Source organism: Cellulophaga sp. RHA19, assembly GCF_002813425.1.
Lineage (GTDB): Bacteria > Bacteroidota > Bacteroidia > Flavobacteriales > Flavobacteriaceae > Cellulophaga.
In genome coordinates, this window is the sequence record NZ_PHUL01000001.1 from 1,510,685 (window position 1) to 1,626,027 (window position 115,343).

Sequence of the window (115,343 nt, forward strand, 5' to 3'; positions counted from 1 at the left end):
AGCCCAAAGAATACATTTTGTCGCCAATGGCAACAACATCTTTATCCCAAGGAGATTTAATGTCTTTAATGCTTTTAGTAGGGTAGTTGTCTATAATTAATTTTACAGTCCCAGCATTGTAAAGGTTTATATAATAAGCTAATTTTTGGTTTTTAGACCAATTTTTAGCAGGAGCATTTTTTTGCAATAGTGTTAGGTAGGCTTCTAGTTCTTTTTTATCATTTACAAAAGTCTTGTAATTAACATCGCCATTAGAGTTTACATTTTTTTGTAATAATGTATTCCATTTTTGGTGACTAGGTACCTCGCTAAAATTTTCTTCTATTATTTTAGGTGTAGACCCAAAATAAAAGAACCCTATTATTGATAAAAATGCAGCTACCGCAGATATTTTATAAACCATTTTCAAAATGTATTTTTATAGTTTGTCCTTTTTAAGCTTTAAAACTTACAGAGTTTTAATTAGCTCTTTAAAAAGTTTAATCATTTTTGGTTCTGTTTCTCCTGCTATTTTAATTATTTCTTTAATGTCTGCAGTTGCTAAATTATCTGGGTCACACTCATCTGTTAGTACAGAAACGGCAATTATAGGTAATTTTAAATGGTTTGCTACAATTACTTCTGGTACGGTACTCATACCTACGGCATCTGCTCCAATAATTTTTAACATTCTATATTCTGCCTTTGTCTCTAGTTGAGGTCCAAGTACAGCAGCATAAACACCAGAGTGTAATGTAATACCTTCTTTTTTAGCAATGTTTTTTAAGGTATTAGTCATTTCTGTATCGTAAGGGTTACCCATATCTACAAAACGTTCTCCAAACTGTGAAACTCCTTTAAAAGCAAGTGGAGAGCCTCCTAAAAGATTAATGTGATCTTCTAGCAACATCATATCGCCCTTTTTAAAATCTAGATTTATTGCACCAGCAGCATTAGATATAAAAAGCTTTTTAATCCCAAGTTTATGCATAACGCGTATTGGGTAGGTAACGTCTTGCAAGTCGTACCCTTCATACATATGAAAACGTCCTTGCATAACAACAACAGTTTTACCTTGTAATGTGCCGTAAATAAGCTTACCAGAATGAAACTCTACTGTTGCTAATGGGAAAAAAGGAATATGGTTATAATGAGCCTCAATAGGATTTTCTATTTCGTTAGCTAAGTTGCCTAAGCCAGTACCTAAAACTATTCCAATTTCTGGGGCATTAAATCCTTTGTTTTGTAAATATGCTACAGAATCTTCAATCTCTTGTTTAATCATTTTATATATTTTTTAAAAAAGGTTTAAAAGCATCAATGTCTTTTATATCTTCATAGTAATCAACATCGTTTTTAGCTTCTAATAAAATTGTTTTTTCGTCTTTTAAATTATTTAATGTGTCTTTTAAAACAGTGTCAGTACCCCATTTTTTGTTTTTAAAAATAGCTGAATTAAGTTTTTTCATTCCTAATAAATAGTAGCCGCCATCTGTTGCGGGACCAATAACAAAGTTATTTTTATTTAACTGATTAAAAGCATTTTCTAGATCTGCTTTTGTAATATCATACATATCACTACCAATAATTATTATGTTTTGGTAACCATCTGCAAACCCCTGCTTAAAAGCATTTTCCATACGTATACCAAGATCGTCGCCATTTTGTAATTTTTTATTATAAATGCTGGCGTCCCAGATATCGTTTTCTCTTATGGCAACAGAATAATGAACCTGCTTGTCTATATTTTTTAAATTTTGCGTAACAGAAACTGTATGGTCTAATAAAAATTTGTAAATATCCAATGCAGTTTTATCTCCCGTTTTTGCAGCTAAACGGGTTTTGCATTTTCCTAATTCTGGGTTACGGGTAAAAATTAACAGTAAGTTTTTATTCAATTTTTTCAAAATATAATTAATAAATTTTCTCGGCATTGGTCACTAATTTAGACCAATACTTACTGTGTGTATGTATTTTGTTTGTCTCTAGGCTGTCTTTAGAGTAAACAGGATTGTTTTTGTTTTTCCATTCAAAAATACCTCCGTATAGATTTTTAATGTTAGTGTAGCCAGCTGCAGCTAGTTTTTCTCCAATATCTTCAGATCTTATACCAATAGAGCAATAAACTACTATTTCTGTGTCTTTATTTTTTATTGTTGATGTTACTTTTTCAATATTAAAAAAATCATAACCAACACAAATAGCATCTTTAATGTGGCTAACGTTGTATTCTTTCTCTTCTCTGGTGTCTAGTAAAACATACTCTTTTTTGGTTAAAAGGGAATCTAATGTAATGTATGGTATACTTTCTTTATTATGCTTTTTAAGTAGTTTTTTTATAGTTGGTTGTGCAGTACTTAAAAGCGGAACCAGCAGAAAAAGGTAAAAAAGTAATGTAAGTTTTTTAATCACAAGTATGCATATTTTAGGTAAAGATAAGATTTTGTGTTTTGTTATAAAACCAATAAAATTAAAATAACGTTCAGGGTTAATAAACTTAAATTAAAGATAACTTTTTCAATCAATATTTTTTTCAGAATACAATTTTCCAATCTTTAGCGCTTTTAATAAAGCTATGTTTGTAATGCTGTTCTTGGTGCAGAATTAACCTATTTTTAAGGTTGTAAGTTTTTCCAATATAAAATCTATCAATAGATTTACTGTAAAGAAAATAGATAAAGTGTTGTTGCATAGGGTATAAAAAAGAAAAAACCCGAACATTTCTGATCGGGTTTTTAAAGTGGTGCCTCCAGGAATCGAACCAGGGACACATGGATTTTCAGTCCATTGCTCTACCAACTGAGCTAAGGCACCATGCCGTTAAGCGGGTGCAAATATAAGAGCTATTTTCGTATATCCAAACAAAAAATAAAAAAAGATTTTATTTTTTTAAATTTTATAATATTTGTAAAATGAATTTAATTGTAGATGCAGGTAATACCTCAGTAAAACTGGCGGTTTATAAAGGAAAGGAACAAGTTTATTTTGATTCAATAAAACTAAATAGTTTTTTAGACCAGGTACAAAAGACATTTTTAGCATTTCCAGATATTAAAGATGCTATTGTATCATCTGTAGGAGCATTGGGAGAAGAACAAATAACCAAACTTGCGGTGTATTGTAATGTGCACACATTAAGCGCATCAACCAAAATACCTTTTAAAAACTTGTACGGTACACCAAAAACGTTAGGTGTAGACCGTATAGCATTGGCTACAGCGGCATTTTATCAATATACAGGAAAAAATACATTGGTTATAGATGCGGGTAGTTGTGTTACATATGATTTTATAAATGAAAAAGGAGAATATCTTGGTGGTGCAATTTCTCCGGGAATAGCAATGCGGTTTAAAGCAATGCATAACCAAACAGCTAATTTGCCATTATTAGATAAAGAAGGTGAAATACAGTTAATTGGTGATTCTACAATATCTAGCATGAAAAGTGGAGTAATTCACGGAATTTGTTTAGAAATTGATGGTGTTATTAAAGAATATAAGGTTAGATTTGCAGATTTAACAGTTATTTTAACAGGCGGCGACGCTCATTTTTTGTCAAAACGATTAAAAAATACCATATTTGCGCATTCCAATTTTCTCCTAGACGGACTTAATTATTTGCTGGAATACAACAAAGACTAAATGATAAGAAAAATAATTATTGCAATAGTATGCTGTATGGCAGGTACTATTTATGCTCAAAACGGCACAGTTTCTCCTTATTCTTACTTTGGAATAGGTGATTTAAGATCTATAGGATCAGTAGAAAATCAAATGATGGGTGGTATAAGTATGTATGCAGATAGTATACACGTGAACCTAAATAACCCAGCTGCTTACGGTTTACTAGGAAGAACAACTTACACGGCATCTTTATCTAGAAAAGAATTAAGTTTAAAAAGTACAGGTGGTTCTCAAAACTCTTCTGTAACAAGTTTAGATTATTTAGCTATTGGTTTTCCAATTGTTTTAGGTAAACTAGGACTTGGTTTTGGTATAAAACCATTTACATCTGCAGGTTATGAGGTTGAAAATACATTTAGCACCGCAGATAATGGAGAAATTACAAATGTATATTCTGGCGAAGGCGGTGTAAATTCTGTTTTCTTTTCTGTAGGGGGTAAAATTATTGAAGATTTAAGTGTTGGTATTACAGCAAATTATTACTTTGGTGTTGTAGAAAGCAGAAGAGTGCAAGATGTAGAAGATGTACAATACGGTACTTTTGATTTTAGAGAATCTAAAGTTAATGGTGCTAACTTTAAAATATCTGCAAACTATACTCCAATGCTTACAGATAAAATTAGAATGAATACTTATTTTGGTGTAGAAACACAAAATAACTTATCATCAGATAACACAAAAACTATTGGGTCTTTTTCTTCTAGTACAGGACAAGAGATAGAAACTATAGATGTAGATTTAGACAACGTTGGTTTAGCAAGTAGAGGAGTAACAATACCAACAACAACTACAGTTGGTTTGGGTTTTGGTCAAGACAGAAAATGGTTTTTTGGAGCAGAATACGGAGCTCAGAAGTTTGAAGATTATACAGCTCCATTTTTTGCAGTTGATAATTTAGAATATGAAGATGCATCTAGAATTGCATTTGGAGGTTTTTATACACCAGACTACACATCTTTTACAAATTACTTTAAGAGAGTAACTTACAGGGCAGGAGCTAAGTTTGTTAACTCTGGTATGGTTGTTAATAATGAAGACATAAAAGACTTTGGCATAACTTTTGGATTAGGTTTACCAATGAACGCACCAAACGATCCTTTTTCTAACATTAATATTGGATTTGAAATTGGAAAAAGAGGAACAACAAGTGCAGACCTAATTCAGGAAAACTATTTTAAAGTTAACCTTGGAATATCTCTAAATGCCAAGTGGTTTGGTAAGAGAACAATAAATTAAAAAGAGTTTATAACCATTAATAATAAAAACCAATTAAGATGAAAAAGAAACTTTACTTTATAGCGATTGCTTTTATAAGCGTTATGGGTGTAAGCTATGCTCAGGAAACAGCTGCTGCTACAGTTGATAAGTCAGAATGTAAAAATAACTTTCAATTATATGCGCAGGATGCAAAAGTTAAAAATTATGATGCTGCATACGGGCCTTGGAAAAAGGTTTATGATGCATGCCCAGATCATCATCAAGCAAACTTTCAGTACGGAGAGCGTATTTTAAAGCATAAAATAAAAAATGCCTCTGGAGCAGAAAAAACTGAGTTTATAAATATGTTATTAGGGTTGTATGATAATTATATTAAATACTATCCTACAAAAACATCTAAGGCAGAAGTTATAATAGACAAGCAGTTATTAAAGTATGATAACAAAATGTCTACTGATGAAGAGGATTATGCTGAATTAGGTAAGGCTTTTACGGAAGACAGAGCTAACTTTAAAAGTGTAAAAGCATTATACTTATATTTTTCTAGCCTTGTAAACTTGCATAAAGCTGGTAAAGAGGAGTTACAAACTGTTTTTGATGTATATGATGATGTAACAGAAAAGATTGAAGAAGATAACAAAGCTTTAACTGCTAAAATTAGTACATTGTTGGCTAAAGAAGATGCTGGTACAATTACTAAAAAAGAAGCTAATAACTTAAGAGTTTACAGTGCAAACTCTGGTAATTACGGTAAAGTATCTGGTAGTATAGACTCTAAATTAGGGGATTTAGCTAACTGTGAAAACTTAATACCATTATACGAGAAAAACTTTGAGGCTAAGCAAAATGACCTTAAGTGGGTAAAAAGAGCGGTAGGAAGAATGTACTCTAAAGATTGTTTAGATTCTCCAATGTTTAAAAAATTATTTGAAAAACAATTGGCAATGGAGCCATCTGCAAGTGCTTACTTATACTCAGCTTCTTTAAAATTAAAGTCAGGAGATAACAAGGGTGCTTTAGCAGATTTTACAAAAGCTAGTGAGTTAGAAACGGATTCTTATAAAAAAGCAGATATTTTATATAAAATTGCTGCTAGATATAGCAGAATTAGCAAGTCTACATCTTACAAATATGCTAACAAGTCATTACAAGCAAACCCATCAAATGGTAAAGCTTATTTACTTATGGCTAGCTTAGTGTCTAGTAGTGCAAACTCTTGTGGGTCTACTAAGTTTGAGAAATTAGCTGTAAATTGGAAAGCTGCAGAATTAGCTAGAAAAGCGGGTAGAGTAGATCCTTCTTTAGGTTCTGCTGCAAAATCAGCTGCTAGTAGATATGTACAGAGAGCGCCAACAAAAACAGATATTTTCTCTAACAACATGCAGGGCAAAACAGTTAGCTTTAATTGTTGGGTTGGTGGTAGTGTAAAGGTGCCTAACCTATAAGATGATCACAATAAATACATATAAATTTTTAAAGAGCATTGCCATAATTTGTTTTATGGCAATGCTTTTTTCGTGTAAAGATAATTACAAGCGTGTTGGTGTAGAGGCTACTAAATTAGTCTACCCGCAAGGGGTTGCCAATGATTTGGTGTTTACATATACAGAAACTAAAGATCCTGTAAAGAATGAAAAAGAAGTAACTACTAGGGTTATGGCAGTGTTAACAGCTCCAGTTAGGGAAGATTTTAATAACCTTACATTTCCAAAAGAGGTTTTTCCAAAGGGGTTGCAAGTGGAGTTTTTTGATGATAAAAACCAGAAAAGCACAATAACTGCAGATTACGGTATTAGTTATTCTTCTACAAAATTAATAAGTTTACGAGGTAATGTTGTAATACATACACATGACGGTAAGCAATTTAAAACACCACAGTTGTTTTATGATCAGGTTAATAGATGGATTTTTACTCAGGAAAAATTTGAGTTTATAAACCCGGAAGATGAATCTGTAATGTATGGCGAAGGGTTTGATTCTGATAAAGATTTAAAACAAGTAAATGCACACAAAACAACAGGCTTAAAAACAATAAAAGACGAGGAAATATGATGAAAATTTTAAAGTATACAGAGGTTTTATATTTGGTAGTGGCTATACTAGCATCTGTAAAAATGTATACACTTTGGAGAGCAGGGCAAGACTTTTATTTATTTGCTTTTTTTGCTGTAATTTCTATTGGTATGTTCTTTTTTAGAAGACATTATCGTAAAAAGTTTGAAAGTAGAAAACAAGATAATAACTCATAACCTTGGTAACATCAATCATTATTATTGTTGTATCATTATTGCTTTCTGCATTTTTCTCAGGAATGGAGATTGCATTTATATCTGCTAACAGAATACATTTAGAGATCGAGAAAAAACAAGAAGGGTTTTTGTCTACCGTATTATCTAAATTAACAGCCAAACCTTCTAAGTTTATTGCCACTATGTTAATTGGTAATAATATAGCTCTTGTTATATATGGTATGTATATGGGAGATTTGCTTATGAGTTGGTTTACTGGCTTATTGCCTACAAGTAGTGGTTTTGTAGATTTGTTACTAACAGATTTTGGATTATTATCTCAAACCATAATTTCTACTTTAATCATTTTAATTACGGCTGAGTTTTTGCCAAAAGTGTTTTTTCAAATTTATGCAAACTCTTTTTTAAAGGTTTTAGCAATACCTGCTTATTTCTTTTACGGATTATTTTCTTGGATCTCTAATTTTGTAATCAGTGTATCAGACTTTATTTTAAAAACATTTTTTAAAACAGACGGTGATCATAGTCAACTTGCTTTTAGCAAAGTAGAATTAGGAGATTATATTACAGAACAGTTAGAGACTGTAAATTTAGAGGATGAAGTAGATTCTGAAATACAAATTTTTCAGAACGCGTTAGAATTTGCAGCGGTAAAAGCAAGAGAAGTAATGGTGCCGCGTACAGAAATTGTTGCGGTAGAGTTACATGATACACCAAAAAATTTAACCAAATTATTTACAGAAACTGGTTTTTCTAAGATAATGGTGTACAAAGAAACTATAGACAATATTATTGGTTATGTACATTCTTTTGAGTTGTTTAAAAAACCAAAAACAATAAAGAGTATTCTGCTTCCTATAGAATTTGTGCCAGAAACTATGTTGGTTAGTGATATTTTAGATTCGCTTACAAAAAAAAGAAAAAGTGTAGCTGTTGTGTTAGATGAGTATGGTGGCACGGCAGGTATAATGACGGTAGAAGATATTGTAGAGGAATTGTTTGGTGAAATAGAAGATGAACATGATACCACAGATTTGGTAGAAGAGCAGTTAAAAGATGATGTTTATAAGTTCTCTGCAAGACTAGATGTAGACTATATAAACGAAAATTATAAATTAGAATTGCCAGAGAGTGATGAGTATGAAACGCTTGGTGGTTTAATAGTAAACGAAACTGGAGAAATACCAGAAAAAGATTCAGAAATTAAAATTGAAAACTTCAATTTTAAAATAATAGAAGTGTCAAATACTAAGATAGATTTGGTAACCCTACATATACTTGAAAAAGAGTAGGTTTTTAGTGTTAAAAATTTGATAAAAATTAAATTTTAAAACCCAAAAAGAAATGGTATTTTTGCCCACTGATTTTAAACATTTTATAAAATGGCGATTTTAGAGAACATAAGAAAGAGAACAACTGTATTAATCCTAATTATAGGTTTAGCCTTATTTGCGTTTGTTATCTCTGGTATTTTTAGTGCAGATGGTATGTCTGGTGCAAAAACAGGTACTACTGTAGCAGAAATTAACGGAAAAGATATTTCTATTGATAAATTTAGAAGAGAGGTAGAAGCCGCTTCTAACCGTTTTGGAGCTGGTGCAACTTCTATGCAGGTTGTAAACAGTGTTTGGGATCAAGAAGTAAGAAATGCTGTTTTAAGTGATGAGTTTGATGATTTAGGAATCTCTATAGAGCAAGACCAAATCATAAACTTTATAGCTTCTAACCCAGGATTTGCTCAAAACCCACAATACCAAAATGAAAATGGTGTTTTTGATGAGTATATTTTTAAAGAATTTATTTCTACTTTAAAAACAGAAAACCCTGGACAGTATGCATTGTGGATTCAGCAAGAGCAGGCTATTATGCAAGCTGCTAAAGAGCAAACTTACTTTAACTTAATTAAAGCAGGTTTGGGAGCTACTTTAAAAGAGGGTGAGTTAGACTATAAATTGGCTAACGATAAAATAGATATTAAATACGTAAGAGTACCTTACACTTCTATAGCAGATAGTTCTGTTGCAGTTAGTAAAGATGAAATCTCTTCATATATTAACGATCATAAAGAAGATTTTAAACAAGAAAAAGCTAGAGATTTTCAGTTTGTTTATTTTGAAGAAAAACCATCTTTAGAGGATGAAAAAGCTGTAAAAGAAAAAGTACTTAGTTTACTTAATGATAAGGTAGAGTACAATGACACAATTTTAGGATTTAGAAATACTAAAAATGTAGAAGAATTTTTAGATCGTAATTCAGATTTAAAATATGACACTATATACAAAACTAAAAATGTTCTTGCTCCAAAATTTGCTGATACTTTAATGGCATTAAATGTTGGTGATATTTACGGACCTTACCGTGATGGTAATTTCTTTAAAGTATCTAAAATGATAAGCAAGAAAAAAGACGGTAATGTAAAAGCTAGTCATATACTTGTTGCTTGGGAAGGTGCAGAAAGAGCAAATCCAGAAGTTAAAAGAACAAAAGAAGAAGCTAAGAAAAGAGCAGATGAGTTATTAAAAGATGCTAAAAAAGGAGATGTAGAATTTTCTGTATTAGCTCGTGATAATTCAGATGGTCCTTCAGCAACAAGAGGTGGAGATTTAGGATATAGCCAACAAGGTAGAATGACTCCTAAGTTTGATGAGTTTATGTTTAGCAACAATGTAGGTACTATAGGTATGGTAGAAACAGAATTTGGTTACCATATTGTAAAGGTAGATGACAAGCAAGACTTAGTTCGTATTGCAACTTTAGCAAGAGCTATTGAGGCTTCAGAAGCAACTATAAACTCTTTATTTACTCAGGCTACTCAATTTGAAAGTGATGCCAAAGACACGGATAAAACATTTTTAGAATTATCTAAAGAGAAAAAATACGTTGCAAGACCAGTAAATAAAATTAAGGCTATGGATGAAAACCTTCCTGGCTTATCTGCTCAAAGAGCAATTGTACAATGGGCTTTTAACGATGATTCTAATGTAGGTGATATTAAACGTTTCTCTGTAAATAATGGTTATGCAGTAGTGCAATTAACTGGTAAATATGCAGAAGGTTTAATGTCTGTAGAGGATGCATCTTTTATGGTGTTACCAAAATTAAGAAAAGAGAAAAAAGCAGCTCAAATTATTGCAGCTAATAAAGGTAAAGATTTAGATGCTATTGCTAAGGCTAATAATGTATCTGCTTCTACAGCATCTGCATTAACTATGAAATCTCCAACAATACCTGGTGCAGGTAGAGAGCCGTTTGTGGTAGGTAATGCTTTTGGTCTTAACCAAGGAGAAACTTCTGGTTTATTAGAAGGTGAAACTGGTGTATTTATGGTATCGGTTACTAAAAAGGAAGAAGCTCCTAAATTAGAAAACTATAGTACATATGCTAATATGGTACAAACAACAGCTACACAGAGAGTAAATTCTGCAGTTTATAATGCATTAAAGAAATCTGCTGAGATTGAAGATAACAGAGCAATGTTCTACTAAAAGAAATTGTTTTATTAATCATATAAAAAAAGCCTCCAACTTGGAGGCTTTTTTATTTTATTAAATCTGTATATTTAAAGATGGTATTGTAACCCTTTTGTTTAAAATAGGAGGGAGTTTCTTTGTTTCCTGTGGCAAGTATAAAGTCGCCACCCCAGGCTCCTAAACTTTTTATGGCGCCGTTATAATCTGCAAACAATAACTCTTTAACGGTTGTTGTTTTTAAGGCGTTAGACAGTAGTTCTTCGTGCTTGTTAATAAGAGTCTCAAAAGTGGTTAAAAGTGTTGCGGAAGCTATTTTTTTGGTAATTTCTGTAATGTCTTTTATTAGTTCTTCTTTGTTAAAAGTACATTCTTTATATGCGGCAATGGCATCTCTGCTATTTTGTTTTTTATTTAAGTGAATAAAATATAAATGATCAACAAACAGAGGATTAAACTCTATAATCTTAACAGTAGGTATGCTATTTATTTTTTGATAGAAAATAGGAGTATTGTTTTGAGCACAAGCAATATCATAACCACTGCCTCCCATTGTGTTTTCTAATAATTTAAAAGCATCTACTTTAGCCCAAGTTGCAATATTATTTATTAAGGTAGATGAAGATCCAAGTCCCCAGTCTCTAGGGAAATCTAATTTAGTTTCTACTGCTAGGCCTTTAGTGTTTTTTAAAAAGCCAGAATTTAACAGTTGAGCTTCTTTTAAAATAGATTGTAATGTTTTGGCAGTATCAATCCAAGTTTTATCTTTTTCTTCGGTATTTAGTATATGTAAATCGCTACATCTAAAATTAGTGCTAAACCAAGTATTGTTATTAACGTCTATGCTTTTCCAAGTAATGGTAGCGTTACTTGTTTTTGTTACCGTTAAATTTTGACCGTATATTGTAGGTACAGCTAAACTTGTAGCGCCATCTAAAACAACATATTCTCCTGTAAGTAATAATTTGCCGTTACTATAAAATTCCTTAGTCATTTTTTAAATTGTTGTAAGCAGAAACTACCGCGCTATGTGTAACCGTATTTGTTTTAAAATGGTTGGTAAGTGTCTTTTTTTCTTCGTCTGTAGCACCAAGCTGATTTAAAATATTTAACAAGTGCATTTTCATATGGCCCTCTTGTATACCAGTTGTTACTAAAGAACGCAGCGCTGCAAAATTCTGAGCCAAACCAGTTGCTGCCACAATTTGCATTAATTCTGTTGCAGACGGTTTTTGTAAAATGTCTAGCGCAACTTTTACTAATGGATGTAAATTTGTTAATCCACCTACGGTTCCTAACGCTAATGGTACATCAATCCAAAATTTAAAAACCCCATTTTCTATACTAGCATCTGTTAAACTGCTGTACTTTCCGTTTTTACTAGCATAGGCGTGTATGCCAGCTTCAATAGCTCTAAAGTCGTTTCCTGTAGCTAAAATAACAGCATCAATACCATTCATGATGCCTTTATTATGGGTAACGGCCCTGTAGGTTTCTACTTTTGCTATAGTAACCGCTTGTACAAGTTTTTCTGCTAAATGTTGTGCTTCTTCAATGTTGCCTTCGCTTAGCTCTTCAATTGTACAGCTAACCTCTGCTCTAACAACGCAATTTGGAACGTAGTTAGATAAAATGCTCATTACAACTTCAATATTTTTTTCATCATCAGAAAAATCAGCATAAACTAATGCTTCTGTTTTTAAAGTTTTAGCAAACTGTTCTAGACAAGAGTTTATAAAGTTGGCGCCCATTGCATCTAATGTTTCAAAAGTGCAATGTAGCTGGTAATAGTTCTCTAAATCTTCAGTTTTATTACGGAGTTCTATATTTGTAATTCCGCCACCACGTTTTTTCATACTAGTGGTAAGCTCATCGGCATCTGTGTAAATTTTAGATTTAATAGTATTAAAAAAAGCTTCTAACTTTTTTTCATCACCCTTAAAAATAAAATGAACCTGACCTACTTTTTCTGTCCCTAGAATAGTAGTTTTAAATCCGCCTCTAGATAACCAAAACTTAGCAGATTTACTAGCTGCGGCAACTACAGAACTTTCTTCTATAGCCATTGGTACAGCATAAAGCTTGTTGTTAATTAAAAAGTTAGGAGCAATACCTAAAGGCAAATAATAGTTAGATATGGTATTTTCTATAAACTCATCATGCAGTTTTTGTAGTTTGGTATCAGAATTCCAATACACTTTTAATACTTCTTTTGTGTGTTCAGTATTAAGGGTGTAATTATTTGCAATCCAGTTTATTTTTTCTTCTTTGCTTAGTTTAGAGAATCCTTGTATAGGGGCAGTCATAGTTGGTTTTTTACAAGTGTCAAAGATAAACATAATGTGGCAACTTTTTTAGACTCATATATCTGTGAGTTTTGCCTGTCTAATTACAATATTTAAGATAAAAAGTTTACTATTTATTAAAATTATTAGTAAACTTGAAATTTTTATCTCATTTTTGATAAAATCGTAATAGTGTAGATTTATATACTGTATCAATGGGATGTAATTTTGCTAATGGTTTTAGTTTATTGCAACCCCACTAATAAATTAATTTTTTATAATTATGGAAAACACTGTTAAATCAGTTGAAGAACAAGAGCTTTTTGGACATCCAAAAGGATTGTTTTATTTATTTTTTGCGGAGTTATGGGAGCGTTTTAGCTTCTATGGAATGCGTGCTTTGCTAACACTATATATGGTAGATGTTGTTTTTGCAGCTTTAGCATCTAGAGATTTTGCAGCAGCAGCAGTATACGCATCTTACGGCTCTTTGGTTTATGCTTCTACGGTAATTGGAGGTAGAATCTCTGATAAGATATTGGGAATGCGAAAGTCTATTTTTTTAGGAGGTATTTTAATGTCTGTAGGACATTTTGTTTTAGCCATAGAACATGATATTACTTTCTTTTTAGCACTTGCATTAATTGTTGTTGGTAATGGTTTTTTTAAACCAAATATATCAACATTTGTTGGCTCGTTATACAAGGACGGCGATAGTAGAAAAGATTCTGGTTTTGTAATTTTTTATATGGGGATTAATATCGGAGGTTTTGTTGCACCTTTAATTTGCGGTTATTTAGGTAAAACTTTTGGTTGGCATTATGGATTTGGACTGGCAGGTATTGGTATGCTATTGGGGCTTATATTCTTTTATAGTGGAATTAAAAAGAATGTTTTTGGAGATAGAGGTTTACCGCCTGTTAAAGGAGTTTTGGAAAAGACAATTTTAGGTGTTAAACAAGGTATAATGATTCCTATTTTGGCTATTTTATCTGCTCCTGTTATTGCTTATTTACTGTCTTCTTATAAGTCTTTAGGAGAAAAGGGTACTTTTTTAGAAGATGATAACATTGTTAATATTATATTTTATTTAATTGCTATAGGTATTGCGGTTTTTTTAATAAATGTTTTAATAAAAGCTACAGTAGATGAACGTAAAAAGCTAATTGTAGCTATTTTGATTACGTTTTTTATGACACTTTTCTGGGGTTTTCATGAGCTTTCTGGTAGTGTAATAACGTTGTTTGCAGAAAGAAATGTGAATCTTACCTTTATCGACGCTTCACAAACTAATGCATTAAATTCAATGTTCATAATTATATTATCAATTCCAATATCAATGCTTTTTGCTTATTTGAGGAAAAAGAAAATGGATCCTAGAACACCATACAAATTTGGTTTAGGACTTGCTTTTGCCGGTATAAGTTTCTTTATACTTTCTTTAAGCAGTGGTAGTGCAGATGCAGACGGGATGGTTCCTTTTTCTTATTTGTTAATTATGTACTTTCTAATTTCTGTTGGGGAGTTGTTTATGTCTCCAGTAGGTTTATCTAAAATTACAGACCTTTCTCCAAAGCGTATTGTAGCTTTTATGATGGGAATTTGGTTTTTAGCTTCAGCATTTGCATTTCAAATTGTTGGTTTTATTAGTAAGCAATTGGCTGTTGAAAGTGATGATAAAAACGTAGGAGGGTTAGATACCTTAGGTATATACACAGACGGTTTCTTGTTAATATCTAAATATGCACTAGGTGCAGCTGTTATTGTTTTAGTGCTTTCTCCTTTAATTAAAAAACTAATGGGTAAAGTTCATTAATTTTTATAAATACAATAAAAAAATCCCTTTTTACAATCTGTAAAAAGGGATTTTTAGTTTTAATAATCTTATTAAATTAACTTAAAGCAAGCATTAAAAAAGCAGCTAAAGAAGCTCCTAATATTGGTCCTACAACAGGAATCCAAGCATAGCTCCAATCGCTTTTAGCTTTATTTTTTATAGGTAATAATGCGTGTACAATTCTAGGTCCTAAATCTCTTGCAGGGTTAATAGCATAGCCTGTAGTGCCACCTAATGATAAGCCTATAGCCCAAACTAAAAATGCAACCGGAATTGCTCCTACAGAGCCTAAACCAATAGTTGTATTAGATTCAGTTAATATAGCGTCAGAAAAATAAAAGATAGTTAGTAATAATACAAAAGTGCCTATAACCTCACTAAAAACATTGGTAAATGTATTTTTTATGGCGGGTGCAGTACAAAAAACGGCTTTCTTTGCATCAGCATCTTCTGTGGCATCAAAATGATTTTTGTATGTTAACCATACAGTAGTGGCGCCAAGCATAGCACCAATAAATTGCGCAAGAATATACATAGGTACTTTAGACCAAGCAAATTTACTTGCAATTGCCAAGCCAATACTTACCGCAGGGTTTAAGTGTGCACCACTATATGGCCCAGCTATAACAACGCCAACATAAACAGCAAGTGCCCAACCAGTTGTTATAACAATCCAGCCACTATTATGACCATTTGTGTTTTTTAAAACAACGTTGGCAACAACACCGCCACCAAGTAAAATAAGAATAGCAGTACCTATAATTTCAGCAATAAATGGAGTCATTTTTTTATTTTTATTTTAAGATTGTTCAATATTAAAGAGCATTAATGGTTTGGTATATATTTCTCTATTTTTTTTAATATAGGTGTAAAGGTAAATATCTGTAACTAATAAAATGTGTAATATCCTTTTTCGCCAGTATAATAAAAAGGAATGTTTCTTTTTGAGCAAGTAGCTCTCCAAAGTGCTATTGTACTTTTGTAATTACTACCGTCTGCAATTATTTGCCTAGGTTTAATTTCTGTAATTAACCTATTTAAATTTAGTTTTGCAGACTGTGTAAGTAACACAATACTATTTTCTTTTTTTGGGTAAACGGCTAAACTATCTACAATAATTAGTAGGTTGTTTTTGTACCTATAATTATTTTTAAGTATAAATTTTGCTACAGAATCTATACGCTCTGCAGTGCTAATATTTGCTAAAGTTTGATTGTTTTTTAAATTGATATTAGAATGTACATTTAGTTCTTGTCCAGATTGATGAACCAAAATTGTATTTCTGTTTTGGTGTAATACATATAGTTGATCTTTGGTAGTGGAGTTGTAATTATAAAATATAATACAGGCCTGAAAAAGAAGTATACTGCCAAGTAAAAAAGCGGTTCTTTTAAAATTTCTTTTCTCAAAAAACATAAGCAATAGTACTAAAAACAGGTAACTTATTGCAATCTGAATTTTATTAAAAGAGATGGCTTTTATTAAAAAGTTTTCTTGTAATGCTACCCATTTCACAATACTATTCATTGCAAAAATAATACTGTTATAAATTGAAACTAGAAATGGTGGTAATGTATTACACAATGCTAAAACAAGCACTAGAATACCTGTGCTTAGTATAATTCCTAAAAACGGAATTATGGCTAAGTTGGTAATAAAAAATAGTCCAGGAAACTGATGAAAGTAGTATAAACTAATAGGTAATACACCCAGCTGTGCAGCAAAACTAACCGTTAACAATTGCCATATTTTGTTTGTAATATAATATTTGGGTTGCAACAGTTTTTGAAAAATAGGATTAAAAAGAATTATAGAAAATACCGCAGCATAACTCATTTGTAAACCAACAGAAAATAAAAGATTTGGTTGTAGTAATAGGATAAAGAAAAGTGACAATGCTACTATATTAAACGAGCTTGTTGGTCTATTTAAATACATAGCATAAGCTACAAATGTAAACATAGTTACGGCTCTAACTAAAGAGCTAGATAAACCAGCAAGTAAAGCAAAACTCCACAAGAAAATAACTATTACAACTAGTTTAATTGTTTTACCTTTTGGGAGGTACTCTAAAGGAGAAAATATAAATTGTAATATTAATAAAAGAATACCTATATGTAAACCAGATAGTGCTAAAATATGTATCGCGCCAGCATTTTTATAAGCATCTAAAGTCTCTGCTTGTATAGTGTTTCGTTCTCCTAATAAAAGTGCTTTTATAATGCTAAGTTCTTCATTACCAAAACCAGCATTGTTTAGTTTGTTTGTTATTTTAGTTCTAACAGATGCCGCTATACCTTTAATTGTTTTGTTTGTAGATAGTAACTGTTTGTAGTTTTTTTTAATATCTATTTTATGGTAGACACCTAAATCCTCTAAATACGCTGCGTAATTAAATTGGTGTGGGTTTAGAGGTTTATTTATATTTTTTAGTTCAGAATAAACAGCAAGTTCGTCATCAACTAAAAAAGTAGTATTTGTAGAGTCTTTGGGTAAATTAATTAAAAAAACACCTTTAGTTTTTGTGTCATCTAGATTAATTAAAGTAGCAATGTATTTATGGTTATATGTATTAGATTTTAGGACCTCACTTATTTTTATATGCCACAAATGTGTATTGGCAAAATCTTTATTACTATAGTGTAATTTATTATTTTTTGGAGTGGCTAAGCTAGCTGTAAATACGCCAAGAAAAATAACTGAAAGTATTGTAAAAATACCAAAAGATAAAGCTCTTTTTTTAGATGTTTTAAAAAGAAAACCGAGACCTGTTAAAAAGAATATTAACAAGCAAAAGGAAGTAAGTATTGGTAATTTTAGTATGGTTTGTATCAGAATTCCGGTAATTAAGCATAGTGTTAATTTTACCGAAATAAACTGAAACGGTTTCATAAATTAAAGTATTCTTGTAGCTTTTACAAAGGCATAATTCCAATATCCTTCTCTTAAAGATGATACAATTACACCTCTAGAAGTGCTTGCGTGTATAAATTTAATTTCGTCGTTATCTGTAGCAACAACCAATCCAACGTGGTTAATTCTTTTTCTTTTTTTTGATGTCCTAAAAAAAAGTAAATCTCCTTTTTCTACATCTTTAACCCTAACTTCTTTTCCTTCTTCTGCCATAACATAAGACACTCTAGGTAAAGATATGTCGTTTTCAGAAAAAGCAACGTAGAGTAGACCAGAGCAGTCCATTCCTCTTTTTGTGGTTCCTCCAAATTTATAAGGTGTGCCAGAAAAGGCTAAGGCAGAATTTATAATTTTGTCTGCTTTGCGCTCAACAGCAATTTCTTCAGCTTTTCTTTTAGACCTAGGAGAGTTTCCTTTTTCTATAATTGTTTTAGAAGGCGCAACACTTACTTTGCGCTCTTTATTGTAGGTAGTTTTCTTTTTAGAGCCACAACTGGCCAAAGAAATAATTAGCAGGAAAAAAGTTATTTTACGGATCATTCCAAGAAAAATTTAGGACACTTGCTTACCAAATTTAGTAAATTTAATTGGTTTTTATTCTTTAGGTTTTGTATTGGTAACAATTAATTCTGCCGCTTTTTTACTTGCACCTGCGCCTCCTAATTTTTTTTCGAGCTGATAATATTCTTCAAATACCTTTGTTCTGGTGTCTTTAGATAAAATTTTGTTTAGCTCAATAGTTAAACTTTTTGTATTTAAATCGTCCTGAATTAACTCCTTTATTACCTCTTTATCCATTATTAAATTTACTAATGAAATATATTTTAAAGTAATAATTTTTTTGGCAATATAGTATGATAGCCAGTGGGCCTTGTAACATACAACTTGTGGTACTTTAAATAATGCAGTTTCTAGGGTTGCAGTACCGCTTGTAACTAGTGCCGCTGTAGATAAAGTTAGTAAATTGTAAGTTTGGTTAGCGACAAAACCAACTTGTGGATTTTTTAGAAAAGGTTTATAAAATTCTAAATCCAAGCTAGGAGCACCAGCAATAACAAACTGGTAATTTGTAAAGGATTTGGTTACAGAAAGCATTACGTCTAGCATTTTTTGCACTTCTTGCTTTCTGCTACCAGGTAAAAGAGCAATAATTTGCTTTTTAGGGTCTAAATTATTGTTAGCTCTAAACTCAGTTTCATTGGGTAGTTTTTGTTTGCTTATAGCGTCTAATAAAGGGTGGCCAACAAAGTGTACTGGGTAATTGTGTTTTTTTTCGTAAAAATCTTTTTCAAACGGAAGAATAACATGCATAGCATCTATATCTCGTTTTATTTTAGAAATTCTACCTTCTCTAGAAGCCCAAATTTGTGGAGAAATATAGTAATTAGTACGGTAGTTTTGTTCCTTAGCCCATTTTGCAATACGTAAATTAAAGCCAGAGTAATCTATAAAAATAATAGCATCTGGTTTAAAAGCATCAATATCAGTCTTGCAAAATTTTAAATTTTTAGATATTTTATTAATATTACTTATAACCTCTATAAAACCCATAAAAGCCATACTTTTATAGTGTTTTACTAGTTCACCGCCAGCTTGTTGCATAAGGTCACCACCCCAGCACCTTATATTGGCACTAGTATCTGCATTTTTTATAGCTTTTATAAGGTTAGATCCGTGTAAATCTCCAGATGCTTCTCCTGCAATAATGTAATATTTCATTTAATATATACTATTTTTAAAAAACCTTGTAATATAAAATAACAAGGGCAGTTAGCAATGTGGCTATTAAAACACCTCTTGCTCTGTAGTCTCTTCTTATTTTTAAAAACAGAAAAAAAGCAATTAAATTTAATATAGCTCCAAGCGCTAAAAGACTGCCAATATGGTCGCTCTCAATAGCAGCTTTAAAAGTTTCTACAATACTTAAATCAGAAAATAGTAAAATGTAAGCTAACGTACCAATAGAATTGGCAATTATACCTACAAGAAACCCAATTATAACCTCTTTTTTAGTGTTCATTTAAATTCCAGTTGTTTAGTTGTTGTATGGTGTGGTGTGCAGTTAAATCAAACTGAGTTGGAACCACAGAAATATAGTTGTTGGCTAAAGCAAATTCGTCTGTATCTTCGCCTTTATCAAGCAATTCAAACTCACCTGTAAGCCAGTAGTAGTCTTTACCCATTGGGTTGGTTCTTTTGTCAAATTTTTCTTTCCAATTGGCACGTGCTTGTCTACAAACTTTTATTCCTTTTATAAGTTCATTTTCCTTAACAGGAATATTAACATTTAGCACAACACCTTTAGGAATTCCGTTTGCAAGTGCTTGTTTTACAATTTTTTGTACAAAAGGTTTTGCTTCTTCAAAATTGGCATCCCATGAAAAATCGCAAAGCGAAAAACCAATGGCGGGTATGCCTTCAATTCCGGCTTCAATAGCGGCACTCATTGTGCCAGAATATATAACGTTTATTGATGAGTTAGAACCGTGATTTATGCCGCTTATACAAATATCTGGTTTGCGGTCTAAAAGTTCTTGAAGTCCCATTTTTACACAGTCTGCAGGCGTTCCGCTACAGCTGTATTCTTGTTCAGCACCATCAACATCATCAATAGTTACTAGGTTTGCGTGGAGCGTGTTATTAATGGTAATTGCATGGCCCATTCCAGACTGAGGACTGTCAGGAGCAACAACAACAACGTCTCCAATTTCTTTCATAAATTTAACCAATGATCTTAGGCCAGGAGCAGTAATTCCGTCATCATTGGTAACTAATATTAATGGTTTTTCCATTTAAAGTATAATTTATACCGTAAAAATACGTTTTTAAAATGTTTACAAGAATGCTTTTTAAAAATCTATCTTATAATTATCATAAATAGGTTAAAAAACTGTTGCAAACTTAGAATGTGGCATAGTTTTTTCAGTATCTTGGTAAAATAATTAAAATTTACGTTGTTTTTGATGTAATTTTAAGAAACCAAATTCTACTAAAGTTAAAATAATACATAGATGAAAAAGAATTTAATTGTTATGTCACTTGGGATGCTATTTGCAGTAGCGTCTTGTAGTTTCACAAATAAATCTTTAGACACAGTTAACGACGGTGATAAAGATAAATTACTGATAGAGATAATTGCATACATGTTAGAAAAAGGTCATTATGAACCTAAAGACATTAATGACGATTTTTCAGTGTCAGTTTTTGAAGAATTTATTGATGTTTTAGATCCTACAAAAAGATATTTTTTAGAAAGCGATATAAAAGAGTTTGAAAAGTATAAATTTCAGATTGATGATCAGATAAAAAATACTGACATCAGCTTTTTTGATTTAGTTCATAAAAGGTTAAAGAAGCGTATGGCTGAAGCATCTGATATATATAAAGATATTTTAAGTAAGCCTTTTAATTTTGATACAGCTGAGAAAATTGATATTAATTATGAGGAGCAGACTTTTGTTTCGTCAAAAAAAGAATTAAGAGAAAGGTGGAGAAAGCAACTTAAGTATGCAACCATTAGTACTTTTGATGATAAACTTACAGATAAAGATAAACCTTTGTCTAAGTCCGAAGCAGAGAAAGCTGCAAGAGATTTAACAAAAACAACTTTAGATGACTTTTTTGACTTTGTAAATAATGAGTACGATCGTGAAGATTGGTTTGGGCAATACATTAATACAATTGTAGAAGGTTTTGATCCGCATACGTATTACTTTGCACCAGAAGACAAAGATAAGTTTGATGTTAGTATGTCTGGTAAGTTTGAGGGTATTGGTGCTAGATTACAGAAGAAAAAAGATCAGGTTAAAATAGTAGAAGTAATTTCTGGAGGTCCTATTTGGAGAGACCAAACTATAGAAGTTGGAGATGAAATTGTAAAAGTTGGTCAAAAACCAAACGAAGAGCCAATTGATATAACAGGGATGCAACTTAATGATGCTATTAAATTGATAAAAGGCCCTAAAGGAACTAGCGTTTATTTAACAATTAAAAAAGTAGACGGTTCTACTCAAGTAGTTAAAATTATGAGAGATTTGGTAGAGATGGAGGAGTCTTATGCTAAATCTGCTACTGTAAAAAAAGAAAACCATACGTATGGTGTAATAAATTTACCTAAGTTTTATGTAGATTTTAAAGATTATAGCAACCGTAATGCAGCATCTGATGTAGCTAAAGAAATAGAAAGATTAAAACAAGCCGGAATGGAAGGTTTGGTTTTGGATTTAAGAGATAATGGAGGAGGATCTTTACGTACTGTTGTAGAAATGGCAGGTTTATTTATAAAAGACGGTCCTGTTGTACAAGTAAAATCTTCTGGAGGTACAGAAGAAAAAGTAGTGCATGAAGATAAAGATGAACGTATACAGTGGGATGGTCCATTGGTTTTATTAGTGAATGAATTGTCTGCTTCTGCATCAGAAATTTTAGCAGCTGCAATGCAAGACTATAAAAGAGGTGTTGTAATTGGTAGCAAACAAACTTTTGGTAAAGGAACAGTTCAAAACTTATGGTCTTTGTCTGATATTGTTAGAAATAACGAACATGGAGATTTAGGAGCATTAAAAGTAACAACTCAAAAATTTTACAGAATAAACGGTGGTTCAACTCAGTTAGAAGGTGTAAAGAGTGATGTTGTTGTTCCGGACAAATACAGTTACATAGATCTTGGAGAAAGAGATCAGCAAAATCCATTAGCATGGGATAAAATAAGTCCTGCAGATTACAATGCATGGGATGGTTATATAGATTATAAGCAAACTATAGCAAATAGTGCTAAGCGTATGGCAGAAAACTCTCAGTTGAAGTTAATTGAAGAGAATGCTAAATGGTTGAAAGAACAACAAGATGAAAATGTAGTTTCATTAAGTTACAGTGATTATAAAAAGGATAAAGAAAAACTTGTAGAAAAATCTAAACACTTTAAGGCTATTTACGATTATAAAACAGATTTAACTTTTGAGTCTTTAAAATACGAGAAAGATTTGTTTGTAAAAGATACTATCTTAAAAGAAAAGAGAGAAAGATGGCATAGAGATTTAGCCAGAGACGTATACGTAGAGGAAGCTATTAGTGTTCTTAAAGATTTAAAAAAGAATAACATAAAAAACAATAACAAGTTAGCAGCAATAAAAGGCTAAACTTTTTGGTGATATTTTAAATGCCTAGTTATTTATTTAGCTAGGCATTTTTTATTTTAATACTATTGTTATAATAACTGCGTTTAAGGTTATAATTAACTTAAACCATAATTTATTTTGAAAAAACTAATCCTTATTTTATTTGCCATTGTATTAACTACAAGTTGTTCTAAAGATGATGATTCATCAAGTATTGTAGGTACATGGGCAAACGATTTTTCAGCTTCTTTTGAGGGGCAAGAAGAACAGACTTCTAGAGACGAGTGGAAATTTGCATCAGACAAAATGGGCACTTATAAAGAAACTAGTAACGGAGATTTAAAATTTAGTACAACTTTTACTTGGTCTAAAGATGGAGATAAATATTATGTAGAATACCTAGAGGGTAGATCTAATGATGTTTTTAAGATAGTGAAGCTTGCTGGTTACACAACCTTAGAAGATGAAAATGGTTATACAGCTGCTATTAGAGATTAGAGTTGCAACCATATTACAATAAAAAAATAAAGCTTTCAAGGTTTACTTTGGAAGCTTTATTTTTGGTGTTAATTAAAATAGATTCGAACTAAAATGAATAAAAAAACTACTTATTTAGTTTTAATGTTGCTGTGTACGGTTGGTTTTTGGCTGTTTAATAATTTTTATACGCCAGACACTTATTCAGATGATAGTGTAAAAAATACAGAAGAAGGCAGGTGCTTTACTAATTATTTACAGCCATCATCTACAACAGGTGCTGTGGTACAGCACAATTACTATACCTTATCTTATAAAGAAAAGTATGAGCAGGCAGAATGGGTGGCTTATGTTTTAAGAAAACAAGATTTAACCTATGATGATAGAAAAAGGCCATATTTTATTGAGGATCCTAAAGTAGCAACTAAATCTGCAGATTGGCGTAATTATAAGCGTTCTGGTTATGACAGAGGACATCTTTGCCCTGCTGGCGACCGTAGATTTTCTTTACAAGCCTATAACGAGACATTTTACACAAGTAATATAACTCCACAGAAAAATGATTTTAATGCGGGTATATGGAACAGATTAGAGAAAAAAGTAAGACAGTGGGTAAAAAAAGATAAAGAGCTCTACATCATCACAGGAGGAGTTTTAAAAGGCAATATGGATGAGATAGGAGATGAAGATGTAGCGGTTCCTAATTCTTTTTATAAAATTATAGTTAAAGGGAGAAAAGACAATTTAAAAGTAATTGCATTTTTATTTCCTCATAAAGAAAGCAATAGGCCTATAAGTTCTTTTTTAGTTACTGTAGATAAAATAGAAAAAGAAACGGGTATTAACTTTTTTAAAAGCTTACCTGGAGCACAAGAGGAAGAGTTAGAAAGAGAGATTGTAAAAAACGGTTGGGAGTTTTAATCCCACTCTTTTAGTCGGTTTGCATCTAATTTTAAAAATATAAACAAAAGAAGTGTAAAGCCTAGTAACCCAGACCCACCGTAACTCATAAATGGTAAAGGAATTCCTATAGTTGGCACTAATCCAATTACCATACCTATATTTATTAAGTAGTGAAAAAAGAGAATAGATATTACTCCATATCCATATATTCTACTAAAAGCATTTTTTTGCCGCTCAGCAATATAAACCAATCGTAATAATAACACAGAAAATAACAAGACAACAGTAGATGTGCCTATAAAGCCCCATTCTTCACCTATAGTTGTAAAAATATAATCTGAGTGTTGTTCTGGTACAAAATCACCTTTTGTTCTGGTTCCTTGTAAAAAACCTTTACCTGTAAACCCTCCAGACTCAATTGCTTTTTCAGACTGGTAAGTATTGTATCCTATTGTTTTTCTTATTTCTTCTAATTTTTTAGGGTCTTTTTCAAGTCTAAGCCAAAGATTAAATCTATCCCTGTGGTGTTGTTTAAAGACAGAATCAAAAACAAATCTTACAGATAAAGAAATTGTAACCGAAACAACAAAGAATAGAATAATTGGTACAGGAGATACTTTAACTCTTTCCTTTTTAGTTAAATAAAATAAAGCAATTAAAATACTAACGCCTATAACAACCCATATAGTGCCAAATTTTAGTGTTGCCATAAATATTAGTAGCATTACCAATCCAATTCCTAGATAGTATAGAGGTAAACCCTCTCTAAACATAACAAAAGTTAAAGCTAAAAAAATGATACTACTTCCAGGATCTGGTTGCAATCCAATTAATACTGCAGGTATTATTAAAATACCAAAAGCATATAGTTTGTCTTTTTGCCTTTTAAGGTCTGTTTGTATATCACTTAAATATTTAGCTAGTGCAAGTGTAGTTGCAACTTTAGCAATCTCTGATGGTTGAAGGTTAAAAAAGCCTAAGTTGTACCATGATGTAGCTCCTGCTATAGTTTTTCCAAAAGGGAAAAGGCCTATTAACAAAAGAATACCAATGGCGTAGATAATGCCAGAAAAACGCTCAAATAGGTTTGCTTCTGTTGCAAAAATAAAAATTATCGCAAGTATGCTAACGCCAATAAAAAAGGCTTGTTTGCCATAAAGTGTTCCAAAATCAAATATAGATGGGTTGTTTTCTGAAAACGTACTAGAGTAAATACTTAGCCAGCCAATAACGGTTAAAGCTAGGTATATAAGTATACTAAGCCAATCTATTCTTTTTAAAAAGGTGTTTCCTGCCATAAAGGAGTTTTCTGCTAATTTTTGATTGCTAAAAAGTTACCAAGCTCTTTCATTAATAGGAAAAGGTTCGCCACTGTAAGGTTTGGCATATTCTTTTTCTAATGTTTTTTCTAGCATTCTCTTTTCTAAGTCTTTACGGGTAATTTCTCCTTTCAGGTATTTTTCTATCATTAAAGATGCAATATGTCCGGCGTATCTACCTCCAAAATAACCGTGTTCTATAAATATAGCTATTGCAATTTTAGGATTTTCTACCGGTGCAAAAGCAACAAAAATAGAGTGGTCAGTTAGCTGAGTTCTTACTCCGTTTATTCTGGTAAAATTTTCTACAGTACCTGTTTTCCCGGCAATATCAATACCGGGAACTTGTAGCCAATGCGCTGTACCGCCAGGAGTTTTATACACATCCTCCATACCTTTAATTACCGGATCAAAGTTTTCTTTATCTATTGTAGTGTATTTTCTTTGAGTGTATTCCGGATTTGTAATTGGCTCTCCTTCTATTTTTTTTAGAATATGAGGGGTATAGTAATATCCTTTGTTGCCTATTGCCGCTGTCATATTAGCTAATTGTATAGGTGTTACGGCAACTTCTCCTTGTCCAAAAGAAAGAGAAACTATGTAAGACCAAGACCATCTGTTGTCTCCATAAATTCTATCATAATATTCTTTTCCTGGTATTCTTCCTCTACTTCCGGTAGGTAAATCTGTTCCTAGATATTCTCCTAAACCAAAGCTTTTAACGTGTTTTTGCCAAACATCCATAGCTTCATCAGTGGTGTCAAACTTGTCAAAAATTTGTTTAAAAGTGCCAGCGAAATAGGCATTACATGATTGGTAAATGCCGCTATTCATATTTCTTAATCCTCCACCACAGTGGCAACCTCTTTTTGTTCTGTTTTTACCAACATAAAACCCATTGTAGCAACGTATTGTTTCGTCTGGTGTCATTACATTTTCTTGTAAAGCAATAAGAGCGTTAATTACCTTAAAAGGAGATCCAGGAGATTCTTGTGCAAGTAAACTTCTGTCCCAAGTTGGCTTGGCAATACTGTCATAATATAATTTTGTATAATTAGCAGAACGTTTTCTACCTACTAAAAGGGCAGGATCATATGTTGGGCCAGATATTAATGATAATATTTCTCCAGAACTTGGTTCTAGAGCAACAATACCACCGTGTTTACCAACCATTAATTTTTCTCCGTATTCTTGAAGTTCTTTGTCTATAGTAAGTTGTATCTCTTTTCCTGGTTCGGGTAAAGTATCTAAAGCTCCGTTTTTGTAAGGGCCTATATCTCTGTTAAATCTATCTTTTTGTATGTACTTTACGCCTTTTCTTCCGCGTAGTATATCTTCATATTGGTTTTCTACGCCAGTTTTTCCTTTTAATTCACCTTGAGTATAGTACGGATTCTTTTTTAAGTCTCCTGGCGTAACTTGACTAATGTAGCCTAGAGCATTTGCGGCACTTTTTGTATCATAATATCTTAAAGACCTTTTTTGAATATAAAAGCCTTCGTATTTGCGCATTTTTTCTTGTAATCTAGCATAATCTTCTTTTGAGAGTTGAGAAACCATTACATATGGTAATCTAGGAGAACGAATTCTTGCGGTCTTTATATTTTTAATGAAAGTGCTTTTATCAATCCCTACTAAATTGCAGAACTCTATAGTGTCTAATGGTTTTACTTCTCTTGGTATTACCATTACATCATAAGCTGCTTGGTTTGCTACAAGTAATTTTCCGTTACGGTCGTAAATATAACCGCGTTCAGGAAAGTCATAAATAGCTTTAATGGCAGCATCTTCTAAAATTTGATTTGGAGAAAAACTAAAAATTTGCAAATAAGATAGTCTTCCTAAAAAGGTAAGACCTATTAAGATAATGAAAGATGAAAGAAGAATTTTTTTCATTTTTTCTGAATACTAAACAATGATTTTATTAGTAGGCAAAGGAGTAAGGATGCACTACCAACAATTAAAACTTTCTTTAAAATTAATAACAAATTATTGAAACTAAAAATTTCTAGAGAAAAGAAAATCAAATGATGAAATAATATTAATAAGGCTAAAAAAGTAACCTGCTGTAATGTAGTTGTAGAGGTCATTTTAAAGTTTTGAAAATCGTAGTTAACCCCAAAACAAAAACGCATTATTCCAGATCTTAAATAAGCAATTGTTAAACATGCGGCCGTATGTATAGCCATAGTGTCAGATAAAAAGTCTATGGTAAGACCAAGAAAAAAACTAACAACAAGTAAAATAGACAAATTTTCTTTTACAGGATACCAATAAAAAAACAAAATGTAGACCATAGGGTTTATAAACCCTAAAAAGTTAAGGTTATTAAAAACCAGTACTTGTGCTAGAACAAGAAAGAGAAACCGAATAATATGTAGTGCAAGTTTATTGTTTAGCATTATTTTATTCTCTTTTCTAATTCTTTAATTTCTACAATGTCTTTATTTTTTATGATGTAAACATTTTTAATATTAGCCATATCCTGAAATAAGGTTATGTTAATATGGTATACGTTTTCAGATTTTTTTAAGCTGTAATCTTTAATAACGCCAATAGGAATATCTTTAGGGAAAATACTAGAACTAGCTCCTGTAACAATAGTATCACCTATATTTAGCTTAACTAATCTAGGGATATCTGTTAGTTGTACCGTATTAAAATTTTTAGTATCCCAAATAAGAGAGCCAAAATAATCTAAGTTTTTAAGTTTGGCATTAATTGTAGACTTTGTATTTAGTATGCTTTGTACTAATGAAAAATTGTTAGATGTATGGTCTATAATACCTAAAATACCATTAGACGTTATAACACCCATATCTTCTTTTATATTCTGATTTTTACCTGCGTTTATAGTAATGTAGTTTTTAGATAGCGAGTAGCTATTTTTAATAACATTTGCTTTAATTACATTGTATGTTGAGGTAGAATCTGTTTTTAGACTGTCTGGACTAACAATATTTTTATTAAAAAGTAAATTACGTAGCCTTTTGTTTTCCTCTAAAAGAGTGTTGTTTTCTTCTTGTAAAGAAAAGTAAGTAGACACATTGGTAGATGTTTGGTAAATATTACCAGAAAACCAATTTGTAGAATTCAAAAACTTAGATTGATGATATGAGTTTGCCTGTACCGTAAAACCCAATGCAATTAGTAATAAAAAAACATACAGTAGTCCGTTTTTGTTTCTTATTAAAAAGTTGATAATTTGCTGCATTCATTTTACATATTTGGCGGTATAAACTTAAGCTTATACTTATGTTATAAAAACATCCTAATTAATTATTTAATTAGGATATTCTTATAACGTTCTAAGTTTTTAAGAGCAATACCTGTTCCTCTAACAACTGCGCGTAAAGGATCTTCTGCTATATATACGGGTAAATCTGTCTTTTGGGATAACCTGCGGTCTAATCCTCTTAACATAGATCCACCACCTGCAAGGTAAATACCTGTGTTATAGATATCTGCAGCTAATTCTGGTGGAGTCTGAGATAAAGTTTCCATTACCGCATCTTCAATTCTTAAGATAGATTTGTCTAAGGCCTTAGCAATTTCTCGGTAAGAAATAGAAACCTGTTTAGGTTTACCTGTTAATAAATCTCTACCTTGTACAGACATTTCTTCAGGTGGTTCTTGTAAATCTTCAGTAGCAGAACCTATTGTTATTTTTATGTTTTCAGCAGTACTTTCACCAACATAAAGGTTGTGTTGTGTACGCATATAATAAATAATATCATTTGTAAATACATCGCCTGCAATTTTTACAGACTTGTCACAAACAATACCACCTAATGCAATAACAGCAATTTCTGTAGTACCACCACCTATATCTACAATCATATTACCTTTAGGCTGCATAATGTCTAATCCAATACCAATAGCTGCTGCCATAGGTTCATGAATTAAATAAACCTCTTTACCGTTTACACGTTCACAAGATTCTTTTACTGCTCGCATTTCTACTTCTGTAATACCAGAAGGAATACAAACAACCATACGCAATGCAGGCGGAAACCATTTCTTTTTTAATGCAGGTATGTTTTTAATAAACATATTTATCATCTTTTCAGACGCATCAAAATCTGCAATTACACCATCTTTAAGTGGTCTAATTGTTTTTATATTTTCATGGGTTTTACCTTGCATCATATTGGCATCTTTACCAACTGCAATTATTTTTCCGCTAATTCTATCTCTAGCAACAATAGAAGGGCTATCTACAACAACTTTGTCTAAATGTATTATTAGTGTATTAGCTGTTCCAAGATCTATAGCTATCTCTTCTGTAAAAAAATCAAAAAATCCCATGTATTATATATTGGTTTCTGGACTAAAAGTAAGTTTAATCGACGAATGTAACAAAATTAATGTTTAAAATGACGTGTGCCAGTCATTACCATAGAAATTTTGTTTTCATTGCAATAATCTACACTTAATTGGTCTTTTATAGAGCCACCTGGCTGTATAACGCTTGTAATACCATTTGTACCTGCAATTTCTACACAGTCTGGGAATGGGAAAAAAGCATCACTAGCCATTACCGCTCCGTTTAAATCAAAATTAAAAGATTTTGCCTTGTGTATTGCTTGGTTTAAAGCATCTACTCTAGAGGTTTGTCCTGTTCCGCTAGCGCATAATTGTTTTCCTTTAGCAAGTACTATTGTATTAGATTTTGTGTGCTTACATAATTTAGAAGCAAATATTAAATCTTCAATTTCTTCTGCTGTAGGTTTTGTATCTGTAGCATTTTGTAAATCTGCAACAGTATCTGTTTTATGATCTTTATCTTGTACTAAAACACCGTTTAAACAAGTTCTTACCAATGTTTCTGGTAAAGTAACATCATTCTGTACTAAAATAATTCTATTCTTTTTACCCTTTAATACTTCTAAAGCATCAGCGGCAAAACTAGGAGCAATAACAACCTCACAAAATAATTTATGAATTTCTTCTGCTGTAGCAAGGTCTATTTCTTTGTTACTAATTAAAACTCCACCAAAAGCAGAAACAGGATCACCAGCTAAAGCATCTACATAAGCTTGGTGTAATGTTTCTCTAGAAGCTAAACCACAAGCGTTGTTGTGCTTTAATATTGCAAACGTAGGTTCATCATTTTTAAATTCACCCATTAGGTTTACGGCAGCATCCACATCTAATAAGTTGTTGTAACTTAATTCTTTACCGTGTAGTTTGTTAAACATTGCTTCAAAATCTCCGTAAAAGAATCCTTTTTGGTGCGGATTTTCTCCGTAACGTAAAGCCTTCCCGTTAGTTTCGCTAATTTTTAAAACAGTTTCTTCTTGCTCTTTATTAAAGTAGTTAAAAATAGCAGTATCGTAATGAGAAGATACATTAAAAGATTTGGCAGCAAAACGCTTACGATCTTCTAAAGTAGTTGTGCCGTTACCAGTAGTAATTATATCTAAAACTTCACTGTAATCTTCCATAGAAGAAACACAAAGTACATCTTTAAAGTTTTTAGCAGCGGCTCTAATTAAAGAAATACCACCTATATCAATTTTTTCAATAATATCTTGCTCTGGTGCACCACTAGCAACAGTTTTTTCAAAAGGATATAAATCTACAATTACAATATCTAACTGAGGAATGTCAAATTCAGTTAACTGAGCCTGATCATTCTCGTTTTCTTGTCTATTTAAAATACCACCAAAAACTTTAGGGTGCAAGGTCTTTACACGTCCTCCTAAAATAGATGGGTAGCTAGTTACATCTTCTACAGGTATAACATTAATTCCTAAGTCTTTAATAAATTTTTCTGTGCCTCCAGTAGAGTAAATTGTTATTCCAAGTTCGTTAAACTTTTTTACTAAAGGTTCTAAACCGTCTTTGTGAAAAACAGAAATTAATGCTGATGTAGCTTTTTTTGTGGTACTCATTTTATGTGCTTATTGTTAAAAGATTGAATAAGGACACAAAAGTAATTTTTTTGCGATTAAGAACGGCAATGGTTTATCAACAAAAACACAAAGTTTTAAAGAATTTTAGCAACTTCTGCACATATAAACTCTAAAAAGTCTTCATCTTCTTTAGAAAAAGGATCTGGAGTGCCAGAATCTATGTCTATTTGCCCTACGTTTTCTCCATTAACAAAAATAGGAATTACTATTTCTGCTTTTACACTTATGCTGCAAGCAATATAATTGTCTTGTGCTTGTACATCCGGAACAACAAAATTTTCATTAGATACAGCAACTTGTCCGCAAATACCTTTTCCAAACGGTATAATTACATGGTCTGTTGGTTCGCCAACATAAGGGCCTAGCTTAAGTTCGTTTTTATCACCATTTTTAAAATAAAAACCTACCCAATTGTAATACGGTACGTTTTCTTCTAGTAGCTCGCAAATAGCCAAAAGAGTCTGGTCTTTATTGCCTTTGTTGTTTTCTATAATAGTTAAAACTGATGGTTTAAGCTCTTGTAACATTGTGATGTTCTATAATTTTTATGCAAAAATAAATCTTAATTTTTGAATTTGCATTATTATTTGTTTGAATAAAGTCGATGATGAATAACAAAACTAACTTAGTACACAACATTTAATACTACTTTGGCAACCAAAACTGTGCAAATAAAACTTTTTTAGCTACTTTTGATGTTGTAATGAAACAATTAGTACATAAAATAACAACTATAGCACTTGCATTATTAGTGCTGCTTTCTACGGTATCTTTTGCTGTAGAAAAACATTTTTGTTGTGGCGAGTTAGTTTCTGTGTCTGTATATCCAGAAGATTTTGGCTGTGGAGAAAGCGCTTTTTTAACCGTAAATAATATTACTGAAAATAATTGTTGTACGGGTATTTTAGAGGCAGTAAAGGGTCAGGATAGGTTAACTATTGCTTCAGACAAAAACGAAAAAGTAATAACAAAATATGTTATTACTTCCATTTCTTATTCAGCTCCTAGTACTGAAATTGTATTTCATCAAAAAGCTAGGTTTGTAAAGTATGTGCCGCCACTTTTGGTACAAGATGTGCAAGTAGCGCATCAGGTTTTTAGAATTTGATTTTTTTATTGGTTTATGTTTTACTACGCATATTGCTTCAATAGCAATTGTGAAGAGGGTTTATGTTGTGTAAACTTTAAAAATATGTTTCAATGATTAAAAATCAATTTTAAAAATGCAAAAAATAGTTTTTATTCTTCTTGTGTTGCCACTCTTTGTATTATCGCAAGGGCGTGTAACGGGTACAATATTTGAAGAAACAGCTAAAGGAGAAACACTGCCTTTAACAGGTGCAAATGTATATTGGCATAATACCAGTGTTGGTGTTATTACAGATATAGATGGTGGTTTTTCTATTCCATATAAAAAAGAATATTCTAAATTAATAATAAGTTATGTTGGTTTTAAGACCGATACACTTACTATTACTAAACCGGGTAAAATTACCCATAATCTGCAATCAACTAGTACATTAGATGAGGTTACAATTACCGCAAAAAAAGAAGCTACAACCAAATTGTATTTAAAAGCAGAGAATACAATGGTTGTTGGTAGTGATGAGTTGCTAAAGGCTGCTTGCTGTAACTTGTCTGAGAGTTTTGAAACTAACCCGTCTATAGATGTAAATTTTGCAGATGCAGTTTCTGGCACCAGGCAAATTAAAATGTTGGGTTTAACAAGTCCTTATATATTAATAGCTACAGAGAACATACCATCTGTACGTGGAGCATCACAAGCATATGGGTTAAGTTTTATACCTGGTACTTGGGTAGAAAGTATACAAATTACCAAAGGTATGGGTAGTGTAATAAATGGGTATGAGAGTATAGCAGGACAAATAAATGCTGAGCTTAAAAAACCTTTTGAGGATGATGCCTTGTTTGTAAATATTTACGGAGCAAGTAGTGAGCGTTTTGAAGTGAATACACACCTAAATACTAGAATAGGAGATAAGTGGAGTACGGGTTTGTATATACACGGTAATAGTCACGATAAAAAACATGATGTTAATAATGATGGGTTTATGGATATGCCTATCTACAACCAAATTAATATCATGAATAGGTGGCAGTATATAGATGTAGAAAAAGGATTTGCTACTTTTTTTAATTTTAAATATTTAAATGATGAAAAGCAAACAGGGGAGTTAAATTTTGATCCGGATACAGACAAGTTAACTACTAATGCTTGGGGGAGCGAAATTAATACAGAGCGAGCTGAGTTTTCTGCAAAGTTTGGTTATGTTAACCCAGAATTACCTTGGCAGGTTTTAGGAGCACAGTTTGCAGCAAGTAACCACAAACAAGACTCTTACTTTGGTTTAAACATATATGATATTGAGCATACCAGTGTGTATTCTAATGTAAATTACAACTCTATAATTGGGGACTCTAGACATAAAGTGAAAACTGGGATTAATTTTACGTATGATAAATATGATGAGTTAGTTTTGGAAGATAACTATGCGCGAATAGATAATTCTGTTGGTGGTTATTTTGAGTATGGTTATGATAATTTAGAGAAGCTAAATATAACAGCAGGTGTGCGTGTGGATAACCATAATAGGCTTGGTTTTTTTGTGACTCCACGAGTACATTTACGTTATTCTCCTTGGGAAAAATCAGCCCTAAGAGCTTCTTTTGGAAGAGGTAAGCGTACTGCTAATATTTTTGCAGAAAACCAGCGTATGTTTGCTACAGGTAGAACAATTAAGATTGATGATGATGGTGGTAATATATATGGTTTAGATCCAGAAATTGCTTGGAATTACGGAGTGTCTTTTTTGCAAGGCTTTAATTTGTTTGATAAAAAAGGTGATATTTCTGTAGATTTTTACAGAACAGATTTTGAGAATCAGATAGTTGTAGATTGGGAAAATCCACAAGAAGTTAGTTTTTATAATTTAGAAGGTGATAGTTATGCAAATAGTTTTCAGACAGAATTAAATTATGAGGTGTTTAGTAATTTTGATTTGCGAGTAGCTTATAAATTATATGATATAAAAACACAATACAAGTCTGCAAAGTTAGAAAGGTCTTTAACGCCAAAGCATAGGTTTTTTGCTAATGCATCATATAAAACAAAAGGACATGGTTTTATTAAAAAGTGGAAGTTTGATACTACTTTTAATTGGTTAGGTACGCAACGTTTTTCATCTACTTCTAGTAGTGCAGAAGAATATCAATTACCGGCTTACTCACCAAGAGTAGCTACTTTAAATGCGCAAATAACAAAAGTGTTTTCTTCTAAATTTGAAGTTTATGTAGGAGGTGAAAATATAACTAACGTTAGGCAAAATATGCCAATTGTAGGAGCTAATGATCCTTTTGGCTCTAATTTTGATACTACATTTGTATACGGGCCGGTTTTTGGAAGTATGTATTATGCAGGTTTGCGATTTAAATTAAATAAGTTTAAAAAATAAAATATAAAAATTATGAAAAAAATAGCTGTTATAGTAATGATGTTGTTTGCTTATGTTTCTTTTGGGCAAAATAAAAATGCAAAAGGAAGTTTAGAGGTAAATGGTGTTTGCCAAATGTGTAAAGACCGTATAGAAAAAGCTTGTATAAAAACCAAAGGTGTAAAAAGTGCTATTTGGAATGTAAAAACTCATGAGCTTAAAGTTATTTTTGACGAACGAAAAACTAACTTAGATTCTATAGAAAGTAGTGTTGCGGCTGTTGGTCATGATACTAAAAATTTAAAAGCTCCAGATGATGTATACAACAGCTTGCATGCGTGTTGTTTTTATAGGGATAAAGAAGTTCAAGATGATCATAAAGAGTAGTTGTAATACTCTAAAAAGCAAAACGCTCCAATGAAAATTGGAGCGTTTTTAGTATTCTTAAGTTTGTAAAAGATTACATCATACCTGGCATACCACCACCCATTGGAGGTGCAGCAGCTGGTGTATCTTCTTTAATATCTGTTAAAGCACACTCTGTAGTTAAGATCATACCAGAAACAGAAGCAGCATTTTCTAATGCAACTCTAGTTACTTTTTTAGGATCTATAATACCTGCTTTAAGCATATCTGTGTAAGTTTCTGATTTAGCGTCGTAACCAAAATCTCCTTTACCTTCAATAACTTTAGCAACAACAACAGAACCTTCTCCGCCAGCATTTTCTACAATTGTACGTAATGGAGCTTCTATAGCTCTAGCAACAATTTGTAAACCAGTTTCTTCGTCTGCATTTTCTGCTTTTATTTTAGATAAAACAGCCTTAGCTCTAACTAAAGCAACACCACCACCAGCAACAATACCTTCTTCTACGGCAGCTCTTGTAGCGTGTAATGCATCATCAACTCTATCTTTTTTCTCTTTCATCTCTACCTCAGAGGCAGCACCAACATAAAGTACAGCAACACCACCAGCTAATTTAGCTAAACGCTCCTGTAGTTTTTCTTTGTCGTAGTCAGATGTAGTAGTCTCTATCTGAGATTTGATCTGATTAACTCTTGTGCTTATTGTAGCAGCATCACCAGAACCATTTACTATTGTAGTGTTGTCTTTATCTATAGCAACTTTTTCACAAGTACCAAGCATATCTAAAGTAGCGCTTTCTAAAGAGAAGCCTCTTTCTTCAGAGATAACTGTACCGCCAGTTAAAATTGCAATATCTTCTAACATAGCTTTACGTCTGTCTCCAAAACCAGGAGCTTTAACTGCAGCAATTTTTAAAGATCCACGTAACTTGTTTACTACTAAAGTGGCTAAAGCTTCACCGTCTACATCTTCAGAGATAATTAATAAAGGCTTACCAGATTGAGCAACTGGCTCTAATACAGGTAAAAGATCTTTCATTGCAGATATTTTTTTATCAAACAATAAAATATAAGGGTTTTCTAATTCTGCAACCATCTTTTCAGAATCTGTTACAAAGTAAGGAGAAAGGTAACCTCTGTCAAACTGCATACCTTCTACAACATCTACATAAGTATCTGTTCCTTTAGCCTCTTCTACAGTAATAACGCCTTCTTTACCAACTTTGCCAAAAGCTTGTGCAATTAGTTCGCCAATAGTTTCGTCATTATTTGCAGAGATAGATGCAACTTGTTTAATTTTGTCTGAAGAATCACCAACTTTTTTAGATTGCTTAGCAAGGTCTTCTACAATAGCTTCAACAGCCTTGTCTATACCTCTTTTTAAATCCATTGGGTTTGCACCTGCAGCAACATTTTTAAGTCCTTCTTTTACTATAGATTGTGCTAAAACTGTAGCGGTAGTTGTACCATCACCAGCTAAATCATTAGTTTTAGAAGCAACTTCTTTAACCATTTGTGCCCCCATATTTTCTAAAGGATCTGCAAGCTCTATTTCTTTAGCTACAGATACACCATCTTTAGTTACGGTTGGTGCTCCAAAAGATTTGCTAATAATTACATTTCTTCCTTTAGGGCCTAATGTTACTTTTACTGCGTTAGCTAAAGCATCTACACCTCTTTTAAGGCCGTCTCTAGCTTCAATGTCAAATTTAATATCTTTTGCCATCTTTTATTATGTGTTTTTAAGTTTTGCTATTAGCTTTTGGCTAATAACATAAGTTTGATTATTAATTAAGAGCTAAGAGTCATTACAGACAAATAGCAAATAGCTATATTAGATAATAGCTAAAATGTCGCTTTCTCTCATCATTAAATAGTCAGAACCTTCTAACTTTAATTCTGTACCGGCATACTTACCGTAAAGTACAGTATCACCAATTTGTACAGTTATTTTCTCGTCTTTAGTTCCCGGGCCAACAGCAACTACTTTACCTTGTTGAGGTTTTTCTTTAGCAGTGTCTGGAATTATTAATCCAGAAGCCGTTTTAGTTTCTGCTGCCATCGGTTCAATTAGCACTCTATCTGCCAATGGTTTAATGTTAACTTTAGCCATATTTTATGATTTTTTAATATTAATTTTTCTGGTGTTATATAGGCAGAAATTGTGCCATAGCGTAAAACTGACAAGTTGTAAAACAAAAAATGCCAGCTTGTCATAAGCTGGCATTTTTAATATATTTTAAGGGTACGTTTTACTTAATGCTGTCCATTAAGTTAGTGTCTGTACCTTCAGGAGCAGCTGTATCTGTAGCAGCAGGAGCTTCTGTATTTGTTTCTTGTAATAATTTAGAATCTGAGTTAGTACCCTTACCAGGCAATGCAACGTTAGACATTAAAATTAGTATAACTAATAAAGCAGCTAAAGTCCAAGTACTTTTATCTAAAAAATCTCCAGTCTTTTTAACACCACCAACTACTTGGTTTCCACCGCCGCCAAAAGAAGAAGATAATCCGCCACCTTTTGGGTTTTGTACCATAATTACTAACATTAGTAAAAGCGATACTATAATAATAAGAACTAAAAATATTGTAAACGTACTCATCTGTTATATGTTTTCTTTTTGAATTTTTTCTACCGATTTTATTCGGTTTGCAAAGAAACTACTTTTTTCTGGATATTTCAAACTTAAAATCCTATAAGCTTGAATTGCTTTTTTGTATTTTTTTTGTTCTAAATATACCTTAGCAAGTGTTTCGGTCATTAACTCGTCTTTATTAAGTTTTACCGAACTAGAAATATCTACTTTAGTTTCTATATTTTTTGCAGGTTTAATTTTAGGGTTTGTCTTTATAAACTTGTCTATAAGGTCAAACTTTTTATTTTTTTTTTTGCTTTACTTCTTCAACAATTACTGGCTCCTCTTTTATTCCTTCTTCAATTTTATCCTCTTCATCATCTGGCTTAGGGGTGGTAAGTTGTAGCCATTGAGTAAAAGAATGTTTTTCTTTTTTTGTAAAGTTAAGAGGCTCACCAATATTTAGTTTTTCGCTTTCGGTTTTTTCTTCCTCTGGTTTTTCTGTCAGTAGAAGTTCTGTGGTTTCTTCTGTTCTGTTTTTTAGAGCATCTTCCTGAGCTTTAACTTCTAACTCATCAATATCATTAGGAGTTTCTAATTGTTCAACAGCAATAGCTTCTTCTTCTTCTTCTTCTTCTTCTTTGATTACCTCTTTAGTCTCAAAAAGGGCGTCATCTAAAATCTTTTCAGCATCATCTATGTTTTGTGGTAAAGGCTTGTCTTCACTTTCTTCTAACATATTTGGTGGAGATGCCACTTCTTCAGAAACTACATTTAGTTTTTTGAGATTAGCGTTTTCTCTAATCTCTTTAATTGTTGCAGTATTATTTAGAAATTCTGGAGACGTTATAAAATCGAATAAAACATCCCTGTTGGTAGTGTGTGCAGCCGTTACTTTTAAAGCGTTATTGTATTTAAAACTATTGGTGTTTTTAAGGCCTTTTAAATGAATAGCGTGCGCAGCCTGAAAATAAGGGTAGTCTGTGATAATCTCTTCTAGCTGGTTTATTTGAGCTACAGAGTTAATGCTTTCTGGTTGTTGTAATAAATGTGTAAAATCTGTTATTTTCATAAAACTACCAGTCTGCTAAAGATTTGCTAAAAATATCCTGTGTAATACGCTCAAAAATTTCAGCGTGTGCTTCAGCTTTTACAGAAGCCAATAAAGAGTTTGCAGGGTAATCATAAAAGAATGAAAAACGCTGTTCAAAGTCTGAGTCTTCTTTTGTTTTATTGTAAAAACGTACATTAACCGTCATAGTTAATCTGTTTTGTGCCGCTGTTTGTGCCGCTGTAGCTGTCATTGGAGAAATACGGTATTCTACAATTTCACCTTCGTATACTAAATCTCCGTTAGATGTAGTTAAACTTACGCTTGTTTGACTTCCTATTAAATCTTGTAAGGCATTTGTAAAATTCCTATCTAGTCCAGGTTCTACAGTAGAACCTGCACTTTGCGATGCGTAGTTTTGAAAAAAGTTTACCTGGAAAGATTTAGCATCACCAACGCTACCACCTGTAAAATTGTAACCAACACTTTTTAGTCCGCATGCTTGTACTGTGCAAACAATAATTAGTAAAGCAAGTATGTTTTTTATGTTTTTCATCTAGTTATAAATCAAACTGTTTTATTTTTCTATATAAAGTACGCTCAGAAATACCTAGCTCGGCAGCAGCAGCTTTTCTTTTTCCACGATTTCTTTCTAAAGATTTTTTAATAAGTTCTATTTCTTTGTCTTGTAAAGATAGGGTTTCTTCCTCTTCTATTTCTTCTGCAAAATGGTATTTATCATCTAGTGGTGTTACAGGAGATATAACCTCTTCTCTTTCTCTGCTAGGGTTGGGTAAGTGTAAAATTTCTGAAGGAGAACTTTCTGCCTCTTCATAGTCATCTTCTTCGTGGTCCCCGTATATTTTCTGAATTAAGTGCTCGTTTTCTTCTTGTACTTTTTCACTATCGTTATTTTTCATTAACTCTAGTGTTAGTTTTTTAAGATCGTTAAGATCTGCTTTCATATCAAAAAGAACTTTGTATAAAATTTCCCTTTCGTTGCTAAAGTCGCTCTCTTTTTTTTCTTGATTTACAACAGCAGGTAAATTTGTGTTACCACCGTTTGGTAAGTAAGAGTGTAGGGTAGCAGCAGAAATATTACGATCTGATTCTAAAACAGAAACTTGTTCGGCAACATTTCGTAATTGTCTAATGTTACCTGCCCAACGGTATTTTTGTAGTATTTGCACAGCATCATCAGATAAACGTATTGTAGGCATTTTGTATTTCTGACTAAAATCTGATGCAAATTTTCTAAACAATAAGTGAATGTCTTCTAAACGCTCGCGCAAAGGCGGTAGATTTATTTCTACAGTACTTAGTCTGTAATACAAGTCTTCTCTAAATCTATTTTTTTTAATGGCTTCAAACATATTTACGTTTGTTGCGGCAACAATACGTACATTGGTTTTTTGCGTTTGTGAAGAACCTACTTTTAAAAATTCACCATTTTCTAGCACACGTAACAGGCGTACTTGTGTTGTTAAAGGTAGTTCACCAACTTCATCTAAAAAAATGGTACCACCATCTGCAACCTCAAAATACCCTTTACGGGTTGTTGTAGCACCTGTAAAAGCACCTTTTTCATGACCAAAAAGTTCACTGTCTATTGTGCCTTCTGGTATGGCGCCACAATTAACAGCAATATATTTTGCGTGTTTTCTGTGTGATAATGAGTGTATTATTTTGGGAATAGCTTCTTTACCAACACCACTTTCACCGGTAACTAATACAGAGATATCTGTAGGGGCAACTTGTATTGCTTTTTCTATGGCTCTATTAAGTTGTACATCGTTTCCAATGATCTCAAACCTTTGTTTTATTGCTTGTATAGATTCCATTTTGTTATTTTTTTACAATACTACCTAAAAGGGTTCCTGTGGTGCAATCTTCAATTTTTACGCTTATAAATTGTCCTACTTGACTAATGCCATCTTTTGGAAAAACAACAACAGCATTTTGGGAGTTCCTACCCATCCAATGTTCTGTAGATCTTTTAGATTCGCCTTCAATTAAAACTTCATCAATTTTACCTAAACGTTGCTGTAACCTGTAGCCAGAGTGTTGCCTTTGTAATGCTATAATTTCTGCAAGCCTCCTTTTTTTGTCCGCTTCTGGCACGTCATCTTCTAATTTACGAGCGGCCATAGTTCCTGGTCTTTCAGAGTAAGAATACATATAACCAAAGTCATACTTTACATATTCTAGTAAAGAAAGAGTGTCCTTGTGGTCGTCTTCGGTTTCTGTTGGGAAACCAGCAATCATATCCTGAGAAATAGCACAATCAGGAATAATTTTTCTAATGTTGTCTATTAAGGTAAAATATTCTTCTCTTGTGTGTAAGCGGTTCATAGCTTTTAAAACTCTATCACTTCCGCTTTGTACAGGTAGGTGTATGTGGTTGCAAATATTATCATATTTGGCCATTGTTTTAATAACATCTAAAGTTAAATCTTGTGGATTAGAAGTAGAAAAACGAATTCTCATTTCTGGTTGCGCTATTGCTGTCATTTCTAATAAATTAGAAAAATTAACAGCAGTTGCTTTTTGCATATCTGTAGCTTGGTCAAAATCTTTTTTCAATCCGCCACCATACCATAGGTAGCTATCTACATTCTGACCTAAAAGTGTAATTTCTTTGTAACCTCTGTTCCAAAGGTCGTTTACTTCTTCTAAAATAGATTGTGGCTCTCTACTACGTTCTCTACCACGAGTAAAAGGAACAACGCAAAAAGTACACATATTATCGCAACCACGAGTAATAGATACGTAAGCAGAAATTCCGTTTGTATTTAAACGTACAGGAGCTACATCGCCATAAGTTTCTTCTTTAGATAGGATAACGTTTATAGCATTACGGCCTTCATCTACTTCTTTTATTAAATTTGGTAAATCTTTGTAGGCATCTGGACCTACAACCATATCTACAATTTTTTCTTCTTCTAAAAACTGACTCTTTAAACGCTCTGCCATACATCCTAAAACCCCAACTTTTAAGTGAGGCCTAGTTCTTTTAACAGCGTTAAATTTTTGTAAACGCTTGCGTATGGTAAGTTCTGCTTTTTCTCTAATAGAGCAGGTGTTTACTAAAACAAGGTCTGCATCTTCTAAAGTTTGTGTGGTGTTAAAACCTTCTTTTGCTAAAATAGATGCTACAATTTCACTATCAGAAAAATTCATAGCACACCCATAACTTTCTATGTATAGTTTACGTGTATTATCTTTTTGGTTTTCTAATGTTAAAGAATTACCCTGTATTGTTTCGTCTATTACCTTCTCTTCTGCCATATCTAAATCTACTACTAGCTTGTAAAAGCACAAAGATAGTACTAAATCTAAAAAAGTGACAATTTGACAGTTAAATTTAATGAATTTTTAGCGGTAAAATCGCAGTTAAGTTTATTTTTGCTTTTTTAAACAAATTTTAGATATGAATTTTTACGACGTAGAGGGGAAAATAATTACAAAGCCAGCATTAGATTTTGGTGCTCTTTTTAATAAAGGTATAGAGTTATTTAAAGTGGTTTGGTTACCAGGCTTTGTTACGGTGCTGTTTAGTACATTGTTAACATTGTTGCTTGTTTTAGTTATGTACACGCCTTTAATAGCACTTGGTATTTTTAATGCAGAAGCATTTGAAAGTCAAGAACCGCCTATTGCTTATACTTTTCTTTCAATGTTTTTAATGCCGGTTATTGTGGTGTGTATTTTTGCTGTAAACCTGTTGTTAATGGCTGGTTTTTATAGAATATGCAGGGCTAAAGATGCAAAACTAAACACAGATGGTCATTTTTACTACTTTAAAAAACAATACATAAGTAAAGCTTTTGTTTTAGCATTAATAACTATTGGCTTAGCTATAGTGGGTATGCTTGCTTGTGGTGTAGGTTTAATTTATTTAGGTGTGCCATTGGCTTTGTTTCCTGTGTTTTTAGCTTTTGAAGAAGAACTGTCTGCTTTAGAAATAGTAAAAGCTAGTTTTGCTTTAGGTAATAAAAATTGGTTGGTGCTTTTTGGAGTTACCTTTGTAATGGGGTTAATAGCACAACTTGGTGTAATATTATGTGTAGTAGGAATTTTGTTTACAGCAATGCTTGCTAGAATTCCTATTTATTATGCTTATAAAGACGGTGTAGGTTTTAAAGATGATGATACCGAAGATAGGTTAAAAGCGCTTGCTTCCTCTCCTGAATTATAAGTGCTTAATATATTCATTTTTGTAATAATTAATTATATCGTAGTAATTTTTGCATTACAAAACAATGAAAACTTACTTATGGTTGGTGATAATGTGTTGTATCAATATAAATATTTAGAAAATAACATAAGCTTGTTAAGTAGCTTACATCTAGATTAATTTATACCTTAAAAAGACAAAAGACTGCTAATTTTAGCGGTCTTTTTTTGTTGGTTTCTACCTTATAACGTATTAAATAAAAAAATTGCTATACTTTTGTATAACCAAAAACCATAAAATGGCGAAGAATTTAGTAATTGTAGAGTCACCTGCAAAAGCAAAAACAATAGAGAAATTTTTAGGAAAAGATTACAAGGTAGAGTCGAGCTTTGGACACATAGCAGATTTGCCATCTAAAGAATTAGGGGTAGATGTAGATAATGACTTTACGCCTAAATATGTAGTAGATAGTGAAAAGAAAAAACTTGTAAAAAAACTTAAAGATTTAGCAGATAAAGCAGAAGTTATATGGCTTGCGAGTGATGAGGATCGCGAGGGAGAGGCTATTTCTTGGCATTTGGCAGAAGAGTTAAAGTTAGACAAGAGTAAAACAAGAAGAATTGTTTTTAACTCTATAACAAAGTCTGCAATACAAAAGGCAATAGAAAACCCAAGAGAAATAAATTACAACTTGGTAAATGCACAGCAGGCACGTAGAGTTTTAGATAGGTTGGTTGGTTACGAGCTATCTCCGGTTCTTTGGAAAAAAATAAAACCAGGTCTTTCTGCTGGTCGTGTACAGTCTGTAGCAGTTAGGTTAATTGTAGAAAGAGAGAGGTCTATTGAAGCTTTTACGCCAGAAGCTTCATTTAGAGTTGTTGCCGAATTTAAAACAGAATCAGGCAGTAGCTTTTCAGCAAAAATTAACAAAACATTCCCTAGTAAAAAAGCAGCTCAAGATTTTTTAAATAAAAATATTGGTGCAAATTTTTCTATAGCAAATTTAGATAAAAAACCAGCAAAAAAATCTCCGGCAGCACCGTTTACAACATCTACCTTACAACAAGAGGCAGCACGTAAATTATATTTTTCTGTGGGTAGAACAATGCAGGTAGCACAACGTTTGTACGAGGCAGGTTTAATAACCTATATGAGAACAGATAGTGTAAACCTATCTAAAGAGGCATTAGATGCAGCTAAGGAAGCAATTGTAGAAAACTACGGTAAAGAATATAGTGAGGTGCGTAATTATGTAGGTAAAACCAAAGGTGCACAAGAGGCGCATGAGGCGGTTAGACCTACAGATATGAAAAGGCAATCACCGTCTTTAGAGCGTGACCAAGCAAGGTTGTATGAGCTTATTTGGAAACGAACATTAGCATCACAAATGAGTGATGCGCAGTTAGAGCGTACCAACGTAAAAATAAAAGCAGATAAGCATAAAGAAGAGTTTACTGCAAATGGAGAGGTTATTAAGTTTGATGGTTTTTTAAAGGTATACTTAGAAGGTCATGATGATGAGGAAACAGAGGAGCAAGAAGGTATGTTGCCAGCGATGAAAGTTGGAGAAACATTACTTAATAATTTTATAACAGCAACAGAACGTTTTTCTAGAGCTCCATACAGATTTACTGAAGCATCTTTAGTTAAAAAGTTAGAAGAGTTAGGAATAGGAAGACCATCTACTTATGCACCAACAATTTCTACAATCCAAAACAGAGGCTATGTAGAAAAAGGAACAATAGAAGGTGTAGAGCGTAAGTATACGCAGTTGGTTTTAGAAGCAGATAATCTGCAAGAAAAGAACTTAACAGAAACTGTTGGTTCTGATAAAGGTAAAATGGTACCTACAGATATAGGTATAATTGTAACCGACTTTTTAGTAAATCACTTTGAAACTATATTAGACTATAATTTTACAGCTAAGGTAGAAGAAGACTTTGATGAAATTGCAACAGGCGATGAAGACTGGGGTAAAGTAATGAAGGATTTTTATACAGATTTTCATCCAAAGGTTGAAGATGTAGAGCAAAACGCAGACAGAGCCAGCGGGGAACGTATTCTGGGTAAAGATCCAAAAACGGGTAGGCAAGTATCTGTGCGTTTAGGTAGATTTGGACCAATGGTACAAATAGGTACAGCAGAGGAAGAAGAAAAACCACAATTTGCTAGTTTGTTACCAGAACACTCTTTAGGTACTATTACTTTTGAGGAAGCAATGGAGCTTTTTAAATTGCCAAAAGATTTAGGTACTTATGAAGGAGAAGAAGTATCTGCAAACGTAGGTAGGTTTGGACCTTATGTTAAGTTTGGTAAAAAGTACATTTCTATGGAGAAAGGAGAAAGTGCTTTAGATATAACTAAAGAAAGGGCAATAGAGCTTATTGTAGAAAAGCAAAAAGCAGATGCGCCAATAGCTTCATATGAAGATTTAGAGGTTACCAAAGGTGTAGGTCGTTTTGGTCCGTTTATAAAATGGAACGGAATGTTTATCAATGTAAATAAAAAGTACGACTATGATACACTTTCTTATGAGGATATTGTAGAACTTATTGAAGCTAAAAAACAAAAAGAAATAGATAAGCTTATACAAGAATGGCCAGAAGAAGGCATACGTATAGAAAAAGCTAGATGGGGTAGACACAATGTGTTAAAGGGTAAAATAAAGGTTGAGTTAGCTAAAACAGTAGACGCTACTAAAATTACTTTAGAAGAAGCCCAAGCTATGATAGAAAAGAAAACCCCAAAGAAAAAAACAAAAGCTAAAGCAAAACCTAAGGCTAAAGCAAAAGCAAAACCAAAGACAAAGAAGTAAAAATATATGGCGTTCGATTTTTTGACTCCAGTGGCAGATAAAGTAATAGCTCATTGTGAGTTATTACCGTCGCAAGCATTAGGAAAAAAAATATACAAACACACAAAAAAAGATGGTTTGCCGGTCTTGGCAATGGCATCTATAGCAATAATAGGCGTAAATGAATCTAGAAATGCTTTTGAAAAAAAATCAGAAGCATTAGATTTATCTGGCGTTAGGTTAGAGCTTTACAAGTTAATGGTAGGTAATTGGAATTCTACTATTATAGATCTAGGCGATGTAGAACCCGGAGAAAATGTTAGCGATACTTATTTTGTAGTAAAAGAAGTAATAGCTAGCTTAATTGAAGAAAACATTGTGCCTATAGTAATTGGGCCAACACAAGACCTAACATATCCTTGTTACAGGGCTTTTGATGGCCTCCGAAATATGATTAACCTAGTAAATGTAGATAGTAGGTTTGACTTTGGAGATCATGAAGAACTTATCTCTTCTCATTCTTATATGAGTAAAATTATTACAGATAAGCCCAATAATTTATTTAATTTTTCAAATATAGGTTACCAAAGCTATTTTAATTCTCAGGAAGAAATAGATCTAATGGAGCGTCTTTTTTTTGATGCTTATCGTTTAGGAGAGGTAACATCAGACATAACCTTAGTAGAACCAATTCTACGAAATGCACACATTGTTAGTTTAGATGCACGCTCTGTGCGGGCAAGTGAAATGGGTATGTTAAATAATTTTTCTCCAAACGGATTTACAGGAAGAGAAATTTGCGCCATAGCAAGGTATGCAGGTATAAGTGAAAAATTATCTGTCTTTGGTGTTTTTGAGAGCGAGAATTCAAATCAATCTTTTCAGCTCTTAGCCCAGATTATATGGTACTTTATAGAGGGTTATAACTTTAGAGTACAAGAATTACCTTATTTAAATAAAGAAGCATTTACAAAGTATATAGTTCCTTCAGACTTAGAAGAACTGGTTTTTTATAAAAGTAATTTAACAGAAAGGTGGTGGGTAGAAGTACCATCTATTTTAAATTCATATAATAAAAATGAAATGCCTGCGTTATTACCCTGCACCAAGGCGGATTATGTTGAGGCAACCAACCAAAACATTCCAGAAAGGTGGTTTAAGGCATTTAAAAAAGGCCTCAATTAAAAAAATAACAAAATAACGTGTCTTAATACAATATTTCGTTTAAAACGCTGTTTTAATGATTGAATATATATGTTTAAGAACTAAATATCTTAAATCGAAATTTAACCTATAATTATGAAGAAACTATTGTTAATGTCCATGGGATTTGTTCTTTTACTTGGCAGTTGTGGTAAGTCAGGAACAAAAGGAGAATTGGTAGGAGCCCAAGGAAAAAAATGGTATCCGGAGAAACCTTATGGTATGGAATTGATCCCAAGAGGATCTTTTATCATGGGTAAAACAGAAGAAGACCAAGCGCAGGTTTTAAATGCGCCAACTAAAACTGTTACAGTAACTTCTTTTTATATGGATGATACTGAAATAACAAATAGTGAGTATCGTCAGTTTGTAGAATGGGTTAAAGATTCTATTACAAGAACAAAATTGGCAATATTAGCAGATGAGTTAGGCTTAAGCCCAGAAGATGGTGGTATTGGTGATTATGCATTTAAAGATGCGGATACAACTAAAATGTCTGAATATGATAAGTATATGATGGACAACTACGGTGGTGGTGGCCCATCAGGATATGAAGGTAGAGCCTTAAATAAGCAAGAAAAGCTTATTTGGGATACATCTGAATACCCAGACGAGTATTATGTTGAGGTAATGGATAAGTTATACATTCCAGAAGAAGAGGCATATAACGGGCAACGTACTATAGATGTTACACAACTTAAATATAAGTATAGTTGGATGGACATAGACGCAGCTGCAAGATCTAAAACTGGAAGCAGAAAAGATTTTATTAAGCAGACTGAGTTACCTGTTTACCCAGATACTACAGTATGGATTAAAGATTTTGAATACTCTTATAATGAGCCAATGCACAACGATTATTTTTGGCACGATGCATATAGTGAGTATCCAGTAGTAGGTGTTACTTGGGATCAAGCAACAGCTTTTTGTAACTGGAGAACAAAATTAAAGAACGACGACCAAAAAAGTAGAGGTAAACAGCCAGTTAATAAATTTAGATTGCCTACAGAAGCAGAGTGGGAGTACGCTGCAAGAGGTGGTATAGAAGGTGGTATGTACCCTTGGGGTGGTCCTTATGTAATTAGTGATACTGGTTGCTATATGGCAAACTTTAAACCACAAAGAGGAGATTACGCTGCAGATGCAGCATTGTATACAGTAGAGGCTAAAGCATATGAGCCTAACGACTTTAACTTGTATAATATGGCTGGTAACGTGTCTGAATGGACAAGCTCTAGCTACGATCCAAGTACTTACGATTTTGTTTCTACAATGAACCCTAACGGAGGAGATAGTGGTAACGCAAGAAGAGTAATACGTGGTGGTTCTTGGAAAGATGTTGCTTACTTCTTACAAGTATCTACAAGAGATTATGAATACAGAGATTCTGCTCGTAGTTATATTGGCTTTAGAACTGTACAAGATTACATGGGAGAAGAAGATTCTACCGACTAAAAAACCGAATAAATTTAACCCTAAATACTTATAATTAATAAACCCAAATTAAAATTTAAAATTATGGCACAATCAAAATCAACAAAGAAATTATTTAATATGGCCTATGGCCTTGGAGCATCTGTAGTAATTATTGGTGCACTATTTAAAATCCTTCACTGGGAGTTAGGACCATTAAACGGTGGTGTTTTACTAGCAATTGGTCTTATTACAGAGGCACTTATTTTTGCAATTAGTGCATTTGAACCAATAGAGGATGAGTTAGACTGGTCTTTAGTATACCCAGAATTAGCAGGTGGTCAAGGATCAGCTAAACAAAAGAAAGAAACTTTAGAAGTAAAAGAAACAGAAGCATCTTTATCTAAGAAATTAGACGAAATGTTAAAAGAAGCTGGTGTTGATGCAGAATTAATGGGAAGCCTTGGTAACAGCATTAAAAACTTTGAAGGTGCTGCTAAAGGAATTGCTCCTACTGTAGATGCAATGGAATCTACTAGAAAGTATTCTGATGAAATGGTACAAGCTGCTACGCAGATGGAATCATTAAACAGCTTATACAAAGTGCAATTAGAAAGTGCTAGCAGACAAGCTTCAATTAATGAAGAAGTAGTACAAAACTCTTCAGCATTAAAAGATCAAATGGAATCTTTAGCAACAAACTTATCTTCTTTAAACGGAGTATACGGTGGTATGTTATCAGCAATGAGCAAAAACTAATTAGTTAATACTAATAACCCCAAATCAATTATTAACTAAAATTAGTAGAAAACATGGCAGGAGGAAAACAGTCACCACGTCAGAGAATGGTAAACTTAATGTACTTAGTGTTCATTTGTATGCTGGCGTTAAATATGAGTAAAGAAGTTCTAGCTGCATTCGGCTTAATGAATGTAAAGATGGAAGCTTCTAACAAAAAATCAACAGAAAACAATGTAGCTTTCTTAGAAGGTCTTGGAACAAAGGCAGAAGAGAATGCAGCAAAGTATGCTGAAGATTACAAAAAAGCGCAGCAGGTACAAAAAATATCTCAAGATTATTATGACTATTTAGAAGGTCTTAAAAAAGAGATGACTAAGAACGTTGAAGATCCTACAGATTACCAAGTAATGGATAAGTCTGATTACTTAGATCAAAAATTCTTTAGCGGAGAAAACTTAGCAGAAGGTGGTAAGGAGTTCATGAAAAGAATTAACGATTACCGTGAGCAAGTATCTAAGTTAGTACCAGAAAAAATAAAAAGTTCTGTAAAGGCTAGATTTGAAACTGGAGATGCTAATGGTAAAGTAGAGAAGAAAGATAAGACCAAGCAAGATTGGATTAACTATCACTATGAAGGTTTTCCTTTAATAGCTTCTTTAACTAAAATTACAGCTTTACAGTCTGATATTAAGTCTACTGAAGAAGATGCTTTAAAAGCAATGTTAGAAGGTAACTTAACAGATCAGGTTTCTTTAAAGAAATTTAAAACATCACTTTTTGGATCTAAGTCAGCATTTTATGCAGGTGAGAAGTACGATGGTAAAATTATTATTAGCAAAACTGATGATTCTTCTACTCCAGTAAGAGCAGAATTAACATTAGATGGTAGAAAATTAAAAGAAGGTACAGATTATCAGCTTGAAGCTGGAGGTGTTAAAATGTTAATTGGTGCTGGTAACCCAGGAGATCACGAAGTAGCAGGTACACTTTTCTTTAAGCAAGATGGTGAAGAAGTTCCTGTAGAAGTTAAAAATTCTTTTGCAACTATATCTAAGCCAAGTGCAGCATTAATTGCTGCAGATAAGATGAACGTTGTTTACCGTGGTGTTGCTAACCCAATGACAATTTCTATACCTGGTATACCAAATAATAAAGTAAGAGCTTCTGCTCCAGGCTTAAAGTCGGTAAGTGGTAGTAAGTATGTTATGAATCCAGGTTCTGGAAGATCTGTAACTATTAAAGCTTCTGGTACTTTGCCAGATGGTAAAGCAGTTAGTTCTTCATCAGAATTTAGAATTAAAGATATACCAAGTCCAACAGGTTCTATTAGAGGAGAAACTGGTAGCGTTAAAATGCCACGTAAAAACTTAGAAGTATCTACAGTTGGTGCATTATTACAAGATTTTGATTTTGATTTAAATATTGGTGTAAGCGGTTTCAGCTTCAAAGTTCCAGGACAGCCAACAATTAGAGTTAATGGTAGAAAATTAGACAGTAGAGCTAAATCTGCATTAAAAAGAGCAAAAAGAGGTGATATGGTTCAGATATTTAATATCCAAGCTTATATTACAAATAACAAGAGTTATAGATTAAAGAAAGTTTCTAGTGTACTTGTAGAAATTACAAACTAGAATAAATGAAACTAAAAGGTAAGTTGCTATTGTAAAATAGCAACTTACTTATAGCTTCAAAATAAAATTATTTAAATGATGAATTGGAAAAACATTTTAGTAGTAGGTTTAGTAGCAATGTCTTCGATATCTGCTATGGCGCAATCAAATGTATTGAATGCCAAAAAACCAGAAGAAATTGGTATTAAAACAGAAGAACAAATTAAAAAAGATAATGACGGACCATTAAAGTATGGTTATGTAGACGACAGAGATGTTTTATGGTCTACTACTGTATGGGAAGTTATAGATTTAGATGAGCGTGTAAACTTTCCTTTATACTACCCAATTGATACTATAGACATAGGTAAAAACAGAAGATCGTTATACCACGTTTTAATGAAAGGTATTAAGAGTGGAGAATTAGAAGTTTATGCAGATTCTTACTTTACAGAAAAAAGAAAATTAGAAGACTTAAAAGCTTCTATGCAGAAGGTAGATACTACAGATTATGGTTACGACCAATATAATGCAGGAGAAACTGTTTCTGAAGAATATATTAACAAGAGAGATCTTGTTGCAGCAGATTTAGAAGAATACCTAATTAAAGGAATGTGGTATTTTGATAAAAGACAAGGAGAATTAAAATACCGTTTATTAGGTATTGCTCCAGTTGCACCAGATGTTAACTTTATAGATGATGAGTCTGTAGATATAGATGGTAATAAAATTCCTTTATTCTGGGTTTGGTATCCAGATGCTAGAGAATTGTTGCATACAGCAAAAGTGTTTAATCAACGAAACTCTGCAAGTCCAATTTCTTTTGATATGTTGTTAAACTCAAGAAGGTTCCATGCAACTATTTACAAAGAAGAAAATGTACACGGAGATCGTAAAATTAAAGATTACATTTCAGACAACGCATTGTTTCAGTTGCTAGAAGCCAAAAGAATTAAAGAGGTTATTAGAGACAGAGAACAAGATATGTGGAGCTATTAAATTGCTTTAGAATTCCAATTCAAATACAATAAGCAGACTCCCTAGGATTTTATTCCTAGGGAGTTTTTTTATACATATAAATTAAGCTACTTTATCTATTTTTGTAATATGGTAAATTATGTAGTTGTAGGTCTGGGGTTGGCAGGTATTTCTTTTTGTGAAACACTAGAAAAAAATAATAAAACGTTTAAGGTTGTTGCAGATAACTCACAGACATCTTCTGTAGTTGCAGGTGGTTTGTATAACCCAGTTATTTTAAAACGTTTTACACTTGCCTGGAACGCAAAACAACAATTAGACCTTGCGCTACCCTTTTACAAGGCTTTAGAAGATAAGCTAAAAGTACAGTTAGACTATAAAATACCTGTAATACGTAGGTTTGCTTCTGTAGAGGAGCAAAATATGTGGTTTGAGGCTATGGATAAGCCAAGTCTTAATTACTTTTTATCACCAAAAATTATTCAAAATAAAAATGCTGATATAAATGCAAACTTTGGGTATGGCGAGGTTTTACATACAGGTAGAATAGATACAAAGGAGCTTTTATCAGCCTATAAAAATTACTTAATTAAAAAAGAAGCTATACTACAAGAAACGTTTGATTTTGATGCTTTACAAATTGAAGAAAACGGAGTTATATACAAAGGTATTAAGGCAGAAAAAATAGTTTTTGCTACTGGTTTTGGTTTAAAAAGCAATCCGTTTTTTAATTATTTACCTTTAAATGGAACAAAGGGAGAGCTTTTAACTATAAAAGCTCCAGATTTAAAAGAGAAAAGTGTCATAAAATCATCAGTCTTTATAATACCTATGGGTAATGATTTGTATAGGGTAGGAGCCACTTATAATAGAGACGACAAAACAAACAACGTATCTGAAACCGCTAAAGAAGAGTTGTTAACCAAATTAAATACCTTTTTAAAATGCAGTTATGAGGTTGTAGACCACAAAGCAGGTGTTAGGCCAACAGTAGCAGATAGAAAACCACTAGTTGGCGAGCATCCAAAGCATAAAAATGTATATGTTTTAAATGGTTTTGGTTCTAGAGGCGTTATGGCAGGACCTTATGCAGCTAAACATCTTTTTAATTTTATAGAAAACAAAGAGTTGCTACCAAAAGAGATAAATTGTAATCGTTTTATTAAAAGATACCTTAATGCTTCTGGCTCTTAAACTTAGCGGCTGCGTTTTTATCATAATGGATAAACATATTTATCCAAATATTACGAGACAATCTCATAATTATTGGCATAAAACCAACTAAGGTAGCTACAATACAAATAAAACTTACTAAAAGACTCGTTTCAATAAAAATAAAAGAGATTATAAAAGCAGCAACAGCAAATGCAATACCAACACCATAACTTACGTACATTGCTCCGTAAAAGAACGAAGGCTCCATTTGATATTTGGTACCACAATGAGAACAACGCTCGTGCATATCGTACACATTTGATAAATGGTAAGGGTTTTTATCCTTGTACATGTTCTCTAAGTGACATTTTGGACAAGTTCCTGTTAAAATACTGCTGAGTTTGTTTCCTTTTTTTAACATTTGCAAAAAGTTTTTACAAAAATACTATTTTCTATAATTTTCATCTGTAACATTAGTCACATTTTATGCTTAATATTCACAATTTATCTGTCTCTTTTGGAGGAGAATTTTTATTTGAAGAAATTTCTTTTAGGTTAAACCCAGGAAACCGTGTTGGACTTATAGGAAAAAATGGTGCAGGTAAGTCTACCTTATTAAAACTATTGTCTAAAGAAATGCCAATAGATAGTGGTACAATTGCAGCAGATAAAGATGTAAAAATTGGCTTTTTAAAACAAGATATAGATTTTGTAGAAGGAAGATCTGTTTTAGAAGAATCTTACCAAGCGTTTGAAGAAATTAAAGCTTTAGAGTTAAAGTTAGATGAAATTAATCATCAATTAGCAGAACGTACAGACTACGAAAGTGATAGTTACAGTCAGCTTATTATAGATTTAAATGATATTACGCATCATTATGAAATTTTAGGAGGTTACAATTACCAAGGAGAAACAGAAAAAGTTTTACAAGGTTTAGGTTTTAGTAGAGCAGATTTTGATAAAAAAACGGAGACATTTTCTGGAGGCTGGCGTATGCGTATAGAGTTGGCAAAACTACTATTACAAACTAACGATGTGCTGCTGCTGGATGAGCCTACCAACCACTTAGATATAGAATCTATTATTTGGTTAGAGCAGTTTTTAAAAGGATATTCTGGTGCTGTAGTAATTGTATCGCATGATAAAATGTTTTTAGATAATGTTACCAACAGAACCATAGAAATATCTTTAGGTAGAATATACGATTACAATAAACCGTATTCAGAATACTTGGTTCAGCGTAACGAGCTTAAAACACAGCAATTAAGCGCGCAAAAAAACCAAGAAAAGCAAATACAGCAAACAGAAAAGCTGATAGAGAAATTTAGAGCAAAAGCATCTAAGGCAACTATGGCGCAATCTTTAATTAAAAAGTTAGATAAGATTGATAGGATAGAGGTAGATGAGGATGATAATAGCGTAATGAATTTACGTTTTCCTATATCTATAAATCCAGGTAAAATTATAGCAGAGATTGAAGATTTATCTAAAAACTATGGCGATAAAAAAGTTTTAAATAATATAGATTTATTAATAGAACGCGATAGTAAAACAGCCTTTGTTGGTCAAAACGGACAAGGAAAATCTACTTTAGCAAAAATTATGGTGGGTGAGTTAGAGTATAGCGGTCACTTAAAATTAGGGCACAATGTACAAATAGGATATTTTGCTCAAAACCAAGCAGAGTATTTAGATGGTACAAAAACTATTTTAGATACAATGATAGATGCTGCTAACGAAACTAACCGTAGTAAGGTTAGAGATATTTTAGGATCGTTTTTATTTAGGGGAGATGATGTAGATAAGTATGTAAGAGTATTGTCTGGTGGTGAGCGTAACCGTTTAGCTTTGGCTAAAATGTTACTACAACCATTAAACGTATTGGTAATGGATGAACCTACCAACCATTTAGATATAAAGTCTAAAAACGTTTTAAAACAAGCATTACAAAATTTTGAGGGTACACTAATACTTGTATCACACGATAGAGATTTTTTACAAGGTTTAACTAATAAAGTTTACGAGTTTAAAGATCAAAAAATAAGAGAATATTTAGGAGATATAGACTATTACTTAGACCAACGTAAAGCTGAAAATTTTAGAGCTATTGAAAAAAAGACTAAGGTTAAGCAAGCTGTAAAAAAAGAAGAAGATAAAAAAGTAGACTATAAAGATCAGAAAAAAATAAAGTCCCTTAAAAATAAACTAAGTAATGTAGAAAGTGAAATTTCTACTTTGGAGAGCGACATAAAAAAGATAGATCAGAAGCTTTTATTGGAGTATGAAGCTACAATTGCAGAACCAGATTTTTTTGATAAATACGAGGCAAAAAAGAAAAAATTAAAAGAACTAATGTCTACTTGGGAAGAGCTAACCTTAAATTTAGAAGATTTGTAAGTAATGTAGGGTTTTGTAGGCTATTTTGCTAAACCACAGAAAATGCGTGTTTCACAACAAAAACACGCTAACCGCTTGTAGTTCATCTAATAATTTTGCCAGTTATCTATAATTAGCTTCTATTTGTATCGCAATACTTTGATAATCAGTATAGATATGAATAAGAATTTTACTTACACAATCATAGCTTTTTTAGCAGTAGCACTACAAACAGTTGTGGGGCAAATATCTTCTAAAGAAAAAGCAGTGCTTATAGACTTGTACAATGCTACAAACGGAAGTCAATGGACAACTCAGTGGAATTTAGATAAACCAGTTTCTACCTGGAAAGGTGTTAAAGTAGAAGACAATAAAGTTGTTGGGCTAAATTTATTTAGAAACAACTTGGAGGGAACTTTGCCACAAACAATTTATAAGCTTAAAAGTTTGCAAGATTTAAACTTAGCGTTTAATAAAATCAGCGGAGAAATACCTGTGACTATTACTAAGTTAAAAGAGTTGAGAAATGTTCATTTAGAGATGAATTTACTAACAGGTGAAATACCTTCTAAAATAGGAGATTTAGCTAATTTAGAGAGTATTGTACTATTTAATAACCTAATGAAAGGAGAAATTCCTAAAAGCGTTGGTAAATTAAAAAAATTAAAAGTATTTAATGTGTCTAGTAACAAACTTTCAGGTATTATACCTGATGAGTTAGGAAGCTTATCTAAATTAGAAAGTTTAGGGCTTTTTGAAAATAATTTGGTTGGTTTTATCCCAAAAGAATTAGGGAACTTAGTAGAGCTTAGAGAGCTTGTAATTGCTAACAACCAGTTAATGGGAGATATACCACAAGAATTTGGACAACTGGTAAACCTACAAGTATTACAATTACAAAATAATAAATTCAATAGCTTTAAAAGTCTAGACTTTATGCAGTCTAAAGAGATTTTAGTTTTTGATTTTGATGGAAAAAAACCAAGCTTAAAGTTTAGAGATTTAAACACAGCTAAAACTGGAGTTGCAGAAACAGAGTTTGAAGAAGATAAAGAAAATTAATTACTATAATAAGTATTTAGTTGGTTAGTTAAAAAGAGTGTCCTGAGGGCACTCTTTTTTTATTTTAAATACTGTTAAGCATTAGGATTGGGGTAGTTGTCTGTCTGGTCTTCTACAGTTTCATCCATACAAACAAAATCTTTTTCAACTAAAATAAAAATTTCTTTACCGTTTTTAGTGATAAAATTATGACTAAAACCAACAGTGTTACTACTAAACCAATTGGTTGTGTAATCTTTAGGAACGTATATGGTTATAGTGTTATTAGTGTAATCGGTTTCTAGATTTGTTATATCCTTTTTTGCGTGTATTCTATATGAAAATAAAGTTGATCCAAACTCTGTTTCTTGAGCAAAAGAACCTGTTTTGCAAAATGCTTCTACTTCACTCTTAGTAAGTCTGTATCTAATAGAATTTCCTCTAATTCTTATTTTCATAGCGTTGGTTTTATGGTTGTTTTATATTTCTTTCGGGCTTGTAATTTATGGTAACCCTAGTTCCTTTTCCTGGAGTAGAGTTAATAAATAGTCTTCCGTTTATATAGTTTATGCGTTCTTTCATATAAAAAAGCCCCATACCGCCCTCACTATTGTTTTTTGGTGTCTTGTGCAAAATAGTATCATCAAAACCTTTACCATCATCATCAATTAAAATGCTTAGTATATTTTGGTCATAATTAATACTAAGTAAAATATAGTTGGCATCTGCATACTTAATAGCGTTATTTATAGCCTCTTGTGTTACTCTATAAATATTAGTTTCTGCTAAGGAAGAAAACCTAATGTTTTTATCGGTCTTATTTTCAAAAAGAATATTTTTTCCAGTTAGTTTAGCTAATTCTATTGTCATTTTTTGCAGAGCAGGAAAAATACCATGATCTTTTAACTCAGGAGGAGTAAGGTTAAACGTAGCAGTACGAACGCCTTTTATTAGGTCTGAGCATAGCGTTTTTAAATATGCTATCTTCTCCTCTGTTTTTTCTTTATTCTCTAAGTTAATAGATTCTATGTTAAATTTAAGAGCAGTAAGCATTTGACCAATTCCGTCGTGTATGTCTTTTGCAATACGTTTGCGCTCTTCTTCTTGTCCCTCTACAATTTGACTAGCTTGTAGTTTTCTTTGAAGTATTTTATCTTCAAAATTTTGCTTTGTTAATTGCTCTAATTTTTGCTGATTTTCTATTCGTTCTGTAATATCAGAACATAAAATTAAAACACTTTGTTTTTTAGACGATTGATGAAGTGGAATAATAGACATATCTAACCAAACATCCTGTTCTTTTTTAGTCTTTATTTTTATTTCTTCAGTTCTAATGTTTTTTCTGCTATTTTTTAAAACTTCTTTAAGGTATTCTTGTTGGCCTTCGTTTGTTGTTAGTATCTCAGACAATGGTTTAGATAAGTCTTGAGTAGAACAACCTAAAAGTTCTTGAAATTTTTTACTGATAAAAACTACGCTTTCATTATTTTTAGTGCTAGCAAATAAAGCTGCATTATCTATAACAAAATTTAATTCTTGTAGCTCTTGTAACGAGTTTTCTTTTTCTTGATATAGTTCCTCTATTTTAGCAGTGTTTTCCTCAGATTCTATTTTTCCTTTTAAAAGCTTAGCAATACTATTTCTAATTTGAATAGATAATGGTCTAAAAACAAATAAAATTTCTAAAAGAAGAATTAGTAAGGAAAGTGCAACTAGTATATGCTCTTTTTGTTTTAATTTTTGAAGTTGAGTTTTACTTATACTATCATATTTATTTACAATAGTATCCATCAAATTTAAAAATATGCGTTCGTTTTTAAGTAGAATAGTTATATCTTTTTCTAAACTTATGCTATCTCTTATATTGTTGCTTTTAAGATGAATGGTGTTATTTGCAGCACTCATCATAGCGGTATGGTGTGGTGTAATTTTTTTTAATAGAGCTAGTATTTCTTTATTCTCTTCTTTAGGTAAACCCATAGAGTCATTACCAAACTGAAGCGCATTGTGCGATATGCGCCAAACATCTAAGGTGTTTTTTGTATTATGTAAAATTTGTTTTTTTTCTTCATTAGATGTGTATCTATTTAGCAATAGAATATCTTTTACTAATTTTTGACTGTAAGCACGTTGCCTACCTGCAACATTTATAACGCGAGAATCATCTAACTGAGAATTTAAATGCATTTGTACTAAAACCTGAGAAAAAACAATAGAAAAAGCAATAGCTAACAATGCTAGTAGGTACCATTTTCTTATTCTAAGAAATGTGGTGGTGTCTAAAGATTTTTCTAATTTATTACCGCTCATATTAGTAGCTTATTGTAAGCATTTTTAAGATAATGCTTTGCCTACTAGTTCTAAAGATGCTTTTGATAAAGGTAGCTTTAAAGCTGCATCTTGGCCCAAATTGGACATTTTGCGCCACGTTTTTTGCAAAATATCAATAAGTTTTTCTTCTGAGTATTTTTTAGCAAATGGCTCAAAATAAAACTCTAAAAATACCAGGCAAATAACATCTTCTAAGGTCTGTGTTTCTTCATTCTTTTTTAACTGTTTCTTCTCAAGTAAAAAAGCAACTTTACTAATTGTTTCTTGGTCATAACCAACAGATTCTAAAATTGAACTTGCTTTTTTTGCATGATATTTTTTAAGGTCTTGTCTCCATGTCAAATATCCAGTCCTGTTCATTTCATAAGAATCTCTTGGTATTTCCCATCTGCAAATGTGTTGGCAACGAGCAGTTAACTGTAATACTTCTGATGCATTTGGAGCAAAAGAGTTTAGTTTGTTTGTCATACGTATTGCGTATAGTACTTCTTTTGCGTACTCCTTACCTTGGTATAATTCTTTATTTGGGTCTTGGTTGTTTGCTTTATCAAAAAGATCAAAAGCTTGTTTTAGTTTATTTGTTGTTGCCATATGTGGTAAGGTTTGTTTCAAAGCTATTCAGAAAACCCAATATACACAAAACCATCTTCAATTTTTATAGGATAAGTTGCAATAGCATCTAAAGTGCCGTTTAAATTTTCTCCGGTTTCTAGAGAAAATGTGTTTTTATGCAGGGGACAAGCCACTTTAGGTGTTCCCATATCTTCACCAATCATACCTCTAGAAAGTACCATTTCCATTTTATGCGGACATAAATTTTGGCAGGCGTACCATTTACCTTCTCTTGTAAAATTAAAAACAGCAATTTGTTTATTTTTATATTTTACGCAGGCACCACCATTTTTAGGGAACTTAGTAATTTCTGCAGCTTTGTACCAGGTTGTTACTTGTTCTAAAGCTGTTAATGAGTATTCTTTTAAAATTGAAGTTATCATCTTTAATTATTTTAATTAAACATATTCTATTATACCCAAGGAGCCGGCATTTTTTGATCTCTTAATGATACAAATTCTATATTTTCATCTTCCTCGGTAGAGTTTACAAAGTGTGTGTATTTAGCTCTTATTTCAGGGGTTTCAATAGCTTCTTTCCATTCGCATTTATAAGTATCAACCAATCTCTGCATTTCTACGTCTAATTGGTCTACAATACCTAAACAGTCGTTTATAACAACATCTTTTACATAGTCTATACCGCCTTCTAGTTTATCTAACCAAGCAGCAGTACGCATTAGTGGTTGGGCTGTTTGTATGTAATACATTAAAAATCTGTCTACATACTTTATAGCAGTTTCTTTATCTACTTTTTCGGCTAATAACAAGGCGTGTTTTGGAGTTGCACCACCATTTCCTGCTATGTATACATTCCAACCTCCTTCTACAGCAATAAAGCCAAAATCTTTACCACGAGCTTCTGCGCATTCTCTAATACAGCCAGATACACCACCTTTAAATTTATGAGGAGACCTTATGCCTTTGTATCTGTTTTCTATTTCTATTGCAAAACTCACACTTTCATCCATCCCATATCTGCACCATGTAGAGCCAACGCAGCTTTTTACGGTACGTAAAGATTTTCCATAAGCTTGTCCGGTTTCAAAGCCTTCGGCAATTAATTCTTCCCAAATAAGAGGTAGCTCGTGTAATTGTGCTCCAAACATATCTATACGTTGTCCGCCTGTAATTTTGGTATATAAATCATATTTTTGAGCAATTCTGCCCATAGCAATCATTTGTTTTGGAGATATTTCTCCGCCGGCAACACGTGGCACAACAGAATAGGTTCCGTTACGCTGAATGTTTGCCAAATACCTATCATTGGTGTCTTGTATTGTATCTTGTTTGTTTGCTGTTTCATTAAATATACTAGCAAATAATGATGCTGCTAACGGTTTGCAAACTTCGCAGCCATTTCCTTTACCGTGAGTGTCTAGCAGTTCATCATAATCTTTAATGTGTTTCATTTTAACAATGTCATACAGCTCTTGCCTAGAGTAATCAAAATGCTCACAAATACGTTCCTTAACTACTTTACCTAGAGATTTTAAAGTTTCATTTACTAAATCTGTCACCATAGGTTTACAGCCACCACAACCGGTAGTTGCTTTGGTTGCTTTAGCAACATCTTTTACAGTTTCATTGCCATCATCTTTTACCGAGCAACAAACCTGCCCTTTAGTTACGGCTTCGCAAGAACAAACAACAGCAGTATCTGGTAAATCCATAGCACTACCAAAAGAAGCAGCGCCATCACCAGCAGGCAATATTAACTGTGATGGATCTGAAGGAATAGGCATACCATTTAAATATATTTGATGTAGCATACTATAATCTGTAGCATCACCAACTAAAATTCCGCCAAGTAATTTTTTGCCATCAAGACTTACATTAATTCTTTTGTATAAATGTTGTGTTTTGTTTTCAAAAATCACAGAATGTCCTTTTGTAGCAGGCATAAAAGGCTCTCCAAAGCTAGCAACATCAACACCAATTAATTTTAGTTTGGTAGACATATCAATCTCATCTGCCATTTGGTTTTCTAAATTTCCTGTAATCTGGTCAACAGCAACAGTAGCCATTTCATAACCAGGAGCAACCAAACCATAAATCATTTGGTTGTATAAGGCAATTTCTCCAATGGCATAAATATTTTCATCAGAGGTTTGCATTTTGTTATCTACTACAATGCCGCCACGCACACCCATTTTTAAGCCGCTAGATTTTCCTAGTTCATCTCGCGGACGTATACCGGCAGAAATAATTAGCATTTCTACATCCAGTACGTCATCTTCTCCAAATTCCATTCCAGTAATAGCTTTGTCTCCTAATATTTGATTTGTTGCTTTACTAAGGTGAATATGTAAACCTATAGATTCTAATTTTAGTTGAAGAACCTGACTGCTTCTAGAGTCTAACTGTCTTGGCATTAATTTAGGAGCAAACTCTACAATGTGTGGCTCTAAACCCATATCCATAACGGCTTTACCGGCTTCAAGACCTAAAAGTCCGCCTCCAAGAACTGCAGCTTTTGCATTAGGATTTTTTGTTTTAAGTAGAGCTGCATAAGCTAGCATACCTTCTAAGTCTTCAATAGTTCGGTATACAAAAACCCCTTTTTTTTCTACACCTTTAATAGGAGGTACAAATGCAGATGATCCTGTGGCTAGTACAAGATAATCATAAGAAAAATCACGGTTGTTAGCGGTTGTAATTGTTTTTTCATCACGATTAATATCTGTAACACGTTCATTAACCATTAATTCTATTCCGTTTTCAGTATACCATTCTGCAGGAGCCATTTCTAATGCCTTTGCATCTTGGTTTTCAAAAAACTCACTTAAATGTACACGGTCATAAGCAGGTCTTGGCTCATCGCCAAAAACAATAAGCTTAAAATCTTTATTTGTTTCTTTGGCCACAAATTTTTCGCAAAACTTATAGCCTACCATTCCATTTCCTACTACAATTACGGTTTTCATACGTACGTGTTTATCAGATTACTTAGCAAAATTACGTATTATTACGTATTTATTGTCTGATTTTATCGAAATAAATACGTAGTTTTGTTGTTGTATTAATAATTTTTCACTTTAATAATTGTATATTATGATGTTAGCAAGTATGCCAAAAGTTAGTTTAGTTGGCGCAGGCCCTGGTAGTAGTGATCTTATAACACGTAGAGGCTTTAAGGTTTTGCAGCAGGCATCTGTAGTTTTGTATGATGCATTGGTAAGTAAAGAATTACTAAATGAAATAGATGCAGATATACCAAAAATATACGTAGGTAAGCGTTGCGGAGAACATTCTTTATTGCAAGATGATATTAATAAGCTTATAGTAGAAAGTGCATATACATATGGGCACGTAGTACGTTTAAAAGGTGGTGATCCGTTTGTGTTTGGTAGAGCAAGTGAAGAAATAGAATACGTAGAGTCTTTTGGTATACCTGTTACAGTTGTCCCTGGTGTAAGTAGTGCTATTGCTGTACCAGCAAGTCAAGGTATACCAGTAACTCGTAGAGGTATAAGTAGTAGTTTTTGGGTAATGACAGCTACAAAAAAGGATGGGTCGTTCTCTCAAGATCTTAAATTGGCAGCAAAATCATCAGCAACACTTGTAATATTAATGGGTGTACGTAAGTTTAGAGAAATTACAAAAGAGATTTTAAAATACAGGAGTAAAACAACACCTTTTGCTATAATACAGAACGGAACTTTAGATAAAGAAACCTGTATAACAGGTACTTTATTAAATTATAAAACAGTTAATAAAGATATTAATACTGCGCTCCCTGGTATTATAGTTATTGGTGATGTGGTAGCGGAGCATCCTTCTTTTTTTGAAGAAGAGTTACAGCGTGTACTTAACTCAGGGATGTAAAATTATATATGAGTAACTACGTAGTTATTAAATAATTTAGTCATTTTTTTACCTTTTATTGAACTAATACATTGTGTTTTAGCTTGTTGTTTGTTTTTAAATTTCTTTAAAAATGTCAAATTCTACATTTTAATATTTCTTTTTTTTCATTTTGATTTTTTATAAATACAAATTCTATCATTTTAATAAAAATACGTATTCTGTGTATTGTTTTTATTTACACCTACGTACTTATACGTATTAATACTTATTTTTGAAGTGTAAATAGTTCACTATATAACCTTCTAAAATAATATGATATGATAAACAAGACATCTAACAAGGCTACAAAATTAAATCTACGAGATTTTAAAAGTATTCAAATGAAAACTTTTTGGATTACCTCACTGGCTTTTTTTCTTTGTTTTTTTGCTTGGTTTGGTATAGTTCCTTTTATGCCAGATGTGGTTAGAGATTTAGGATTAACTCCTTCTCAAAAATGGAATTCTATTATTTTAGCGGTTTCAGGAACTGTATTTGCACGTTTAGCAATAGGTAAATTATGTGATAAATATGGTCCACGATTGTGCTATACCTACTTACTAGTATTAGGAGCAATACCAGTAATATTGCTTGGTTTTGTACAAACACCATTACAGTTTTTAATTTGTAGGTTGCTTATTGGTTTTATAGGAGCTTCATTTGTAATTACGCAGTTTCATACTTCTATTATGTTTGCGCCAAATATTGTAGGTACGGCAAATGCTACTTCTGCAGGTTGGGGAAATCTAGGAGGTGGAGCTAACCGTTTGGGAATGCCTTTAATTGCTGCAGCAGTTGTAAGTTTTGGTGTTGCAGATGAAATTGCCTGGCGTTACTCTATGGTTATTGCTGGTGTACTATGTTTTTTAATGGGATTGGTATATTATTTCTTTACAAAAGATACTCCAGAGGGTAATTTTTCAGAATTAAAAGAAAGAGGTGAAATGCCTGTTCTTAAAAAGGACGAAGCATCTTTTGCTAGTGTTTTAAAAGATTATAGGGTTTGGATTTTATTTTTTGTTTATGCTGCTTGCTTTGGAATAGAACTTACGGTGTATGGCACTATGGATGATTATTTGCAAAATAGATTTGGTTTAGAAAGGTCTTTTGCCGGTAACTTGGTTTTGTCTTTTGCTTTAATGAACATTTTTGCCCGAACATTAGGTGGTTATTTTGGTGATAAATTTGGTAACTCTAAAGGCTTACGTGGTCGTGTTATTTTCTTGGCTGTTATTTTAGCTGCAGAGGGATTAATGTTATCTTTCTTTTCAATGACAACAAGTATAGCAGTAGGGATGTTGTTTTTAATAGCATTTAGCTTAACAGTACAAATGGCAGAAGGAGCTACATTTTCTGTTGTACCGTTTATAAATAAAAAGGCAATTGGGTCTATCTCAGGTATTGTAGGTGCAGGTGGTAATGTAGGTGCATTTTTAGCAGCAATGCTATTAAAGTCTAAGTCTGCAGTAGCAGAAAGCGCAGCAATATCATCTAACAATGAGTTGGGGGAAGAGGCTATAAAAGCGGCACAAACTGTGGCTTCTGCTTCAGCAGTTTCATCTGGTTATTTTGTTATTGGTGGTTGTATTTTGGTAGCAGCATTACTGTCCTTAGCTATCAAATTTGCATCATCAGAAGAGAAAGTGTCTGCTAGACTACAGGTAGCAGATAAATAATATTAGTTCTATTATCAGAAAAAATAAATAATATAAACTTAAGGGAAAATGAAAAAAATACATTTTTTAATAGGTCTGGTATGTCTAATTTCTAATTATACCATAGCACAGTTTAAAATAGATGGCGAGTTTAGGCCAAGAACCGAATACCGTCACGGATACGGAAGTCCAATTGCAGAAGATGCAGATGCAGGTTTTGGTATATCTACTAGAGCACGTGTAAATTTTGGGTACGCAGATGAATCTTACAAGGTATATTTAAGTTTGCAAGATGTAATGACGTGGGGAGAAAATAGGCAACTTTTACCTGCAGATACTAATAATTCTTTTGCTGTTTTTGAAGCTTGGGGAGAACTAACTTTAGGAGAAGGTTTTTCTACAAAAATAGGTAGGCAAACATTAGATTATGATGATCAAAGAATTTTAGGTTCTGTTGGTTGGGCACAGCAAGCACGTAACCATGATGCAGCATTGTTAAAATATAAAAAAGACAAATTTTTATTAGATGTAGGTTTAGCATTTAATCAAGATAAAGCAAATTTATCTGGTTTTTCATCTATAGGAACGGAATATAGTACAACGGGTTTCTTTTCTTATAAAACAATGCAGTACTTATATTTAAAACAAAATTGGGACACTTTTTCAGGTAGTTTGTTAGTGCTAAATAATGGTTTTCAGGAGTATGAAGATGATGGTGTTACGGCAGATGGTACTAGTAGTTTGTTAACTCTTGGCACACACTTAGAGTATAAAAAAGGAAAACTAGGTGTTAGTAGTAATCTTTTTTTACAAACAGGAGAAAGACAAGGAGAAGTAGATGTAAAAGGTGCTTATTTGGCAAGTTTAGATCTTAGTTTAAAAACATCAGATAAAATTACTTTAGGGGCAGGTATAGAGCTTATTAGTGGTAATGATGCAGATGCAGGTGAAACAGGAGCATTTTTTCCGTTGTACGGAACCAATCATAAATTTAATGGCTTTATGGATTATTTTTATGTAGGCAACCACGCTAATTCTGTTGGACTTTTAGATGTACATTTAAGCGCAAATTTTAAATTAAATGAAACGTCTAATCTTATGGTTAAGGCATTAAACTTTAGTGGCGAGCAAGAATTGCCAAGCGGAGAAAAATCTTTAGGGACAGAAATAGATCTAGTTTTTTCTAAAAAGTTTAAGGGCTACGGCTTGGCAATAGGATATTCACAAATGTTTGCAAATGATGGTATGTATGAATTAAAAGAAACTACTGAAGATGCTTCTGCCGGAGGTCAAAATTGGGCTTGGGCAATGCTAACCATCAAACCAAAATTTTTAAATACAACAAAATAACAATCAATTTTATAGCCATTCCCCAGTCGCTGCAGTATTATGTAGCGACTTTTTTTATAGTATTGCCTAAGTATATTACGTATGTAACTACGTATTTTTAAATTATATTTGTGTAAATATTTAGATGAATGAGTAGTACTATAAGTATTGTATTGGCAGATGATCATTCTTTAGTAAGGGACGGAATACGTTCTTTACTAGAAGAAGAAAAAGATTTAGTTGTAGTAGCAGAGGTGGCTAATGGGGAAGAAGCTATAGCTATTGTAGAAGAAAAAAAACCAGATCTTTTAATTATAGATATTAGAATGCCAATTATGAATGGTATAGATGCAGTAGATGTTTTAAATAAAAAAGGAACAACTACCAAAACCATTATTTTGTCTATGCATGACTCAGAGGAATATATTCTTAAATCTGTAAATGCAGGTGCAAACGGTTATTTACTAAAAGATACAGGTAAAGTAGAGTTTATAAAAGCAATACACACTGTGCAACAAGGAGGAAAATATTTTAGTGGAGACATATCTAATGTCTTGGTAAATAATTTGCTTCATGGTAATAAATCTATTTCTGAAGCATCAAAGACAACAAAAACCAATAATCCTTTTGATCTTACCAGTAAAGAACTTCAGGTATTAGAGCTTGTGCTAGCAGGTTTAACAAATAAGCAGATTTCAGAAAAACTAGAAAATAGTAAACGTACTGTAGAAACGCATAGGTTTAATTTAATGCGTAAAATGGAAGTTAAAAACCTTATAGACTTGTCTAAAAAAGCACAACAGTATAATCTTGTTTAAGAGTATAAATAATACGCTTTTATATTAGTTTCCTAAAATTACCATTCTCTTTCTATAAGCTACCATATTAGATATTAAAAGCTACATAGTTTTGTGCGTATATTAATTTAATACAAAACAAAATGAAAAAAAGAGCTTTAATTATTGGAGGTAGTAGTGGAATTGGAAGAGCAACTGCAGAAAAATTATTACAAGAAGGGGTAGAAGTACACGTAGTAGGTACAAACCAAAATAAATTGGATGCATTTAAAAAAGAGGCACCTGAAGATTTATTTTGTCACAAAGTAGATATTACAAATTCATCAGAAATAGATAGTTTAAACACAACAATTGGTGGTTGGGATAATCTAGATTATTTGGTAAATGCATCAGGTATATTTGGGCCAAAAGCTTTTTTAGATCATACTTTAGAAGATTATAACTCTTACCAAGATTTAAACCGTGGTTTCTTTTTTATTACACAGAATGTAGCTAAAAAAATGGCATCTACAGGTGGCGGTTCTATTGTAAACGTAGGTTCTATGTGGGCAAAACAAGCGGTAAAGGCAACACCTTCTTCTGCATATTCTATGCAAAAAGCAGGTTTACATTCTTTAACTCAGCATTTGGCTATGGAGCTTGCAGATAAAAAAATTAGAGTAAATGCAGTTTCTCCAGCAGTAGTGCAAACACCAGTTTATGATAGTGTTTTTGGAGATAATGATAAGGCAACCGAAGCATTAAAAGGTTTTAATGGTTTTCATCCAATAGGAAGAATAGGACAACCAAGTGATATAGCAAAAACCATACACTTTCTGTTGTCTGATAGTGCTTCATGGGTAACAGGTGCTATTTGGGATACAGATGGTGGTGTAATGTCTGGAAGAAATTAATTTTTTAATCTAAATATAATAGTCTTATGTATGATATGAGCAACCTTAAGAAATTAGGAAAATTAGGTAAAAATGCATCTCCGGCAATGCAAGCTTTTCAGGTTTTTGATGAAGCAGCTTTAGCAGATGGTGTAATACCAAAAAAGTATAAAGAATTGATAGCAGTTGCAGTAGCATTAACTACACAGTGTCCTTATTGTTTAGAAATACATAAAAAACAAGCAGAAAATGCAGGGGCAACACAAGAAGAGTTAGCAGAAGTTACATTTGTTGCAGCAGCATTACGTGCAGGAGCCGCAGTTGTTCACGGCACACATTTAATGAATAAATAAAAATGATTAATACTACTAAATATATTATAATTGGTGCCGGACTTTCTGGGCTAACATCTGCATATGAATTGCATAAGTCTGGAGAAAAAGATTTTTTAGTTTTAGATTCCAGAGCCAAAATTGGAGGCAGAATAGTTACTAAAAATCATATAGATTTAGGAGCTACTTGGTTCCAAAGTCACCATACAAATGTAAATGCTATATTGAGGGAATTAAACATCAATAAATTTCCTCAATATACTAGTGGTAATAGTGTTTTGGTTTATAGTTCTATGGCTCCGGCTCATTATTTTAAAAGTGATCCTGATGCACCTTCTGCATCTAGAATTTCTGGCGGATCTAGTACTTTAATAACCAAATTAGCACAAGGTTTTACAGGTAAAATAATAACAGATGCTACAGTTTTACAAATTGAAGAAGAAGGTAATTACATAAAAGTTAGTACTAAAGACAAAACTTATATAGCAGAAAAAGTGGTGCTAACTGTACCGCCACGTATAATTTCTAGAATTAATTTTTCTCCAGAACTACCGACTAACTTAATTGATACAATGAAAAATACACATACTTGGATGAGTAATGCTATAAAAGTTGGACTAAAATTTAAAGAACCTTTTTGGAAGCAAAAAGGCTTGTCAGGTACTATTATAGGTCAAGTTGGTGCGGTTACAGAGTTGTATGATCATTGTAATTCTGATAATAATGATTATAGTTTAATGGGTTTTGTAAATGAAGCATTACGAGATTTAACAGCAAAAGAACGTAAAAACAAAATTCTGTCTTATCTTTCTAAATATTTGGGAGAAGAAGTACTAGATTATACGTTTTATTATGAAAAAGACTGGTCTAAAGACGTAAACACATCTTGCAAAACAATTAAGTCTATTTATATGAGTCCAACCTACGGAGATTCTCTTTTTGCCAATACATACTTTAATGGTAAGTTAATTTTTTCGGGAACAGAAACATCTCCTGTTTATGGAGGCTATATGGATGGAGCTATTTACAGTGGAAAATTAGCAGCTAAAAAATTATTAGATAGTTGAAAAATTTTAATAAAATAGAACAATATCATTTGCATAAGGCGTACCCAAACAAGCTACAGTTTCAGGTGTACGACTTAAAAGAATACCGCAAAAAAAATCCTGAAAAAGCAGCAATACCGCATTCACATAGTTATTATCAAATAATTTGGTTTTTTAATGAAGGTGGTACGCATACCATAGACTTTAAAACCTATGATATAAAAGAAAATAGTGTGCTTTTTACCAATAAAGATCAAATACATTCTTTTGATGATAATTTGGAGGTAGAAGGTTGGTTAATTCATTTTAACGAAAGTTTTTTTATGCATTCTGATGTAGATATATTTTTAAAGTATACTATTTTTAATGTAGAACAAAACTCTTGTTACCACATAGATAAAGAAACAGCAGAAATAGCAGAGCATCACATTAAATTAATACAAAAAGAACTGCCTAAAGAGTTAAAGTTTGGTCACGAGGATACTGTGCGTTTTTTATTAAAATCATTATTAATAAACTTAGAAAGGGTACATCATTTAAATGATGATAAAAAGTTAAGAATTAACAATACGTACGAGCGGCAGTTGTTCAATTTTAAAGATCTTATAGAGGTTAACTACAACAAAGGATTATCTATTACTGCGTATGCAGACATTTTAAATATTTCTTCAAGAACATTAACAAGTATAACCAAAACGTTGTTAGGTAAATCACCTTCTCAATTACTAAAAGAGCGCATTATTCTAGAAGCAAAACGTTTGCTAAAATTTACATCACTGCAGAGTAATGAAATTGCTTTTCGTCTGGGTTTTGAAGACGACTCTTATTTTGTAAAATACTTTAAAAAAAGCGTTGGTATTTTACCAAGTGCATACCGTAGTGGTATTAAGTAAATTAAAATTTATATTAAGCTGTTGTTTTTAAGTAGTTTATTTATAAATATAACAAAATGTTCCCCTTATTATTATGAAATCATCACTACGTATTTATACGTAATTATCTATCTTTCCATAGTAAAAAAATAGTGTTATTACACCTATTATTTAGAGCTATGCAAAAGAATACATCACATAAAACAATTTGTTCCTATTGCGGGGTAGGTTGCGGAATAGTAGTAAGTAAAGATGCTAAAGGAGTTTTAACTGTAGAAGGAGATAAGGAGTACCCAGTTAATAAAGGTATGCTTTGTTCTAAAGGGAAAAATTTAAACTACGTAGCTCAAGATACTACAGATCGTATTTTGTATCCAGAAATGCGTTGGAGTAGAAACCACCCATTACAAAGAGTATCTTGGAATGATGCGTTTAAAAGGGCAGCAGCAGTTTTTAAAAGTATTATAGATAAGCACGGACCCAATAGTGTTGGTTTTTATGTGTCTGGACAATGCTTAACAGAAGAATATTACTTGGCTAATAAATTAATAAAAGGCTTTATTGGTAGTAATAACATAGATACCAACTCGCGCTTATGTATGAGTTCTGCTGTAGTAGGTTACAAAAAAACTGTGGGAGAGGACTCTGTGCCAATTGCCTATGCAGATATAGAGTTGGCAGATTGTTTTTTAATAGCAGGTGCTAACCCAGCGTGGTGTCATCCAATACTATTTAGGCGTCTAGAAAAGCATAAAGAGGAAAACCCTAATGTAAAAATAATAGTAGTAGACCCAAGAAAAACTCAGACTTGTGCTTCTGCAGATTTGCATTTGCAAATTTTACCAGGTACAGATGTGATTCTTTTTAATGCTATTGCACGTGTGCTTATAGAAAAAAAGAAAATAGATAAAAGTTTTATAAAAAAACACACCGTTAATTTTGAAGAATGCAAAGCAAGTGCTTTTCAACTAACGCTAAATGCTGCTGCCAAAAAATGCGGAATAAAAGCAGAGGATATAAAAAAAGCAGCGCTTTATATTGGTAATGCAAAAGGCTTTATTAGTATGTGGACAATGGGGCTCAACCAAAGTGTAATTGGTGTTTCTAAAAATGTAGCACTGCTAAATATATCACTACTTACAGGGCAAATAGGCAAACCGGGTGCTGGTCCGTTTTCTTTAACAGGCCAACCAAATGCAATGGGAGGTCGTGAGGTTGGCGGTATGGCAAATTTGTTGGCTGTACATAAAGATCTAAATAATCCTGAACACAGAAAAGAGGTGTCAGATTTTTGGGGAGGAACAGAAATACAAGCCAAACCGGGTTATACAGCAACTGAAATGTTTAACGCTTTAGATGAAGGAAAATTAAAGGCTATTTGGGTTATTTGTACCAATCCTGCGGTGAGTATGCCAAATGTAAATAAAGTAGAACGTGCCTTAAAAAAAGCAAGTTTTGTTGTAGTACAAGATATATCGCACAATTCAGAAACCACAAAGTTTGCAGATTTACTTTTGCCTGCCGCTGGTTGGTTAGAGAAAGAAGGTACAATGACAAATTCTGAAAGACGAATTAGTTACCTGCCTAAGGTTATAGATGCACCAGGAGAGGCTTTGCCAGATGCAGAAATATTATGGCGTTTTGCACAAGAAATGGGGTATTCTGGTTTCAATTATAACAGTGCAAGTGAGGTTTATGACGAGTATTGTTTGTTAACAAAAGGCACAAGTATAGATGTCTCTGGCTTGTCCTACAACAGGCTAAAAAACGAAGGAAGTTTTCAATGGCCAGTACCACATAACAATCACCCTGGAACCCAACGTTTATTTAGCGACTTTATTTTTAATACTCCAGATAGCAAAGCACATTTTAATGCTCCTTCAGAAATATATAATCAATCTGAAGAAACAAATGTAGACTATCCTTTAATTTTAAATACAGGTAGAGTAAGAGACCAATGGCACACTAGAACAAAAACAGGTAAAGTAAAACGATTACTAACTCATATACCTACGCCTTATTTAGAAATGAATAAAGTAGATGCTTTTTTAAGAAAATTAAAAGAAGGGGATATTGCAGTTGTTAAAAGTAGAAGAGGAGAAGTACAGGTTAAGGTAACTATAAATTTTGATATTAGAGAGCAGGTGGTTTTTTTACCAATGCATTGGGGTAAAATATTAAATAACGATTTTGGTAGGGCTAATAACTTAACTAATGATATTGTAGATCCTGTGTCTAAAGAACCAGATTTTAAATATTGTGCCGTTGAGGTTAAAAAGTATGTAAAGCCCAAGCAAAAGGTAATTGTGGTAGGTGCAGGTGCAGCCGCATACAGGTTTATACAAACCTACAGAGAAAAAAATACAGTAGATGAGTTGCACGTGTTTTCTAAAGAAAAAGATCCGTTTTATAACAGGGTTTTGTTGCCAGAATATGTTAGTAATGAGCTGTCTTGGCAAGCATTAGAAAAACTTAAAAAAGGCGAATTAAAAAAATTAAATGTGCACCTGCATTCTGGTGTTGGAGTAATTAATGTAAATGATAAAGCTAAAGAAATTGTAGATGCTAATGGCGTTACGCATAGTTATAATTTGTTAATTATGGCAACTGGTAGCAGGGCATTTGTGCCTAGTGACGTGCCTATAAACTTACCAGGCAGATTTACAATGAGGGAGCGTGGAGATGCAGATAAATTGAAAAAGTATTTACAAGAAACAGGATTGCCTAATAACGAACAACATGTGGTTATAGTAGGTGGCGGACTTTTAGGCTTAGAGTTAGCGGCTGCATTAAAAAAGATAAATGTAAATATTAGTATTATACAAAGAGCACCAAGATTAATGGAGCGCCAATTAGACAATGTGGCAAGCAGGTTGTTGGCACAAGATGTTTTAGAAAGAGATATAAACTTATATTTTGATAATGAAGTAAGTACTGTTTTTGATGAAAAGACAAGTAGTCATAGTATTTTGGTGAACCTAAAAACAGGAAAAACTATAAAATGTAATGCTATAGTTTACGCCATTGGTACCAGACCAAACATAGAGTTAGCAAAACAAACTAAGTTAAAAACTAGGCGTGGTGTTGTGGTAAATTCTTATATGCAAACAAGCAACTCTTCTATTTTTGCTTTGGGTGAAATAGCAGAGTTTAACAATTCACTTTTTGGTATTACATCCGCAGCAGAACAGCAAGCAGATATAGCAGCTAATTATATTTTAGGAGACTTTAGTAGCATTTATAACGGGTCTGTTTTAATGAATATTTTAAAGTTTGAAAATCTAGACCTGTGCAGTATAGGTATGGTAAACTCTCCAGCAAATGACTCTAGTTATGAAGAAATTATTTTAATGGATGTAAGCAAGCGTTTTTATAAAAAATGTATTGTAAAAGATGATACATTAAAAGGGGCTATTTTAATGGGTGATAAAAATGAATTTGCAGAATTTAAACGTTTAATTGAAGAGGAAATAGAGCTATCTGAAAAACGAAACGAGCTGTTAAGAGGCGCGTCTAGTTCGGTACCTTTAAAAGGGAAATTAGTGTGCTCATGTAGTCAAGTTGGAGAAGGAAATATTATAGAAACAGTACAAGGTGGCTGTACAGATTTCGCAAAATTATGCTCGCAAACAGGAGCAGGTTTAGGCTGTGGTAGTTGCAAGCCAGAAATTAAAGAAATACTAAATAGTCAGCTTCAATTAGCAAATTAATAGTTTTATTATGAATGATGATTTACATAGAATTTTAATTAAAGGTGGCGTTACCTCTCCAGGAGAATTAAAAGACAGTATAACAATGTTAGAGGCAGCTGGCCTTAAAGAAGTTTATTTTGGCTCTAGGCAAGATTTGTTATTTCCGTTAGAAAATACCAAAGAAGAACAGTTAGAGCGTATATCAGAATACAACACAGATATTGTTGGTACACGAGCTTATCAAAACATAGTGTCATCTTATGTATGTGCAGATATTTTTGATATGACTTTTTGGTTAAAAGGGTCTACTTTTTTATACATTTTAGAACGTTTTAATTATCTGCCTAAATTAAAAATAAACATAACCGACCCTAAACAACGTCTGGTTCCTATTTTTAGTGGTAATTTAAATTTTATAGCATCAGAGAGTGAAGATTATTGGTATTTAAATGTAAAACTGCCACATTGGAAAAAAGGAGACTATTACCCAGTATTAGTGTATAGTTGGGATATTAATATTATATCTAAAGCTATTGAAGATATTTATGAAGATGTAGAAAATGTTGAAGAATTATTTTTTGTCCTGAGTAAAAAGTTAGACACAAATAATAAAAGTATAGAAAAAGATTTAGAGGTGCCATACTTAACTTTTCCGTATTATGAAGGGATGAACCGTATGGGGCTAGACCAATATTGGCTTGGGTTGTATTGGAGAAATAATAAATATGATCTAAAATTTTTAAAAGAGTTTTGCGGCTTTTGTTTAGACAACGGAATAGGTAAAATTTGTATTACACCTTGGAAATCTTTTATAGTAAAAGGTATTAAAAAACAAAGTAGACCAAACTTAGAACGCTTTTTAGGGCAAAGAGGAATAAATATTAGGCACTCGCAGTTAGAAATGAATTGGCATTTGCCAGTAGATGACTTAGAAGCTTTAGAGTTAAAAAACTTTTTGGTTTTGAGTTTAAATCAGAATGATATTAGTACTTACGGTTTAACTTTTGGGTTAAGTAATGAGTCTGGTAAAAGATCTCATTTTGCATCAGTAATTATAGAAAAAAATACAACACCAACAATAGCAAAAGACTTTGTAATTAGGCCAACATATAATGTGCTTCATTTTAAAAATTTTGACCCTAATACGCATATTTACAAGGCATATGCATTAGATGTAGATAAGATAGAGCTACCCGGACTTTTAATGGAGTTAAGTAAAAAGTATTTTAAACAACTAGGCCGTGCAGATGTAGTTGCTCCAGAGGATAGCAGTAAAGCAGAGCAACTGGTAAAAGCGGTACACCAATGTGTTTCTTGTTTTACGGTTTATGATGAAGAGTACGGAGACACTACTTTTAATATCTCTCCAAATACCGCTTTTGCAGACTTGCCAGAAAACTATAAATGCTCGGTTTGTGATGCTCCAAAATCTAATTACAAGAGTGTAGAATTAACAATTTTATAAGAACGCTAGTTCACTTTTAGGTATATAAATTATGATACAATGCTTATCTTTATAAAGTAAAAGAGGATTTCTTTTTTTAATTCTTTTTTAGTTATTGATAAACAGGTTATTATAAATGAAGGAGAGTAAAAAACCAGACAATGTAGTTTTTAATGTAGAAAACCAAAAGTATGATGCGGCACTTAAGCCATACGCAACATCTGTTGGTGCACCAGTAATTACCACTACAGATAATATAGCCTGGAAAAATAGGAGTATTAATAAAGTAAACCACAAGTTAGAGGCAAGGTATTTAGAGCTAAAAGCACAGTATGATGCTATGCTAGAGCAATACGAGTACAACAAATTAATTTTTGACGCTAAGTTTACTTTTGAGCCTATTGTTGGGCAAACTTATCATTTATACAAAAGAGAAAATAACGAAACTTTTTTATCTATTATAAAACCTAACGAATGTAACTTTAATTATATGGGGAGTTTTTATTTAAACGTAGAGCTAATCTGGGAAAAAATATAAATAAAGGCTAGCTATGAGCTCATTAATAAATAATACACCAGATGTATTCCCTACAGGTATAAAAGAAATTTACCAACGCGTAAACCAAGTTAATCCTGTAAAATATGCATCTACAAGAAATTATATTAACGGAGCAGTAACCCATTTGTCTCCCTATATTTCTAGAGGTGTAATTTCTACTAAATTTGTATTAAAAGAGGTTTTAGCTAAAGGATACACACCTGCACAAATTGAAAAGTTTATACAAGAATTAGCGTGGAGAGATTATTGGCAACAGGTTTGGATAGCAAAAGGAGAAGAAGTTAATACAGATTTAAAACACACACAAACACCTGTGTCTAACACGCAAATGCCAAAGTCAATTGTTAAGGCAAATACAGGGATAATAGCTGTAGATGATGCAATACGTAAATTGGAAGATTTTGGGTATATGCATAATCACTTACGTATGTATGTAGCATCTTTAGTTTGTAATATAGGGCAAAGCCATTGGTTGTTACCTGCCAAATGGATGTACTATAATTTATTAGATGCAGATTGGGCTAGTAATGCGTTAAGTTGGCAATGGGTAGCTGGGGCTAATGCCAATAAAAAATATTATGCAAACCAAGAAAATATTAATAAGTATTGTTTTACAGAACAAAATAATACTTTTTTAGATGTTCCTTATAGTGCTTTTGAGTCTTTAAAAATACCTGAAGAACTAGAAGAAAACATAGATGTAGATTTAACAACTACACTTCCTAAGCCTCTGCAAATAAAACTAAATAAGGAATTGCCAACCTGTATTTATAATTTTTACAATCTAGATCCTAATTGGAGAAAAGAAGAAATTGTAAATAGAGTTTTGTTATTAGAGCCTTCTCATTTTAAAAAGTATCCGGTATCTAAAAAAAGCATAGATTTTATGCTAAAATTAGCAAAAGATAATATTAGTAATATACAGGTCTACGTAGGAGAATTTTCAGATTTAGTTGCTGAGCATCAGTTAAAAAAAATCTATTTTAAAGAACACCCAACGGTAATACATTACCAAGGAGAGCAAGATGCAAGAGATTGGATGTTTACTGTAAATGGTTACTATCCATCTTTTTTTTCATTCTGGAAAAAATGTAAAAAAGAGCTTAGTTTTTGAAAAAGCAAACCATAAATATAGTTTGGTTAAAAAGAGACATCCGTTCTCAGGATCATAGACCTTTTCAAAAAGCAGAACAGGCTAATGTTCCTTATATAATTATTTATTTGTTTGAGCCAAAATTCATCAATTATCCAGATACTAGTTTAAGGCATTTACAGTTTGTTTATCACTCTATAAAAACACTAAACAATACTTTAGAGCCATTTAACAAAAAAGTAACTGTGTTATATACTGATGCTGTTACTGCAATTAATTTTTTGAGTGATACTTATGAAATTAAAAATGTTTTTAGTTATCAAGAAAGTGGAGTTTTGGCTACTTGGCAAAGAGATAAAAAGGTAAAGCAAATTTGTAAAATAAATAATATTAATTGGCAAGAGTACCAAAGAGACGGTATTTTACGAGGTATTAAAAACAGACAAGATTGGAGTACGCAATGGCATAAAACAATGCACCAACCTGTAATTAAGAATACATTTAATAACACAGAGAAAGTAGAGGTTTTAGAGCATAAATATTTGTTGCCAAGAGAATTAGAAAGTAAGTTAAAAGTTTACCCAAAACAGTACCAGCCAGCAGGTGAAATTAATGCGTGGCGTTATTTAAAATCTTTTGCGGCCAAAAGAGGTTTTAAGTATCAAAAACATATTTCTAAACCAACAGAAAGTAGAATGTCTTGTAGTAGGCTTTCTCCTTATTTAGCTTGGGGTAATATTAGTGTAAAGCAAGCTTTTCAGTTTATAGGGACACACCCAAATGGCACAAAAAATAGTAATGCGTTTTCTGCAATGTTAACAAGGCTACATTGGCACTGTCATTTTATTCAAAAGTTTGAGGTAGAATGTGCTTATGAGACTCATTGTGTAAATAAAGGGTATGAGCTTTTAGAACACCCTATAAATGAAGATTACATTAAGGCTTGGAAAACAGGTACAACTGGCTATCCTTTAATAGATGCTTGTATGCGAGCTGTAGCAGAAACTGGTTGGATTAATTTTAGAATGCGTGCTATGTTAGTTTCATTTTTAACTTTAAATCTAGATCAAGATTGGAGAGAAGGTACGTACCATTTGGCTCGTTTATTTTTAGATTATGAGCCTGGTATACATTATCCTCAGTTTCAAATGCAAGCTGGTACAACAGGTGTTAATACAGTACGCTTGTACAACCCAGTAAAAAACTCACTAGAGCACGACCCAGAAGGTTTGTTTATAAAAAAGTGGATTCCAGAATTAGCTAACGTACCTGTAAGTTATATTCACGAGCCCTGGAAAATGAGTTTAATGGAGCAAACATTTTGTGGTGTAATTATAGGTGAAGACTATCCGTTGCCTATTGTAGATTTACAAACAAGTGCTAAGGCTGCCAGAGATAAAATTTGGGGACATAAAAAGCACCCTGCTGTAGAGAATGAAAAAGATCATATATTAAATACACACGTAAAGCCCAGAAAAAAATAATAAAAATGAAAAAGCAGCATCTGCCACAGAAAATATGTATTGTTTGTGAACGGCCATTTACTTGGCGTAAAAAGTGGGAGAAAAATTGGGAAGAGGTTAAGTATTGTAGTCAACGTTGTAAAAGAAATAAATGAAAAGTATAAGTATAGTTTTTCCGCATCAATTATTTAAAAAATCTCCTATGCTAGGTAATGGGGAAACCATTTATTTAATAGAAGAATATTTATTTTTTAAACAGTACTCTTTTCACAAGCAAAAAATTGCTTTTCATAGAGCAACTATGATGAGGTACAGAGATTTTTTAATTGATGAACATAATAGTGACGATACCTATATAGCATCAACAGATAAAAAATCTGATATTAGAATATTTCTACAAGAGTTAAAAAAGGATAACGTTGAGCATATAAATTATATAGACCCAACAGATAATTGGTTAAAAAAACGAATTGAAGAAAGTGCTGAAAAAGCAGGAATAAAAACCACAGTACACACTTCACCTTTATTTTTAAATTCTGAAGAAGATTTAGCATCATTTTTTACCACAGACAAAAAAAAATACCATCAAACTACTTTTTACAAAGAACAACGTAAAAAATTAAATATTCTTATTGATGAAAACGGAGAACCAGAAGGAGGTAAATGGACTTATGATGCGGAGAATCGTAAAAAATATCCGGCAAAAAAGACACCTCCATCTATTCAGTTTCCAGATGTAGATAAATACTATAAGGAAGCAAAGGAATATGTAAATAAGAATTTTGAAGATAATTTAGGATCACTAACAGAACAGAGTCTATACCCAACTAATTTTAAAGAAACTGAAGATTGGTTACAGCAATTTTTTGAACAAAGATTTATGGAGTTTGGTGTGTATGAAGATGCCATTGTAGCAGAAAACTCTATATTAAACCATAGTGTATTAACACCTATGTTAAATGTGGGGTTAATTACACCAAAAGAAATTGTATACAGGGCTTTAGATTACGCTAAGGCAAACAACGTGCCTATAAATTCTACAGAGGGGTTTGTACGGCAAATTATTGGTTGGCGAGAGTTTATTAGAGGTATGTATATTACTAAAGGAACAGAGGAGCGTACTACTAATTATTGGAAGTTTACACGTAAAATACCAGCTTCTTTTTATACAGGAACAACAGGTATACCACCAATAGACCAAACTATTAAAAAACTATTACAAACAGGATATAGCCACCATATAGAGCGTTTAATGGTATTAAGTAATTTTATGTTGTTGTGTGAGTTTCATCCGGATGAGGTATACCAATGGTTTATGGAGTTGTTTATAGATTCTTATGACTGGGTTATGGTACCTAATGTGTATGGTATGAGTCAGTTTGCAGATGGCGGTTTAATGGCAACCAAACCCTATATAAGCGGCAGCAATTATTTAATGAAAATGAGTAATTACAAAAAAGGAGAGTGGCAAGATGTTTGGGACGGACTCTTTTGGAGGTTTATGCATACACAAAGAGATTTTTTCTTGTCTAACCCAAGGTTAGGAATGCTTATACGTATGTATGATAAAATGGATAAAGAAAAACAACAAGCTCACTTAACTAATGCAGAAGAGTATTTAGCTACATTAGACTAACTTATTTTAACTATGCCATACCAATTATTAAAGAAAAACTTAAACGGTAATTTAGACCTTTCTAGCAAAGAGCTAGAGAAAATATGCTCTTATTTTACAACAAAAGAGATAAAGAAAAAAGAGTTTTTATTAACTCAAGGAAGCATTTGTAAGTTTGAGGGGTTTGTGGTACAGGGATGTTTTAGAGTGTTTTCTTTAGATAAAAACGGTAATGATAATACCTTGTATTTTGCTGCAAAAGACTGGTGGTTAATGGATATAGATAGCTTTATGAACCAAACACCATCAGAACTAAATATACAGGCTTTAGAAGATAGTAAGGTGCTGTTAATTAATAAAGAAGATAAAGAACAACTGTGTAATTTGCTTCCAATTGTAGAAAAGCTTTTTAAAATAATGTTTCAAAAAGCTGTTGTGTCTTGGCAAAGAAGATTAATACGTAATCATTGTTTAACAGCTAAAGAAAGGTATTTGTATTTTATAAAAACATATCCAGACATTTCTTTAAAACTAACAGATAAACAAATTGCAGGTTACTTGGGTATTAGACACGAGTTTTTAAGCAAGATTAAAAAAAACGAAAAATAATTTTTTACAGTTGAACTTGTTCAACTTTTTTTTCATTTTCATTATAGAGATTTGCATTACATTAATATGTAACAACCAATAATGATGAATTTATATACACCTAAAATTACCTTTAAACCAAAGGGAAAAACTTTAAAACACAACAGATATTACAGATAAGGATGCTTTAAGTGCTATTTTAAAGGCAAAGCAAAAAGCAGAAAGTATGGGAGTTTTGGTAAATATTGCTGTGGTAGATGCAGGAGCAAATTTAAAAGCTTTTGTACGTATGGACGATTCTTTTTTAGGAAGTATAGATGTAGCTATAAAAAAAGCAAAAACCTCTCGTTATTTTAATATTGCAACTGGTGATTTAGGTAAACTTACCCAGCCAGGTGGTATTATTTACAATATAGAACTCTCTAATAATGGATTGATTAGTTTTCCAGGAGGAGTTCCCATAAAAAACAATGAAGGGAAAATAATAGGAGCCATAGGAGTAAGTGGTGGTACAATAGAAGAAGATCATAAAATAGCGACTTACGGAGCAAAATCTATATTAAAAGAGCAAAAAACAAAGTAAAATGAATTGGATTAAAAGTATATTTTTTATCGTATTTAGTTGTAGTTGCTTCCTTGGTTATACTCAACTTACAAAAAGTAATTATACAGTATTACAACAAACAGATTTTAAAACTACCAAGTACAACACGGTTACAGCTACTACTTACAGTAAAAACGGAGTTAATTATGTGTTCTCTGGAGGAGATGGTGCATTTATAAATGTATTTAAACTAAACGCTACCGGAGAATTAATACCAGTTGGTGCTTATGAGTTGCAGAACAAAAAAGGACCAGCAAGAGGTTTGGTAGCTCATAATATAAAGGGAACAGATTATTTATTTGTAGGTAATAAAGGAGGCAATAGTGTAGAGGTTTATAGTATAGAAGATAATGGAAGCTTAAAAAGGGTATTTGTATTAAACGATACACCAGAAACTTATTTAGGTACAGTTATTACTCTTAAAGTTATTCCTATAAAAAACAATTTTTACCTTTTTGTAGGTGGACTAGAGAGCGCACCGGGTTTAAGCTGTTTTAAAATACATAAAAACGGAAAACTTAGTCATATACAATCGCTTGCAGATGATGATTTTATACATACAGACGGTATAATTGGTATGTATTCACATAAAATAAATGGCAAAATATTTCTTATTACAGGTGGTTTTCAAGACAATGGCATTAGTAGTTTTGAGGTTTTTAACAATGGCACTTTTAAAAATGTAAATAACATTGCAGACAATACAACCAACCGTTACTTAACAGGCGCATACCCTGTAAACGGAGTTACTTTAGGAGCTAACCATTATATTGTTGTAGGGCATAGACATCATAAATATTATAAAAGAGGTAATTTTATTAAAAAGAAAGATTTTGTTTTTCATGGTGATGGTGTAAGCGTTTTTAAGGTTAATGAGTCAGGAGAACTTATTCCTCATTCTGTTTTAGTTAATAATGCTACCACAAAATTAGCAGGACAAACACGTATTGAAATATTAAAAATTGACGAATCTGAAGCATTAGTTGCAATAGGTACGCGTGATGATAATAGCATACAATTATGTAAATTAAATGCTAATGGCACCTTAAAACCTTCTGGTGTATTAGATACTAGTTACCCTATTTATTATGGGTTAGCATCAATAAAAATTAATGAAAATTTCTTTTTTTTAGCAGGTTCCGTAGATCCTAAAGTAAAAAAGATGTTTGCTTATAAAGTAAGTTTTAAGTCTAAAAATGGCAAAAAACTTAGACATGTTGTAAATTTAAAATATAAAGATGCTGCTACACCAAAAGAGGTGAATAGGGCAGTAGAGAATTTTGTAGCGTTAAAAAATAAAATTCCTGAAATTTTAGATTTTGAATGGGGAATTAACAACAGTAAAGAAGGAAAAAGTAAAGGGTTTACCCATAGCTTTATGCTTACTTTTAAAGACGAAAAAGCGCTAGAGGTGTATTTGGTTCACAAAGAACATTTAGAACTTATAAAAAATATAGGTTCGTTAATAGATGATGTTTTTGTTATGGATTATTATACCACAGAATAAAACAGAATTTCTTGCTAATTTTAGAGTTAAATATAAATAATTGAAGATGAAAAAAACAGCATACATAACAGGTGGTTCTAAAGGAATAGGATTAGGAATAGCAGAAGCATTGCTAAAAGAAGGAGTTAATGTAGCTATTACAGCAAGAACGCAGAATGATTTAGATGAGGCAGAAAAACACTTAAAAACAATTGGGGATGCAGAGGTTTTAGTAATTAAATCTGATGTAAGAAACCTAGCAGATGAAGAAAATGCCATACAACAAGTTGTAGACAAGTGGGGACAATTAGATTATTGTATAGCTAACGCAGGCGTAGGAAGATTTTCTCCTGTTGATGAAATGAGTGCGGAGGATTGGAATGCCGTTATAGATATAAATGTAACAGGAGTTTTTAATACCATAAAGTCTGCAATACCTGCCCTTAAAAAGTCTAAAGGTTATATTATTACTATTGCAAGTTTGGCTGGTACTAATTATTTTGAAAAAGGAGCAGCTTATAACGCTAGTAAATTTGCTGTGGTAGGTTTTTCACAAGCTATTATGCTAGACTTAAGACCTTACGATATTAAAGTAACTACTATTATGCCAGGCTCTGTAGCCACTTATTTTAACGGACACACACCTACAGATGCAGATGCTTGGAAAATTCAGCCAGAAGATATAGGACAAATGGTGGTAGACTTAACGCAAATGAATCCAAGAACATTACCAAGTAAAGTAGAGGTAAGGCCAGCTGTACCGCCTTCTGCAAAAAAATAATTTTTATGTAAAAAACTTTTTTAAATTTAAACCCCGTAACTTAAACGGGGTTTTTCTTTTTAGCTATTTTTCTAGTTTAAATCTCGTTTTAATTTTTAGATTGCCACAATATGTTTTATACCATAGGATTTACCCTTTTAATAGCTTTTGCTATTTATGCATTTATAATTACTAGAAATAAAAAAGTAGAAAAATTCCCTTCTAATTGGCACACGTTGTTGGTTTCTAAAGTAGGGTTTTACAAAAAATTGTCATCAAGTGAACAACAAAGATTTCAAAAACGAATAATGCTATTTTTAAGCGAGGTGCATATAGAAAGTGTTGGCTTTAGTGTAGATGATATTGATAAAATTTTAATAGCCTCTAGTGCTGTAATTCCAGTATTTAATTTTACAGAGTGGCATTACAAGCATTTAAGTACAGTACTTATTTATCCAGAGCATTTTAATGAAGACCTAAGTTTTGCTAAAAAAGATAAAGACAGAAATATTGCAGGTATGGTGGGTAACGGACAGTTTAAAAACCAGATGCTTTTATCTAGAAAAGCACTGCACAATGGGTTTAAAAATAAGTCTCGTATTCACAATACAGGAATACATGAGTTTATACATTTAATAGATAAACAAGACGGTGTAATAGATGGTATACCAGAACGCTTGCTAAATGAGCCATATATTATTCCTTGGTTAAAAACCATACATAAAAAGATGGAGGATATAAATGATAACAAATCAGATATTAGAAATTATGGAGGTACAAATGAAGCCGAGTTTTTAGCAGTAGCTTCAGAATATTTTTTTGAAAAACCAGAAATAATGAAAAAAAAGCATCCAGATTTATACCAGATGCTTAAGTCTTGTTTTCAGGCAAAAGATTAATTTTCTTTTAAAAGTTTTGCATTCAACAAAACCTTTGTATAGTAAGTTATTATTTTAATGTTTGGTTTCTTTTTTAAGGCTACTAACCTGTGCTTGTTCTACTTTTTAATCGTCTTAAATAATAATAATTTTTGAGAATAGGACTTACAAAATGTAATAATAAGTTGCTTATGGTAACCATTTCTGTTCTTTCTCTGTAGCATCTAAAATATCTAACTTTAAAGTATTTTTAATATCTGTTGCCACTTTAAAAGCATTGTCTTTGTTTTTAGATTGATAAAAAGTAATGTGTTTATTTTTTGAATAAAATAAATTGATAATAAAAATTTGATTTGAAAATGACGCAGATGCACCAAGTGAATTTATACGTTGCGATTGTTTGCCTTTAAAAACAGATATATACTCAAACTCTGGATTTTTATGCCAATTGCCAAAATGAATTGAAAAAATAGACCAAATTTCTCTATAGGTATTGTTGCTTAAATTAATTTGTGAACCCGTTGTAGCACTTAAAAAAATACCCAGCGCACACATAAAAAAACCAAATAAAATGTTGTTAAATAGTACAACGTAAATAGAAAGTAAAATTAAAAAAGCACCAAAAATTCTTTTTAAGATAGAAACTGGCTTTATGTATGTAATAATGTTGTTCAAAATTTTAGCAGGTTTAGTTGTTTTGTAATGTTTTGGTTAATTGGCTTTAACTATTTCAAAATATAAATTAAAAGCATCATTAACCTCATATTCTAGTTTAATGTCTTTGTAAGCGTACTTTTTTGTTTTAAGGTTGTAGGTTACAAAATAGTTTTTTGTTAAAAATGTTAGTTCGCCATTAGAAATAAAAATATTAGATAGTATCTTCTCCTTAGGCTGACTAATTTTTAACTGCTTACCATCTGCCGCGTTTAGCATAAAAAATGCATTAGTATCAGCCTTTGTAAAACCATAAATATAGTTGTTGTATTTACTAAAGTACCTAACATCATCACCATCAATATTTAGACTGGTTTTCCATAGTAACTCTCCATTATCACTATTTAAAGCAATAGCATCTAAGGTATCATTATCTGTTTCAGATGCAAAATAATACGTTCCACCGTCTAGTATAGTGTTGCTGTCTATATTGGCATATGTATGTTCGGTTTGGTATTCCCAAGCTATAGACGCCATATCGTCAATATTTAAAGCATATACTTTATTATATTCGTTAGCTACGTAAGCTTTTTTATCATCAATCTGCATTAAAGAATACATAGGGGTATTACCAAAACCTCTTTGCCAAATTGCTTGTCCTGTTTGTGATTTAAAAGAGTACACATAAGGCGCGTTAGATATTACAAGGTTGTCTTTGTTTAAAACAGGCGTATAGTTATTGAAAGGAAACTGTAACTTGTAGTTCCATACTTTGTCTCCTGTATATTTGTTAAAAGCGTATAGTTGTTTGTTGTTAGATGCTAAAAAAATTAAATTTCCTTGTATTGGTAAATGCTGACCACTAATTACATACCTTTTATCTACGCCAGAGTGCATACCAATTTCTGTTTTCCAATACAGACTGCCATCATTTACATTAGCAGCAATAATTTCTTTTTGTGTGCTTGTAGCATATAAAATAGAGTTTTCAATTTTAAACTGATTCCTCATTTTATTATAAGAGCTATCTGTAAACTTAATATTCCATTTTTGGTCTAAACTTTCTAAATCATAAGACGTTATTTCTCCATCGTTTTTTAAAACAATAATAAGGTCATTTTCTACTTTTTCATTGCCTAAAATATCCTTGTTATTTGTTGTGCTTAGGATCTCTTTAATAGATGTAGCAATTTTGTCATTACTATACTGGTTTGTTTCGGGCTCATCACTGCCAAGGCTTATTGTTTGCCCTAATGCAAAAGCACTAATAAGCAGTGTACATATTGTTGTTAGTAAATATCTATTTTTCATTTTTATGTAAAATTTAATTCTGTATTGTAGTTATATAGGCTAAGTAATGTAATTTTTAAGAGTGATGAAATACTCAGTTTTTTTTCGCCCTGTATCAGTATATATTCGTGTCATAAAAAGTAAAAAGCCACAAGTTTATAAATAAACTTGTGGCTTTTTAAGTATATATTATTGGTTTTATTTTACATATTGTATCTCGTATTCGTCATTGTTACCGTCGTCATCTACATCTAAAGAGGTTATTTTAATTTTTAAAGAGCTACTAGTTAAGTCTAATATCTCAAATACATAAGTGTCATTTTGAATTAAACTTCCAGTTTGAGTGAAGTTTAGAGTTAACTCAGAATTACTAATGCTCCAAGTTCCTTTAGATGGTTCTGCATCAACACACTCTCCGTCTATTGGATCTAGTTCTACAGAAAAAAAGGATTCATCTGCTTTAAATTCAGTAGTTTCAATTGCTTGGCATTCATCAGTAAACGGGAGAATATCTCCATTTAAAAATTGTTTGTCAATTTCCCAAAGACCAATAATTTTTGTTGCATTATCTACTTCTGGATCTGATTTGGTTGTGTCATCATCGTTATTACAACTAATTGTAACTAAGCTAAAAACTAGTAAGGCAAATAAATAAGATGTTTTTTTCATAAGTAAGTTTAAATGTTGGTTTCAAACTTACAAATTAAAAAATAAAAACCTACAAATTAATGATTTCTTATTCCTTTGAAGAATCATATATTATCAACATAAGCAACAATCTCCTTTACAGTTTGTTTAGCAGTTTTTCCAACGCCATAAATAGTAGCAGAGGCAAAACCCGTCCAATTGCCATAGCCAACCAACCACAAGCCATTTATATCTGTAGCTTTAGTACCTGTTGTGTTTATTTTACTGTTTTGGGTAATTTGCAATGCAGACAAATGTTCTAAATTAGCTCTAAAGCCAGTACACCAAATAATTACATCTACAGGTTCTTTAGTGTTGCCTTCCCAGATAACACCATTTTCATAAAAGGATGTAAAAGGCCTATAATCTTTAAAAACCTCTCTTTTTAAGGCTTCTTGTACGCTTTTAATTTGTACAATATCACTTAATGACACTTTCTCTGTATAGCTTTTTGTGTCGTTATTAACATAGCTTTCTGTGGCCTGTTTAAACAAATAACGACCATCTATCTCCTTAGGTAAAAAATTAGGTTCTTTTAAGGTAACCCATTTTGTTTTAGCAACTTTAGATACTTCTGCTAAAATTTGAGCACCAGAGTTACCGCCGCCAACAACAATAACATTTTTATCTTTTAAATTACTAGCATTTTTATAATTTACAGAATGTATTAGTTCTCCTTTAAAAATGTCTGCTTTTGGATATGTTGGAATAAAAGGATTTTTAGCAGTACCCGTAGCACTTACTAATGTTTTACTATAAAAAACACCTTTGTTTGTAGTTATTTTATATAAATTATGTTCTTTAACAACCTGTTGCACATTTGTACTATAGTTTACAGGAAAATTGTATCTTTTTTTATAAGCAGTAATATACTTAATAAACTCATTTTTAGTAGGGTATTCTTCATCTGTATTAGGCATTTGCCAGCCAGATAAAGAACTGTATGCAGCAGGCGAAAATAGCTTTAAACTGTCCCAAGTTTTTAGCCAAGCACCACCAGCGGTATCTTGTTCGTCTAAAATAAGATACTCTAATTTTGTTCTTCTAAAAAAATAACCAACAGACAAACCTGCTTGTCCGCCACCAATAATAATACAGTCGTATATTTTATGTTCAGAGTTACTTTTCATTGCTACTAAATTTAGTAATTACAGACTAAAGTTACTCTTATTTTTTAAGCGGAAAAAGAACATAAATCATACTTAAGCAAAAAAGAAATTTAGATTATAAGCTTAGTATAATAAAGCATTTAGTTGCAAGTTACGCCCGGGTCAATAAAAATAGTGGTGTTATTATTACTTTTTAAGTCACATACACTTTGTGGTATAGTGCTAAGTTCATTTTTTTCTAAAAATAAATCTTCTAAATATCCAAGGTTTCCTATTTCAGCAGGTATACTAGTTAATTTATTTTCTTCTAAATTTAAATAAGTTAGTTGGGTTAGTTTCTCTATTTTTGTTGGAATACTAACTAGTTGATTACCTTTAAAAGACAATGTTTTAAGGTTAGTAAAAACTGTTATTTCATCAGGAACAGCATTTATGTTGTTATTATTAATAGCTAATGTAGTTAACTTAGAAAGTGTATTAATTCCTTTTGGAAAACTAGTTAAATTATTATTATCTAAACTTAGGGTAACTAGGTTTGTTAGTGTCCCAATTTCTTCAGGAAAGCTAGCTAAATCCATATTAATAATAGCCAAACTAGTTAAATTACTAAGTGTACCTATTTCAGTAGGAAAACTAATTAATTTACAGTGTAACGTTAGGTGTATTAAGTCTGTAAAGTTTTTTAAATCTATAGGAAAACTAGCTAAATTAATTAGATTAAGGTATAGCTTATTAAGCTTAGTTAAGTTATTAATTGTAGAAGGGATATTTACAATGTTATCACCACCTAAAGACAGTGTTGTTAAGTTGCTTAGAGTACCAATTTCTGTTGGTATTTCTTTTAATTCATTATCACTAATATTTAAACTCTCTAAGTTTTTTAAATTACCTATTTGTTTAGGAATAGCTTTTAGCTTGTTGTTTGCAATATTAAGGTCTTTAAGCTCTGTTAAGTTGTCTATTTTTTCTGGAAGATCTGTAATATTATTGCTAATAATATAAAGAGTAGTAAGGCTTGTTAAATTAATTATTTCTTCAGGTAAGTTAGATAATTGCCCCTTTACTAGCGCAAGTTTATTTAAGTTTTTAAGTCCCCCAAATGATGCTGGCAATGTTGCAATATTTTTGTTAATAATTGTAACCTCAGTTACATTACCATCAGTATGTTTAACGCCATACCAAGAATCCATTGTAGAGTCGCTTAAATCCCAGTATAAAGTATTGTCAGGATTTGCATTGTAAAACTCTAATAAAATTTCACGATCTGTAAGTTTTTTATCTTCAACAACTACTTCTACTTTATATTTCTGTTCTGTTTTATCTTCAGCGGTAACAGTATAGTAAACAGTATTGCTAAAATCTTGTTCTACTTTAGTTTTAGGGTTTATAGTAGAATTTGGAGCTATAGTTATTGTAGGTTTAAGCTTCGTAATATTAGTGTCAAAAGGAAAAGAAACCGAAATTATTTTTTTGTCTTGGTCTATTTTAGCTGCAATATTAGCCGTTAAATTAGAATTGTCTTCTGTTGTAAAAGTAAATTCTATAATCTCTTTTTTACTACTTAGCACTTTACTGTCATCATCTGTATTACAAGAGATAAACAAGGCTAAGATGCTTATTTTTAGTAGGCTTACATATGTTTTAATTTGACTATTCATAACGTGGTTTGTCTAATAAAATTTGGTTTCTTACTCTAATTGGTAGTGCAAAACTACAAAACACTAAATTAATTTGTAGTATAATGTATGTTAAGGAAAAGTCTAATTTGTATTTAATACTAAAAAATACAGTCCAAATAATAGAGTGGAGGTAGTTTGGTTTAGAAAAAGACATAAAAGAATAACTAGGTTAAAAAACAGTATTTTTAAGTATTACCTAAAATCTCATAGCTCAAAAATTAGTTATATTTGAGTTATAAAAAAAGATAGAACCAAGAGAGCTAGGTATTTCTAAAAATTTTGAAATAACTATTGAATTATTGATTCTTACAAACTCTATTTAACCATCAATTTGTTAATGATGAAATTATTTTCTGCCTTTTTATTTCTTGCTCTTCTGTTACCCAACAACATTATTTCTCAAAATACTATTAATTTAGATAGTACTAGTTCTTATTCTTTTTTAGATTCTATAACATTTAATAAAAGGATAGTGTTATTGGGAGAACAAACCCATGGAGACGGTGCAACTTTTGACGAAAAGGTTAAAATAGTGAAATATTTACACGAGAATCTTGGGTATAATATTTTAGTTTTAGAAAGCGGATTTTATGATAATTACAAAGCTTTTAAAAACTATGTTAATAGTAAAAATGGTGAGGCGTCTATTTTAGATAATGAAGTAGAAAATATTTGGTCTAAAACTGAGGCTATCCAGAATTTGTATAATTATATAGATGATAGGGCAAAACAAAAAGATACTATAAGACTGTTAGGGTTTGACAGTATGGAAGGCTCTATTTTTAATGATAACTTTATTCCAGATTTAAAAAATATATTTAAAAAACACAAAATATTACTTGATGAGCAACTTTTTAATAGTTTAGAAAAAGGCTTGGTTTTAAAAGATAATGAAAACGAAGTGGTAAATAAAAATGATTCTATAGAACTATATGATAAAATTAAATTAGTAGCCAATCATTTAAATGCTATTGAAAACCCTAGTTCTTATGAGAAAATGATACAACAGACTTTCATAAGTCAAGTGTCAGATGTTTCGTTTGAAATTAGAAAACGACAAAAACAAAAGATTTTTGTACAGAATCCTAGGGATGCGCAAATGGCCAATAACTTAATTTTTTTGTCGGAAATGTATCCTAATGAAAAAATGATATGTTGGGGAGCATCATACCATTTTGGAAAAAATATCAGCAAAGTTAAATTTACCAACTTAAGTGAACAGTATTTAGAAGCCCAAGACTCATTAAATGTTATAAATAGTGAATCTACAGATTATAAAAAGGGACAAGGATATAAACTTTTAGAAGGAGCTATACCTATGGGGCAAATTTTAAAAGCACATTTTAAAAATAATATGTACACTATAGCTTTCTCGTCTTATGATGGTAAATGGGGAGAAGTAGGCAATAAACCTTATCCTTTTTTAACTCCTCCAGAAAATAGTATAGAAAAAGAACTGGTAGATTTAAAATATAAAAATGCATTTTTAGAATTTAAAAATTTTGAAGGTAAAGAATACTATTGCTCTGCTTTAGGTAATTTGCCATTAAAGGCAAATTGGTCTGAAATTTTTGATGGACTTGTTTTTATAAAAACCTCTTATTCTGCTAATGCTAGAAAATATGAAGAACCTGTAAATTCAAAAAAAGTATCGTTTGTAAAAGGTAAGGTTTTAGATTTTGCAAATGATAAAGGCTTGCCAAATGCAGAGGTATCTTTACTAAATACAAATAAAATTGTTTTGTCTAATAAGGAAGGAATGTTTAAAATACATATTCCAAAGGAAGAGCTAAAAGGCAAAATAGTAGTCTCTGTTATGGGTTATGAAAACGACACAATAGAAATTTCTACTTTCTCTAAATTAAAAGAAAGACATATAAAACTTATAGAGAAAAATTACAATACTATTAGCTTGGATGAAGTTACAATTTTAGGCGAAGCTAAACAATTTACTGCAGAAGAGATTATTGATAAAGCACGTAAAAATCTCAAAATAAATTATTTTGAGAACCCGTTTAATCAACAGTTTTACTTCAGACGTTTACGTACTAAGAATAGTGAAGCAATTAAGGGAGAAGAGGCAATAATAGAAACCTATAACTCAAAAGGAATGAAAGTTTCCAATAATCCAGAAACTAAAATGTTTGGGTTTTCAAAACATCAACAACCAATTGGTGTTGAGCAAATAACAGATTCTTATTGGGGTAAAGTTAATAAAATGCCTTTTATTTTTGATAGAGGTGTAATTTTAAGTAAAGCAAACGTTTTATATAGAACTTCTTCATTTGAATTACTAAAAAAGAATATTGTTAACTATGCAGGAACAAGAGCTTACAAAATAGGCTTTAACAATAAAAGACCTAGTTCGTTTTCAGCCAGTAGTTATGGGAGGGTAAAGTCATCGTCAGGTAATATATACATAGATACAGAATCATTTGCTATATTAAAATACGAGAATTGTGTAACTCAAAAGCCTTACGATTTAGAAACAAATTTAGACAAAACCGTAGAGCGTTCTTTTAATATTATTTTTACGTACAAGAAGACGGGTAATTTTTATTATATTTTTCATAGTCATATTACCGATAAAATAACAACTACATCAAAGTCAGATTTCAATATAGCGCAGAATATTTATATTGAGTCAACTGATTTATTATCTACAAAAATAAACAATTTAAATGTCTCTAGAATAAAACAACCACTTTACTATATGTCTAAGCCTAAGAATGGCAAGACTAATAAATTATTTTGGAATAATAATAGCTTTATGCTTAGTGAAGAAAAATTAGAACTGCCTCAATGTAATTAAAAATAGATGTGCAATTAAAATAATAGATAAGAAGCACCAACTTAAATTAAGCGCATAAAAAAAGCTCATAGAACTTGTTTTAGAGTTTATGAGCTTACTATAATAAAGTCTTTAAATAACGAAGAATTTGTTTTAATTTGATTTTTTGTTGGCTACAGTTTTTTATATTCCATTATAATTTTTCATTCAAATCTTGTCTTTCAATTATTGTCACTATTTCAACAATATTTTCATTGACCTTATAATAAATACTATCAACGCCACACGTGCAACGTCTGTATCCTTTTTTTATATAGTCAATAGATTCAAAGGAAAAAGGACGTTTAGTGATGATGTCAAAATATTCAAAAAAAGACTCAAAATATTTGTCATCTTGGGTTATCCCGAATTTTTTAACTCCGTAATGGTGAATCCGAATTAAGTCATTTTTTGCTTCATTTGTCAGTTTGTATTTAGCCATTAAGCATAGACTTTGATTGAGCTAAAATACTTTCTTTACTATCACTTGTAAATCCACTATTTTCAGCTTTTTCAATTTTAGCTCTAACCCAGTCAATTTGAACTTGTTGTTTTCGTGCTTGTCTAATTAAATCGTTAACTAATTCGCTTTTGCTAGAATATTCTTTATTGTCTACTTGGGCTTTTAACCATTCATCGTTTGGCTTTGTAAATGATATACTTTGTCTCGACATAATTTATTTATTTGATGTAAAAAAACACCAAAAACGAATCACATCCAAATTTTAGCTAGCAGTCTCGACTATGAGTAGTTGCTTGGTTTAGCACTTAACTTTGTAAGTATGCGAGAATAAGCACTTACTTGAATTAAGCGCATAAAAAAAAGCTCATAGAACTTGTTTTTAGTTTAGTTGGTTTAAATCTGAAGTTTATAAAATATGTCAAAAGAAGAATATCCAATTAAAGAGAAAAGACTTATTAAGAAAAATAATATATTTAATTTTCCAGAAATTCTATAAATCCATTTAGGGGATATATTTTCAAAGTCAGAAATTGTTTCAGTCATTCCATCCACCAGTTTTATTGCACGTTGAATCTGAAATTTCTTTAGACGGTCTAAAATGTTTATTTCAGCATATAGATGAATTAGGGAAAAAAGGATACCCATTCCAAGTGATGATAATGAAATCAAAAAAATAACAGACTTAATAATATGTTCTTTTTGGTCTGTCTTAAAAGCTATTAGTATTCCAAAAAGTCCAACAGATAATGTTAACAAGGTTTTAACCCAGGAATAATGCTTCTCAAGTCTTTCTTTTTGAATATCTTTAATATGGTTTATTTGCATTATTGCTTCATCTTGTGTCATAAGTATGAGTGTTAAATGTTTGTAAACGGTCTCGGCTATGATTTGTTTTTGAGGAACGAAAAAAAATAGATTATATACTTTATTATCAAACTCTTTTTAATCTCTGTTCTTTTGGCAGGAGAAAACGATTTACTTAGGATTAATGATAAATGTAAAACTTTCTTTACTTGAGTTGGTTTTGTTCTGACCATTATCTTATTAGCAACGAAAGGAAATATCCTAAAAATATTCCAATGGTTATTATAAATCCTAAATACCATTTGTAGGCTTTTATTAAGTTTATGACTAATAATTGTTCCTTTAGACTTCTTATAGTTTTTTCATATTTCAAATTATCTATTTGTAACTTTTTTAGTTCCGTTTCTAAATTTTTATTCTCATTATTTTTATATAAGTAATTTTTTAAACCATTAGCGTTTATAACATCATATCCTTTTTCGCTTAACTCAAATTGGGTTTTTACTCTAACTTGAATAAATCCCATTGATTTACAATAGTTAATAGACTTTCTTCTCAAATCAGATAGATCTTTAAGTATAACACATAAATTATCATTAGACATCCATTCTAGCAAATCATCAATATCTTTATATTCCTTATCAGTCATTCCCTTTTTTATTTTCTCCCCAACAGTGGTTTTAAATGTTTGGTAACTAGTTAGTAAATACAATAAATTGAGTTTATTCATCCATATTGGCGCAATAAACGCATATATTGCAGTTTGGCTTTTTATTTCAACACAATGTAAAACTATTTTTTTGTGTTCAATTACGGATATGTGTAATTGGGTATAATTTATTTATAAATGGTATAAAATTAGTTGTAGGTAACTTTTCTATTTTAAGAGTAAATAGAAAGTATGTGTAAAACAGCATAATAGAGTAGAAGCGCTTGCTTAAATTAAGCGCATAAAAAAAGCTTCACATTTCTGTGAAGCTTTTAAACTTTGTAGCGGGAACTGGACTCGAACCAGTGACCTTCGGGTTATGAGCCCGACGAGCTACCTACTGCTCTATCCCGCGATTTGCGTTTCCAAAATAAACATCTTAGCTTTTAACTTTCAGATCATAACTGCTGACCGTTATATTTCGGACTGCAAATATACAACCTTTTTTCTATCCGGCAAGCCAAAATCAAAATAATTCTAAAAAATATTTATTTATCAATTTTTAGTCTGTTTTTTTGACGCTTAAAACAGCTAGTATTCTATAAAATCTTACTATTTTGTAACGTTTTATAAAACCTTTACTAAACCAATTTTTTATGGATAATTACGGCTGGCTATCAATATTACCTCCAATAATTGCAATTGTACTAGCATTACGTACTAAACAAGTATACATAGCTTTGCTTTTTGGTATATGGTTTTCGTGGATTATCATAAACGATTGGAACTTTTTAACAGGTACCTTAAGTGCTATAGAGGGTATGGTAAATGTATTTAAGTCAGAGGGCAATACAAGAACCATTATGTTTAGTGCCTTGGTGGGTGCTTTACTTTTATTTATACAATACTCTAAAGGTGTAGAAGGTTTTATCAATCAGCTTAACAAAGTAATTGCCTATTTTGAAAAAAAACAGAAAGGATACAGCAGAGTAATTGTACAATTGCTGGCATTATTAACTGGTATTTTATTGTTTGTAGAAACCAGTATAAGCTCTTTAACAGTTGGTACGTTGTACAGACCAGTTTTTGATAAGTTAAAAATACCAAGAGAAAAACTAGCGTACATAGCAGATTCTAGTTCTGCGCCATCATCTATACTAATTCCTTTTAATGCGTGGGGAGCTTTTATTATGGGCTTGTTGGTTACACAAGGATTAGAAAACCCGTTTGGCTTAATGCTGTCATCCATAGCATATAATTTTTATCCCATTTTGGCTATTGCAATAGTAATAATTGTAATTGTGTCTAAAAAAGATATTGGTCCAATGGCCAAAGCAGAAAAAAGAACCCGAGAAACGGGTAAACTTTTAAACGACAACTCTAAACCTATGTTGTCTAGTGAGGTTACTTCGTTAGCACCAAAAGAAGGTATTAAAGCAAAGGCATATAATATGATTATTCCTTTGGCAACAATGGTGTTTATGATGCCTATAAACTTGGTGTACACAGGTTGGGGTAATGTTACAGATGCAGTATCAACATCAGACCATATATTTAAAGCAATTGGCCAAGGATCTGGATCTTCTTCTGTATTATATGCAGTATTAACCGCTATTTTGGTGGCAATGGTATTGTACAGGTCTCAAAAAATAATGAAAACCAAAGAAATGATAGATTTGGTTTTAAAAGGTATTAGTGAGCTTATGCCACTAGCATTACTTATGTTATTAGCGTTTGCCATTGGCGATGCTTGTAACGAGTTGGGTACAGGTAAATTTGTAGCAGAATGGTCTAAAGACTGGTTGTCGCCAGAGTTTTTACCAGCCATAATTTTTGTAATTAGTTCTTTTATAGCATTTTCTACAGGTACATCTTGGGGAACATTTGCAATTATGATGGCTATAGCAATACCAATGGCAGAGGTACACCAGGCACCTATAACGCTTGTAATTGCAGCAACTTTAGGTGGTGGTATTTTTGGAGATCATTGCTCGCCTATATCAGACACCTCAATAATATCGTCAATGTCTTCTGCAAGTGACCATATAGATCACGTAAATACACAGTTGCCTTATGCCTTAATTGGTGGTATTGCAACCATTATATTATACTTAATTTTAGGGTTTGCATTGTAGTAAAGCCGTACAATAGTGTACCTTTGCATTTTAAATGATAAAATAGTAAAATGACTCATAAAGCCGGATTTGTAAATATTATAGGAAACCCAAATGTGGGTAAATCTACTTTAATGAACGCCTTTGTGGGCGAAAAACTGTCTATTATTACCTCTAAAGCACAAACTACAAGACATCGTATTTTGGGTATTGTTAATGGTGATGATTTTCAGGTAATACTTTCTGATACTCCAGGAATTATAAAACCAGCTTATGAATTACAAAGTTCTATGATGGATTTTGTAAAGACTGCTTTTGAAGATGCTGATATTCTTATTTATATGGTAGAAATAGGAGAAAAAGCATTAAAAGATGAAGCGTTTTTTAATAAGTTGAAAAATAGTAAAATACCGGTACTATTATTATTAAATAAAATTGATGCCTCTGAGCAAGAAAAACTAGAGGAGCAAGTACAATATTGGCAAGAGCAATTGCCAACTGCAGAAATACACCCAATTTCTGCCTTAATGAACTTTAATGTAAAAGAGGTTTTTCTTAGAATTATAGAGTTGTTGCCACTGTCTCCTGCGTACTACCCTAAAGACCAGTTAACAGATAAGCCAGAACGTTTTTTTGTAAACGAAACTATTAGAGAAAAAATACTTCAATTTTATAAAAAAGAAGTTCCTTACGCTGTAGAAATAGATACAGAAGAATTTTTTGAAGACGAAGATATTATTAGAATGCGTGCCGTAATTATGGTAGAAAGAGATTCGCAAAAAGGTATTATTATTGGTCATAAAGGTTCTGCTTTAAAAAGAGTAGGTGTAGAGGCACGTAAAGACTTAGAAAAGTTTTTTGACAAGCAAGTACACTTAGAGCTTTATGTTAAGGTAAATAAAAATTGGCGTAGCAATGCAAACCAATTAAAACGTTTTGGTTACAATAAAGGCTAAAAGCTAACCTTTCTTTGTTTTTAAGTTTACAATAAAGTTATATTACATCATCATTTTTGGGAGAACTATATAATCAACCTGAAAATGAAAAAATATGTATTAAGCGCTGCATTATTTGTAGCGCTGTTTGTTTCTTGTGATAAAGACGATAACAGTGGCGGTGAAACTCCTATAGACACATCTGCCTTAACATTTAATAGAGTTGGTGGTTTTACCAACGGAACCGGAGATGAAGGTTTTGCAGAAATTAGTGCTTATGACAAGGTTTCTAAAAAACTATTTGTGGTTAACCCTAATAATAACGAAGTTTCGGTTTGGGATTTATCTTCACCAGAATCACCATCTAAACTAACTCCTATAGCGTTAACAGGTACACCAAATAGTGTGGCAACCTATAATGGATTGCTTGCGGTTGCAGTAGAAAATGCAAACAAACAAGCAAATGGTAAAATTGTAACCTATAATACAGATACACAAGTTTTAGAGCAATCTTATGCTGCTGGTGCTTTGCCAGATATGGTAACTTTTAGTCCAGATGGTAAATACATTATTTCTGCTAATGAAGGCGAGCCAAATGATGATTACACTATAGATCCAGAGGGTTCTATAACAGTAGTAGACTTAACTAAAAAAGAAGTTGTACAGTTAAGCTTTGCAGGTTTTAATGGTCAGGATATAGACAATAATTTTAGAGTATTTGGTCCTGGTGCAACTGTTGCGCAAGATATAGAGCCAGAGTATGTAGCGGTTTCTAAAGATAGCAGGTTTGCTTATGTTTCTTTACAAGAGAACAACGGTATGGCTGTAGTTAACTTAAACTCTAAAAGTATTACTCAGGTTTTTGGTTTAGGTGTTAAAGACCATATGCTAACAGATAATATGTTAGATGCTAGTAATAAAGATGATATTGTTGGTAATTTTAAAAACTGGCCAGTAAAAGGTTTTTATATGCCAGATGCTATAACGTATGCATCTATAAACGGAACAGGTTATATTATTTCTGCTAACGAGGGAGACTCTAGAGATTATGATGGCTATTCTGAAGAAGAACGTGTTAAAGATGTAACATTAGACCCTACAGTTTTTCCTAACGCTGCAGACCTTCAATTAAATGAAAATTTAGGTCGACTTAAAATTACTACGGCAAATGGTGACACAGACAATGATGGTGATTTTGATGAGCTGTATTCATACGGTGCAAGATCTTTTACAATTTGGAATACAGATGGATCTTTAGTTTATGATAGCGGAGATGCTATTGGCAAAAAAACATTAGAAGTTAATCCTGCTTATTTTAATGCAGATGAGGGTGAAGCAGATGGCAGAAGTGATGATAAAGGTGCAGAACCAGAGTCTGTAGCTACTTTAAAAATAGGAGATGCAACATTATTGTTTGTAGGCTTAGAACGCACAGGTGGCGTAATGGTTTACGATATTACAAACCCTGCAGCTCCAGAATATGTACATTGGATTTTTAATGGTAGTGATGTGGCTCCTGAGGGTTTACTAACTGTATCTGCAGAAGATAGTCCGTCTGGAGAAAATTTAGTTATAATAACTAACGAGGTTTCTAACACCGTATCTATTTACGAAATAAAATAAGTTGTAATTTATATTCTAAAAAAATTCTTAATAGCTACTTATAGTAGTTGTTAGGGATTTTTTTTATGCAGTACACTCAGCAATAGTTTGCTGCATAAAAGCATAAAGTTCATTCATTTGTGGCTTTCCCTTTTGTTTTCCTATACGACCAAAAATATATAAAGACACCCAAATAATACTCATAAAAATTATACTAGTTAGTTGTAAAAAGTAAGATTTGTTTAAAGACCAATTTGTGTATCCCCAAATGGAAAAAATTAGAAAAGCAATTGCTATAGCAAAATGAATAAACATAAAAAAGGTCCATAATGAAGGGTTGGGACCAAAAACACCATAAATTTTGCAACTTTCTTTATTAATACTATCTAGTTCTAAATGAAGTTGTGGAGACCAAAAGTGAATGTTTTTAGGTTTAATTTTTAAAAAGAGGTGCTCATCTAATCGTTTGCAAGTAATATCGTTACTGTTTGTGTTTTCAAACTGATGAAGAATTATACTGCTTGGATGGTCTAATTTTAGCTGAAATCTAGGCCTTAAAACAATGTCGTTAGGTAATGTTTTCATTATGTAAATAGATAGTAAACAAAAAGATACTGTTTTTCTTCAGATATTAATAGTACTTTTGCAAAAAAATAAAAGAATGAGTGCTATTGTTGCCATCGTAGGAAGACCAAATGTAGGGAAGTCCACTTTTTTTAATAGATTAATTCAACGTAGAGAAGCAATTGTAGATGCTGTTAGTGGTGTTACAAGAGATCGTCACTACGGTAAAAGTGATTGGAATGGAGTTGAGTTTTCTCTAATAGACACTGGTGGGTACGTATTAGGAAGTGAAGATGTTTTTGAAGCAGAGATTGATAAGCAAGTAGAATTAGCTATAGATGAAGCAGATGCTATTATCTTTATGGTAGACGTAGAGTCTGGCGTAACAGGTATGGATGAAGATGTAGCTAAATTGTTGCGTAGAGTAGATAAGCCAACTTTTTTAGTGGTAAATAAGGTAGATAACTCTAAAAGAGCAGAAGACGCTGTTGAGTTTTATTCACTTGGTTTAGGAGAGTATTATACTATTGCCAGTATTAATGGTAGTGGAACAGGAGATTTGTTAGATGCTGTTGTAAAAGTACTTCCAGAAAAAGAACAAGAAAATGATGATTTACCTAGGTTTGCTGTAGTAGGTAGGCCAAATGCTGGTAAGTCTTCATTTATAAACGCCTTAATTGGTGAAGAAAGATACATTGTAACAGATGTTGCTGGTACTACCAGAGACAGTATAGATACAAAGTACAACAGATTTGGTTTTGAGTTTAACTTGGTAGATACTGCTGGTATCCGTAGAAAAGCTAAAGTAAAAGAAGACTTAGAATTTTATTCTGTAATGCGTTCTGTTAGAGCTATAGAGCACGCAGATGTTTGTATTTTAATGTTAGATGCTACTCGTGGTTTTGATGGTCAGGTAGAGAATATTTTTTGGTTAGCACAGCGTAACAATAAAGGTGTTGTTATTTTGGTAAACAAATGGGATTTGGTAGAAGATAAAGAAACCAATTCTATAAAAGAATATACTACACGTATTAAGCAAGCTATAGAGCCTTTTACAGATGTGCCAATTATATTTGTATCTGTACTTACCAAACAACGTATTTTTAAAGCTATAGAAACAGCTGTAGAGGTTTATAATAATAGAGCTAGAAAAATACAGACACGTAAGTTTAATGACGTTATGTTACCTATTATAGAAAACTATCCGCCACCAGCGTATAAAGGTAAGTTTGTTAAAATTAAGTTTTGTACACAACTACCAACGCCTTATCCGCAGTTTGCATTTTTCTGTAATTTACCACAGTATGTACGTGATCCTTATAAGCGTTTCTTAGAAAATAAATTAAGAGAAAATTTTAATTTTGAAGGAGTGCCTATTTCTGTATTTATGCGTAAAAAATAAATATAAGTACAAGTATATTTAAGTTTAGTTGTTAGCGGTTTATCCCTTAAAGGTAGATTCTCTAACAACTAAATTTGTTTTTACCTCTATGGTTTTGGTTTGCATAGTTTCTTTTGGGTTTAATATTTCGTGCAATAAATAATTAACAGCAGTTGCGCCAATTTTACTTCCTGGTTGGTTTATGGTTGTTAAACTTGGAGATATTATAGTAGATTTAACAGAGTTACTAAAACCAACAACCGCAATTTCATTAGGAATATTAATGTTTAAGGTTTTTAGGGTTTGTATAGCTCCAATTGCTGCATTGTCTGTAATGGCAAAAATAGCATCTGGTCTATTTTTCATACTAGCAATTTGTCTTGTTATTCTTTTTCCGCTTTCTAATGATACTCCTTCTGCGCTAAAAATTAAATCGTCATTAATTGGTAAGTTGTTACTAGTTAATGCACGTTTATAGCCAGCTAATCTTGTTCTTGAGTTATAAGAGTTTTCTGTTTCTTTTAAAATAGCAATTCTCTTTTTGCCTAAACCAATTAAATGCTCTACTGCATTAAAAGATGCTTCTTCATCATCTATTACAATTTGTGAGCAAGGTATTTTATCAGAAACTTTATCAAACAAAACAAGTGGTATACGTTCTAATATACTTAATATAGAGTCTACAGATTTTGTTTTTCTGGCTAAAGACATAAGTACGCCGTCTACTCCAAACTGTATCATAGTTTGCAGCATTTCAAACTGTTTCTCTTCGTTGTTTTTAGATTCAGATATAATTACTCTGTATCCTAAAGTTTCTGCTTGGGTTAAAATGCCTTTTAAAATAGTAGCAGTAAAGCTGTGACAAATGTTAGGAACAACAACACCTAATGTATTTGTCTTTTTTGCTCTAAATCCTTTGGCAAAAAGATTGGGAATGTAGTTGAGCTCTTTTGCTAAATCTTTAACTTTTTTAATTGTAGCAGGACTAATATCAGGATGATTGTTTAAAGCTCTGGAAACTGTTGATACAGATACATTTAGTCTTTTTGATAGCTCTTTTAGCGTGATATTTACTTTTTTAGCCATTTACTTTGGGGTTTGTAAGTTAATATACTCAAAAAAAAGTGTTTATGCAATCGATTGCACAAACGTTTGCGTTATTTTATTGCAATAAAACTATTGATTTGTTGAGAATCACCTTATAAATTTACTTCACAATTGTACATTTTATAAATAACTGACAACAAACTTAAACTTATTAAAACTCAACAAAATGAAAAATTTAATTATTGCATTCGCATTAATTTTTAGCATTACAGGAGTGTTTGGACAAACAGATATCTCTGGTACGGTTAAAGATTCAGATGGAGTTCCGGTAGATGGAGCTAATATTATTATAAAAGGAACAAGTGAAGGGACAACATCAGATTTTGATGGTAATTACACATTTAATACTAGTTTAAGTGGCTCGCAAATAATAAGAGTTACTTATATAGGGTATACTACAATAGAAAAAACTGTTAACTTATCTGGTTCTTCAGTTACATTAAATTTTGTTTTAAATGCAGACGGACAACAGTTAGATGAGGTTTTACTAACAGCAACATCAACCAGAAGGTCCCAAAAAGAAACACCTTTATCTGTAACCTCTTTGGGGGCAAAACAATTAGCAAAAGTAAATACAAGTAGCCAGGCAGACGTATTGCGTAGTGTGCCAGGTATTACCGCAGAAGGTGGTGGTGGTGAGGTAGCGTCTAACATTTTTGTAAGAGGTTTGCCTTCTGGTGGTCAATACCAGTTTAATCCATTACAAATAGATGGTATGCCAGTATTAAGCACATTTGGTTTAAACTCATCTGCTCATGATGTATATTTTAGGAACGATATAGGCATAAAAAGTTTAGAATTTGTGCGTGGTGGTTCTTCAATTTTATACGGAGTTGGTTCTGTTGCGGGTATTATAAATTATACTAGTATTACAGGAACAGTTCAACAAAAAACAACATTAAGAACCGAGTTTGGTAGCAACTCTAGATACAAAGCAGATTTTGTTACTAGTGGTCCTTTAGGCGGAGAAGATTCTAAAACCTTTTACGCACTATCTGGATTTTATAGATATGATGAAGGGCCAATTATTACAGGTTTGCCAACAGAAGGTTTTCAGTTAAGAGGTAATATTAAGCACGTAACAGAAAAAGGTTCTATTACAATATCTGGTCAGTATATAGATGATCAGGTGCAATTTTTCTTGCCTTACCCATTAGAGGGTGGTTCTAGAGAAAGACCAAATGGAAATAACGGAGATGAAATTTTTACACTGCAAACTGCAGATGCACAAGACATATCTTACAGAACTCCAGATGGTATATACACGTCTCCAATACAAGACGGAGTATCTACAAAGGGGTCTTACATTATGGCAGATTTTAAACATAGGTTTGATGATAGTTTTAAGTTAGATGCAAAATTACGTTACTCTAAATACGCACATCAGTTTAACTTATTTTTAGATGGTAGCGGTGTAGGCGGAGCAAAAGTTGTAGAAACACAACAAGAGTATTTAGATGCAAGAGGCTTAGCAAGCGGAGATTTTACATACTTAAACGGGCAACCTTTAGATGCAGATGCATTACTTTTTGAAAACAGAATTTTAGACAGAGATAGACCGCTACGTGAGTTAATGGCAGACATTAAATTAACAAAGTCTATAGATATACACAATATTACTTTTGGTACATTCTTTTCTAGATCAGAAGCAGGAGATTTTAATGTTATTACTAGGTATTTAGGAGAATACAACAACAGGCCAAGTTTGGTTAATGTATCAGATTACAGTGTAAACGGTGTTACAAACAGAGGTTTAGCATATACAAATCGTAATATTTCTAGTAATAAAATAGCTGCATTTATAGCAGATGAAATTAAACTAGATCGTTGGAACTTAGATTTTGGTATTAGATATGAGAGAGCTTCTGGTGATATTGAAAACGAAGGTACAGCATCTTACCTTGTAGATAATACAGGTATTGCTGGTTTAGATAATGTAACTTGGGGAGATGGTAGCTATACTAGAGGTCATGTATACGCAGATGATTTTGCTGTTGCTTTAGCAGCTTTGTATAAAGTAAATGATAACTTAAGTGTATATGGTAACTTTTCTAGAGGATACTTTTTTCCAGAGTTAAGAGGTACAAAGTTTGATGCTTTAGGAAATCCTTCATCATACGACACAGAGAAAATTCTTCAAGGAGAATTAGGTGTTAAATATGGCGTTCCTGGTTTTTCTGCAACTGCAGCGTTATATAATGTTAGTTTAAAAGACAGGCGCTCTGTAAGTTTTGTTAATGCTCCAGGAGGTGGTTTTTTAGAAGAAGTAGATAAGCAAGACTCTAATACATATGGTTTTGAAGGTACTTGGAACTGGAGTTTTGCAGATAACTTTGCTTTTACAGGTTCTTTTACATACCAAGATCATGAGATTACAAAGTCAGAGAACGACCCAACTATAGAGGGTAACGAGTTAAGAAGACAACCAAATGTTATTAGTGCTTTGGGCCTTAGTTATGATGATGCTAAGCTAGATGCTAGTTTTGATTTTAACTACACAGGTAAAAAGTTTACTAATGAAACAAATACAATAGAATTAGACGCAATAGGTATTTCTAATCTTAATTTAGGATATACTTTTAGTTTAAGTGAAGAAGGAGAAACATTAAGAGTAGGTACGCAAGTATTTAATTTGTTTAATTCAGATGGCGTAACAGAAGGCTCACCAAGGTTAGGTAATAACCAAACAGATGAAGAGTTTTTTGTAGGTCGTCCAGTGTTGCCAACAAGAGTATTTTTAAACGCAACATTCAATTTCTAAGTTAGTAGTTTTTTGTTTATAATTATTAAAAACACATTGGCGGCAGTCAGTGCCGCCAGTGTGTTTAATTCAACATTTTTTTATGAAAGAGAGGTTAATATCACAAGCCATTAATGTATTAGAGGAAAATTTTCAACCAGGAGGGTTTACAATTCCGTGTAAAGGATTGTATCCTTTTCAATGGAAATGGGATAGCGGTTTTATAGCCATTGGTCAGGCTTATTATGATGTGTCTAAAGCAAAGCAAGAAATTTCTACTTTGTTAGATGCGCAATGGGATAATGGTTTTATACCACACATTGTTTTTCATAACGAGAGTGATACCTACTTTCCAGGAGCAGATGTGCACAGATCAGATTTAAGTCCTGTGTCATCTAAAAAGTACAAGTCAACAGGAATGACACAACCTCCTGTTACTGGTTTTGTGCTAGAAGAAATGTATAGAATAGCAAAAGACAAAGAAGATATGTTTGGCTATATAAAAAGTCAAATAGACAAGGTTTATGACAACCATAAGTATTTTTATCAAAACAGAGATGTAAATGATGAAGGGTTGGTCTTTATTTACCACAATTGGGAATCTGGAACAGATAACTCTCCTATTTGGGATGATATTTGGAAAACAATGAACCCTCCAGATTATACTTTTGAACGTAGAGACACTACACACGTAGATGCATCACAAAGACCAAGTAAAAGAGAGTATGATCATTATTTGTATATCATAGAAATAGCTAAAGAGCATAATTATAACGATGCTAAAATAGCAGAGTTATCTCCTTTTTTAGTAATAGACCCATTATTTAATGCTATGTTAATAAAGTCTAATCAAGCATTAATTAACTTGTATACACTTATTGGTGATAATGATGATAAAATAGCACAACTTGTAAAATGGCAAGGAAAAAGTATAAAAGGCTTTAACAAAAAGTTGTGGGATAAAGATTTAGGTGCTTATGTACACTATGATTTAAGAAAGGATAAACCAATAAGTTTTGTAACATCATCATCTTTTTCTCCTTTGTTTGCAAACATACCAAGTAAAGAGAGAGCAGATATTTTGGTAAATACAATGATGACAAAATTTGGAGGAGAAGATAAGTACTTATGTGCTTCTTTTGATCCAGAAAGTGATCGTTTTGACCCTAAAAAATACTGGAGAGGTCCTGTTTGGATTAATATGAACTGGATTTTGTTCTACGGATTAAAAAATTACGAGTACAATAATATTGCAGATCGCATAAAAGAAGATTCTATAGAGCTTATTGAAAAATTTGGCTTTTACGAGTATTTTAACTGTAAAAAAGGAACAGAGGATGCTGGTTATGGCGGAGATAATTTTTCATGGAGTGCAGCATTGCTTATAGATTTTTTAAATAATTAATTAAACCAGAGTATGAACTATATAGACTATGCAATTGTTGGGCTTTACCTTTTTGGGTTCTTGGCAATGGGCTATTTTTTTAAGGAAAATAAAGACTCTAAAGACTACTTTTTAGGAGGTAAAAGTCTTGGGTGGTTTCCTTTAAGCCTATCTACCATGGCAACACAATTGTCTGCTATTAGTTTTATTTCTGCACCAGCATTTGTTGGATTAAAATTAGGAGGTGGGATGAAATGGCTAACGTTTGAGTTTGCCGTTCCATTAGCAATGATTTTTATAATGGTCATTATAGTTCCTCCTTTGTTTAGATCTGGAGTTGTTAGTATTTATGAGTTTGTAGAAAGACGTTTTCATTCATCTACACGTATGCTTTTAAGCGTGGTTTTTTTAATAAGCAGAGCTTTAGCAACGGGAGTAATGGTATACACTATTTCTATAATATTGCAAGCTGTTTTAGATATAGATTATGTGTATACAGTATTAATTATAAGTGTTATAACTATAATTTATTCTTGGCAAGGAGGTATGAAAGCCGTTGTTTGGGGAGATGCAATACAAATGATAATACTTTTTGTAGGCTTAATAATATGTCTTTTTTATGGTTGGTCTTTACTAGATAGTCATGGAGGTATAGGACAAGGTTTTGCTCCTGAAAGATTACAGGTAATAGACTTTAATTGGGGAATAGGAGAAGGCCAAGAATATGGTTTATGGCCAATGTTAATTGGTGGTTTCTTTTTATATGTTTCTTATTATGGTTGTGACCAAACACAAGCACAAAGATTGCTGTCTGCAAAAAATGAAAGTACCATACGCAAGTTGTTATTAGCAAACGGACTGTTGCGTTTTCCTGTTGTATTACTGTATTGTACTATAGGTTTGGTTGTAGGTACTTTGGTTATAAAAGCCCCCGATTTTTTAAATGATATTGCTGTAATGACAGAAAAGTATTTTCCTGCAGAATATGCCGCTACTGGCGCTAAAGCAGATTTAATGATACCTATTTTTATTACCAAATATTTACCCCACGGGTTAATTGGTCTGTTAATGGTAGGAATACTTTCTGCAGCAATGTCTACTTTAAGCTCAACAGTAAATTCACTATCTGCAGTTACAGTTGAAGATTTTTTTAATAGAGGAGGTAAAAAAATATCAACAAAAAAATACATGATGGTCTCTAAAATCTCAGTGGTTTTTTGGGGTCTTGTGTGTATGGCTAGCTCGTTTTTGTTTGGTGGCAGTAAAAGTGCAGTAATAGAAATTATAAATGCAATTGGTTCTGTTTTTTATGGACCAGTTTTAGTAACCTTTTTGCTAGCTATGTTTTCAAAAAAGGTAAACTATAAAGGTATAAATGCAGGTATTTTAATAGGTGTTTTGGTTAATCTTATTTTTTCTAAAACAATGCAAAATATTGTAGGCATAGATTTAGGAATACATATTTTTTGGATATGGTTAAACTTTACAGGTGTGCTATTAACTTTGGCTATTAGTTATTTAGTAAGTTATTTAACAGGTTGGCAAAAAGACACTAGTAATTTATTGATAAATGTATTTCCTAAAAAATCAGATTTTTTAATAAAAGAAGTTTATATATTATTAGGCTTTTTTGTTGTTATACTTATTCTAAGTTTTCTAATTCCCCAAATATATAGTTAGCATGAATTATTTAGTTATTCCAGATAAGTTTAAGGGCTCATTAACTGCTAATGAAGTAATACAATCAATTACTAGTGGTTTACAAAGAGCGGACAAATCACCTTCTGTAAAGTCAATTTTAGCATCAGATGGTGGTGACGGTTTTTTAGACGCCGTTGCTTGTAAAATTATGGTGCAAAAAGTATATGTAGATACTATAAATCCAATAGGAGATAAGCTAAGAACATATTACTTACTTAATAAAGACACTAAAACGGCTTACGTAGAGCTTGCTAAAGCATCTGGTTTAGAGTTGTTAAAAGCCAAAGAACGTAGTGCTAAAAAAACATCTACATTTGGTACAGGTCTTTTAATTAAAGATGCCATTAAAAAAGGCGCAACAAGTATTTATTTAGGTCTTGGCGGTAGCGCAACTAATGATGCTGGTATGGGATTGGCTGCGGCTTTAGGGTATTCTTTTTTTAATGAAGACGGTATGGCATTAAACCCAATTGGAGAAAATTTGTCTAAAGTTTTTAAAATAGAGCGCAATGCTACGGTTACTATTTTAAATAGGATAAAATTTTATGCAGTTAATGATGTAGATAACCCTTTGTTTGGTGAAAATGGAGCTGCAAAAGTTTATGCAAAGCAAAAAGGAGCAACTGCAAAAGATATAGAGATTTTAGATAAAGGACTAGAGTACTTTAGTTCTGTTATAAAACATTCTATGCTGTTAGATCATTCATTTTTGCCAGGAGCTGGTGCTGCTGGAGGAACAGCTTTTGGTTTAAAAACTTTTTTTAATGCCGAATTTATTAGCGGTGTAAAATTTTTACTAGAACTAACAGAGGTTCCAAAAATGCTAAAGACTAAAAAAATTGATTGTATAATTACTGGTGAAGGTAAAATAGACAGTCAAACTAATAATGGAAAGCTAGTAAAAGGTGTTGTAGATTTAGCTAGGCATTATAATATTCCTGTAATTGCCATTTGTGGTAAATTAGACGCAGATGAGGAACAGTTAAGTAAAATTGGTTTAAATGAAGCATTAGAAATTTACGATCCTAAAAAAGGAGTAGATTATAGCATAAAAAATGCAGCTATGCTTGTGGAAGAAATTATATATCAGTTTTTTAAAAATGGTAGGCGTAAAGCACAAAAAAAAGTTAACGTAAGTAAAATTCTTTCAAAATTTAATATATTTTAAGATAAACTGTAGGTTTTTTAAGGTTTCTTTAAGAGGTATCGTTTAGGATAAAATTACATTTGCTTGGAACGAACTAAGCAAAACCCAAAATGAAATTATTTTTATCGCTAGTACTAATGCTAACCACATTAGCTAGCTTTTCTCAATCTAAACAGAAACCCTTTGATGTTTCTGGGATTATTATTACAGCAGACGACAACCAACCATTAGAGTCTGCAACTGTTTATTTGCAAAGAGTAAAAGACAGTTCTTTAGTAACATATACAATTACAGATCAGGACGGAGCTTTTACCTTAGAGGGTAAAACCTATGATGCAAGTTTAAATATGTTTATCTCATACATAGGCTATAAAACTTACACTAAAAAAATACAAATATCAAAAGACAAAATTAATTTAGGTCAGGTTAATTTACAAGTAGATGAAAATTTACTAGATGAGGTTGTGGTTAAGGCTACAGCGCCAGTAACTGTAAAAAAAGACACATTAGAGTTTAATGTTAATTCTTTTAAGACTAAAAAAGATGCAAATGTAGAAGATTTGCTAAAAAAGTTACCAGGTGTAGAGGTAGATGAAAATGGAAAAATTACTATAAACGGTAATGATGTTAGTAATATTTACGTAAACGGGAAACCTTTTTTTGGTGACGATCCTACAATTACTACGCGGAATTTAACTAAAGATCTTATAGAAAAAGTACAAATTACAGACACTAAAACAAAATCACAAGCTTTTACAGGTGAGGAGTCTGAGTCTGAAGCTAAAACAATTAACCTTACTATAAAAGAAGAAAAAAACAAAGGTGTTTTTGGTAAAGCCTCTGCCGGTGGTGGTACAGATGAACGGTATGAAGCAGCTGCAATGGTAAACCTTTTTGATAACGACCAAAGATTAAGCTTACTCTTTGGTGGTAATAATATTAATTCTGCTGGCTTTAGTTTTGGAGATTTAAGTAATATGTTTAGCGTTGTTGGTGGCGGAGGTGCTGGCAGTGGAATAACAACTTCTAAAAATGCCGGATTAAATTATACAGATAAGCTAAATGATAAAGTAGATATTTCTGCAGATTACTTTTATAAAGAAAGTAATACAGAGAATGATAATGCAAGTCAGCGAGAAAATATTTTACCAGACTCAAGGTATTTTACAAACTCAAGATCCAATTCTCTTGCAGATAATTTTGAGCACGAAGCAAACTTAGAATTAGAAATAGAGCTAGATTCTACATTGCGTATAGATTTTGAACCAACTTTTACTTACGGAAAAAATACAAGTTCATACACAAGTATGGAGGAGTCTAGAAATGAGGAAAATTTTATTACCAATGAATCTGCATCTAATTCTTTTTCTGAAGGTACATCTAGTAATTTTAGAAACGATATAGATATTACTAAAAAAATAGGGTCTAAAGGTTCTTTTTTACGTGTAAGTATTACTAATGGAATTAGAGAATCTAACACAGAAAACTTTCTTAATTCACAAACAGAAATATACGGTGATAATGCAGAGTCTATTAGTAGAGATCAGTTTACAGATGGAGAGCAAAAAACTACAACTTTAAATACAGGACTTACATATAGAATTCCATTAGTTAAAGATGTACTTTCTTTAGATCTTAAATATGATTATAGGTCAGATAAAGATGAAGATGTAAAAAGTACTTTTGACTTAGATAACACATCACAAGAATTTACTAATTTTAATAAAGCTTTAAGTACAGATTTTGAATATAAAAACGATAGAAGCACTCCAGGACTTCGTTTAAATTACAAAAAAGATAAATTAAGTCTAAATTTTAGAGGTAGTTATATTTATAGAACGCTAGAGAATAAAGATGCGTTAAGACCAGAGCTTAACTTAAAACGTAATTTTGAGGCCCTAGAATTGTCTTCTAGGTTTACTTATAGGTTTAGTCCTAAGGCTAGAATTTTTGCGCGTTATTCTTTAGACAATAATACACCAAGTTTAAACCAGTTGCAACCTTTTGAAAATGTTAACGACCCATTAAATACCGTAGTTGGTAACCCTGGTTTAGAGCCAACCACTACTCATAGGCTAAATTTAGGTTATGGCAAACATAATTTTCAGAAAGGATTAACTATTTGGTCTTATGCAGGTTTTAATATTGATAAAAACCAAATAGTTGCTAAAACTACTATTAATGATGACTTTGTTAGAAGTACAACGTACGCTAACGTAAATGGCGGATACAGCGCAAGAGGTAATATTTTTGCAAGCAAAACTAAAAGGTTAGACACTTTAAGAACATTAAAATTTGGAGTAGGATTTTTTGGTAACGTTAATAAGTCTATCAATTTTAATAATAATATTAAATATAGCGCAACAAATACTTCTTTAAATCCATCTTTAGAGCTTACGTTTAATTGGAAAGATGTTATGGAAATTATACCTAGGTATTCTGTGTCATTTACTAAAAATACTTTTGATTTAGATCAATTTAATAATCAAGATTTTAAATATCAAACTTTAGGTATAAGAACAGCTACTTTTGTGCCTAAAAAATTAGAGTGGCGTAATGATGTTAACTATACATACAACCCAAATGTAGGGCCAGGTTTTCAAAAAAGTGCTTGGTTTTGGAACACAACTTTAGCGTATTCTATTTTAAAAAATAATGGTACAGTTTCTTTAAAAGCATATGATTTGCTTAACCAAAATACAAATGCAAGGCGTATAGCAACGGGGAACTACATACAAGATAGTCAAAGCACGGTGTTGCAGCGTTATTTTATGTTAAGCTTTAGTTGGAAATTTAATAGCCTTGGAAGTGGTAAAATGCCACAACAAAGAGGCAGAAGAGGATCTTACCGTCACTACGGATAAATATTTTAAAAGAATAGTAGAGCATAAAAAAACTCCCTTAACTACATTAAAAGTTAAGGGAGTTTTTTGTTTTTTTAATGTTGTTTACCAACCACCAGAAGCGCCACCGCCACCAAAGCCGCCTCCGCCAAAGCCACCACCAAAACCTCCTGTGCTGCCTCCGCCAAAGCTGCCGCCTCCGCCAAAACCACCAGAAGAACCTCCGCGGCCAAGGTTGCTTAATATTATAATATCTAACAAATCTATTCCTGTAGATCTGTTGCCACCGTTATTGCCGCCATTGTTTCTCTTTTTGTTTATCAATATTAAAATAATAATAAAGAAAACAATAAAAGGTAAAAAAGATTCTAAACGAAGCTTAGTAAGATTTCTATCTTCTTTAAATTCACCTTTTAACGCGCTAAAAATAGCATCTGTACCGTAGTTTAAGCCGCTGTAATAATCTCCGCTTTTAAATTGGGGTATAATTACGTTGTTTATTATTTGGTGGGCTGTAATGTCTGGTAATCTTCCTTCAACTCCGTAACCAGTATTTATGGCAATTTTTCTATCATTTTTAGCTAATAGAATTAAAATACCGTTGTCTTTTCCTTTTTGACCAAGCTCCCATTTTTGTCCCCATTGTGCACCCAAAAAGTTAATGTTTTCACCTTCTGTACTTGGTATAACAGCAATAACTATTTGTGTAGATGTGCTGTCAGAATAACTTATAAGTTTGCGTTCTAAACTACTTTTATCAGTAGGAGATAAAAGATTGGCATAGTCATATACACTAGTTTCTAACTCGGGTTTTTCAGGAATTTTATATTGTGCAAAACTTAAATTTGCTACAACAAAAAATAAGAGTAATAAGTTAACCTTTAGATATTTCATTACTAAGTTCATTGGCATCAGTATGTAACCAAGGAAAATGAGTTTCTAACTCTTTCCCGGCTTTTAAAACACCATTAATAATTCCTTGTTTAAAATTTCCTTTGGTAAATTCAGCTTGAATAGCATCTTTGGTTGTATTCCAAAAATCTTTAGGCACAGCATTATTTATGCCTTTATCACCATAAATAACAAACTTTTTATCAAGCACAGCAATGTAAAGTAATACGCCATTTTCTGCCTTAGTGTTGTCCATTTTTAAATAATGAAAAACTTCTTGAGCTCTTTTGTAGTGTTCTATATTGCTTTTTGCTTCAATATGTACTCTAATTTCACCAGAAGTATTTTTCTCTGCAGCTACAATGGCAGCTACAATTTCTTGTTCTTCAGTAGCAGTTAAAAACTCTTCAACCTTAGACATAGGACTATTATTTAAAGTCAAAACTTGCATCTGGTGCTTTTTCTGAACCTTCATCAGCACTAAATAAAGCCATTGGTTCAAAATTAGCTATAGCGGCAATAATGTTTGTAGGTATCTTTTTTATATGAATATTATAGTCTCCTGCAATATCATTAAATCTATTACGCTCTACGTTTATTCTGTTTTCTGTGCCTTCTATTTGTGTCTGTAACTCTAAAAAGTTTTTGTTAGATTTAAGGTCAGGATAACGTTCTACAGATACCAATAATTTGCTAAGTGCGCCAGTTAACCCACTTTGCACTTTGCTAAATTGCGCTATTTGTTCTGGTGTCATATTAGATGGGTCTATGTTTATAGACGTTGCTTTAGCTCTTGCATTTATAACACCAGTTAAAGTGCTTTTTTCAAAATCTGCTGCACCTTGTACTGTTTTTACTAAGTTACCAATAAGGTCATTTCTTCTTTGGTAAGAGCTTTCTACATTTGCCCATTGCTTAACAGCTTGTCCTTTCATTTCTACTAAGGTATTATTTGCGCTAACATACCAGCCGCCAAGAGCTAGTAGCAATACAACAAAAAAGGCAAGTACAATTAATAATTTTTTCATAGTTATGTTTTTAGTGTTTAGTTTATATGTAATTAATGGTTATAATTGATCTTTTATTTTTAGAAGCTCTGACTTAACATTCTCTAGTTTTGTAATAATATCAAAATTAGAAAGTGTTTTTTTCTTTTCTTCTTTTAAATGAGTTTTGGCACCATCTAGTGTAAAGCCTCTTTCTTTTACAAGGTGGTAAATTAACTGTAAATTTTTTATGTCTTGCGGAGTAAATTTACGGTTGCCTTTTGCATTTTTTTTTGGTTTTAAAACATCAAACTCCTTTTCCCAAAAACGTATTAAAGACGTATTTACGTTAAAAGCCTTGGCTACTTCGCCAATACCATAATATCTTTTTTCTGGAAGTTGTATATGCATTAATCCAATGATTGATTTTCTTGTGATGCGTGTTTCAGTAAATTTTCAAACTCTATAGCAGAAAGGTTACCGTAGTAGAAATTAATAGGATTAATTCTGTCACCATCTTTCCAAACCTCATAGTGCAAGTGTGGAGCTTCAGATCTACCAGTACTACCTACAAAACCAATAATATCTCCTCTTTTTACTCTTTGCCCGGCAGTAACATTGTACTTGCTCATATGCGCATAAAGTGACAGGTAGCCATAACCGTGGTCTATACGTACGTGTTTACCATAACCTGTAGAGCTAGCATCTGCTCTAGTAACTTTACCGTTACCAGATGCGTAAATTGGTGTTCCTCTAGGAGATGTAAAATCCATTCCCCAGTGCATTTTACGTACTTTGGTAAATGGGTCAGATCGCCAGCCAAAACCAGATGCCATACGTGTTAAGTCTTCGTTGCTAACTGGTTGTATAGCAGGTATTGCTTCTAAAAATTTTTCTTTTTCTTCGGCAAGTTTGGTAATTTCATCTAAAGATTTAGACTGTATTACCATTTGTTTTTGTATAATTTCTAATCGTTTAGTGGCATCAATAATCATTTCAGAATTGTTAAAGCCTTCTAGAGACTTGTATCTGTTTACACCACCAAAACCTGCACGTCTTTGTTCTTCTGGTATTGGGTTAGCTTCAAAATATAAACGATATATGTTATTATCTCTATCTTCTATATTAACCAATACTTGTTCCATTTGCTCCATTTTTTTGTTAAGCAATTCAAACTGAAACTCATAATTATGTAGTTCTCTCTGTAAAGAAAGTTCTTTGGGTGTATTAATTAAATTGGTATTTAATAGAAGTAGCAACCCTAAAAAACCCAATATTGCAGCACCCATAAACATTAGCGCTACGTTGCGAAATTTTTTAGACTTTTTAAGCTCTATCTTTCTGTAAGATAGAGTGTCTGGATCATAATAATATTTAACTTGAGACATAAAGGGAATTTATCCTATTTTTGCACTTTTAATTTATCAAAACAAACAAATATAAAAATTGTTTTGCAGAAATAGTTAATTTTATAAAAAGCTTACCATTTTAGGGTGGTATAAGCTTTGTAATTTAATGTTATTTGCGTTAAATATAACGTTTTTTAACAAACTAGAGCAGCCAATTAAATTTACAAACATAGCAACAGATGAAATCTCAAGAAATAAGA

Annotated in this window: 105 protein-coding genes and 2 tRNA genes (2 of these 107 running past the window's edge); 55 read left to right on the forward strand and 52 right to left on the reverse strand. The window is 32.1% G+C overall.

Features of this window, described 5'->3' with window-relative positions; genetic code table 11:
* From AX016_RS06735 to AX016_RS06760, 6 genes are all read right to left on the reverse strand, one after another.
* Nucleotides 1-403: the 5' portion of a DUF547 domain-containing protein gene (locus tag AX016_RS06735; protein WP_100894889.1), read on the reverse strand. It extends 344 nt beyond the left edge of the window; the window shows 403 of its 747 coding nt (coding positions 1-403); its start codon is at nucleotides 401-403; its stop codon lies off the left edge, out of view.
* 45 nt (nucleotides 404-448) lie between these two features.
* Nucleotides 449-1,264 (reverse strand): purine-nucleoside phosphorylase, encoded by an 816-nt coding sequence (locus tag AX016_RS06740; RefSeq protein ID WP_100894890.1) that lies wholly within the window; start codon nucleotides 1,262-1,264, stop codon nucleotides 449-451.
* Between the two features lies 1 nt (nucleotide 1,265).
* The gene (locus AX016_RS06745; protein ID WP_100894891.1) at nucleotides 1,266-1,913 is read right to left on the reverse strand and encodes a TIGR04282 family arsenosugar biosynthesis glycosyltransferase; all 648 of its coding nucleotides are present in this window, start codon (nucleotides 1,911-1,913) and stop codon (nucleotides 1,266-1,268) included.
* Nucleotides 1,894-2,391: a rhodanese-like domain-containing protein gene (locus AX016_RS06750; RefSeq protein WP_232732602.1), complete on the reverse strand. Its 498-nt coding sequence runs from the start codon at nucleotides 2,389-2,391 to the stop codon at nucleotides 1,894-1,896. The genes AX016_RS06745 and AX016_RS06750 overlap by 20 nt, the downstream gene beginning before the upstream one ends.
* Before the next feature lie 121 nt (nucleotides 2,392-2,512).
* A complete protein-coding gene (locus AX016_RS06755) occupies nucleotides 2,513-2,752 on the reverse strand; it encodes a GIY-YIG nuclease family protein (RefSeq protein WP_330400326.1) in 240 nt (79 codons plus the stop codon).
* Nucleotides 2,721-2,793, reverse strand: a tRNA-Phe gene (locus AX016_RS06760). Before AX016_RS06760 ends, AX016_RS06755 begins: the two co-directional genes overlap by 32 nt.
* Nucleotides 2,794-2,891: 98 nt before the next feature.
* On the opposite strand from AX016_RS06760, the gene AX016_RS06765 reads away from it, so the two are divergent.
* The 7 genes from AX016_RS06765 to AX016_RS06795 all read left to right on the forward strand — a co-directional run bounded on the left by AX016_RS06765 (nucleotide 2,892) and on the right by AX016_RS06795 (nucleotide 10,614).
* Nucleotides 2,892-3,620 carry a type III pantothenate kinase gene (locus tag AX016_RS06765; RefSeq protein ID WP_100894893.1) on the forward strand — a complete coding sequence of 243 codons (729 nt, stop codon included), beginning with the start codon at nucleotides 2,892-2,894 and terminating at the stop codon, nucleotides 3,618-3,620.
* Nucleotides 3,621-4,898 (forward strand): hypothetical protein, encoded by a 1,278-nt coding sequence (locus tag AX016_RS06770; protein ID WP_100894894.1) that lies wholly within the window; start codon nucleotides 3,621-3,623, stop codon nucleotides 4,896-4,898.
* 38 nt (nucleotides 4,899-4,936) lie between these two features.
* Nucleotides 4,937-6,325, forward strand: coding sequence for a hypothetical protein (locus AX016_RS06775; protein ID WP_100894895.1), 1,389 nt, complete (start codon nucleotides 4,937-4,939; stop codon nucleotides 6,323-6,325).
* Between the two features lie 55 nt (nucleotides 6,326-6,380).
* Nucleotides 6,381-6,932: an LPS export ABC transporter periplasmic protein LptC gene (lptC, locus tag AX016_RS06780; RefSeq protein ID WP_100894896.1), complete on the forward strand. Its 552-nt coding sequence runs from the start codon at nucleotides 6,381-6,383 to the stop codon at nucleotides 6,930-6,932.
* Nucleotides 6,929-7,129, forward strand: coding sequence for a hypothetical protein (locus AX016_RS06785; RefSeq protein ID WP_100894897.1), 201 nt, complete (start codon nucleotides 6,929-6,931; stop codon nucleotides 7,127-7,129). Before lptC ends, AX016_RS06785 begins: the two co-directional genes overlap by 4 nt.
* 2 nt (nucleotides 7,130-7,131) lie before the next feature.
* Nucleotides 7,132-8,421, forward strand: a complete 1,290-nt coding sequence (locus AX016_RS06790) for a hemolysin family protein (RefSeq protein ID WP_100894898.1) — start codon at nucleotides 7,132-7,134, stop codon at nucleotides 8,419-8,421.
* Nucleotides 8,422-8,511: 90 nt separating this feature from the next.
* Nucleotides 8,512-10,614 carry a peptidylprolyl isomerase gene (locus AX016_RS06795; RefSeq protein WP_100894899.1) on the forward strand — a complete coding sequence of 701 codons (2,103 nt, stop codon included), beginning with the start codon at nucleotides 8,512-8,514 and terminating at the stop codon, nucleotides 10,612-10,614.
* 52 nt (nucleotides 10,615-10,666) lie between these two features.
* Here the strand turns inward: AX016_RS06795 and AX016_RS06800 are convergent, their stop codons facing one another.
* Together AX016_RS06800 and AX016_RS06805 are read right to left on the reverse strand one after the other, a co-directional pair.
* Nucleotides 10,667-11,590, reverse strand: coding sequence for a GYDIA family GHMP kinase (locus AX016_RS06800; RefSeq protein ID WP_100894900.1), 924 nt, complete (start codon nucleotides 11,588-11,590; stop codon nucleotides 10,667-10,669).
* Nucleotides 11,583-12,902: a hydroxymethylglutaryl-CoA reductase, degradative gene (locus AX016_RS06805; protein ID WP_100894901.1), complete on the reverse strand. Its 1,320-nt coding sequence runs from the start codon at nucleotides 12,900-12,902 to the stop codon at nucleotides 11,583-11,585. Before AX016_RS06805 ends, AX016_RS06800 begins: the two co-directional genes overlap by 8 nt.
* 262 nt (nucleotides 12,903-13,164) lie before the next feature.
* On the opposite strand from AX016_RS06805, the gene AX016_RS06810 reads away from it, so the two are divergent.
* A complete protein-coding gene (locus AX016_RS06810) occupies nucleotides 13,165-14,697 on the forward strand; it encodes a peptide MFS transporter (protein ID WP_100894902.1) in 1,533 nt (510 codons plus the stop codon).
* 76 nt (nucleotides 14,698-14,773) lie between these two features.
* Here the strand turns inward: AX016_RS06810 and AX016_RS06815 are convergent, their stop codons facing one another.
* The 6 genes from AX016_RS06815 to surE all read right to left on the reverse strand — a co-directional run bounded on the left by AX016_RS06815 (nucleotide 14,774) and on the right by surE (nucleotide 20,423).
* The gene (locus AX016_RS06815; protein WP_100894903.1) at nucleotides 14,774-15,502 is read right to left on the reverse strand and encodes an MIP/aquaporin family protein; all 729 of its coding nucleotides are present in this window, start codon (nucleotides 15,500-15,502) and stop codon (nucleotides 14,774-14,776) included.
* Between the two features lie 104 nt (nucleotides 15,503-15,606).
* Complete coding sequence (locus AX016_RS06820; protein WP_100894904.1) at nucleotides 15,607-17,610, reverse strand: ComEC/Rec2 family competence protein; 2,004 nt, start codon at nucleotides 17,608-17,610, stop codon at nucleotides 15,607-15,609.
* A 3-nt stretch (nucleotides 17,611-17,613) separates the two neighbouring features.
* Nucleotides 17,614-18,171, reverse strand: a complete 558-nt coding sequence (locus tag AX016_RS06825) for a C40 family peptidase (protein WP_100894905.1) — start codon at nucleotides 18,169-18,171, stop codon at nucleotides 17,614-17,616.
* A gap of 54 nt (nucleotides 18,172-18,225) precedes the next feature.
* Nucleotides 18,226-19,350: a lipid-A-disaccharide synthase gene (gene lpxB / locus AX016_RS06830; protein WP_100894906.1), complete on the reverse strand. Its 1,125-nt coding sequence runs from the start codon at nucleotides 19,348-19,350 to the stop codon at nucleotides 18,226-18,228.
* 16 nt (nucleotides 19,351-19,366) lie between these two features.
* The gene (locus AX016_RS06835) at nucleotides 19,367-19,651 is read right to left on the reverse strand and encodes a hypothetical protein (protein WP_100894907.1); all 285 of its coding nucleotides are present in this window, start codon (nucleotides 19,649-19,651) and stop codon (nucleotides 19,367-19,369) included.
* Nucleotides 19,641-20,423, reverse strand: coding sequence for a 5'/3'-nucleotidase SurE (gene surE, locus AX016_RS06840; protein WP_100894908.1), 783 nt, complete (start codon nucleotides 20,421-20,423; stop codon nucleotides 19,641-19,643). The genes AX016_RS06835 and surE overlap by 11 nt, the downstream gene beginning before the upstream one ends.
* Nucleotides 20,424-20,642: 219 nt before the next feature.
* Between surE and AX016_RS06845 the strand changes: the two genes are divergently transcribed.
* The 3 genes from AX016_RS06845 (at nucleotide 20,643) to AX016_RS06855 (ending at nucleotide 24,146) form a co-directional block, all read left to right on the forward strand.
* Nucleotides 20,643-22,769, forward strand: coding sequence for a carboxy terminal-processing peptidase (locus AX016_RS06845; protein WP_100894909.1), 2,127 nt, complete (start codon nucleotides 20,643-20,645; stop codon nucleotides 22,767-22,769).
* A gap of 117 nt (nucleotides 22,770-22,886) precedes the next feature.
* Nucleotides 22,887-23,246, forward strand: coding sequence for a lipocalin family protein (locus AX016_RS06850; protein ID WP_100894910.1), 360 nt, complete (start codon nucleotides 22,887-22,889; stop codon nucleotides 23,244-23,246).
* 93 nt (nucleotides 23,247-23,339) lie between these two features.
* A complete protein-coding gene (locus AX016_RS06855; RefSeq protein WP_100894911.1) occupies nucleotides 23,340-24,146 on the forward strand; it encodes a DNA/RNA non-specific endonuclease in 807 nt (268 codons plus the stop codon).
* Here the strand turns inward: AX016_RS06855 and rodA are convergent.
* From rodA to AX016_RS06890, 7 genes are all read right to left on the reverse strand, one after another.
* A complete protein-coding gene (gene rodA / locus AX016_RS06860) occupies nucleotides 24,143-25,426 on the reverse strand; it encodes a rod shape-determining protein RodA (protein ID WP_100894912.1) in 1,284 nt (427 codons plus the stop codon). The two genes, AX016_RS06855 and rodA, sit on opposite strands and share 4 nt — an antisense overlap.
* Nucleotides 25,427-25,462: 36 nt before the next feature.
* The gene (locus tag AX016_RS06865; protein WP_100894913.1) at nucleotides 25,463-27,343 is read right to left on the reverse strand and encodes a peptidoglycan D,D-transpeptidase FtsI family protein; all 1,881 of its coding nucleotides are present in this window, start codon (nucleotides 27,341-27,343) and stop codon (nucleotides 25,463-25,465) included.
* Nucleotides 27,340-27,849 (reverse strand): rod shape-determining protein MreD, encoded by a 510-nt coding sequence (gene mreD / locus AX016_RS06870; RefSeq protein ID WP_100894914.1) that lies wholly within the window; start codon nucleotides 27,847-27,849, stop codon nucleotides 27,340-27,342. Before mreD ends, AX016_RS06865 begins: the two co-directional genes overlap by 4 nt.
* Nucleotides 27,849-28,661: a rod shape-determining protein MreC gene (gene mreC / locus AX016_RS06875; RefSeq protein ID WP_100894915.1), complete on the reverse strand. Its 813-nt coding sequence runs from the start codon at nucleotides 28,659-28,661 to the stop codon at nucleotides 27,849-27,851. Before mreC ends, mreD begins: the two co-directional genes overlap by 1 nt.
* A 65-nt stretch (nucleotides 28,662-28,726) precedes the next feature.
* Nucleotides 28,727-29,755 (reverse strand): rod shape-determining protein, encoded by a 1,029-nt coding sequence (locus tag AX016_RS06880; protein WP_013620356.1) that lies wholly within the window; start codon nucleotides 29,753-29,755, stop codon nucleotides 28,727-28,729.
* Nucleotides 29,756-29,811: 56 nt separating this feature from the next.
* Nucleotides 29,812-31,344: a bifunctional phosphoribosylaminoimidazolecarboxamide formyltransferase/IMP cyclohydrolase gene (gene purH, locus AX016_RS06885; protein ID WP_100894916.1), complete on the reverse strand. Its 1,533-nt coding sequence runs from the start codon at nucleotides 31,342-31,344 to the stop codon at nucleotides 29,812-29,814.
* A gap of 95 nt (nucleotides 31,345-31,439) precedes the next feature.
* A complete protein-coding gene (locus tag AX016_RS06890; RefSeq protein ID WP_100894917.1) occupies nucleotides 31,440-31,892 on the reverse strand; it encodes a GAF domain-containing protein in 453 nt (150 codons plus the stop codon).
* Between the two features lie 176 nt (nucleotides 31,893-32,068).
* Between AX016_RS06890 and AX016_RS06895 the strand changes: the two genes are divergently transcribed.
* From AX016_RS06895 to AX016_RS06905, 3 genes are all read left to right on the forward strand, one after another.
* Nucleotides 32,069-32,473, forward strand: a complete 405-nt coding sequence (locus AX016_RS06895) for an HYC_CC_PP family protein (protein ID WP_100894918.1) — start codon at nucleotides 32,069-32,071, stop codon at nucleotides 32,471-32,473.
* A gap of 115 nt (nucleotides 32,474-32,588) precedes the next feature.
* The gene (locus AX016_RS06900; RefSeq protein ID WP_100894919.1) at nucleotides 32,589-34,838 is read left to right on the forward strand and encodes a TonB-dependent receptor plug domain-containing protein; all 2,250 of its coding nucleotides are present in this window, start codon (nucleotides 32,589-32,591) and stop codon (nucleotides 34,836-34,838) included.
* 12 nt (nucleotides 34,839-34,850) lie between these two features.
* Nucleotides 34,851-35,204 (forward strand): heavy-metal-associated domain-containing protein, encoded by a 354-nt coding sequence (locus AX016_RS06905; RefSeq protein WP_100894920.1) that lies wholly within the window; start codon nucleotides 34,851-34,853, stop codon nucleotides 35,202-35,204.
* Between the two features lie 73 nt (nucleotides 35,205-35,277).
* Here the strand turns inward: AX016_RS06905 and groL are convergent, their stop codons facing one another.
* From groL to miaB, 8 genes are all read right to left on the reverse strand, one after another.
* Entirely contained in the window at nucleotides 35,278-36,909 is a 1,632-nt protein-coding gene (groL, locus tag AX016_RS06910) for a chaperonin GroEL (RefSeq protein WP_100894921.1), read from the reverse strand.
* Nucleotides 36,910-37,017: 108 nt separating this feature from the next.
* Entirely contained in the window at nucleotides 37,018-37,296 is a 279-nt protein-coding gene (locus tag AX016_RS06915) for a co-chaperone GroES (protein ID WP_100894922.1), read from the reverse strand.
* A 139-nt stretch (nucleotides 37,297-37,435) separates the two neighbouring features.
* Nucleotides 37,436-37,786, reverse strand: coding sequence for a preprotein translocase subunit SecG (gene secG, locus AX016_RS06920; RefSeq protein ID WP_100894923.1), 351 nt, complete (start codon nucleotides 37,784-37,786; stop codon nucleotides 37,436-37,438).
* A gap of 3 nt (nucleotides 37,787-37,789) precedes the next feature.
* A complete protein-coding gene (locus AX016_RS17340; RefSeq protein WP_232732603.1) occupies nucleotides 37,790-37,945 on the reverse strand; it encodes a hypothetical protein in 156 nt (51 codons plus the stop codon).
* 115 nt (nucleotides 37,946-38,060) lie between these two features.
* Nucleotides 38,061-38,831 carry a hypothetical protein gene (locus tag AX016_RS06925; RefSeq protein WP_232732604.1) on the reverse strand — a complete coding sequence of 257 codons (771 nt, stop codon included), beginning with the start codon at nucleotides 38,829-38,831 and terminating at the stop codon, nucleotides 38,061-38,063.
* 4 nt (nucleotides 38,832-38,835) lie between these two features.
* Complete coding sequence (locus AX016_RS06930) at nucleotides 38,836-39,366, reverse strand: LptE family protein (RefSeq protein WP_100894924.1); 531 nt, start codon at nucleotides 39,364-39,366, stop codon at nucleotides 38,836-38,838.
* A gap of 4 nt (nucleotides 39,367-39,370) precedes the next feature.
* Nucleotides 39,371-40,651, reverse strand: a complete 1,281-nt coding sequence (locus AX016_RS06935) for a sigma-54 interaction domain-containing protein (RefSeq protein ID WP_100894925.1) — start codon at nucleotides 40,649-40,651, stop codon at nucleotides 39,371-39,373.
* 4 nt (nucleotides 40,652-40,655) lie between these two features.
* Entirely contained in the window at nucleotides 40,656-42,098 is a 1,443-nt protein-coding gene (gene miaB / locus AX016_RS06940) for a tRNA (N6-isopentenyl adenosine(37)-C2)-methylthiotransferase MiaB (RefSeq protein WP_100894926.1), read from the reverse strand.
* 142 nt (nucleotides 42,099-42,240) lie between these two features.
* On the opposite strand from miaB, the gene AX016_RS06945 reads away from it, so the two are divergent.
* The 8 genes from AX016_RS06945 (at nucleotide 42,241) to AX016_RS06980 (ending at nucleotide 52,920) form a co-directional block, all read left to right on the forward strand.
* The gene (locus tag AX016_RS06945) at nucleotides 42,241-43,008 is read left to right on the forward strand and encodes a hypothetical protein (RefSeq protein ID WP_100894927.1); all 768 of its coding nucleotides are present in this window, start codon (nucleotides 42,241-42,243) and stop codon (nucleotides 43,006-43,008) included.
* Nucleotides 43,009-43,285: 277 nt separating this feature from the next.
* Nucleotides 43,286-45,802, forward strand: a complete 2,517-nt coding sequence (gene topA, locus AX016_RS06950) for a type I DNA topoisomerase (protein WP_100894928.1) — start codon at nucleotides 43,286-43,288, stop codon at nucleotides 45,800-45,802.
* 6 nt (nucleotides 45,803-45,808) lie between these two features.
* Entirely contained in the window at nucleotides 45,809-46,966 is a 1,158-nt protein-coding gene (locus AX016_RS06955) for a formimidoylglutamase (RefSeq protein WP_100894929.1), read from the forward strand.
* 114 nt (nucleotides 46,967-47,080) lie between these two features.
* Nucleotides 47,081-48,439, forward strand: a complete 1,359-nt coding sequence (gene gldK / locus AX016_RS06960) for a type IX secretion system lipoprotein PorK/GldK (RefSeq protein WP_100894930.1) — start codon at nucleotides 47,081-47,083, stop codon at nucleotides 48,437-48,439.
* 63 nt (nucleotides 48,440-48,502) lie between these two features.
* Complete coding sequence (gldL, locus tag AX016_RS06965) at nucleotides 48,503-49,156, forward strand: type IX secretion system motor protein PorL/GldL (protein WP_100894931.1); 654 nt, start codon at nucleotides 48,503-48,505, stop codon at nucleotides 49,154-49,156.
* 53 nt (nucleotides 49,157-49,209) lie between these two features.
* Nucleotides 49,210-50,769 carry a type IX secretion system motor protein PorM/GldM gene (gene gldM, locus AX016_RS06970; RefSeq protein WP_100894932.1) on the forward strand — a complete coding sequence of 520 codons (1,560 nt, stop codon included), beginning with the start codon at nucleotides 49,210-49,212 and terminating at the stop codon, nucleotides 50,767-50,769.
* A 78-nt stretch (nucleotides 50,770-50,847) separates the two neighbouring features.
* A complete protein-coding gene (gene gldN / locus AX016_RS06975) occupies nucleotides 50,848-51,747 on the forward strand; it encodes a type IX secretion system ring protein PorN/GldN (protein WP_100894933.1) in 900 nt (299 codons plus the stop codon).
* A 108-nt stretch (nucleotides 51,748-51,855) separates the two neighbouring features.
* Nucleotides 51,856-52,920, forward strand: coding sequence for an NAD(P)/FAD-dependent oxidoreductase (locus tag AX016_RS06980; protein WP_100894934.1), 1,065 nt, complete (start codon nucleotides 51,856-51,858; stop codon nucleotides 52,918-52,920).
* Here the strand turns inward: AX016_RS06980 and AX016_RS06985 are convergent.
* Entirely contained in the window at nucleotides 52,901-53,302 is a 402-nt protein-coding gene (locus tag AX016_RS06985; RefSeq protein WP_100894935.1) for a DUF983 domain-containing protein, read from the reverse strand. The two genes, AX016_RS06980 and AX016_RS06985, sit on opposite strands and share 20 nt — an antisense overlap.
* A 65-nt stretch (nucleotides 53,303-53,367) precedes the next feature.
* Between AX016_RS06985 and AX016_RS06990 the strand changes: the two genes are divergently transcribed.
* The gene (locus AX016_RS06990) at nucleotides 53,368-55,278 is read left to right on the forward strand and encodes an ABC-F family ATP-binding cassette domain-containing protein (protein WP_100894936.1); all 1,911 of its coding nucleotides are present in this window, start codon (nucleotides 53,368-53,370) and stop codon (nucleotides 55,276-55,278) included.
* Between the two features lie 156 nt (nucleotides 55,279-55,434).
* Entirely contained in the window at nucleotides 55,435-56,319 is an 885-nt protein-coding gene (locus AX016_RS06995) for a leucine-rich repeat domain-containing protein (protein ID WP_100894937.1), read from the forward strand.
* A 74-nt stretch (nucleotides 56,320-56,393) separates the two neighbouring features.
* Here AX016_RS06995 and AX016_RS07000 read toward each other — a convergent pair whose 3' ends face one another.
* Genes AX016_RS07000 through nirB form a run of 5 tightly spaced genes read right to left on the reverse strand, consistent with a single transcriptional unit; the run spans nucleotide 56,394 to nucleotide 62,167 of the window.
* Complete coding sequence (locus AX016_RS07000) at nucleotides 56,394-56,756, reverse strand: DUF7009 family protein (protein WP_100894938.1); 363 nt, start codon at nucleotides 56,754-56,756, stop codon at nucleotides 56,394-56,396.
* A gap of 10 nt (nucleotides 56,757-56,766) precedes the next feature.
* Nucleotides 56,767-58,608, reverse strand: a complete 1,842-nt coding sequence (locus AX016_RS07005; RefSeq protein ID WP_100894939.1) for a sensor histidine kinase — start codon at nucleotides 58,606-58,608, stop codon at nucleotides 56,767-56,769.
* A gap of 24 nt (nucleotides 58,609-58,632) precedes the next feature.
* Nucleotides 58,633-59,220 (reverse strand): DUF4202 domain-containing protein, encoded by a 588-nt coding sequence (locus tag AX016_RS07010; protein ID WP_100896816.1) that lies wholly within the window; start codon nucleotides 59,218-59,220, stop codon nucleotides 58,633-58,635.
* Between the two features lie 23 nt (nucleotides 59,221-59,243).
* Complete coding sequence (gene nirD, locus AX016_RS07015) at nucleotides 59,244-59,624, reverse strand: nitrite reductase small subunit NirD (RefSeq protein ID WP_198519411.1); 381 nt, start codon at nucleotides 59,622-59,624, stop codon at nucleotides 59,244-59,246.
* A gap of 29 nt (nucleotides 59,625-59,653) precedes the next feature.
* Nucleotides 59,654-62,167, reverse strand: coding sequence for a nitrite reductase large subunit NirB (gene nirB, locus AX016_RS07020; RefSeq protein WP_100894940.1), 2,514 nt, complete (start codon nucleotides 62,165-62,167; stop codon nucleotides 59,654-59,656).
* A gap of 130 nt (nucleotides 62,168-62,297) precedes the next feature.
* On the opposite strand from nirB, the gene cobA reads away from it, so the two are divergent.
* The 20 genes from cobA (at nucleotide 62,298) to AX016_RS07120 (ending at nucleotide 84,195) form a co-directional block, all read left to right on the forward strand.
* Nucleotides 62,298-63,068: a uroporphyrinogen-III C-methyltransferase gene (gene cobA / locus AX016_RS07025; protein ID WP_100896818.1), complete on the forward strand. Its 771-nt coding sequence runs from the start codon at nucleotides 62,298-62,300 to the stop codon at nucleotides 63,066-63,068.
* Between the two features lie 299 nt (nucleotides 63,069-63,367).
* Nucleotides 63,368-64,765: an MFS transporter gene (locus tag AX016_RS07030; RefSeq protein WP_100894941.1), complete on the forward strand. Its 1,398-nt coding sequence runs from the start codon at nucleotides 63,368-63,370 to the stop codon at nucleotides 64,763-64,765.
* Between the two features lie 48 nt (nucleotides 64,766-64,813).
* Nucleotides 64,814-66,094: an alginate export family protein gene (locus AX016_RS07035; RefSeq protein WP_100894942.1), complete on the forward strand. Its 1,281-nt coding sequence runs from the start codon at nucleotides 64,814-64,816 to the stop codon at nucleotides 66,092-66,094.
* A gap of 128 nt (nucleotides 66,095-66,222) precedes the next feature.
* Nucleotides 66,223-66,891, forward strand: coding sequence for a response regulator transcription factor (locus AX016_RS07040; protein ID WP_100894943.1), 669 nt, complete (start codon nucleotides 66,223-66,225; stop codon nucleotides 66,889-66,891).
* A gap of 122 nt (nucleotides 66,892-67,013) precedes the next feature.
* Nucleotides 67,014-67,763, forward strand: coding sequence for an SDR family NAD(P)-dependent oxidoreductase (locus tag AX016_RS07045; RefSeq protein WP_100894944.1), 750 nt, complete (start codon nucleotides 67,014-67,016; stop codon nucleotides 67,761-67,763).
* Nucleotides 67,764-67,798: 35 nt separating this feature from the next.
* The gene (locus tag AX016_RS07050; RefSeq protein ID WP_232732605.1) at nucleotides 67,799-68,095 is read left to right on the forward strand and encodes a carboxymuconolactone decarboxylase family protein; all 297 of its coding nucleotides are present in this window, start codon (nucleotides 67,799-67,801) and stop codon (nucleotides 68,093-68,095) included.
* Nucleotides 68,096-68,097: 2 nt separating this feature from the next.
* On the forward strand, nucleotides 68,098-69,141 hold the full coding sequence (locus AX016_RS07055; protein ID WP_100894946.1) for a flavin monoamine oxidase family protein: 1,044 nt from the start codon (nucleotides 68,098-68,100) through the stop codon (nucleotides 69,139-69,141).
* Nucleotides 69,138-70,013 carry an AraC family transcriptional regulator gene (locus AX016_RS07060; protein ID WP_100894947.1) on the forward strand — a complete coding sequence of 292 codons (876 nt, stop codon included), beginning with the start codon at nucleotides 69,138-69,140 and terminating at the stop codon, nucleotides 70,011-70,013. Before AX016_RS07055 ends, AX016_RS07060 begins: the two co-directional genes overlap by 4 nt.
* Before the next feature lie 158 nt (nucleotides 70,014-70,171).
* Nucleotides 70,172-73,702 carry a nitrate reductase gene (locus AX016_RS07065; protein WP_100896819.1) on the forward strand — a complete coding sequence of 1,177 codons (3,531 nt, stop codon included), beginning with the start codon at nucleotides 70,172-70,174 and terminating at the stop codon, nucleotides 73,700-73,702.
* A gap of 10 nt (nucleotides 73,703-73,712) precedes the next feature.
* Entirely contained in the window at nucleotides 73,713-75,149 is a 1,437-nt protein-coding gene (locus AX016_RS07070) for a rubredoxin (RefSeq protein ID WP_100894948.1), read from the forward strand.
* A gap of 115 nt (nucleotides 75,150-75,264) precedes the next feature.
* Nucleotides 75,265-75,666 carry a DUF2452 domain-containing protein gene (locus tag AX016_RS07075; RefSeq protein ID WP_100894949.1) on the forward strand — a complete coding sequence of 134 codons (402 nt, stop codon included), beginning with the start codon at nucleotides 75,265-75,267 and terminating at the stop codon, nucleotides 75,664-75,666.
* Between the two features lie 13 nt (nucleotides 75,667-75,679).
* Nucleotides 75,680-76,801, forward strand: a complete 1,122-nt coding sequence (locus AX016_RS07080; protein WP_100894950.1) for an FAD-binding domain-containing protein — start codon at nucleotides 75,680-75,682, stop codon at nucleotides 76,799-76,801.
* Complete coding sequence (locus AX016_RS07085; RefSeq protein ID WP_100894951.1) at nucleotides 76,798-78,264, forward strand: cryptochrome/deoxyribodipyrimidine photo-lyase family protein; 1,467 nt, start codon at nucleotides 76,798-76,800, stop codon at nucleotides 78,262-78,264. The genes AX016_RS07080 and AX016_RS07085 overlap by 4 nt, the downstream gene beginning before the upstream one ends.
* 5 nt (nucleotides 78,265-78,269) lie before the next feature.
* Nucleotides 78,270-78,398 (forward strand): DUF2256 domain-containing protein, encoded by a 129-nt coding sequence (locus tag AX016_RS07090; protein ID WP_013620306.1) that lies wholly within the window; start codon nucleotides 78,270-78,272, stop codon nucleotides 78,396-78,398.
* Complete coding sequence (locus tag AX016_RS07095; protein WP_100894952.1) at nucleotides 78,395-79,879, forward strand: cryptochrome/photolyase family protein; 1,485 nt, start codon at nucleotides 78,395-78,397, stop codon at nucleotides 79,877-79,879. The genes AX016_RS07090 and AX016_RS07095 overlap by 4 nt, the downstream gene beginning before the upstream one ends.
* A 12-nt stretch (nucleotides 79,880-79,891) precedes the next feature.
* On the forward strand, nucleotides 79,892-80,467 hold the full coding sequence (locus AX016_RS07100; protein WP_100894953.1) for a Crp/Fnr family transcriptional regulator: 576 nt from the start codon (nucleotides 79,892-79,894) through the stop codon (nucleotides 80,465-80,467).
* Between the two features lie 205 nt (nucleotides 80,468-80,672).
* Entirely contained in the window at nucleotides 80,673-81,029 is a 357-nt protein-coding gene (locus AX016_RS07105) for a GlcG/HbpS family heme-binding protein (RefSeq protein WP_330400331.1), read from the forward strand.
* 1 nt (nucleotide 81,030) lies between these two features.
* Nucleotides 81,031-82,557 (forward strand): Dabb family protein, encoded by a 1,527-nt coding sequence (locus AX016_RS07110; protein ID WP_100894954.1) that lies wholly within the window; start codon nucleotides 81,031-81,033, stop codon nucleotides 82,555-82,557.
* 46 nt (nucleotides 82,558-82,603) lie between these two features.
* Nucleotides 82,604-83,317, forward strand: a complete 714-nt coding sequence (locus tag AX016_RS07115; protein WP_100894955.1) for an SDR family oxidoreductase — start codon at nucleotides 82,604-82,606, stop codon at nucleotides 83,315-83,317.
* A 110-nt stretch (nucleotides 83,318-83,427) separates the two neighbouring features.
* Nucleotides 83,428-84,195 (forward strand): zinc-dependent peptidase, encoded by a 768-nt coding sequence (locus AX016_RS07120; RefSeq protein ID WP_100894956.1) that lies wholly within the window; start codon nucleotides 83,428-83,430, stop codon nucleotides 84,193-84,195.
* A gap of 168 nt (nucleotides 84,196-84,363) precedes the next feature.
* On the opposite strand, the gene AX016_RS07125 is transcribed toward AX016_RS07120, so the two are convergent.
* The 5 genes from AX016_RS07125 to AX016_RS07145 all read right to left on the reverse strand — a co-directional run bounded on the left by AX016_RS07125 (nucleotide 84,364) and on the right by AX016_RS07145 (nucleotide 89,572).
* Nucleotides 84,364-84,849: a hypothetical protein gene (locus AX016_RS07125; protein ID WP_100894957.1), complete on the reverse strand. Its 486-nt coding sequence runs from the start codon at nucleotides 84,847-84,849 to the stop codon at nucleotides 84,364-84,366.
* 36 nt (nucleotides 84,850-84,885) lie between these two features.
* Nucleotides 84,886-86,139, reverse strand: coding sequence for an outer membrane protein assembly factor BamB family protein (locus AX016_RS07130; RefSeq protein WP_100894958.1), 1,254 nt, complete (start codon nucleotides 86,137-86,139; stop codon nucleotides 84,886-84,888).
* Between the two features lie 177 nt (nucleotides 86,140-86,316).
* Complete coding sequence (locus AX016_RS07135) at nucleotides 86,317-86,787, reverse strand: lipocalin family protein (RefSeq protein ID WP_100894959.1); 471 nt, start codon at nucleotides 86,785-86,787, stop codon at nucleotides 86,317-86,319.
* An 83-nt stretch (nucleotides 86,788-86,870) separates the two neighbouring features.
* Complete coding sequence (locus AX016_RS07140) at nucleotides 86,871-87,935, reverse strand: ArsO family NAD(P)H-dependent flavin-containing monooxygenase (RefSeq protein ID WP_100894960.1); 1,065 nt, start codon at nucleotides 87,933-87,935, stop codon at nucleotides 86,871-86,873.
* A gap of 119 nt (nucleotides 87,936-88,054) precedes the next feature.
* The gene (locus AX016_RS07145; RefSeq protein ID WP_100894961.1) at nucleotides 88,055-89,572 is read right to left on the reverse strand and encodes a leucine-rich repeat domain-containing protein; all 1,518 of its coding nucleotides are present in this window, start codon (nucleotides 89,570-89,572) and stop codon (nucleotides 88,055-88,057) included.
* 358 nt (nucleotides 89,573-89,930) lie between these two features.
* On the opposite strand from AX016_RS07145, the gene AX016_RS07155 reads away from it, so the two are divergent.
* Nucleotides 89,931-92,405: an erythromycin esterase family protein gene (locus AX016_RS07155; RefSeq protein ID WP_100894963.1), complete on the forward strand. Its 2,475-nt coding sequence runs from the start codon at nucleotides 89,931-89,933 to the stop codon at nucleotides 92,403-92,405.
* A 172-nt stretch (nucleotides 92,406-92,577) separates the two neighbouring features.
* Here AX016_RS07155 and AX016_RS07160 read toward each other — a convergent pair whose 3' ends face one another.
* From AX016_RS07160 to AX016_RS07180, 5 genes are all read right to left on the reverse strand, one after another.
* Nucleotides 92,578-92,865, reverse strand: a complete 288-nt coding sequence (locus AX016_RS07160; protein WP_100894964.1) for a type II toxin-antitoxin system RelE/ParE family toxin — start codon at nucleotides 92,863-92,865, stop codon at nucleotides 92,578-92,580.
* Entirely contained in the window at nucleotides 92,858-93,097 is a 240-nt protein-coding gene (locus AX016_RS07165) for a ribbon-helix-helix domain-containing protein (RefSeq protein WP_100894965.1), read from the reverse strand. Before AX016_RS07165 ends, AX016_RS07160 begins: the two co-directional genes overlap by 8 nt.
* Before the next feature lie 182 nt (nucleotides 93,098-93,279).
* On the reverse strand, nucleotides 93,280-93,732 hold the full coding sequence (locus AX016_RS07170; protein ID WP_100894966.1) for a hypothetical protein: 453 nt from the start codon (nucleotides 93,730-93,732) through the stop codon (nucleotides 93,280-93,282).
* 190 nt (nucleotides 93,733-93,922) lie between these two features.
* Nucleotides 93,923-94,339, reverse strand: coding sequence for a hypothetical protein (locus AX016_RS07175; protein WP_157811108.1), 417 nt, complete (start codon nucleotides 94,337-94,339; stop codon nucleotides 93,923-93,925).
* A 342-nt stretch (nucleotides 94,340-94,681) separates the two neighbouring features.
* Nucleotides 94,682-94,754, reverse strand: a tRNA-Met gene (locus tag AX016_RS07180).
* A gap of 241 nt (nucleotides 94,755-94,995) precedes the next feature.
* Between AX016_RS07180 and AX016_RS07185 the strand changes: the two genes are divergently transcribed.
* The 3 genes from AX016_RS07185 to AX016_RS07195 all read left to right on the forward strand — a co-directional run bounded on the left by AX016_RS07185 (nucleotide 94,996) and on the right by AX016_RS07195 (nucleotide 99,011).
* A complete protein-coding gene (locus AX016_RS07185; RefSeq protein ID WP_100894968.1) occupies nucleotides 94,996-96,474 on the forward strand; it encodes a Na+/H+ antiporter NhaC family protein in 1,479 nt (492 codons plus the stop codon).
* Between the two features lie 50 nt (nucleotides 96,475-96,524).
* Entirely contained in the window at nucleotides 96,525-97,409 is an 885-nt protein-coding gene (gene era, locus AX016_RS07190; RefSeq protein WP_013620291.1) for a GTPase Era, read from the forward strand.
* Nucleotides 97,410-97,493: 84 nt separating this feature from the next.
* Nucleotides 97,494-99,011 (forward strand): choice-of-anchor I family protein, encoded by a 1,518-nt coding sequence (locus tag AX016_RS07195; protein ID WP_100894969.1) that lies wholly within the window; start codon nucleotides 97,494-97,496, stop codon nucleotides 99,009-99,011.
* A gap of 63 nt (nucleotides 99,012-99,074) precedes the next feature.
* Here the strand turns inward: AX016_RS07195 and AX016_RS07200 are convergent, their stop codons facing one another.
* The gene (locus tag AX016_RS07200) at nucleotides 99,075-99,575 is read right to left on the reverse strand and encodes a GTP-binding protein (protein ID WP_100894970.1); all 501 of its coding nucleotides are present in this window, start codon (nucleotides 99,573-99,575) and stop codon (nucleotides 99,075-99,077) included.
* A 76-nt stretch (nucleotides 99,576-99,651) separates the two neighbouring features.
* Between AX016_RS07200 and der the strand changes: the two genes are divergently transcribed.
* Nucleotides 99,652-100,956, forward strand: coding sequence for a ribosome biogenesis GTPase Der (gene der / locus AX016_RS07205; protein WP_100894971.1), 1,305 nt, complete (start codon nucleotides 99,652-99,654; stop codon nucleotides 100,954-100,956).
* Nucleotides 100,957-100,995: 39 nt separating this feature from the next.
* Here der and AX016_RS07210 read toward each other — a convergent pair whose 3' ends face one another.
* A complete protein-coding gene (locus tag AX016_RS07210; protein WP_100894972.1) occupies nucleotides 100,996-102,021 on the reverse strand; it encodes a LacI family DNA-binding transcriptional regulator in 1,026 nt (341 codons plus the stop codon).
* A 187-nt stretch (nucleotides 102,022-102,208) separates the two neighbouring features.
* Between AX016_RS07210 and AX016_RS07215 the strand changes: the two genes are divergently transcribed.
* The 5 genes from AX016_RS07215 to AX016_RS07235 all read left to right on the forward strand — a co-directional run bounded on the left by AX016_RS07215 (nucleotide 102,209) and on the right by AX016_RS07235 (nucleotide 111,878).
* Nucleotides 102,209-104,803, forward strand: a complete 2,595-nt coding sequence (locus tag AX016_RS07215) for a TonB-dependent receptor (RefSeq protein ID WP_100894973.1) — start codon at nucleotides 102,209-102,211, stop codon at nucleotides 104,801-104,803.
* Nucleotides 104,804-104,885: 82 nt separating this feature from the next.
* Complete coding sequence (locus AX016_RS07220; protein ID WP_100894974.1) at nucleotides 104,886-106,187, forward strand: MGH1-like glycoside hydrolase domain-containing protein; 1,302 nt, start codon at nucleotides 104,886-104,888, stop codon at nucleotides 106,185-106,187.
* 12 nt (nucleotides 106,188-106,199) lie between these two features.
* Nucleotides 106,200-107,846, forward strand: coding sequence for a sodium:solute symporter family transporter (locus AX016_RS07225; protein ID WP_100894975.1), 1,647 nt, complete (start codon nucleotides 106,200-106,202; stop codon nucleotides 107,844-107,846).
* 1 nt (nucleotide 107,847) lies between these two features.
* Nucleotides 107,848-109,035 carry a glycerate kinase gene (locus AX016_RS07230; protein WP_100894976.1) on the forward strand — a complete coding sequence of 396 codons (1,188 nt, stop codon included), beginning with the start codon at nucleotides 107,848-107,850 and terminating at the stop codon, nucleotides 109,033-109,035.
* Between the two features lie 89 nt (nucleotides 109,036-109,124).
* Nucleotides 109,125-111,878 carry a TonB-dependent receptor gene (locus AX016_RS07235; protein WP_100894977.1) on the forward strand — a complete coding sequence of 918 codons (2,754 nt, stop codon included), beginning with the start codon at nucleotides 109,125-109,127 and terminating at the stop codon, nucleotides 111,876-111,878.
* 84 nt (nucleotides 111,879-111,962) lie between these two features.
* Here AX016_RS07235 and AX016_RS07240 read toward each other — a convergent pair whose 3' ends face one another.
* From AX016_RS07240 to AX016_RS07260, 5 genes are read right to left on the reverse strand one after another with little or no spacing between them, the layout of a single operon-like run.
* On the reverse strand, nucleotides 111,963-112,751 hold the full coding sequence (locus tag AX016_RS07240; protein WP_198519412.1) for a TPM domain-containing protein: 789 nt from the start codon (nucleotides 112,749-112,751) through the stop codon (nucleotides 111,963-111,965).
* A complete protein-coding gene (locus AX016_RS07245; protein ID WP_100896820.1) occupies nucleotides 112,732-113,169 on the reverse strand; it encodes a TPM domain-containing protein in 438 nt (145 codons plus the stop codon). The genes AX016_RS07240 and AX016_RS07245 overlap by 20 nt, the downstream gene beginning before the upstream one ends.
* Nucleotides 113,170-113,176: 7 nt before the next feature.
* Entirely contained in the window at nucleotides 113,177-113,776 is a 600-nt protein-coding gene (locus AX016_RS07250; protein ID WP_100894979.1) for a LemA family protein, read from the reverse strand.
* A gap of 39 nt (nucleotides 113,777-113,815) precedes the next feature.
* Nucleotides 113,816-114,145, reverse strand: a complete 330-nt coding sequence (locus AX016_RS07255) for a MerR family transcriptional regulator (RefSeq protein ID WP_100894980.1) — start codon at nucleotides 114,143-114,145, stop codon at nucleotides 113,816-113,818.
* Nucleotides 114,145-115,122: a M23 family metallopeptidase gene (locus AX016_RS07260; RefSeq protein WP_100894981.1), complete on the reverse strand. Its 978-nt coding sequence runs from the start codon at nucleotides 115,120-115,122 to the stop codon at nucleotides 114,145-114,147. Before AX016_RS07260 ends, AX016_RS07255 begins: the two co-directional genes overlap by 1 nt.
* A gap of 200 nt (nucleotides 115,123-115,322) precedes the next feature.
* On the opposite strand from AX016_RS07260, the gene alaS reads away from it, so the two are divergent.
* Nucleotides 115,323-115,343, forward strand: the start of a protein-coding gene (gene alaS, locus AX016_RS07265; protein WP_100894982.1) for an alanine--tRNA ligase. The gene runs 2,595 nt beyond the window's last position; the window shows 21 of its 2,616 coding nt (coding positions 1-21); it begins with the start codon at nucleotides 115,323-115,325; its stop codon lies beyond the right edge, outside the window.

What these genes read in the sequence shown, in the direction of transcription:
- AX016_RS06740 (WP_100894890.1), bottom strand. Translation starts at nt 1,264, where the DNA reads ATGATTAAACAAGAGATTGAAGATTCTGTAGCATATTTACAAAACAAA.
- AX016_RS06745 (WP_100894891.1), bottom strand. Translation starts at nt 1,913, where the DNA reads ATGCCGAGAAAATTTATTAATTATATTTTGAAAAAATTGAATAAAAAC.
- AX016_RS06755 (WP_330400326.1), bottom strand. Translation starts at nt 2,752, where the DNA reads ATGTGTCCCTGGTTCGATTCCTGGAGGCACCACTTTAAAAACCCGATC.
- AX016_RS06765 (WP_100894893.1), top strand. Translation starts at nt 2,892, where the DNA reads ATGAATTTAATTGTAGATGCAGGTAATACCTCAGTAAAACTGGCGGTT.
- AX016_RS06770 (WP_100894894.1), top strand. Translation starts at nt 3,621, where the DNA reads ATGATAAGAAAAATAATTATTGCAATAGTATGCTGTATGGCAGGTACT.
- AX016_RS06775 (WP_100894895.1), top strand. Translation starts at nt 4,937, where the DNA reads ATGAAAAAGAAACTTTACTTTATAGCGATTGCTTTTATAAGCGTTATG.
- lptC (WP_100894896.1), top strand. Translation starts at nt 6,381, where the DNA reads ATGGCAATGCTTTTTTCGTGTAAAGATAATTACAAGCGTGTTGGTGTA.
- AX016_RS06785 (WP_100894897.1), top strand. Translation starts at nt 6,929, where the DNA reads ATGATGAAAATTTTAAAGTATACAGAGGTTTTATATTTGGTAGTGGCT.
- AX016_RS06795 (WP_100894899.1), top strand. Translation starts at nt 8,512, where the DNA reads ATGGCGATTTTAGAGAACATAAGAAAGAGAACAACTGTATTAATCCTA.
- AX016_RS06800 (WP_100894900.1), bottom strand. Translation starts at nt 11,590, where the DNA reads ATGACTAAGGAATTTTATAGTAACGGCAAATTATTACTTACAGGAGAA.
- AX016_RS06805 (WP_100894901.1), bottom strand. Translation starts at nt 12,902, where the DNA reads ATGACTGCCCCTATACAAGGATTCTCTAAACTAAGCAAAGAAGAAAAA.
- AX016_RS06810 (WP_100894902.1), top strand. Translation starts at nt 13,165, where the DNA reads ATGGAAAACACTGTTAAATCAGTTGAAGAACAAGAGCTTTTTGGACAT.
- AX016_RS06815 (WP_100894903.1), bottom strand. Translation starts at nt 15,502, where the DNA reads ATGACTCCATTTATTGCTGAAATTATAGGTACTGCTATTCTTATTTTA.
- AX016_RS06820 (WP_100894904.1), bottom strand. Translation starts at nt 17,610, where the DNA reads ATGAAACCGTTTCAGTTTATTTCGGTAAAATTAACACTATGCTTAATT.
- AX016_RS06825 (WP_100894905.1), bottom strand. Translation starts at nt 18,171, where the DNA reads ATGATCCGTAAAATAACTTTTTTCCTGCTAATTATTTCTTTGGCCAGT.
- lpxB (WP_100894906.1), bottom strand. Translation starts at nt 19,350, where the DNA reads ATGAAATATTACATTATTGCAGGAGAAGCATCTGGAGATTTACACGGA.
- AX016_RS06835 (WP_100894907.1), bottom strand. Translation starts at nt 19,651, where the DNA reads ATGAACACTAAAAAAGAGGTTATAATTGGGTTTCTTGTAGGTATAATT.
- surE (WP_100894908.1), bottom strand. Translation starts at nt 20,423, where the DNA reads ATGGAAAAACCATTAATATTAGTTACCAATGATGACGGAATTACTGCT.
- AX016_RS06845 (WP_100894909.1), top strand. Translation starts at nt 20,643, where the DNA reads ATGAAAAAGAATTTAATTGTTATGTCACTTGGGATGCTATTTGCAGTA.
- AX016_RS06855 (WP_100894911.1), top strand. Translation starts at nt 23,340, where the DNA reads ATGAATAAAAAAACTACTTATTTAGTTTTAATGTTGCTGTGTACGGTT.
- rodA (WP_100894912.1), bottom strand. Translation starts at nt 25,426, where the DNA reads ATGGCAGGAAACACCTTTTTAAAAAGAATAGATTGGCTTAGTATACTT.
- AX016_RS06865 (WP_100894913.1), bottom strand. Translation starts at nt 27,343, where the DNA reads ATGAAAAAAATTCTTCTTTCATCTTTCATTATCTTAATAGGTCTTACC.
- mreD (WP_100894914.1), bottom strand. Translation starts at nt 27,849, where the DNA reads ATGCTAAACAATAAACTTGCACTACATATTATTCGGTTTCTCTTTCTT.
- mreC (WP_100894915.1), bottom strand. Translation starts at nt 28,661, where the DNA reads ATGCAGCAAATTATCAACTTTTTAATAAGAAACAAAAACGGACTACTG.
- AX016_RS06880 (WP_013620356.1), bottom strand. Translation starts at nt 29,755, where the DNA reads ATGGGATTTTTTGATTTTTTTACAGAAGAGATAGCTATAGATCTTGGA.
- purH (WP_100894916.1), bottom strand. Translation starts at nt 31,344, where the DNA reads ATGAGTACCACAAAAAAAGCTACATCAGCATTAATTTCTGTTTTTCAC.
- AX016_RS06890 (WP_100894917.1), bottom strand. Translation starts at nt 31,892, where the DNA reads ATGTTACAAGAGCTTAAACCATCAGTTTTAACTATTATAGAAAACAAC.
- AX016_RS06895 (WP_100894918.1), top strand. Translation starts at nt 32,069, where the DNA reads ATGAAACAATTAGTACATAAAATAACAACTATAGCACTTGCATTATTA.
- AX016_RS06900 (WP_100894919.1), top strand. Translation starts at nt 32,589, where the DNA reads ATGCAAAAAATAGTTTTTATTCTTCTTGTGTTGCCACTCTTTGTATTA.
- AX016_RS06905 (WP_100894920.1), top strand. Translation starts at nt 34,851, where the DNA reads ATGAAAAAAATAGCTGTTATAGTAATGATGTTGTTTGCTTATGTTTCT.
- groL (WP_100894921.1), bottom strand. Translation starts at nt 36,909, where the DNA reads ATGGCAAAAGATATTAAATTTGACATTGAAGCTAGAGACGGCCTTAAA.
- AX016_RS06915 (WP_100894922.1), bottom strand. Translation starts at nt 37,296, where the DNA reads ATGGCTAAAGTTAACATTAAACCATTGGCAGATAGAGTGCTAATTGAA.
- secG (WP_100894923.1), bottom strand. Translation starts at nt 37,786, where the DNA reads ATGAGTACGTTTACAATATTTTTAGTTCTTATTATTATAGTATCGCTT.
- AX016_RS17340 (WP_232732603.1), bottom strand. Translation starts at nt 37,945, where the DNA reads ATGACCGAAACACTTGCTAAGGTATATTTAGAACAAAAAAAATACAAA.
- AX016_RS06925 (WP_232732604.1), bottom strand. Translation starts at nt 38,831, where the DNA reads ATGAAAATAACAGATTTTACACATTTATTACAACAACCAGAAAGCATT.
- AX016_RS06930 (WP_100894924.1), bottom strand. Translation starts at nt 39,366, where the DNA reads ATGAAAAACATAAAAAACATACTTGCTTTACTAATTATTGTTTGCACA.
- AX016_RS06935 (WP_100894925.1), bottom strand. Translation starts at nt 40,651, where the DNA reads ATGGAATCTATACAAGCAATAAAACAAAGGTTTGAGATCATTGGAAAC.
- miaB (WP_100894926.1), bottom strand. Translation starts at nt 42,098, where the DNA reads ATGGCAGAAGAGAAGGTAATAGACGAAACAATACAGGGTAATTCTTTA.
- AX016_RS06945 (WP_100894927.1), top strand. Translation starts at nt 42,241, where the DNA reads ATGAATTTTTACGACGTAGAGGGGAAAATAATTACAAAGCCAGCATTA.
- topA (WP_100894928.1), top strand. Translation starts at nt 43,286, where the DNA reads ATGGCGAAGAATTTAGTAATTGTAGAGTCACCTGCAAAAGCAAAAACA.
- AX016_RS06955 (WP_100894929.1), top strand. Translation starts at nt 45,809, where the DNA reads ATGGCGTTCGATTTTTTGACTCCAGTGGCAGATAAAGTAATAGCTCAT.
- gldK (WP_100894930.1), top strand. Translation starts at nt 47,081, where the DNA reads ATGAAGAAACTATTGTTAATGTCCATGGGATTTGTTCTTTTACTTGGC.
- gldL (WP_100894931.1), top strand. Translation starts at nt 48,503, where the DNA reads ATGGCACAATCAAAATCAACAAAGAAATTATTTAATATGGCCTATGGC.
- gldM (WP_100894932.1), top strand. Translation starts at nt 49,210, where the DNA reads ATGGCAGGAGGAAAACAGTCACCACGTCAGAGAATGGTAAACTTAATG.
- gldN (WP_100894933.1), top strand. Translation starts at nt 50,848, where the DNA reads ATGAATTGGAAAAACATTTTAGTAGTAGGTTTAGTAGCAATGTCTTCG.
- AX016_RS06980 (WP_100894934.1), top strand. Translation starts at nt 51,856, where the DNA reads ATGGTAAATTATGTAGTTGTAGGTCTGGGGTTGGCAGGTATTTCTTTT.
- AX016_RS06985 (WP_100894935.1), bottom strand. Translation starts at nt 53,302, where the DNA reads ATGTTAAAAAAAGGAAACAAACTCAGCAGTATTTTAACAGGAACTTGT.
- AX016_RS06990 (WP_100894936.1), top strand. Translation starts at nt 53,368, where the DNA reads ATGCTTAATATTCACAATTTATCTGTCTCTTTTGGAGGAGAATTTTTA.
- AX016_RS06995 (WP_100894937.1), top strand. Translation starts at nt 55,435, where the DNA reads ATGAATAAGAATTTTACTTACACAATCATAGCTTTTTTAGCAGTAGCA.
- AX016_RS07000 (WP_100894938.1), bottom strand. Translation starts at nt 56,756, where the DNA reads ATGAAAATAAGAATTAGAGGAAATTCTATTAGATACAGACTTACTAAG.
- AX016_RS07005 (WP_100894939.1), bottom strand. Translation starts at nt 58,608, where the DNA reads ATGAGCGGTAATAAATTAGAAAAATCTTTAGACACCACCACATTTCTT.
- AX016_RS07010 (WP_100896816.1), bottom strand. Translation starts at nt 59,220, where the DNA reads ATGGCAACAACAAATAAACTAAAACAAGCTTTTGATCTTTTTGATAAA.
- nirD (WP_198519411.1), bottom strand. Translation starts at nt 59,624, where the DNA reads ATGATAACTTCAATTTTAAAAGAATACTCATTAACAGCTTTAGAACAA.
- nirB (WP_100894940.1), bottom strand. Translation starts at nt 62,167, where the DNA reads ATGAAAACCGTAATTGTAGTAGGAAATGGAATGGTAGGCTATAAGTTT.
- cobA (WP_100896818.1), top strand. Translation starts at nt 62,298, where the DNA reads ATGTTAGCAAGTATGCCAAAAGTTAGTTTAGTTGGCGCAGGCCCTGGT.
- AX016_RS07030 (WP_100894941.1), top strand. Translation starts at nt 63,368, where the DNA reads ATGATAAACAAGACATCTAACAAGGCTACAAAATTAAATCTACGAGAT.
- AX016_RS07035 (WP_100894942.1), top strand. Translation starts at nt 64,814, where the DNA reads ATGAAAAAAATACATTTTTTAATAGGTCTGGTATGTCTAATTTCTAAT.
- AX016_RS07040 (WP_100894943.1), top strand. Translation starts at nt 66,223, where the DNA reads ATGAGTAGTACTATAAGTATTGTATTGGCAGATGATCATTCTTTAGTA.
- AX016_RS07045 (WP_100894944.1), top strand. Translation starts at nt 67,014, where the DNA reads ATGAAAAAAAGAGCTTTAATTATTGGAGGTAGTAGTGGAATTGGAAGA.
- AX016_RS07050 (WP_232732605.1), top strand. Translation starts at nt 67,799, where the DNA reads ATGAGCAACCTTAAGAAATTAGGAAAATTAGGTAAAAATGCATCTCCG.
- AX016_RS07055 (WP_100894946.1), top strand. Translation starts at nt 68,098, where the DNA reads ATGATTAATACTACTAAATATATTATAATTGGTGCCGGACTTTCTGGG.
- AX016_RS07065 (WP_100896819.1), top strand. Translation starts at nt 70,172, where the DNA reads ATGCAAAAGAATACATCACATAAAACAATTTGTTCCTATTGCGGGGTA.
- AX016_RS07070 (WP_100894948.1), top strand. Translation starts at nt 73,713, where the DNA reads ATGAATGATGATTTACATAGAATTTTAATTAAAGGTGGCGTTACCTCT.
- AX016_RS07075 (WP_100894949.1), top strand. Translation starts at nt 75,265, where the DNA reads ATGAAGGAGAGTAAAAAACCAGACAATGTAGTTTTTAATGTAGAAAAC.
- AX016_RS07080 (WP_100894950.1), top strand. Translation starts at nt 75,680, where the DNA reads ATGAGCTCATTAATAAATAATACACCAGATGTATTCCCTACAGGTATA.
- AX016_RS07090 (WP_013620306.1), top strand. Translation starts at nt 78,270, where the DNA reads ATGAAAAAGCAGCATCTGCCACAGAAAATATGTATTGTTTGTGAACGG.
- AX016_RS07095 (WP_100894952.1), top strand. Translation starts at nt 78,395, where the DNA reads ATGAAAAGTATAAGTATAGTTTTTCCGCATCAATTATTTAAAAAATCT.
- AX016_RS07100 (WP_100894953.1), top strand. Translation starts at nt 79,892, where the DNA reads ATGCCATACCAATTATTAAAGAAAAACTTAAACGGTAATTTAGACCTT.
- AX016_RS07105 (WP_330400331.1), top strand. Translation starts at nt 80,673, where the DNA reads ATGGGAGTTTTGGTAAATATTGCTGTGGTAGATGCAGGAGCAAATTTA.
- AX016_RS07110 (WP_100894954.1), top strand. Translation starts at nt 81,031, where the DNA reads ATGAATTGGATTAAAAGTATATTTTTTATCGTATTTAGTTGTAGTTGC.
- AX016_RS07115 (WP_100894955.1), top strand. Translation starts at nt 82,604, where the DNA reads ATGAAAAAAACAGCATACATAACAGGTGGTTCTAAAGGAATAGGATTA.
- AX016_RS07120 (WP_100894956.1), top strand. Translation starts at nt 83,428, where the DNA reads ATGTTTTATACCATAGGATTTACCCTTTTAATAGCTTTTGCTATTTAT.
- AX016_RS07130 (WP_100894958.1), bottom strand. Translation starts at nt 86,139, where the DNA reads ATGAAAAATAGATATTTACTAACAACAATATGTACACTGCTTATTAGT.
- AX016_RS07135 (WP_100894959.1), bottom strand. Translation starts at nt 86,787, where the DNA reads ATGAAAAAAACATCTTATTTATTTGCCTTACTAGTTTTTAGCTTAGTT.
- AX016_RS07140 (WP_100894960.1), bottom strand. Translation starts at nt 87,935, where the DNA reads ATGAAAAGTAACTCTGAACATAAAATATACGACTGTATTATTATTGGT.
- AX016_RS07145 (WP_100894961.1), bottom strand. Translation starts at nt 89,572, where the DNA reads ATGAATAGTCAAATTAAAACATATGTAAGCCTACTAAAAATAAGCATC.
- AX016_RS07155 (WP_100894963.1), top strand. Translation starts at nt 89,931, where the DNA reads ATGATGAAATTATTTTCTGCCTTTTTATTTCTTGCTCTTCTGTTACCC.
- AX016_RS07160 (WP_100894964.1), bottom strand. Translation starts at nt 92,865, where the DNA reads ATGGCTAAATACAAACTGACAAATGAAGCAAAAAATGACTTAATTCGG.
- AX016_RS07165 (WP_100894965.1), bottom strand. Translation starts at nt 93,097, where the DNA reads ATGTCGAGACAAAGTATATCATTTACAAAGCCAAACGATGAATGGTTA.
- AX016_RS07170 (WP_100894966.1), bottom strand. Translation starts at nt 93,732, where the DNA reads ATGACACAAGATGAAGCAATAATGCAAATAAACCATATTAAAGATATT.
- AX016_RS07175 (WP_157811108.1), bottom strand. Translation starts at nt 94,339, where the DNA reads ATGACTGATAAGGAATATAAAGATATTGATGATTTGCTAGAATGGATG.
- AX016_RS07185 (WP_100894968.1), top strand. Translation starts at nt 94,996, where the DNA reads ATGGATAATTACGGCTGGCTATCAATATTACCTCCAATAATTGCAATT.
- era (WP_013620291.1), top strand. Translation starts at nt 96,525, where the DNA reads ATGACTCATAAAGCCGGATTTGTAAATATTATAGGAAACCCAAATGTG.
- AX016_RS07195 (WP_100894969.1), top strand. Translation starts at nt 97,494, where the DNA reads ATGAAAAAATATGTATTAAGCGCTGCATTATTTGTAGCGCTGTTTGTT.
- AX016_RS07200 (WP_100894970.1), bottom strand. Translation starts at nt 99,575, where the DNA reads ATGAAAACATTACCTAACGACATTGTTTTAAGGCCTAGATTTCAGCTA.
- der (WP_100894971.1), top strand. Translation starts at nt 99,652, where the DNA reads ATGAGTGCTATTGTTGCCATCGTAGGAAGACCAAATGTAGGGAAGTCC.
- AX016_RS07210 (WP_100894972.1), bottom strand. Translation starts at nt 102,021, where the DNA reads ATGGCTAAAAAAGTAAATATCACGCTAAAAGAGCTATCAAAAAGACTA.
- AX016_RS07215 (WP_100894973.1), top strand. Translation starts at nt 102,209, where the DNA reads ATGAAAAATTTAATTATTGCATTCGCATTAATTTTTAGCATTACAGGA.
- AX016_RS07220 (WP_100894974.1), top strand. Translation starts at nt 104,886, where the DNA reads ATGAAAGAGAGGTTAATATCACAAGCCATTAATGTATTAGAGGAAAAT.
- AX016_RS07225 (WP_100894975.1), top strand. Translation starts at nt 106,200, where the DNA reads ATGAACTATATAGACTATGCAATTGTTGGGCTTTACCTTTTTGGGTTC.
- AX016_RS07230 (WP_100894976.1), top strand. Translation starts at nt 107,848, where the DNA reads ATGAATTATTTAGTTATTCCAGATAAGTTTAAGGGCTCATTAACTGCT.
- AX016_RS07235 (WP_100894977.1), top strand. Translation starts at nt 109,125, where the DNA reads ATGAAATTATTTTTATCGCTAGTACTAATGCTAACCACATTAGCTAGC.
- AX016_RS07240 (WP_198519412.1), bottom strand. Translation starts at nt 112,751, where the DNA reads ATGAAATATCTAAAGGTTAACTTATTACTCTTATTTTTTGTTGTAGCA.
- AX016_RS07245 (WP_100896820.1), bottom strand. Translation starts at nt 113,169, where the DNA reads ATGTCTAAGGTTGAAGAGTTTTTAACTGCTACTGAAGAACAAGAAATT.
- AX016_RS07250 (WP_100894979.1), bottom strand. Translation starts at nt 113,776, where the DNA reads ATGAAAAAATTATTAATTGTACTTGCCTTTTTTGTTGTATTGCTACTA.
- AX016_RS07255 (WP_100894980.1), bottom strand. Translation starts at nt 114,145, where the DNA reads ATGCATATACAACTTCCAGAAAAAAGATATTATGGTATTGGCGAAGTA.
- AX016_RS07260 (WP_100894981.1), bottom strand. Translation starts at nt 115,122, where the DNA reads ATGTCTCAAGTTAAATATTATTATGATCCAGACACTCTATCTTACAGA.